Raw genomic sequence first — 113272 nt, 5'->3', positions numbered from 1 at the left:
CGCTGCCCCACAACCTCTCCCCATGGGGGATGTTCATGGCGGCCGATATCGTGGTGAAAGCCGTGATGGTCGGGCTTGCCTTCGCCTCCCTTGTGACCTGGACCATCTGGCTCGCCAAAACCATCGAGATCGCCGCCGCGAAAGCCGCCGTCCGGCGCGTCACCAACGCACTGGTGAAAGCACCTTCCCTCTATGACGTCGCCGGTGCGGGCAAACTTCGTGGCTTCGGGCGCGACCTCGTGCGGGTCGCCGCACATGAAGTCGACCGCTCGGAAGGGCTTCCCGCCGACGGCATCAAGGAGCGCGTTGTCGCCTCGCTGACCCGTACCGAGGCCGGCGCGTCGCGCCGCATGACCCGGGGCATGGGAATGCTTGCCACCATCGGCTCCACCGCGCCTTTCGTGGGCCTCTTCGGCACGGTCTGGGGCATAATGAATTCCTTCATCGGCATCGCCGAATCCCAGACCACCAATCTTGCCGTCGTGGCGCCCGGCATCGCCGAGGCTTTGCTTGCCACGGCCATCGGCCTTGTGGCCGCCATCCCCGCAGTGGTGATCTACAACGTGTTCACGCGCTCCATCTCCGGTTACCGCGCTCTCCTCGCGGATGCTTCAGCGGAAATCATGAAGCATGTGTCGCGCGACCTTGACCGGATGCGCCACGGCCGCCATCTCGCAGCCGCCGAGTGATCCGCCATGGGAGTGAAGCTGACTGAAACCGACGACGATCTGGTCGAGAACCACGAGATCAACGTCACGCCGTTCATCGACGTCATGCTGGTGCTGCTCATCATCTTCATGGTGGCAGCCCCCCTGGCAACGGTCGATGTCAATGTCGATCTGCCGGCGGCCGCCGTGGAGCCGCAGCAGCGGCCGGACAAGCCTCTCTTCGTCACGGTCCAGCCGGACCTGTCGCTCAACCTCGGCAACGACACGATCTCGCGCGATGCCCTTGGTGCCACCCTCGACGCGCAAACCAATGGCGACAAGGAGCAGCGCATCTTCCTGCGCGCCGACAAGACCGTGCCTTACGGCGAACTCATGGAAGTGATGAACGAGCTGCGCCGCACCGGCTATCTCAAGGTCGCGCTGGTGGCGCTTGAGCAGGTCGCTCCCATCGGTGAGACCACGACGCAACCATGAGCCTTGTGATCCCGTATCGGCATGAGAACGGCCTGACGCGCGACCTTGGCCTGTGGGGTGGCGCGGCAGCCGTCGTGGTCGCCGCGCACCTTGGCATCGCCGCCGCGGTCATGGCTTTCCGCGACGAGCCGGAAGCCGGCGGAGCGCCTGAAACGGCCATCATGATCGAGCTTGCGCCGCTTACCACATCGATCGACGCGCCGGAACTGGCGGAGCCGGCCGATATAGCGGCCGAGCAGCAGCTCGAAGAGCCGACTCCTGATGCTGAGCCGGAACCTGAGGTTCTTGAACCTCTCGAACCACCGCCGTTGCAGCCGCTGCCTGAACCCATCATCGAGATGCCAGAGCCGGAAGTCGTTCCTGTGAAGCCGGAGGCTGTTCTTCCCGTCGCAAGGCCAAAACAGCCTGATGCGAAACCCGAGGAAAAGACAAAGCCCGAGGAACTCAAGAAGGAACGGCCCAAGCGGAAGAAGGTCGTCACAAAGCCGAAGTCTGAGGTCTCCAGCCAGCGGTCGGCAACCAATGCACCCCGAGCCGAACGGTCCGCGGCAGCGGAAGCGAGCACTTCCGCGTCGAACGCAAATGCTTTGGCGGCCTGGCAGAACCGGGTGAGTGCCAAGATCCGACGCTTCAGGCGCGCGGGGACAGGAGTGGGAACCGTGAGGGTGCAATTGGTCATCGACGCGAATGGAAACATTCGATCTTCCCAGGCTGCTTCAGGCAATCCCATACTCGACCGAGCTGCTCTGGATATGGTTCGTCGCGCCAACCCTCTGCCGGCGCCGCCGCCCGAGAGCGGCATGGCAAATAAGCCATTCATCGTCCCAATCTTGTTCACGAGATAACTGATCTGGCGGTTGTTTGTCTCTTCTGAAAATGCTTTCTCGGGCCAGCTCGGAGAAAGTTTATGCCTGCACCGCTTGAAGGCCTGCGCGTTCTGGAAATTGCCCGCATTCTCGCGGGGCCCTGGGCAGGTCAGATCCTGGCGGATCTCGGGGCCGACGTCATCAAAGTCGAGAGCCCGAACGGGGATGATACCCGCGGCTGGGGGCCGCCCTTCGTCGAAGGACCCGAAGGGCCGGAAAGCGCCGCCTATTTTCACGCGTGCAATCGCGGCAAACGTTCGATCGCGATTGATTTCTCCAAGCCCGGGGGCCAGCAGATCGTCCGGGACCTGGCCGCCAAGGCCGACGTCGTCATCGAGAACTTCAAGGTCGGCGGGTTGGAGAAGTTCGGCCTCGACCACCGATCCCTTCGCGCGCTCAACCCACGCCTGATCTATTGCTCCGTCACCGGCTTCGGCCAGACCGGTCCCTATGCGCATCGCGCCGGGTACGACATCATGATCCAGGGCATGGGCGGCATCATGGACCTGACCGGGGAACCCGACCGCGAGCCGCAGAAGATGGGCGTTGCCTTCGTGGACATCTTCACCGGCGTCTATAGCGTCGTCGCCATCCAGGCGGCCCTCGCCCATCGTGACAAAACGGGCGAAGGTCAGCACATCGACATGGCACTGCTCGACACGCTGACAGGTGTGCTCGGCAATCAGGCCCTGAATTATCTCGTGTCCGGCACGGCGCCTCGTCGTCTCGGCAACGCGCACCCCAGCATCGTGCCCTATCAGGTCTTCCCCACCTCTGACGGCCACTTCATCGCCGCGGTGGGCAACGACGGGCAGTTCCGCCGCTTCGTCACTGTTCTTGGCGCACCAGAGCTGGCCGACCACTCAAGCTACGCCACCAATCCTTCCCGCGTGACCCATCGCGAGACGCTTGTGCCGCTCATCACGGCGCTGACGGCCAACTTCACACGTGACGATCTGCTTGCGCGGCTGGAGGCGGAAGGAGTGCCGGCAGGGCCGATCAACACGGTTGCCGATGTCTTCGCCGACCCGCAGGTTCTTCACCGGGGCATGCGTATGGACCTTCCCGCCGACGACGGGACGGTGCCCTCCGTGCGGACGCCGATCCTGATGTCGGCCTCTCCGCTTTCCTACACGAAAGCAGCGCCACAGCTGGGCGGGGACACCGCGGCGGTTCTTGCCGAGCTTGGTCGCAGCGCGGAAGAGATCGCGCAGCTGACGGCTGAGGGAATTGTAGCCGGCCCCGCACGATAGGGCGCCTCACCACACCGGTGCGTCATTTCCAAGCGGCACCGGTGGTCTTGCCCAGCGCCAAGCCGCATCCTGCAGCGGCGGCTTCAGCGCACCGACCACGCCGAAGGCTGTGGCATAGTCCTGCCGGAGATCCGCCACCTCGCCACTGGCGGGATTTTGTGCCGGAAAACCCTGCTCCTGGCCGAGTGCCTCATAGGTGTCCCACATCCATTCCGCCGTGCGAGCAAGCGAGAGCGCCACGGACCAGGTCCCGCCCTCATCCATCTGCCTGAGAAGGCAGAGCATGATGCCGAAGGCTGCGAGATAACCGCTCAGATAGTCAAGCGGCTGGCACGGCAGGTTCTTCGGCGGAGAGCCATCGTCCCGCCAGCACATGCCTGATGTAGCCTGCACCAGACTGTCGTAGCCGCGCCGCATGCGCCAGGGACCGGCCCGGGAAAAAGCCGTGAGGTCAACATGGATGATGCCCGGCCGCGAGGCTGCCAATTCATCGGGCGAATAGCCCTTTGCGGCCAGCGCGCCCGGACGATAGGCGTCCATCAAGACATCGGCCGAGGCAAGGAGATTGCTGAAGGTGCTGCGTCCTGATGCCTGCGAGAGATCGATGGTGGCCGACCGCTTTCCGAACCCGGTGTCGATCACGAGCGACTGGATAAAGGGCAGCTGAGGACCTGACACGAGGAGAACCTCTCCGCCATGCTCGGCGAAGGTGCGGCCTGCCATGGGGCCGGCGATGACACGCGACAGATCGAGCATCCGCAACCCGCCGAGCGGCCCTTCGCCCGCGGGCATTCTGCGTGGTGGCGCGTCCCCGATCCGCCTGATCTCCAGGAGCGGCAATGCCCGCACGGCCGCCGCCTGCAAGGTCCCGAGCCATTCCGCACGGCTCCGGACGACGCCGGCACACCAGTTACCGGCAATGGCATCGGCTTCTATTCCAAAGGCATCGCGTTCGCGCGCACGGGCTCTCACTCCTTCAAGATCGGTGGCACCGAGCATCCGCATCAGTCCTTCGCGGAGGTGCGGGAAATTGCCATGGAGGAAAACGTGGCGGTCGTCCGCCGCTTCATAGATGCCGGTGAAGGGATCTCGGAACTTAGCCGCTGTGCCATCCACCGTCAGATAACTTGAATTCGCCATGGCGAGCCCTGCCTGCCGCGTGTCGAGCCGTACGGCCGTCTGCCCGCCACCACGCTGTTCCCGCAGGCACGAGCTCGCGAGCCCCACTGCGGCTAGAACGGCCAGTGCATTTGCGGTCACCGGCCAGGGCGTCGCCAATGCGAGGCCGTTGTCGGTGACTTCCAGGCGCTCTACGGGCGCATCCTCCCAGCCAACAGAGGCCAGCAGATCGTGCAGCGTCGGCATCATGCGATCAGGATACATCAGACTTCTTTCCTCGGTTGCCCCTGTTGACGCGGGAGTTGCGGCAAGCCTTGCCCGTAACTTCACGCGCTGCAAGCCTGCGCGGTTGCCCGCGAGCCCGACTGCTCATTTCCCTGAGGCTCAAAATGCTTTAAGGGAGCGCGCCATGACCATGACCGATCTGCCCACCTCCAAGCTTAATACCAACTACGCCTCGCGCCGCACCTTTGCGATCATTTCGCATCCTGATGCCGGTAAGACGACGCTGACGGAAAAGCTGCTGCTTGCCTCCGGCGCCATTCATCTGGCCGGGCACGTCAGGGCACGCGGCGAGCGCCGGCGCACGCGGTCGGACTGGATGGAGATCGAGCAGAAGCGCGGCATCTCCGTCACCTCATCGGTCATGACCTTCGAGCGGGACGGTGTCGTTTTCAATCTGCTCGATACGCCCGGCCACTCCGATTTTTCCGAAGACACCTATCGCACGCTTTCGGCCGTCGACGCCGCCGTCATGGTGATCGACGCCGCCAAGGGCATCGAGGCGCAGACCCGCAAGCTCTTCGAGGTCTGCCGCCTGCGCGATATCCCCATCATCACCTATATCAACAAGATCGACCGCGAGGGCCTGGATCCGCTGGAGCTGATGGATGCCATCTCCTCCGGTCTCGCGCTCGACCTGACACCGGTGACCTGGCCTATCGGCATGGGCACCGACTTCCGCGGCGTCATCGACATCACTCGCAAGCAGGTGCTGATGCCGGAAGGTGGACGCGGCGGAACACAGGGCCAGCCGATCGCCTTCGACGACGTCAGCGAGATCGGTGCGAAGACCGGTATCGAAGACCGCATCCTGGAGCCGGCGCTCGAGGGATTGGAACTTGCGAGTGGGCTGTTGCCCGCCTTCGATCTGGACTCCTTCCGCGAAGGTCATCTGTCGCCGGTGTTCTTCGGCTCAGCCTTGAAGGAGTTTTCCGTGGCGCAGCTCCTCCAGGGTCTGGGGGACTGGGCGCCGGGGCCCCTGCCCCGCGCCGCCACCACCCGCACCGTGACGGCTGACGAAAGTGCGGTGTCCGGTTTCGTCTTCAAGGTCCAGGCCAACATGGACCCCAATCACCGCGACCGGGTGGCCTTCCTGCGCCTCTGCTCCGGTCGGTTCAAACGCGGCATGAAGCTGTTCAACGCGCGCGAGGGCAAGATGATGACCATCGCCGCGCCGATCTTCTTCTTCGCGCAGGAGCGTGAAACGGTTGATGAGGCGGTGGCGGGAGACATCATCGGCGTTCCCAATCACGGTACGCTCCGTGTCGGCGATACGCTGACGGAAGGCGAGAAGCTGACCTTCGAGGGCATTCCGAGTTTCGCGCCTGAGATGCTTCGCCGCGTAATGCTCGACGATCCGATGAAGGCCAAGCAGCTTCAGAAGGCCCTGAACGATATGGCCGAGGAAGGCGTCACGCAGGTTTTCAAGCCCATGCTCGGCTCTCAGCCGATCGTTGGCGTCGTGGGGCCCCTGCAGCTCGATGTGCTGGCCTCCCGTCTTGTGGGCGAATATGGCGTACCGGTGCGCTATGAGACGGCGCCCTACGTCACGGCGCGCTGGGTGGCCGGCGACAAGGCGGACGTGACGCGCTTCCTTGACCTCAACCGTTCGTCCTGCGGCGAGGACCGCGACGGTGCCCTCGTATTCCTGGCGCGCAATGCCTGGGCGTTGGATCAGGCGATCAAGGATTTTCCATCGTTGAAGTTCCTGGCGGTGCGCGAACGCAGCTGACGGCTTCGGATTCTCCCGCACACCTCAGGAAGGTGTGGGCTCGGGCGTGGTTTGATCTGCCTGTTCAACGGCACCCCGACGCTGCAGCCAAAGCGCCACCACCCAGCAGGCCAGAGCCCATGCGGCGCCGATGGACCAGCCCGCCAGGACGTCCGTTGGCCAATGCACGCCGAGATAAAGCCGGCTGCAGCCGATCATCACCGTCAGCAGAACGGCGATGGCGAGAATATAGGCCCGCAGCCGCGTCCGTGGCGAGACGCGGGTCAGCAGCACGCCAAGCGTCAGGTAGGTGACGGCGGCAAGCATGGCGTGGCCGCTGGGAAAACTCAGCGTGTAGACGTGCACCTCATGAGGCACGAGATCGGGACGGGGCCGATCGAACCCGATTTTCAGGAGGCTCGACAGCGCCATCCCGCCAAACACGGACACCGCGACCAGCAATGATGCGCCGCGCTTGCGGCTCATCAGGAGATAGCCGATCACGACGAGCGTCACCATGGTGAGCACAGGGATGCCGCCCAGGGCGGTGATGTCCCGCGCCATTTCCTGCATCCAGACGGGCCCCCGCGGATCGGTATGATTGGTGGGGTCCCGCAGGGCCAGCAGTACCCATTGGTCGAAGGCGGACGTCTCGCCCTCGCGAACCTCGTCGGCGATCGAGAGAAAGGTCCAGAAGCCGCCGGCGATCAGCAGCAGTGTCGCGATGAGAATGAGCTCACGCCGCGCCAGCGTGACAATCTGCTCGAGAGAGAAGCGGAAAGGCAGCCTGAATCCAAGCGCCATGGCTATTCCGCGGCGGGTTCGCCGAACAGGGCCTCAATACCGATGCGGTGTCCGGCGCGATCCCGCTTGGCCTGCAGGTACCGGACGTTTTCTTCCGTGGGGCGGCCGAACATCCGCAGGTCCTGGACGACATCGATGCCTGCGGCCTTAAGCGCGGCGATCTTCTCTGGATTGTTGGTGAGAAGGTGCACCCGCGCCACGCCCAGAAGCCGGAGCATGGTGCCAGCCATGGCGAAATGACGGCTGTCGAGGTCCAGCCCCAGAACGCTGTCGGCCTGATAGGTGTCCAGTCCATCGCACTGCAGCTTGTAAGCGCGCATCTTGTTGGCGATGCCGGATCCCCGACCCTCCTGATCAAGATAGAGCATAATGCCGCCGCCGCTTTCAGCCATCCGCTTGACGCCGCCGCGCAGCTGATCGCCGCAGTCGCATTTGAGGGAGCCGAAGAGGTCGCCGGTGAGGCAGGCCGAATGAACCCGCGTCAGAACGGGCTTTGAAAGATCCGGATCACCGACCACGATCGCGACCTGATCGCGCATGCCCTCGCCGCCCCGGAACACGACGAACTCACTGTCGCGGGCTTCCGCCAGCGGCACCGGAGAACGGGACACGATGCGCATCTGCCGGGCGGCGATATCGCGGAAGTTAAAGATCGCGGTCGCCTCAACCTCGAGGGCGCCGGCTTCCACGAGCCGCGCGGGATCTTGCGCCTCAACCGCGATGACCGAAGGAATGAGATAGGCAAGCTGTGCCAGTTCGAGGGCCGCCTCTTCCACCGGCGAGACGCTCTCGCCGGTGTCGGTCATGGCGGCGTCGGTCATGGCGGCGTCGGTCTGCCGACTCAAGCGGTCGATCAGATTGCGATCCAGCATCGGGAGCGGAAACCGCCGCGGCCCCACGCCATTGGCCACGCCCAGATGATGCAGGCGAGGCCGGGTCAGAACCAGATAGGCGCCGCGCACCGCCCACTCCAGCATCATGTCCCCGGCCGGACCGTCAACGGCCTCCGTGGGCATGGCAAGGACGGACCGCACACCGCCGGAAAACAGAACCGGGCGACCGGATCGGAACTCCGCGATGGCGCGTTCCACTCGCGTTTGATGGGGATCACCGAAGAGGCTGAAGGCGGGCGAGCGCGACGGTGTGCTGGTCAGCATCAGAGCTCAACTCCTCTCAAACGGGCTGCTCCTGCGGAAAGGAAGGGCATCGCCGCGTCGAACAAAGCTGTTACGTCTGTCGTCAAGGGTTGGATCATCCCGCCAGATATGGGCTGCTACGCCGCAAATGACAATCGCGAGCCGCCCTCATCTGTTCCCTGACGCTTGCGTGAAGGGGAAAGATTCCGCAGTCTGGAACAATTCCATGATGGAGAACGATATGCGCTCGGCGAGGATGTCTTACCCACCCCTGGCGAAATTGCTGCACTGGCTCGTCGCTGTCCTCGTCATCGTCCTGATCGTTCTTGGCTTGCTGCTCGGCAGCTTTCCTGAAGGCGCGGTGCAGAACACGGCTTACGATCTTCACAAGTCGCTTGGCTTCACCCTGCTCCTGCTGATGATCGCCAGACTGGCCAATCGCCTCATCGCCGGCGTGCCCCCGTCCGAACCAACCATAGAACGCTGGCAGATCGCCGCTTCCCACGCAGTGCACGGGCTACTGTATCTGGCACTCTTTGCGCAGCCCATCATCGGCCTGATCGCCAATTCCGCCTTCGGCGCGCCACTCAATCTGTTCTGGCTGATCGAAGTCCCGCCGCTTATCGATAAGAACGAGGAACTGGCGGATCGCCTCTTCGACCTGCACGAGACCCTGGGCTTCATCATCGCCGGTCTTGCGGCCGTTCACATCGCCGCCGCGCTGTACCATTACTTTATCCGCAAGGACGGTGTGCTGCAGCGGATGGCACCCGAGGGCTGGGCCTAGCACATCGCGTCGTTTGTTCAGCCCGGCAGGCCCAGCACGTCGGTGTGACCGATGCGGGTTTCATCGCCCTGCAACCGGGCCTGGAGCCAATCTTCCACCACCGATCCGTCGATCTCGCCGATCTCGTGTATCGCATTGGCAACGCCGCGGTTCAGTTCGTCAGCCAGTGGACGCGCATCGTCAGTCAAGAGCCATGGGCTGCTCGCGGTCTTGACGTGAAATCCCTGTGCCGAAAGACGGGACGTGAGCCGCTCCGCCGCTTGAGGACCGCTGGCCGGTCCAAAACCCTTGTCACTGCCCTGATGGCGGTTGAAGCACCCCAGGATGTCCTCGTCGGCGGGATGGGCCGGCTCCCAGATGGCTCGGCCATCGTAATTCAGGCTGGCGTAGACGGGTACGCGGGCTGTGACCACGGCCTTGGCAAAACGATCGATCCATTCGGCAGAAACGAGATCGAAAAGCGCCGATGCCGTTACGAGGTCAGGGTGCGGAGCCTCCCAAGGCGTGGGGTCGGCAGCAAGATCCGCTTCGATGAAGCGCACGCGAATAGACCTTCCGGCCTTTTCCAGAAGCAGCGCATCGCCATGGACACCGGCACTGTCGGCCCAAGCCGCCAGTTCATCGCCTGCCGCAGCCAGCAGGTCCGGATCATTATCGATCAAACGCCAGCTCTGCCGCTTCGGCAGAATGTCCTGCAGGGCGCGCAGCGTCGAGCCGGTTCCTGATCCAAGATCGACAATATCGGCATAGTCGCGGCTCGAGAAAAAGCCTTCCAGCACCTGCAGCAGTTCCGGTGCGCGTGCCTTCAGGTCCGCGGGTTCACGTAGGGCAAGCCAGGAGGACGAAAAACTCAAGACAGGGTCTCCAGAACCTTTGAAACGCGTAACGCCGCTTCCTGCCATGTGGGAAGGCCCGATGCATGTGCCCAGGCGGCATCCGCCAGCCGGCGCCGCTCCTTCGGATCGGTCAAAAGGCGCCGCAAGGCAAGCGAAAAGCCCGTCGCATCGCCCGGCCCGACAAGAATGCCGGCGTCAGCGGGCACGGTCTGGGCGGTCGCGCCACCCGCGCAAGCGACGATGGGCAACCCCCGCGCAAGCGCCTCGGTGAATACCATGCCGTATCCCTCAAAATGAGAAGCCAGCACGAAAATGTCAGCCGAGACATATTCGTCGGCGATCTCCTGATCGGAAAGAGCCCCCACCAGAGTGATCCGGCCGCCGAGACCCGCTTCTTCAATCTGCCGCGTGATTTGGTTTGCCGTTTCGGGAGCGCGGTCCGCTGCCCCCGCGATGCGGCACGTCCACGGCAAGTCGCCAGTCTGTCTCAAGGCCTCGACCAGAACATCATAGCCCTTGCGCGGTATGAGAGAGCCAACCGCCAGAAGACGAGGCGGATTTCCGGAGGAACTGCCCGCCGCGCGTGCGCTGCGCTCAACTCCGGGAACCGCCACGGTGATCCTTTCGGAAGCCGCTCCGAAATCGGCCGCCAGAATCTCGGCCGTCGCACGGCTTGTCACGATGATGGCGGCGGCCTGCGTCAGGGCAGCTTTCTCAGTGACGAGAAGCTGCCTGGATCGTTCCACCGTGAGGCCGGTTTCGAGGCCGAGCGGATGGTGCACCAGCGCGGTGAACGTCCGCTCTGCCTCGCGCAGGGCCTCCGCCGGCATGGCGCCGAACGCCAGACCATCCACCAGGATCGGCACCGCTGGCGGAACGTCCGCGAATGTTTTGAGCGTGGCAGCGACACTGGCTTCCGACGGTTCCGGAAAGTCGCCCGGCAAGGCCAGGAGCCTAACATTCCATCCCAACCTCGTCAGTTCCGCGATAATCCTGCGATCATAGGCGTAACCACCCGTCGGCGCATTCAGATCTCCCGGGACTGCAAAGGCGACGTCAGGCACCGGTGATCTCCGCCTCATACCAGGCACGAGCGACATGGCTTTCGTGCAGGGTGACGCGGATTTTCCTCACGTTTTCGGAGCCGGGGCCAAAACCGCCGCCGCGCACCGCTTCCGCCATTTGGTCGAAGATGTAGCGCGACAGGAACTCGGTTGTCGTGACCTGGCCTTTAAGATCCGGCAATTCATCGAGGTTGGCGTAGTTGAGCGGCCCCAGGATCGCCTTCAGTGCCTCGTGCACGCGTGCGATGTCGACTACGACGTTCTCCGGCACCAACCTCTCGGCGAAGAAGGCGACATCGACCACGAAGGTCGCGCCATGGAGCTTCTGCCCCGGGCCGAACAATTCGCCCTTCAGACTGTGAGCAATCATGATGTGGTCACGCACTTCGACGGCGTACATAGGACCTCGCTCGAGCTGGAGAAAAAAGAAGCTGGGGCGGTATGATGAAGATCAGAACGCATTCCCGCTAGTCATAGCGAACAACGGTTGCAATGCCTTCCGCCTCCCGCGCAAGCACGCTGCCCAGGGACGGCGGCAGGTCGGAAAAGGCGATCTCCTGCGAAATGAGCGCGTCAAAACGGTCGTCGATCAGAAGCCGCAAGGCCGCCGACAAGCGCCGCGCGTTGGTCCAGCGCGGACGGCGGGAGGGGGCAACCATGCCGACCTGCGATGAGATGAGCCTTAACCGGCGGGCGTGAAACGGGCCGCCGAGCGGCAGGGATACCTGCCTGTCGCCGTACCAGCTCATTTCAACGATGGTGCCCTCGGTTCCGGCGATGTCGATAGCCTGACAGAGGCCGGCTTCGCTGGCGCTGCAGTGAAAGACCACGTCAGCCTCGTCGGGCGCATCGTTCACCCAATGAAACTCGGCGCCCATGGCGTGCGCCGCCCTGGCGCGATCCGCCACATCCACCACGGTCACCTCGGCGCCGGGCAGGCGCGCGGCGAGCGCGGCCACCAAAAGGCCGACCAGACCTCCGCCGACCACGACAATACGGTCGGCCGGTCCCGCGCCCGAATCCCACAGCGCATTCAGCGCCGTTTCCATATTGGCACCGAGAACCGCGCGGCGCGGGGGCAGCCCTTCCGGCAAGGGCATGAGGCGTTGGATATCAGCAACGAAGCGCTCTTCATGGGGATGAAGCACGAAGACTTTCTGGCCCAAGAGATCATCGGGACCGTCCTCCACCTCTCCCACCACGGCGTAGCCGTACTTCACCGGAAAGGGAAAAACGCCCTCCTGCCCCGAGACCCGCATTCGGCTCCATTCGCTTTCCGGCAACCGCCCTTCGAAGACCAGTCTTTCAGTGCCGCGGCTGATTCCGGAAAAAAGGGTTCGTATCAGTGCGTTGTTCGGCCCTACTTTCGGCAAAGTCGTGCTGCGTAGTTCGGCAGTGTGCGGTGCGACATAAAACAAGGCGCGACTTTGCGCATCCAATTCGGGCATCTCGGGCATATCCATGTTGGAACTGGGCAGTGGGCACTTAGTTAGCGGCCTTAACGCTCAGGACGAGCTTTTTCTTCGGAGCACGGAATGAACGACGACGGTGACCATTTGGTTCTTGATCTTCCCGCACGCCTGGAAGCTGGCAGGCAGGAGGGCGACGCCAAGGCATCCACCTTCTTGCGTCGCCGCATCGTTATGCTGGCATTGATATCCACCAGCTTTGCCGTCCTACTGCTCGGCCTTGTCAAGGTGCTCGGCTTCGCTGGGTGGTCCTTGCTCGATATAGGCCTCCTCATCGCCTTCGCATTGTCCGCCCCATGGACGATCCTTGGGTTCTGGAACGCCGTCATCGGGCTCACTCTCACGCGCCTGACGGCTGATCCGCTTCGGCATGTGGCACCCTATCTTGCGCATGTGCAGGGACAAGCTCCCGTCACGAGCCGAACCGCCATTCTGATGACCCTGCGCAACGAGCCGCCTGCCCGGGCGCTCGAGAGGCTGCGGATCGTCAAAAAGAGCCTCGATGCCACCGGCCAGGGCTCGTATTTCGACTACTTCGTTCTATCCGATACGTCGGACGCGGAGATCGCTGCTGAAGAGGAACATCAATGTTCCCTCCTTGCCGTGGAGTTCGGCCGCGATCGCTTCATCTATCGCAGGCGCAGCATCAACATCGGCTACAAGGCCGGCAACATCCGCGACTTCTGCGAGCGCTGGGGCGGTGCCTACGACTTCATGTTGCCTTTGGATTCCGACAGCCTGATGTCAGGCGACGCGGTCCTGCGCCTGGTGCGGATCTGCGAGACGAATCCCAGGATCGGCATCCTGCAAAGCCTGGTGGTCGGCACACCGGCCCGCAGCGGCTTTGCTCGGATGTTCCAGTTCGGCATGCGGCATGGCATGCGCTCCTACACCATGGGAAGCGCCTGGTGGCAGGGCGATTGCGGGCCCTATTGGGGACACAACGCCCTCATCCGTGTCCGGCCGTTCGCCGATCATTGTGATCTGCCTATCCTTCCCGGCTCGCCTCCCTTGGGTGGCTATGTGCTGAGCCATGACCAGATCGAGGCCGTGCTCATGCGCAGGGCCGGCTATGAGGTCTGGGTGCTGCCGGAGGAAGGCGGCAGCTGGGAGGACAACCCGCCGACGCTCATCGATTTCAACAAGCGGAACCTGCGCTGGTGCCAGGGCAACATGCAGTACTTCAAGCTGCTTGGTCTTCCCGGCCTCAGGCCCACCAGCCGTGTTCAGATCGTTTTGGCGATCCTGATGTATGTTGGTGCCGCCGCATGGATGAGCTTCATCGCACTCGGAGCCGCCAAAGCCTATGAGGTGACGGTCAGCAATGAACCCTTTCCCGTCGAGATCGGCCTCGCCCTCTTCATCGGCATGTATTTCATGAGTCTGGCTCCCAAGTTAGCCGGACTTGCTGATGTTCTGCTGAATGCCCACGAGCGGCAGCGTTATGGCGGGACGCTGCGGATTACCGGGGGCGCGATCGCTGAGTTCGTGTTCGCCATGCTCCTTGCGCCCATCGTGTCCATGAGCGTGGCGCTTTTCATGATCGGCCTCTGCTTTGGCAAGACCGTCGTGTGGGATGCCCAGGACCGGGACGATCACAGCATCCCCTGGTCAAGCGCCTTCTCCGGTCTGTGGCCGCAGACGCTCGCGGGCCTGGCATTGCTGGGCGCCATCGGTTACGCGGCCCCTGCGACCCTGCCCTGGGCCGCGCCGGTGCTGTTGTCGTTCCTGCTCGCGGTGCCCTTTACCGTCGTCTCCTCCAAGCCGGCCTTTGGCACGTGGTGCCAACAGCATGCCGTCTGCGCCATTCCCGAAGAGCTGGCCAGGCCTGTCGAAATCATGGGCCTGAGCCGCATGGCTCCTGAGGTCGCGGCGTCACAAGCGGCATGAGCTTGGCCGATCATCTGAAAGCAGCCCGCGGGATCGCCCGATCCTGCCGCATCTACTACGGCGACCGCGACCGCTCCGCGCGAATGGACGCTCTCTACCGCCGCTTCATTTCACCAGGCGCACTCGTCTTCGACATCGGCTCCCATGTCGGCGACCGCATCGCCTCCTTCCGGCGGCTTGGCGCTCGCGTGATCGCGGTGGAGCCGCAGCCCGCTGCCGCGGCCTTTCTTCGCCTCGCCTATGGATGGCGCCGGAACGTGACGGTGATCCAGGCCGCGATCGGGCGTGCGGAAGGTCTGCTGGACCTGCATATCAATCTGTCGAACCCGACAATCTCGACGGGCTCCGCAGCCTTCATCGCGGCAGCGGGCGAAGCACCCGGCTGGCACGATCAAAAATGGGACAGGCAGCAATCAGTGCCGCTTCTGACGCTTGATAGCCTGATCGCCCGCGAGGGCTGCCCGGGTTTCATCAAGATCGATGTGGAGGGATTTGAAGCGGAAGTGCTGGCTGGGCTGAAAACGCCGGTCCCTGCCCTCTCCTTTGAATTCACCACCATCCAGCGCGATGTCGCGGAAGCCTGCCTTGCCCGGCTGATGGATCTTGGCTCTTATCGTTTCAACGCGGCGCTTGGGGAAAACCACCGGATGGAGTTTGCGGAACCCATTGATGGCGGAGCCATGAGAAATTGGCTCGGCGGGCTGCCCCACCAAGCCAATTCCGGCGACATCTATGCCGTCTTAAATTCGGGCGACCCCGCGGCCGGAGGGGCCGAACAGCGCCCATAGGATCAGGCCCACCAGCGGCATCACGAGGATCACCAGGATCCAGACAATCTTGGCCAAGGTCGATGCCGCAGAACCAAGAATGCGAATGATCGCGTAGATATCAAACGCGAGGATGATCAGGCCTATCAGCCCGACTTCGATACCCATCTCAGGCCTCCGAAAACAGCTACCTTTTCAAGAAGGTCAACGCGCAGAAGCCCGTTTGGTTGCCAATAACGCGCCGGCCTGACGTTCATCACGCGTCACGACGAGTACAGCAGTGACGCCTTGTGCTGGTCCACCAGCACCTTCAGCGCCTTCTCCACCCGGCGGACGCCGGATCGGGCCCTGGCGCTATCATAGGCCTCCTGCAGATCGCCGGAGACGAAGCCGTCGACCACCACGGCATGAACATAACTTTTGCGCACGATCGCCGGCGTGTTCGCAAGGCGCTCCGAAACATCCTTCATCACACTGGCGATCTGGCGGCGCTGCTGGCTCTCGCTCTCGGCAGGATCGATCTTCACCATTTTCTCGGCAGCGGCGGCACAAGCGCCAAGCGCGCGCAGATCCTTGGCCGTCACCGGACGGCCGGCGATCTCGGACAGATAATCATTGATATCCTCAGCCCGAATCACCCCGACCGCTTTTCCCTGGCGGCGGTACTTCAGCAGCCGGCGGCCCGGCAGTTCCATCAAGCGCGCCAAGGCGCGGGCAAGCCGGGGCGATTCCACGCAACATGAGATGTCCTTGCCGCCCTTGCCCCGGAAGCGAAGAGCCACCTGGTTCCGGCCGACCTCGACATGATGCTTCATCAGCGTCGAGACACCGAAGCTCTTGTTGGCCTTGGCATAGCGGTCGCAGCCAATGCGCATGTGGGTGGCATCGAGCAAGGCCACACCGGCGGCGAGAGCCTTCTGCCGGTCCAGCGTTCGCCGGGAGAGGTCCTGGCTCACGCGCCGGCGTATGGCCGGCAGGGAGCGCAACAAAGCGTCAAGTCGCTCAACCTTCATGCTTTCGCGCACACGATCCCACTTGGGATGGTAGCGGTATTGGACCCGGCCAGCCGCATCACGGCCCGTCGCCTGCAGATGTGCCCGTGCATTGGGCGCGAGACGCACATCCTCATAGGCGGGCGGAATGGCAAGCGACTGGAAGCGCTTGATCAACCGTTTGTCCTTCACAGGCTTACCGTCTGCCCGCAGGAAGATGAAACCCTCGCCGGCCTTTCGCCTGGAAAAGGTCAGATCGTCAGGCCCCACGATGATAAGGCCAGCTTCCCGTGCCGCCAGTTCCACCGCATCCGACGTTGAGGTATCGACCATCAATGTTCCCGCAGAGCATAGAGAAGCTGGGCTTTGGTCATTTTCGAGCGGCCGTCGATGTCCAGTTCCACTGCCCGGCGGTAAAGCTGGTCCCGACTCCAATCCTCCAGAGGATGTTTCGCCTTTGCTTTGCCGACACTTGGCCGGTGCTGCTCACGTTCTGATTCACGGGCGGTGCGCCGCTCCAGACTTGCCATCTTCCATGCTCCCGGAACGAGATGTTCTGGTGAAGCGAACGCCGGTTTTGTCAGCGAAGTTCCGCAGACAAGCTTCTGGAATCCTGTTTCGTCACATGCAAAAAGCGCCCCGGTGATCGGAGCGCTTTTGTTCCCGTCAGGAAAAGATTTTTATGCCACCTGGCGCTGAGGATGACGGCCTTCGGCGATCTCCTCGATCAATTTCGCGCAGAACGCGGGCAGATCATTCGGATTGCGGCTGGTGATGATCCCATCATCGACCACCACTTCCTGGTCGACCCATTTCGCCCCCGCATTGATCATGTCGGTCTTGATTGATTTGTAAGAGGTCGCTTCCAGACCTTTGACCACTCCGGCTTCGATGAGCACCCAGGGACCGTGGCAGATCGCGCCGATCGGCTTTTTCGCCTTGTAGATCTGGCGGACAAAGTCCACGATCTCGGCACTCGTGCGCAGGACGTCCGGGTTGATCTGGCCGCCCGGGAGGACGATTGCGTCATAGTCCGAGGCCGAAACCTCCGAAATAACCTTGTCTACGTCGACGCTGTCGCCCCAATCCTTCTCGTTCCAACCCTTGATCTGCCCCTTCTCGAGGGAGACCACTTCGGTGGTCGCATTGGCTTGTTTCAGCGCCTTCAGGGGCTCCAACAGTTCCGACTGCTCGAACCCGTTGGTGGCGAGGATAGCAACTCTCTTTCCCTTTAGATCATGTGCCATTTTTCTATCCTTTTATGGTTATGCCACCGCCCGGCAATCCTGTGCGCAACGGCGGCAGGCCTTGGCGCACTCACGGCAATGGTCGTGGTCGTGCCTTCCGCATTCGTCGGCGCACTCGTCGCAAGCGATGGCGCAAAGACGGCATGTTTCCTTGATCAGACGCGATTCAGTCGGCAGGACTTTGAGGCAGTTTGCGCACATCTCGATGCAGTCGCGGCAATTGCGGATGCAGGCCGCCATACCTTCCATTCCCGCGCAGGCATCCAAGCATCGGGCGCAGGCCGTCAGGCATTCGAAGCAGGATTGCAGACAAGCCTCACGTTCGCTGGTCATTTGATGCATATTCTCAGCCTCTCCCGTTTCGGCGTCTGCTTGATGTGCTCTGTTCTCGTGGTGCCAACGCGGCACGCCAAACGTTGTTCCGGAGACGACGCACTGAAGAGGTGGGATAAATTTTGTCTTGACGCGTTCGGCATATCGAACATATTTCCCACTATCCGGACACACGCCGGATCGCGGTGATTTGATCCTTCAGCTTGCGCCGCGTCACCAAACGCTAAAGCGTCACGGCAGCGTCGTGACCGACGATTGGAGAGCCGTGATGAACGCCCTCACCGACCCTCTAGCCGCCCTGAACGTATCGCCGGCGATCTCATTCAGCGGTGTTTCGAAGCAGTATCTACCATCCGGTGGCGGCCATGCCGTAGCTGCGCTGAAGGACATAGACCTTCAGATCCGCACCGGGGCGATCCTTGGCATCGCGGGCGCTTCGGGGGCTGGCAAGACCACTTTCCTTGATCTCATCACCGCGCGAACCCTTCCGACGAGCGGCAACATTGCGGTCGGAGCGAGCAAGGCTTCCTTTGTTCCGCAGACAATCGATCTGCGCGCGGCACGGACGGTCCTTGAGAACATCCTGCTTCCGCTCGACAATCACAACCTGCCGCAGTGGCAGGGCACTTCCAGGGCCCGCAATCTCCTCGAACGTCTTGGGCTTACCGATATTGAAACGCGCTTTCCGCGCGAGCTTTCCGCCGGCGAACGTCAAAAGGTGGCCATCGTCAGGGCGCTCGTAACCGAACCTGATCTTCTGTTGCTGGACGAGCCCTTTTCGGTGCTGGATCAGGAAAGCACAGCCGAGGTCGTCACCCTGCTCGACGAGATCAATCGCTCCAACGGCACGACCATCGCGGTGGCCAGCCGCAGCCCGGCTACGCTCAAGGATCTCGCGCATGATCTCGTCGTGCTCGAGCGCGGCCGGATCGCCGAACAGGGCCCCGCCTTCGATGTGCTGACGCAGCCTTCCTCGGAGGCAACCCGGGCACTGGTCGGTTCGGCCTTTTCCGCAAGCCTGCCGGACTTCCTGCGCACGAGACTGACAGCAGAGCCCTGCCGCAATGGGCAGGCTATCGTGCGGCTGACCTTTGTGGGCGAAGCCGCCACCACACCTGTCATCACGCGCCTTGCCCGGGACCTCGGGCTGGATGCCAATATCCTGTTAGGATCGGCAGAAACCGTGCGGGGGCGGCTTTACGGTGTGCTGATCGTCGGCGTGGCGTCGGGGGAGCCCTATCTCACCGCCGCGCTGGACCACTTTGCCGAGGCGGGCTTGCGCACCGATGTCATCGGCTATCTCGAAGGCTAGAACTGCTCACCCTCTGGGACAGGCGCAGGCTCAGGCTCGGAACCGGCGGCCTCACGCGCATCATGAGCTGCCTTCAGCCGATGGTAACGCATATAGGCGAAGGGAATGAGCATGAGATACCCGATGGTCACGAGGGACATGACCTCCCACGGGTAACTGACCAGAAGGCCAACCGCGATGATGGCGCCCACGAACAATGGAGCCACCCATTCTCGCGCGATGCTTTGGCTCGCCTTCTTGCCGGAGTAGGTCGGTATCCGGCTCACCATGAGAAGGCCGACAGCCAGGCAGAAGACGATGGCAAAGGCGGCGCCAAAGGGCGGCGACGGCAGGCCGAGCTGCGCCAGATAAACAGGCAGAAGCACAACCAGAGCACCGGCGGGCGCCGGAACACCAACGAAATAATCCTGCGCGAAGGCCGGGCTCTCCGGCCCGTCGAGCGCCGCATTGAAGCGCGCCAGGCGCAGCGCCGCGGAGAGCGCGAAGGCAAGTGCGGCGAGCCAGCCGATGGACCGCGCATCACCAAGTACCCAGACATAGAGCAGCAGGGCCGGCGCGACGCCGAAATTGACGAAATCAGCGAGGCTATCGAGATGGGCGCCGAAGCGGGAGGTTGCCTTGAGCGCGCGCGCCAACCGGCCGTCGATGCCGTCGAGCGCGGCGGCAACGACGATGGCATAGATCGCAAGTTCGATGCGGCCCTCGATCGCCATTCGGATGGCGGTCAGACCGATGCAGAGGGCAAGCAGGGTGATCAGGTTCGGGATCAGGATGCGGACCGGCACCGGACGAAAACGCCTCACCCGGGGCGTTGCCGGATCGGGATCAAAGGGCGAGAACAGCCATCGCATCAAAAACACCTCATGCACGCGAGGTTAAGACCATAGCGCCCGCAAGGGCTTAGTCCACCCCTGCTCCTCAGTCGTTACGCCAGGTGGTGGATGGGCTGCCGTCGCCGAGATCAGCGATGATGGTCTCTCCGCCGAAGGCCAGCTGACCGAGACCAACGCGCGGAGTGGTGCCTTCCGGCAGGTAGAGGTCGACCCGGCTGCCGAAGCGGATCAGACCGAAGCGCTCGCCCGTCGCGATCTGGCTGCCCTCGATGGAAAAGCAGAGAATGCGCCGCGCGACGAGACCCGCGATCTGCACGACACCGATCATTCCGTAGGGTGTCTCGATCGCCAGGCCGTTGCGCTCATTGTCCTCGCTGGCCTTGTCCATATCCGCATTCAGGAATTTGCCAGGCCGATAGGCGATCCGGGCGATCCGGCCTGCGATGGGGCTGCGATTGATGTGGACGTTGAAGACGGACAGGAAGATCGCCACGCGCGGCAAGGGAGCCGTGCCGAGGCCGAGTTCCACCGGCGGCACCGCACGATCCACCAGCACGACCTTCCCATCGGCCGGAGAGACCACCAGCCCCGCCCGCATGGGCACGATGCGCTTGGGATCGCGGAAGAAGAAGGCGACCCAGCAGGTGATGATCAGGCCGATCCAGAACAGGGTCGTCGAGAACAGCGCGAAGGCCAGGGTGATCGCCGCGGCGATGCCGATGAACATGCGGCCTTCGCGGTGGATCGGGAACATGGCTCCCTTGATGGATCCCATGACGTCATCGATGGTCGACATATGCTCTCGCTCGCTGGTTGCTGCCCGACGCTGATAACCCGGACATCGCGGAAAGGGAACATCTGTCGCGGGATTGTGCCGCGGGGGACGAAGGTTCAGGCGGTGACCCTTGCCGCCCGACCCCGCGTGTCGAGCATGGCAACGCACCAGATCGCGAAGCCGCCGAGCGCAAGACCCGCTCCGACCCAGCCGGTGGAATGAAGCCCCCAACCCGCGGCGATGGCGAGCCCTCCCAGCCAGGGGCCCAGGGCATTGGCCACGTTGAAGGCGCTGTGGTTGAGGGCCGCGACCAGGGTCTGGGATTCGCCGGCGACGTCCATCAGGCGCGTCTGCACCACGGTCGACAGGCCTCCGCCGCATCCGATCACGAAAACCACGGGCGCCATTAGCCAGAGGTTTCCCACAGTCTCAGGATAGATCATCAAAGCCGCGGCGTTGACGAGCAAAATGGCGGCCATGGTCGGCATGAGCGCACGATCGGCCGCCCAGGCACAGATGATGGTGCCAACGGTCATGCCAAGGCCGAAGACGCCAAGAAGCAACGGCACGAAGATGGGTGCGGCGCGTGTCACCTCCAGGATCGTGGAAGCGAGATAGGTGTAGACGCAGAAGAGACCACCGAAGCCGATGGCGCCAATCCCAAGCAGCAGCCAGACCTGCCGATTGGCAAGGCCGCTGATTTCCTTGATGCGGCTGGCACCCGGGGGCGCCGCCTGTATCGGGGCAAGGACATGAACAAGCACGGCCGTCGTGGTGGCGAGCGCGGCGACGATGACAAAGCCCCAGCGCCAGCCGAAATTCTGCCCGATCGCGCTTGCCAATGGCACACCGATGATGGTGGCCACCGTCAGCCCGAGGATGACGCGGGAGATGGCTTGTGCCCTTCGGTTCGATGGCACGAGGGAAGCTGCAAGAAGCATGGCGACGCCGAAATAGGCGCCATGAGGCAGACCGCTGAGAAAACGGAAGACGAGCATCCATTCATAGGTCGGTGCTAGGGCGCTGAAGCCGTTTGCCACGGCGAAGAAGCCCATCAGCCAGACCAGGAGCGTTCGGCGCGGCATCCGCGCGCCCAACACCGCGATGAGAGGGGCCCCGAGACAGACACCGAGAGCATAGATGCTGATCACGTTGCCGGCCGTGGGCTCGTCGAGGCCGAGGTCCGTCGCGAAATAGGGAAGCAGCCCCATGGCGGCGAACTCGGTGGTGCCGATGGCAAAACCGCCTGTCGCCAGCGCCAGAAGGATCAGCACCGGGTGATGAACGCGCTCAAACGTGGTCATGCGGGGGCTTTCGTGCAGTCAGTTCACCGAGGTGCCGGGCTTGCTTGTATGGACGCATTACCTCTTTCGCAGGGTCTTGGGCAGTCGGCGAAGGTCTAGTCAGTCGGAGGTGGCGAATTCCGGCGGCAGCCTGTTGGGTGCGGCCTCGTCCTCGGCAATCTGGGCAAGGCGTGCCCTCGCCTCGTCAGCCTCGCGCTGCCTGTTCCACAGGCTGGCATAAAGCCCGCCACGCGCCAGCAGTTCGCCGTGCGTTCCTCGCTCGGCGATGGTGCCGGCATCAAGCACGATGATCTCATCCGCCGTCACGACGGTGGACAAGCGATGGGCGATGACCAATGTCGTGCGCCCCCGCGAGACCCGCTCCAGCGCATCCTGGATCTCCTTTTCGGTATGGCTGTCGAGGGCCGATGTCGCCTCGTCGAGGATAAGGATCGGCGGGCTTTTCAGGATGGTGCGGGCGATGGCGACGCGTTGCTTTTCGCCGCCCGAAAGCTTCAGGCCGCGCTCGCCCACCTCCGCCTCATAGCCCTGCGGCAGCGCGCGGATGAAATGATCGATCTGGGCGTTGCGCGCGGCTTCTTCGATCTCGTCGTCCGAGGCGTCCCAGCGGCCGTAGCGGATGTTGTAGCGGATGGTGTCGTTGAAGAGCACCGTATCCTGCGGAACCATGCCGATGGCCTGACGCAGCGAGGCCTGCGTGGCCGTGCGGATGTCCTGACCATCGATGGTGATGCGCCCCTGGGCAATATCGTAAAAGCGGAACAGCAGGCGCGACAGGGTCGATTTCCCCGCGCCCGACGGCCCGACGATGGCCACCGTGCGGCCGGCCGGAACCTCGAAGCTGATGCCCTTCAGGATCGGTCGCGAGGCGTTGTAGTGAAAATGAACGTCCTCGAAGCGAATGGTGCCCGCGCGGATGGCAAGCGGCGTCGCGTCGGGCGCGTCCTTGATCTCCGGGTCCCGTTCCAGCAGGCCGAACATCATCTCGATATCGGTCACGGCCTGTTTGATCTCGCGGTAGAGCGTGCCCATGAAATTCAGCGGCACATAGAGCTGGATCAGCATGGCATTGATGAAGACGAAATCGCCCACGGTGTTGGTCCCGGCACGAATGCCGGAGGCCACCATGACCATGCAAATCGTCATCCCGATGGTATAGATCACCGCCTGGCCTGCGTTGAGCCAGGCAAGCGACGTGTAGGTCTTGACGGCCGACTTCTCGTATCCGGCCATGGCGCGGTCGAAACGTGAGGCCTCCCGGGCCTCATTGCCGAAATATTTGACGGTCTCGTAGTTCAGCAGGCTATCGATCGCCTTGGCATTGGCGTCATTGTCCTGCTCGTTCATCTCGCGGCGGATGGCGATGCGCCATTCGCTGGCCTTATAGGTGAACACGAGATAGGCGGCGATGGTGAGGCCGACGACGGCGACATAGCGCCAGTCGAACTGCCAGCCCAGGATGCCGAACACCAGGATCAATTCCACGATGGTGGGCAGCAGGGTCAGCACGGCCATGCGGACCAGCGTCTCGATGGCCTCGCGTCCCCGTTCCACCACCCGCGACAGCGCGCCGGTGCGCCGCTCGAGGTGGTAGCGCAGCGAGAGCGCGTGGACGTGCTCGAAGGTCTTCAGCGACAGGCGGCGCACCGCATGCAGCGCCACAGCCGCGAAAAGCCCGTCGCGTACCTGCGCCAGCAGCACCATGGCGACACGGCCGAGGCCATAGGCGAGCACCATGATGAGAGGCGTGGCCAGCGCCCAGGCGGTCCAGCTGTCGCCAAGGGGCGGCGCCTTGCCCTCCGCAATCAGCGCCAGCGCATCCGTCGCCCATTTGAAGGCATAGGGAACCAGCACGGTGATGATCTTGGTTGCAAGGAGAAGCGCGAAGGCGATCCAGATCCGGCGCCTCAGATCACCGCGCCCATGCGGCCACATGAAGGGCCACAGACGGAACAGCGTCGCGATGAAACCCTGCTCCGCGCGGAGAGCCGCGCGGCTTGATTCGGAAACGGACATTCGGCCTCAGTTCGGCGACGGTACCACGAAGACCTGATTGGGGTAGATCAGATCGGGATCGCGGATCTGGTCGCTGTTGGCGTCATAGATGACGGAATAGCGGATACCCTGGCCATATATGTTCTGGCTGATCCGCCACAAGCTGTCGCCGCGCTTTACAGCCACCGTATCGATACTGGCCACCACGGCGTCGGCCGCGCTGGCGGGCCTCGTTGCAGCCTTGGTTTGTGCTGCTGCGGGTGCCGGAGCGCCTGCTGCCTGCACCGCCTGCTCGCCTCGAGCCGCAGCGGCCGGCGGTGATGGCTGAGGCGAAACGCGTACCGATTGCTGTGCCTGCGCGACCTCGGTTTCACTGTAATCGAAGGGAACCTCGGCGCGGGCGGTGACCTCCCCCTTGCCATCGAGCTGATCAATGCGCACGCGATAGCTTCCGGGCGTCATACCGCGCTCGATTGTCAGGCTCCAGTTGCCGTCGTCCCCCACGGTGGCCTCCGCAACAGGAGCGTCATTGAGATAGATGCGGACCTTGGAGCCGCTCGGACCAGTGCCCTGGGCAAAGAGCCGGCCATTCGCGGCCTCCACCGCGCCGATGCGCAGCGACTGCGCGGCCGCCGGCTCTGCCGCGGCTACCGCATCAGAAGCCTCGGCGCGTTCCGCTGTCGCGGAGCCCACACCCTGGGCCTGAACGGGAGGCGAACCAGGCGCAACCTGAGCCATGGCGACCCCGGAGCCTTGCGACTGCTGCAGGATCTCGACCGGCTTGTTGGGCTCGCTGGCGACCACCAGCACTTCTCCTTTGCCGCCCTCGGGTACAGAGACGACGACCGATCGCTCCGATATCTGCCTGTCCTCACCGCCGACGCGAAGCTGAAGTTGATGATTGCCGGCGCTCAACCGTGGCGGCGTCATGACAAACTCGCCCGCCTGATTGGCTTTCTCGGTGGCGATGACGTCGCCGTTGCGCAGCAGTTCCACCGTTGTGCCCGGAGCGGCACGGCCAGCGATAACCGCATCTCCGTTGGGTTCCACACGAACGATATCAAAGGCGGCGCGAATTCGTTCGTCAGCGGGCTCTGCCGGCGCGTTCGATGCCTCGGTTCCCTGCCCCTGCGGATCCGGAGTCGTTTGTGGCTCCGGCGTCGCGGGTGCGGCTGCCGGCGGCGTCTCGCTCGCGGGCGCCTCAGGGATCGCGGCCGTCTGCTCGCTCCTGTCCATGTCGGCTGCCCGGTAGCCTATCCAGCCGAGAAGGGCGGCGATCAAAAATGCAAAGCCGATAACGAGTGACTTGATCGTGTTCGGCGTCATGACTTTCCTTCCGCTTCCCCTCACCGCCCTAGCCGGCGGAAAATTCAACCTTATGTTCTTCCTCTACAACGGAAACCGTATCGATGCACGCAAGTGTAATACTGGTGTTTAGAAACGAACGGCATATTGTAGAAGTTGTAACCACCGGCCTGAGCTCCTCCGAATTCGCGGGAGGCCTCAGGTCCAAGAACAAGAGGAAAACTTTATGCAGTCAATTCAGTCTGTCTGCGTCTATTGCGGCTCCAGTCCGGGAGCCGACCCCCGCCACGCAAAAAATGCCCGCGCTTTCGGAAAGGCACTCGCCGAGAACGGCGTGCGTCTCGTCTATGGCGGGGGTGGTCTTGGGCTCATGGGCACGGTCGCCCGCGGCGTCCTCGACCATGGCGGTCAGGTAAAGGGAATCATTCCCCAGTTCCTGGTGGACCGCGAAGCCATGCTGCTGGAGGTCCAGGACCACGTGGTAACCAACGACATGCATGAGCGAAAAAGGCTCATGTTCGAAGAAGCCGACGCCTTCGTGGCTCTGCCCGGCGGCATCGGAACGCTGGAAGAATTGGTGGAGCAATTGACCTGGTCGCAGCTCGGCCAGCACGCCAAGCCGATCCTCCTGGCGAACTTCAACGACTTCTGGTCGCCGCTGCTGACGCTTTTTGATCACATGCGGAGCCAAGCCTTCATCCGGCGTGATCTTCCGATCGGCTATCTCGTTGCCGATACGGTGGAGGATATTCTTCCCATGCTGGAGAATGCGGCCCATCGGGTCGAAGCGACGCCGGGTCTTCGCCCTGAGGGCAAGGAACGGGAAGTCATCCAAAACATGTAAGGACCGGCACATGAAGGTATGTGCCTGACATCACCGCGCTAGGGCGGCCAGTCTTTCCAGACCGCGATGGTCTCCAAGGACAGCTGCCTTCTCGCGCGGGGTGAGATCCTTCACCGCCGCTTCGATCGATGCGGCCTCTTCCATCTTCACAAGACCGACCAGCAGATCAGCGTCGATGGGCCGCTCGCCCATGGAACGCGGGGGCGGCAGCATGCGCCGGTGCGCGTCGCGCAGCGAGGAATCAGCGGCAAGATGTTCCATGGCCTCGGTCGGCACGTCCTCCAGCGGAGCCAGTTGCCGGTAGAGTTCATTGGCGCGCCTCAATTCCTCAGGCGTTGCATATTCCTCCGGGATGCGCAGGAGGCCCAGCTTGCGCAAGCTGAGGCCGAGCGACCGGCTGCTGGTCAGCATCGCCAGAGGAATAGCAAGCACCAGGCCAATCAGGACCGGTGACATCCAGAGAAACAGTGACACGGAGACCGCATAGGCGCCGGCCGCCAGCAACAGACCGAACAGCGTGTGCGGTCCATATCGGTGCAGGACCTCGCGGAACGGCAGGCTGCCATCGTCGCGGCGCTGCGGGTTCCAGCCGGAATCACGCCCGGTGAGGATACTGACGACCGCCATCGACTGCGTGAGCATCGTCACCGGCGCCAGCAGGCCGGCAAGGACCGATTCCAGAACCATGCTGACGAAGGAGCGGATCATGCCGCCGCTGCCGCGCCGGTCGGCGCCGCGCGTCAGGAGCGCAAGCCAAGCCAGGATCTTCGGGATGAAAAGCACGGACATCGTGAGCACGAAGACCCAGATGGCGCGTTCCGCGTCCTGTGCCGGCCAGACCGGAAACAGAGAAAATTCCGACGTGAAATATTCCGGCCGCACGAACTGCGCCTGCAGCGAGATGGCGATACCTGTCAGAATGAAAATCAGCCACAACGGCGCCGTGATATAGGATCCGATGCCGGTGAGAAGATGCAGACGGCTTACCCAATGCAGCCCCCGCGCCGGTAGAACGGCCGCATGCTGCAGGTTGCCTTGGCACCAGCGTCGATCGCGTATCGCGAGATCCGTCAGCGAGGGCGGGCTTTCCTCATAGCTGCCCGACAGCGCCGGGATCATATGGATCGCCCAGCCGGCACGCCGCATCAGAGCGGCTTCGATGAAATCATGGCTGAGGATGTGGCCGCCGAACGGTTTACGGCCGCCAAGGTGCGGCAGGCCGGCCTGCGCGGCAAAAGCCTCAGTGCGAATGATGGCGTTATGGCCCCAATAGTTGCCTTCCGAGCCATGCCACCAGGCGATTCCATGAGCGATCATCGGGCCATAGATCCGGCCGGCGAACTGCTGCATGCGGGCGAAAAGACTGGACCCATTGACGATGATGGGCAACGTCTGGATGAGCCCTACGCCGGGATGGCGTTCCATGCCCGAGGCCATGCGGACGATGGTGTCGCCGCTCATGACGCTGTCGGCGTCAAGCACCAGCATCTGCGGATAGGCTCCACCGAAACGGCGCACCCAGTCGGAGATATTGCCTGCTTTGCGCTCGGTATTCTTGGGACGGCGGCGATAGAAGATGCGGCCGTGCCCACCGGTGCGCTCGCGCAGGGCAAGATAGGCCGCTTCCTCGGCGATCCAGGCGTCGGCGTCAGTCGTGTCGCTCAATATGAAGAAATGAAAATGGTCTAGGCGGCCTGTCGATTTGATCGATTCATAGATCGACTGCAGTCCGGCCATGATCCGCGCCGGCGCTTCGTTGTAGACGGGAAGCAGGATCGCGGTGGAGGTCGCCAGCTCCGGCAGGGGTGCGGCAGGATCGATGCCGAGCCCCTTGCCGTTGCGCAACACCAGAGAGACGAAGCCCGCGCAGGAGGAGATGAAGGAAAAGGCGATCCAGGCGAACAGGGCCACATAGAGACCAAGGACGAGGCTTTCCAGCAGGGTCAGCCCGGCCACATTCAGCACCAGGAACATTTCCTGGGCAGCGAAATAGGTCATCACCGCGGCGCCGCCGATCACGATCAGGCGGCGCAGGAAAAGACCTGCCGGCCGTGTCTCCACAGCGCGTCGCTGTGGCTTCCGCCACAAGGACTGCACCGGCATGTCCAAGGGAGCGTCGGCGGGCAGAGCCGGCGCGAAATCCGCGCCGGCCGGTTTGGTGTGTTCGATCACGCTGTCCAACGGTAGATCCACGTCTCCGACAGGGACTTGGTGCCATCGGAGAGCGAGGCCCGAAGCTCGACCACGTCACGCTCGTTGAAAAGGTTGAAGCTTAGCCGCCAGCCACCGCGCTCCGGATTGGGCTGGGTCACGATATTCTCGATACGCCCGCCCGATGCGGTGACCTCGCCGATGACCTTGGCGTCCGGCGGCAGGTCCTTCAATGCATCGCCAATCGCCTCCAGCACGAACACGCGGCTCTTGCTGCGCAGGCTGCGGCCGCTGCTGGAGACGCGCCAGGTGGCGAGCCCCGTCTTCCACGGATTATCCCAGGACCAGTGCATGCGGTAGGTGTAGCGATACTCCCCCTTGGGGCGCAGCGGCTCGCGCGGGCGCCAGAAGGCGACGATATTGTCGTTGATCTCGCTGTTGGTGGGAATTTCCAGCAGATGTACTGCGCCTTCCCCCCAGTCGCCGATCGGTTCGATCCAGAGCGACGGACGCTTCTCATAGCGCGCTTCCAGGTCGTTGTAGTCAAAGAACGCCCGCTGGCGCTGCATCAGGCCAAAGCCGCGCGGATTGACGTCCGACAGGACACTGATCTGCAGGTTGGTGGGGTTCGACAGCGGCCGCCAGAGCTGCTCGCCGCGGCCGGTCCAGATGGCGAGACCGTCGCTGTCGTGCACGCCGGGACGGAAGTCATCGATGTCATTTCGATCTACGGCATCGAAATAGAACATGCTGGTGAGCGTCGCGATGCCCGCCTGTGTGATCTCGACCCGCGGATAGAGCGAGAGTTCGACATCGAAGACGGTCGCCTCGCCGGGACGGATGGTGAAGCGGAAGGCGGCGGCGGCGCTTTCGCTGTCCAGCAGCGCATGAACGACGATCGAGCTCGTGCCCGGCTTTGGCCGCTCCAACCAGAACGAGGTGAAGAGCGGGAACTCCTCGCCCTCGCTCGATCCCGTCTTGATGGACAGGCCACGTGCGGAGAGACCGTAGATCTGGTCCTTGGCCACCGCCCGAAAATAGGTCGCTCCGAGAAAGGTAGCCACCTCATCGTAATAGTCCGGCTTGTTCATGGGCGCGTGCAGCCGGAAGCCGGCGAAGCCGAGGTCCCCTCCATCCGGCCGGGCAGCCTTGCCGAAGGTGAAAAGGTCCGTGGAATAATCCACGTGGCGCGCCTTGCCCTCATCCACCACATAGATGTCGACGCGGTTGCGGAAGAGAAAGCCGCGATGGAAGAACTGCACCTCAAAGGGCAGCTTGTCCTGACGCCAGAGAGACTTATCCGGTGAGAAGCGGATGTCGCGATAGAGATCGTAGTTCATCTCCGCATAGCCTTCCGGGAGCTTGATCTCCTGGGGCTTGAACGGCTTCTGCGCCAGCCCCCGCGCCATCTCGCGCACGGTGGAGGCGTCGAACGGCGTGCCTTCAGCGTCCTGGGCGACGGCAGCCTGCGGTCCGAGCACGTCGCTCAGAGACGTCAGGAAGGGCAAGGAGATGCCAGCTAAAAGCAGTTCACGACGACGCAAGTAACCCTCCGCTAAAATCGCGCAATTCGATGACGAACCTTCGAGCCCGCCGTCATTCCCGATCGGATGTCATAAGGCAAGGTGATCAAGGCAATATCCGGGCCGACGCCTCCCAATCGTGGGGCGGTGAGGAAAGTTCCAGCTTAGGGAAGGTTTGGCCGCCACAAACACGCGCCCGACAGTCACATTTTCGTTGGAAAGCTACGCGCTCTGCCGCGGCGCGGGAGCCCCCGCCTTCAGGAACTTATAGGTGATGGAATCCTCCAGTGCCTGGAAGGAGGCATCGATGATGTTCGAGGACACACCGAGCGTCGTCCACACCTCCCCGGCACTGTCGGTGGATTCCAGGGCGACGCTCGTGACGGCCCCGGTGCCGCCATCCAGAATGCGGACGCGGAAGTCCGTCAGCCTCAGGTCATCAATGTAGGGCTGGTACTTGCCGAGGTCCTTGCGGAGGGCAAGATCGAGCGCGTTGACCGGTCCGTTGCCTTCCGCCACCGACATCAGCACCTCGCCATCGACGGCGACCTTGACGACCGCTTCGGAAACCGTGGCCAGTTCGCCCAGCGCATTGTGACGGCGCTCGACGCCGACGCGGAAGCTCAGTACGTCAAAGAAGCGCGGTACGCCGCCCAGCATCCGGCGGGCGAGGAGCTCGAAGGATGCTTCGGCACCCTCGAAGGCCCAACCGTTGGCCTCCCGCTCCTTTACCTCCTCCAGAAGCCGCATCACGCGCGGATCCTTGGGGTCGACCTCGATGCCGACGCGCTTCAATTCAGCCAGCACATTGGAGCGTCCGGCCTGGTCCGACACCAGCAGTTTGCGGGCATTCCCGACCGCTTCGGGCGCCACATGCTCATAGGTGCGCGGATCCTTGGCAACCGCGCTGGCGTGAATGCCTCCCTTGTGAGCAAAGGCATTGGCGCCGACATAGGGCGCGTGCCGGTTCGGCTGCCGGTTGAGGATCGCGTCCAGCGTGCGGCTGATCTGGGTGAGCTGACGCAATCCCTCGTCCGAGACTCCGATGTCGAAGGCCTGCGCATAGGCCGGCTTGAGCTTAAGGGTCGGAATGAGCGACACGAGGTCCGCGTTGCCGCAGCGCTCGCCCAGGCCATTAAGGGTGCCCTGGATCTGGCGCGCGCCAGCCCTCACCGCGGCAAGGGCGTTGGCCACCGCCTGCCCGGTGTCGTTGTGCGGATGGATGCCGAGATGGCTGCCGGGCACATGGCGCACCACTTCGGCCACGATGGCCTCCACCTCTTCCGGCAAGGTGCCGCCGTTGGTGTCGCAAAGGACGACCCATCGCGCGCCCTCCTCATAGGCGGCCTGCACACACGACAGAGCATAATCGGGATTGGCCTTGTAACCGTCGAAGAAATGTTCGCAGTCAACGAGCGCCTCGCCTTTCACCCTGGCCGAGCGCACCGTCTCGCGGATGGTGTCGAGGTTCTCCACCAGCGAAATCCCAAGCGCCACTTCGACGTGGTAGTCCCAGCTCTTGGCCACGAAACAATAGGCGTCCGCCCGCGCATCGAGTACCGCCTTCAGGCCAGGATCGTTGGCCGCCGATCGCCCCGCCCGCTTGGTCATGCCGAAGGCCGTCATCTTCGCTTTGAGGGCATGATCGGTGGCAAAGAAGGCGCTATCGGTCGGATTGGCGCCGGGATAGCCTCCCTCGATGTAATCTATGCCGAGCGCGTCAAGCATGCGCGCCACCGCCACCTTGTCGTCGAGCGAGAAGCTGATGCCGGCGGTCTGCGCGCCGTCGCGCAGCGTCGTGTCGAAGAGATAGAGCCGCTCGCGTGTCACAGGCCTAGCTCCTCGCGCTTCATTTCGATCTCCAGCCAGCGGTCCTCGGCTTCTGCGAGGTCTGCCCGCGCCTTGGTGGCGGCTTCCGCCGCGCGATTGAAGGCGGCCGGATCGCGGGAGAAAAGTTCGGGATCGGCAATGGCAGCGTCCAGCTTTGCAACCTCCGCCTCAAGCGTCGCGATACGCTTCGGCAGCGTCTTCAGAGCATGCTGTTCCTCAAAGGACAGTTTGCCCTTCGCTTTGGCAGCAGGTTTTGCAGAGGTCTCCCCCCTCGGTTGCTTCGGCGCAGAAGCGGCTTTCCTGGCGCCTACCCCCTCACCGCGCTGTGCCAGCATGTCGGAATAGCCGCCGGCGTATTCGGTCCATCTGCCTTCTCCCTCCGACACGATCACGGAGGAGACCACGCGATCGATGAAGTCGCGATCATGGCTGACGAGAAGCACCGTTCCGGGATGGTCGGCCAGCATCTCCTGCAGGAGATCCAGCGTCTCAAGATCAAGGTCGTTCGTCGGCTCGTCGAGAACAAGGAGATTGGCCGGCTTGGCAAGCGCCCGCGCCAGCATCAGCCGGGCCCGTTCACCGCCGGAAAGCACCCGAACCGGCGTGCGGGCCTGTTCGGGCGCGAAGAGAAAGTCCTTCATATAGCCGATGACATGTTTGGTGCCGTCGCCCACGTGAACGAGATCGCCGTGCCCTCCCGTCAGCGTGTCCGCCAGAGACCTATCCGGATCAAGCGCTTCACGCCCCTGGTCCAGTGTCACCATCTCGATATTGGCACCGAGCCGCACCGTGCCTGAATCCGGCGATAGAGCCCCCGTCAACAGGTTGAGCAGCGTCGTCTTGCCGGCACCATTGGCGCCGACCAGGCCGATGCGATCGCCACGTGCGATGCGGGTAGAGAACCTGGAGACGATGGCGCGATCGCCGTAGGACTTGGAGACGTCGACCGCTTCGATGACAAGCTTGCCGGATACCTTCTCCGTTTCGGTCACTGTCATGGTCACCGTGCCCGTGGCGCGGCGGCCTTCCCTTCGCTCCTGACGCAGGGCGGCAAGCTCGCCGACGCGGCGCATGTTGCGCTTGCGCCGCGCTGTCACGCCATAGCGCATCCAGTCTTCTTCCGCCGCGATCTTGCGATCGAGCTTGTGCCGGTCGCGTTCTTCCTCCTCGAGGATGGCATCGCGCCAAGCCTCGAAATGGGCAAAGCTCTGCTCGCTTCGGCGCGTCCGACCACGGTCGAGCCAGACCGTGACGCGCGACAGGGTCTCAAGGAACCGGCGGTCATGGCTGATGATGACAAGGGCCGACTTGAGGCTCGCAAGCTCCGCTTCCAGCCAGGCGATGGCCGGAAGATCGAGATGGTTGGTTGGTTCATCGAGCAACAGCACGTCGGGCTCCGGCGCCAGCACGCGTGCGAGCGCGGCCCGCCGCACCTCGCCTCCGGAGAGAGCCGCCGGGTCTTCCTCGCCGGTCAGGCCGAGTTCATTGAGCAGATAAAGCGCGCGATAGGTGTCGTCGCCCGGGCCGAGACCCGCTTCCACATAAGCACGGGTCGTGGCGAAGCCTGACAGATCCGGTTCCTGCGGCAGGTAGCGGATGGTCGCGCCATTGCGCGCGGTTCGTTCGCCCCGGTCAGGCTCGACGAAGCCGGCGGCAACCTTCAGGAGCGTGGACTTGCCCGAGCCGTTGCGACCGACAAGCGCCACCCGCTCTCCGGCACCGACGCTGAGATCAGCACCGGTCAGCAGCGGACCACCGCCGAAGGTGAGGCCGATATCCTGGAGGATCAGCAGAGGAGCGGCCATATCACCTCTCCATCGCTGAATTTAAGAGCAAGATCATCATCGCGCCGGCTCCCAGCTGGTCCCCTCGGGACCATCCTTGAGAAGGACGCCCTGTGCCGCCAGTTCGTCGCGGATGCGGTCCGCTTCGGCGAAGTTCCTGCTCTTTCGGGCGGCCAGACGCGCGCTCACCAGACGTTCGATCTCTTCAACCGGCAGCGACAGAGCGTGCGATGATCGCGCTTCCTGCCACCGGGCCAGCAGATCGGGACGAAAGCCCAGGAACGCCAGGGTGCCAGCCAAGGCGGTTCCCTCCTCCCGGCCACGAAGCCCATGAATCTCGGCGATGGCTCGTGGCGTGTTCAGATCATCGGAAAGCGCAGCGATCACTTCTGGAGCCGGGCGCGGCTCGGCGGTATCCGAAGCGGCCTCAAACCATGCGCTCAAAGTCCTCTCCGCCTCTTCCAACCCCTTCAACGTCCAGTTGATCGGCTGGCGGTAATGGGTCTGCAGCATGGCGAGGCGGATCACGTCGCCCGGCCAGTCGGCCAGAAGCTCGCCGATGGTGATGAAGTTGCCCAAGGACTTGGACATCTTCTCGCCCTCCACCTGCAGGAAGCCGTTGTGCATCCATACGCTCGCCATGCGTTCCATGCCGAAGGCGCAGCAGGATTGGGCTATTTCGTTTTCATGATGGGGGAAGACGAGATCGATGCCGCCGCCGTGGATGTCGAAGGTATTGATCTGCGCATCATCGCAGCGGAGCCGGCCCGCGAAGGCATCGATCAGGTGCTTCCAGGCCATGGCCGAACATTCGATGTGCCAGCCAGGCCGGCCCGGCCTGGTGATACCGGCGGGGCTTTCCCATGCCGGCGTCCCTTCCGGCGAGGGCTTCCAAAGGACGAAATCCATGGGATCGCGCTTATAAGGCGCGACATCGACACGGGCGCCAGCCAGCATCTCATCGATCGAGCGGCGCGCGAGCGCGCCATAGGACAGACCGCTCTTCCTGCCTTCCATCGCCTTGACCGAGAAGAGGACGTGATCTTCGGCCACATAGGCAAAGCCCCGCGCAATCAGACGCTCGATGATGGCCTTCATTTCATCGATATGTTCGGTCGCGCGCGGCTCGACCGTGGGCGAGAGGCAGCCGAGATCGGCAACATCCTGCCGGAACACGGCCGCGGTCTCTTCCGTCAACTCACGGATCGAAATGTTTCTTTCCGCCGCGCGAGCGTTTATCTTGTCATCAACATCCGTAATGTTACGGACATAGAAAACATGGCTCTCACCGTAGATGTGACGAAGCAGTCTATAGAGTATATCAAAAACAATGACTGGCCTCGCGTTGCCGATATGGGCCCGGTCATAGACCGTCGGCCCGCAGACATACATCCGCACGTTGTGAGCATCGAGCGGGATGAAGCCATCCTTGCTCTTGGTCAACGTATTAAAAAGCTTCAACGTCATCTTTTCCCGTCGCCTGCCATGCGGCCGGGGCTGTCGCGTTTTTCTGAATTGTCAGGAAAATACGGCCACGGCCAGCGTTGTCGCTAGCCGCAAATGAAGATCGCCCTTATGTGGATCAGCTTTGCCATCGCGGGAGAATGCTTGGTGACGGCGGCGCCGTCAAGCACCCTGCAGGCACAAGCTTCGGTTGCATATTCACCATTAATTTTAGCGATAAGAAACGCTAAAATTTTCCGATAGTTGCAAGACGCCTAATGATCCTTTAATCACTCAAATACAGATTTCGCAGGTTACTTTCCGTTAAGAATGTCTGCGAAAGCACATAGCACTTGGGGGCAAGTGAATGATGGTTTATCGTGAGCGGTCTGCCGCCGCACCGATGGTGCGTGCGTCCTTTCCTACGAATGACAATGGCGCTTTTGAATTGCCATTGGCCGAATACTTCCCTGACAGATTTGGTCTTGTCGCCATGCGCGTGGTGCGCGAAGCGGAACGCCAGTGCCTGAAATCTCATGATATCGGGCTGGCGGAGTGGCGAATTCTTTCGCTTCTTTCCGAACTGGGCGTGACGACGGCGAAAACCATCGGTGAAGTCACCGATATGCATAAGACCAAGGTCAGCCGTGCCGTCGCCGACCTTGAGCGGCGCCGCTTGATTGCGCGCAGGCCCAATCGAAACGATCTGCGCGAATCACTTCTTTCGTTGACGGAGGTGGGTCAGTCGCTGGTCACCCAGATCGCGCCGGAATGCCGCGCCTTCTCCCGCAAGATCTGGAACAGCCTCGACGAGAGCGAACGCGCCCTCCTCAAAAACCTTCTGGCGAAGTTGGACCAGAGCGTTTCCGGGCGCGCATGACAAAGCTGTGAAGCGGTCTCAAAAAGAGCGCTTCACAGTTCAGCCGGAATTGCCGGGCAAGAGACGCACTCTTATGGTGCGGCAGATCATCAACGGCGGTTCATGCGGTACAATATGCGTTCTTTTGCGATCGGCATCGGCATCATGCTGTTTTCAGCCGGTGCCGCGGCGGCTCAGGCATCCCAGACCTGCGTTCAGCTTGAACGGCAGCTCGCGTCGCTCGACCAGAACAGCGTGTCGCCACAGCAGATCCGCCGGGCGGAAGAAAACGTCGCTCGCCAGCGCTATGAGCTCGACCGTACCATAGCCTACAGCCGCAGCCTTGGGTGCGGCCGCACCTTTCTGTTCGGCCCCGCGCCCTCTCCCGAATGCCGGGGTATCGATGCGCGCATCGACCAGCAGCGCAACAACCTGGATCAGCTGATGGTCCAGGCGCAACGCGCCCGGGCGGGCGATCCGAACCGGGACGTGCGCCGCAACCAGATCCTCGCGGCGCTCGGTCAGAACCAGTGCGGCCCGCAGTACGCCAATGCGCCTCAACAGCCGAGGCGCGGCGGCATATTCGGCCTTCTGTTTGGAGGCGGCGCTCAGGAAGAGATCATCGAGCCCACTGTCCCCTACAGCGACGACTCGCGCCCAAACAACGACAGCTTCCGTACGGTCTGCGTGAGGATGTGCGATGGCTTCTTCTATCCCATCAGCTATTCCACCACGCCGTCCAACTTCGCGCGTGATGCGGCCATCTGCCAGCAGACCTGCCCCGGAACCCAGGCCGATCTCTTCACCTATCCCAATCCGGGCGGCGACATGCACCAGGCCGCCAACATGAACGCCGAGTCCTACACCAACCTCGAAAACGCCTTCCGCTACCAGAAGGAGTTCGTGAAGGACTGTTCGTGCAAGCCGGCGGGCCAGACCTGGGCGCAGGCTCTTTCGAACGGACAGGATCCGACCATCCGTGAGGGTGATATCGTCATCGACGAGGATCGGGCCCGGGAGATGTCGGCCCCGAAGAAGCCCGATCAGCCTCAGCAATCTCAGCCGTAAACCGGCGTCAGGTTTCGCTCCGGCCGAGACGAACCTGCGCCCGCTCGCGGCCGATGAAGGGCAGAAAGGCGCTCATGTCCGGTCCTGCATCACGGCCCGTCAGGGCTTTGCGCAGGGGATGGAACAAGGCGCGCCCCTTCAGGCCGGTCGCTTCCGCGACGGCGCGGGTCCAGAATTTCCATGTCGTATCGTCCCAAACGCCACCCGGGAGGCTGTGGCGCGCAGCGATTATGACATCGGCATCCGTGCCCTCGACAGCCACAGGCTCAAGATCTCCCGTGGCGATCCGCCACCATTCGGCCGCTTCATCGACTCGGGACAGGTTGGGCCGCACGGTCTCCCAGAAGGCCGCACCACCACCAATGCCGAGCCCATGAAGGCGCTGCGCCACATCATCATAGGAGAGCCCGTGGACGACCTTGGCATTGAGCGCGGCAAGCTCGGCCTCATCCACATGCGAGGGCGCGCGGGACAAACGAGCAAGATCCACCAGCTCGGCAAGTTCAGCGAGATCCCTGACCGGCCGCACGGCTTCCGCCGAACCGACCAGTGTCGCGTAGGCCGCAAGCGCCTGTGGTTCAATCCCCGCGCCGCGAAGGCTGGCAATGGAGAGCGAGCCCTCCCGCTTGGACAGCCCTGCGCCTGAGGCGGCAATCAGAAGATTATGGTGGGCGAAGGCGGGCGCATCGGCGCCGAGTGCTTCGAAAAGCTGGATCTGGACCGCGGTGTTGGTCACATGATCTTCGCCACGGATGATGTGAGTTATCCCCAGATCGGCATCATCCACAACGCTGGTGAAGGTGTAGAGCGGCGTTCCGTCCTCGCGCACCAGAACGGGGTCGGACAGGCTCGCCGCGTCGATGGAATGGTTTCCACGCACCAGATCGTCCCAAACCACCGGCTTGTGATTGAGCAGAAACCTCCAGTGAGGCCTGCGGCCCTCTGCCTCCAGCCGCGCTCTTTCCTCCTCAGACAGCTTCAACGCCGCGCGGTCGTAGATCGGCGGGCGGCCCGACGCGCGCGCGAGGCGCCGCTTCCTGTCGAGCTCCTCTTCGGTCTCATAGGCCGGATAGAGACGTCCTGCCGTCTTCAGGACCGCCGCAGCCGCGCCATACATCAGGCCGCGATCCGACTGGCGCACCGTCTCATCGGGTATCATCCCGAGCCATCGAAGATCGGCCGCGATGGCTTCGGCATATTCATCCCGCGAGCGCTCGCCATCGGTATCGTCAAAGCGCAGGATGAAGCGCCCTCCTGCTTTCTTGGCAAGGCACCAATTGAGCAAGGCTGTACGGACATTGCCGAGATGAATGAGCCCGGTGGGTGAAGGCGCGAAGCGGACGACAGGTGATGGAGCCATAATAAGGTGCCGGTAGCATATCTTTCCACGTCATCCGAACGATTTCATCACGGGCGTTTCAGGACGTTGCGGGCGGTGCCGAGACATCGAGTCAAGTTGTCTACAGTCTAACATTGACTTGAAGACAGGGGCACGCAATCCTCCCGCTCGATCAAAAGCCCGCCGCATCCGGCCGGGCAAAATCAAGGAAGGGAGAGAACGTATGCGATCAGCAACTTGCTTGCCTGCCGCACTTACCACCACAAAACGCAGGGGCATTCTCACGGGGTTCCTGGCCCTCGCCGCCGTGGGTGTTTCGGTGTTTTCGGCGAGTGATGCGCGGGCTGAGAAGTTCCGCATATCGCTCGAAACCAATCCCAACCACGTCAAGAACATCACCATCGACAAATACGTCGAAGCCGTGAAAAAGCGCATCGGCGACAAGCTGGAATTCGAGATCTATCCCAGCTCCCAGCTGTACAAGGACCGCGATATTCCGCGGGCGCTCCGCCAGGGCGCCGTCGAAATGGGCGTTCCGGGCACCTGGCAGCTCGACGGCACCGATCCCAACTTCGCCATCACCTCGCTGCCGACTTTCTACGGCATGCCCGAAGATCTGATCCTTGACGTGACGGACGGCCCGGTTGGCCAGGCCATCAACAAGAACGCCGAGGATACCATTGGCGTGAAGGTCCTTGGCCCGTGGATGAGCCTGGGCTTCAACCATTACTTCATGGTCGGCAGGAAGGCCGAGAAGATCGAGGACCTGAAAGGCCTCAAGTTCCGTATCCCGGGCGGCACCGCCAATGCGCGGCGGGTGGAGATCATGGGCGCAACGCCCAATGCGATCCCCTGGGCCGATGCTGCGCTGGCGCTGCAGACCAAGGTGGTCGATGGACTCGTCAGCACACATGAATCCATCAATGTCGCCAAGATGTGGGATTCCGGCATCAAATACGCCTTCGAGGACCGCCAGTGGTTCAGCCAATACGTGCCGATGGTCTCCAAGCGCTTCTGGGACAAGCAGGACGCGGACGTTCAGAAGGCGCTCGTGGAGGCTTGGGCAGAGGTCATTGGTCAGGCCCGCGAGGATGCCCGCGCGTCGCAGGTCAAAACCCGCAACGGCAACATCGAGAACGGCATCGAGGTCATCACGGCCTCGGATGACGACCTCAAAGCCTTCCGGCAGGAACTGCTCAAGCATGAGCAGGCCTTGATCGACACCATGAAGATCGATCCTGATCTCGTAAAGATGGCGCGCGAGGAGTTTGCCAAGCATGAATCAGGCAACTGAGCTCACCCATGACGCGGCGGCCGAAAGGCCGCCGCGATCAGGGGTCGGGCATGTGCTCGACCTGGTTGAAAAGGGCATCTCCGGCGTCCTTATCGGAGGCGCTCTCCTGCTGGTGACCGTCACGGTGCTGATGCGCCTGTTCGTGCCGGCCATGGCGCCGGCATTCTCCGAGGAGGTCACCGTTTACATGGTGGTCTGGGCGGTTCTGATCGCCTGCGGCGGCGTCACTCGCACCAGGTCGCATGTGCGTGCTGACCTTGTGGTCGGTTTCATGTCGCCGCCGTGGCAGCGGATCTGCGACATCGCCGCCAACCTGCTGGGCTTCGCCTTTGCGGCATTTCTCGTCTGGTACGGCTTCCAGGTGGCTCAGGAGGCCTATACCTACAACGATTTGTCGGCGAGCCATGTGCGGTTCCCGCTGTGGATCTACTATTCCGCCCTACCGGTGGCCGCCGTGCTGATGTGCGCCGCCCATCTAACCACGACCATCGGTCTGATCACCGGGCGGCTTGCACCGGCGAGCGCCGAAACCATTGATGAGGACGAGGTGAAACGATGGGAGGCCTAGGCATCGCAACTTTCGGCAGCCTGCTGGTCATCGGCGCGCCGATCTATCTCGTCCTCGGCGCCACAGCCGTGCTGCTGCTGTGGCTGACGGGCACACCGATGATCACGGTCGCCCAGAAGCTGGCGGACGAACTCAACTCGCAGACGCTGGTGGCGATCCCCTTCTTCGTCATCGCGGCCACTTTCATGGAGCGCGGTGGCATCGCCCGTGCCCTGATCGATGCCATCACCACCTGGGTCGGCTCGATCCGGGGCAGTCTCGGCCTGGTCTGCGTGCTGGCCTGCACCATGTTCGCGTCCATGAGCGGCTCGAGCGTGGCAACCGCACTCGCCATGGGTGCGATCCTGCTGCCGACCATGCTGCGCAACGGCTATGATCGATCTCTTTCCACCGGACTGATCGGTGCGGCGGGCACCGTGGGCATCCTGATCCCGCCGAGCCTTGCCATGGTGGTCTATGGGCTTTTGGCCGATGAATCGGTGCCACGCCTGTTCCTCGGAGGGGTCATTCCCGGCCTGCTGCAATCGGCGATGATCGGCGGCTGGGTGATCTATCAGGCGCGGAAGCGCGGATATCCCACCTTCAAGGTGCAGAACCGCGAAGAATTCTGGGCGATCAACCTGCGGGCGGTTCCGGCCTATCTGATCCCGCTGATCGTTCTCGGCGGCATCTATGGCGGCATCGCCACGGTGACGGAGGCGGCAGCCCTTTCGGCCATCGCCGCAGTGCTTGTCAGCGTCTTCATCTACCGGACGACCAAGGTCTCGGAGATCGTGCCGCTGCTGGCCGATGGAACCCGGCACGCCGCCGCGATCATGATCATCGTGGTCTGCGCCCTGGTGTTCGGCCATTGGGTCACAGAAAGCGGGCTTGCCCCCGCCCTGATCGAAGCAGCTCAGGAATGGGGTATGACGCGCTGGCAGTTCCTGATCGTGATCAGCCTGCTGCTGTTCGTGCTGGGAACATTTCTTGAGGTGTTCGCTGTCCTGCTGATCGCCATGCCGGTCATCATTCCTCTGTTGCCGGTGTTCAACGTCGATCCGATCCATTTCGGCATCATCGTAACCATCAACATGGAACTCGCGCTGCTGACGCCACCGGTAGGCATGAACCTCTTCGTGCTCTCCTCCATCAGCAAGGCGCCGCTGCTGGAGGTGATCCGCGGCACGACGCCGTTCACGATCCTCATCGCCATCCTGATGGTGCTGGTGATCGTCTTCCCGGAACTGTCGCTCTGGCTGCCACGGCTCGTCTACGGTTAGCCGACAGCAAAAGTGCAAATCGGCGCCCGGACATCGTCCGGGCGCTTTTTTCTTTTGAGTACCGAAAGAGGATTTTTCGTCGCCCCGGGGATGCGCCTGGGCGATAAACCTCCTATCTAGCGGAGACCTTCACCCCTCCCTCGGCGTCATCCCATGCAACCGGCCATTTCGATCCGCGACCTGTCGAAGACCTATGAGTCCGGCTTCCAAGCCCTAAAAAACGTCAATCTGGATATCGGGCATGGCGAGATTTTCGCCTTGCTCGGCCCGAACGGGGCCGGAAAGACGACGCTCATCAGCATCATCTGCGGCATCGTCAAGGCATCGACCGGCACGGTTACAGCCGACGGTCACGACATCATCACCGACTACCGCGCCGCCCGGTCCAAGATTGGTCTCGTCCCGCAGGAACTCACCACGGACGCGTTCGAAACCGTCTGGGCAACCGTCAGCTTCAGCCGTGGGCTCTTCGGTCATTCCGCCAACCCCGCTCATATCGAGCAGGTCCTGCGTGATCTCTCGCTGTGGGAGAAGCGCGATGCGAAGATCATGACTCTGTCCGGCGGCATGAAGCGGCGCGTCATGATCGCCAAGGCGCTGTCGCACGAACCACGCATCCTGTTCCTTGATGAACCGACCGCCGGTGTCGATGTCGAATTGCGGCGCGACATGTGGGAGCTGGTGCGCCGGCTGCGCGAAGGCGGCGTCACCGTCATTCTCACCACGCATTACATCGAAGAAGCCGAAGAGATGGCGGATCGGGTCGGCGTCATTCGCAAGGGCGAGATCATCCTTGTGGAGGAAAAGCGTGAGTTGATGCGCAAGCTCGGCCAGAAGCAGCTCACGCTCCAACTCCAGAACCCGATCACCGTCGTTCCGACAGAGCTTGCCGAATATCGCCTGACCCTGTCGGAGGATGGCGAGGAGATCACCTATACCTATGACACGCAGAGCGAGCGCACCGGCATAACCTCCCTCCTCCAGGGACTGAGCGAACGCGGGATCCGTTTCAAGGACCTTCAGACACGGCAGAGCTCGCTGGAAGACATCTTCGTCAGCCTCGTGAGGGAGCAGGCATGAACCTCCACGCCATCCGCGCGATCTATGTATTCGAAATGGCCCGCGCCTTTCGCACCCTGACGCAGAGCATCATCTCGCCCGTCATCACTACATCGCTTTATTTCGTCGTTTTCGGCTCGGCGATCGGTTCGCGCATCACCCAGATCGACGGCATCAGCTACGGCGCCTTCATCGTGCCCGGGCTCATCATGCTCTCGCTGCTGACCCAGAGCATCGCCAATGCATCCTTCGGCATCTACTTTCCGAAGTTCACCGGCACGATTTATGAGGTCCTGTCGGCGCCGGTTTCCTACATCGAGATCACGATCAGCTATGTCGGGGCTGCTGCCACCAAATCGATCATGCTGGGGCTCATCATCCTGGCGACAGCCGCCCTGTTCGTGGACCTTCAGATCCAGCATCCCTTCTGGATGCTCTTTTTCCTGGTGCTGACCGCCGTCACCTTCAGCCTGTTCGGCTTCATCATCGGCATCTGGGCTGATGGGTTCGAGAAATTGCAGCTGATCCCGCTGCTGGTGATCACGCCCCTCACCTTCCTCGGCGGCAGCTTCTATTCCATCACCATGCTGCCGCCGCTGTGGCAGACCATCTCGCTCCTCAACCCCGTCGTCTATCTCATCAGCGGGTTTCGCTGGGCCTTCTACGGCACAGCCGACGTCAGCATCGGCATCAGCCTGACGATGACGCTTGTCTTCCTCGGCCTGTGCATCGCGGCCGTCGCCTGGATCTTCAAGACGGGCTATCGGCTGAAGAATTGATGTATCACCGGTCGCGGAAGCCGTTGGTGATGGGGTAACGGCGATCGCGGCCGAAGTTCTTGCGTGTCACCTTCACACCGGGAGCCGACTGGCGGCGCTTGTATTCGGCGATGTAGAGCAGGCGCTCGACCTTTCGCACCACCTCCTCGTCATAACCGTCGGCCACGATGTCGCGTACCCGCATCTCGCGCTCGACCAGGCGTTCGAGAATGGCATCGAGGATCTCATAGGGCGGCAGGCTGTCCTGATCCGTCTGATCCTCGCGCAGTTCCGCCGAGGGCGGCTTGGTGATGACGCCATCAGGCATAACGGCGCCATCGGGGCCTTGGGCCCCTTCAGGCTTCCATCGGTTGCGCAGGGCCGACAGGCGGAAAACCTCCGTCTTGTAGAGGTCCTTGATGGGATTGAAGCCGCCGTTCATGTCGCCGTAGAGCGTGGCATAGCCGACCGACATCTCCGACTTGTTTCCGGTGGTCACCAGCATCGGCCCGAACTTGTTGGACACCGACATCAGGATCGTCCCGCGTGTTCGCGACTGAAGGTTCTCCTCCGTGGTGTCGCGCGGCAGATTGGCAAAAAGAGGCTGGAGGCTCTCCTCCAGCCCCTCGACAGCGCTGGCGATAGGCAGAACGTCGTAGCGCAGCCCAAGCAGATCGGCGATGGCCTTGGCGTCCGCCAGGCTCTCCCCGGATGTGTACCGGTAAGGCAGCATGATGGCATGCACCCGCTCCGGGCCGATGGCATCCACCGCCATGGCGGCGACGAGCGCGGAATCGATCCCGCCGGACAGTCCCAGCACCACTCCCGGGAAACGGTTCTTGTTGACGTAGTCCTTGAGGCCGAGCATGCAGGCGCTGTAGTCGGCCTCATCGGTCTCGGCAAGCTGATGCTGGGGACCACTGACACAGGCCCAGCCGTCGTCGTTCCGCCGCCATTCGGTCACCGCAACCGCTTCCGTGAACTGCGGCATCTGGGCGGCCAATTTTCGGTCGGCATTGAGGACGAAGGAGCCGCCATCGAAAACCAGTTCATCCTGGCCGCAGATCTGGTTGACGTAGACCAGCGGCAGCCCGCTCTCCACCACCCGGGCAACCGTGATGTTCAGCCGCTGCTCCACCTTGCCGCGATTGTAGGGTGAGCCATTGGGCACGATCAGAAGTTCGGCACCCGTCTCAGCGAGACACTCGATGACATCGGGGCTCCAGATGTCCTCGCAGACGGGAATGCCGAAGCGAACGCCGCGCAAGGAAATCGGGCCAGGCAGTGGGCCGGGATCAAATACGCGCTTCTCGTCGAAAACATCGTAGTTCGGCAGGTCGGCCTTGAACGTGCGTGCGACGACCTCGCCGGCATCCATCACGACCGCGGCGTTGTAGACGTTGTCTCCTTCGCGCACCGGCGCCCCGATGATGACGGCGGGACCGCCGTCCCCCGTAGCGGTGGCGAGTTGAACAATCGCGTCCTCGCAAGCATCAAGAAAGGCGGGCTTGCGCACCAGATCCTCCGGCGGATAGCCGGCGAGGAACAATTCGGAGAAGACGACAAGATCAGCTTGCTGCCTTGCCGCCTCATCGCGGGCTTTCCGCGCCTTGTCGAGGTTGCCGGCGACGTCGCCGACGGTTGGATTCAATTGTGCGAGGGCGATGCGAAGCGTGTGGGGTGATGTCATGTCGGGGATGTAGTTCGAAGCGGCGTCGAAGCCAGATGGACGAAGGAAAACGAATTATTCGGCAGCTATGCCTGCCGGAACCTCCTCCAGCCTTCGGCGATAAAGCTCGCCCCAATCACGCATGGCCCGGACAATCGCCTCCAGCGAACGCCCGAGATCCGTCAGATCATACTCCACCCGTGGCGGCACCACAGGATAGACGGTTCTTCGGACGAGGCCCGCCGATTCCAGCTCGCGCAATTGCCGGGTCAGCATCCGCTGTGTCACGCTCGGGATCTGGCGCATGAGTTCGTTGAAGCGCATCGTGCCGTCGAGGAGATGATAGAGGATCACCCCCTTCCATTTGCCGCCCATGACGGCGAGCGTCTGTTCGACCGGGCAGCCCGGAGCACAGCCGTAAGGCACGTTTTTCATCACGCTCTGACCTCACTTACAGGCACAGTTTGTATCCTGGCGGACGATTCTGTGCGTTCTTGAAACCGGCTGCCGACATCTGATCTTGTGACGATCGATCCGACGCCGCCGCAGCATCGACACGCATCATAGGGATTGAATCATGAAAGCCATAGCCTCGACATCGAACCAGCCGATCTCCCACGCCGAGGCACTGAGCGATGTCACCCTGCCCGCTCCCGCCGCCCCTGAGGGCCATGATCTTCTCGTCCGAGTCCAGGCCGTCTCCGTCAATCCGGTCGACACCAAAGTGCGCAAGCGCGCGCCGGGAACGCCTGAGGCGCCCAAGGTGCTGGGGTACGATGCTGCCGGCGTCGTGGAGGCCGTCGGGCCGGAGGTCACCCTCTTCTCGCCGGGCGACGAGGTGTTTTATGCCGGCGATATCTCGCGCCCCGGCACCAACAGCGAGCTTCACCTCGTCGATGAGCGTATCGTCGGCATCAAGCCGAAGACCCTGGACTTCGCGGAAGCGGCGGCCTTGCCACTCGTCTCAATCACAGCCTGGGAGATGCTGTTCGACCGCTTCCGCATCACTCCGGGCGGCGGGTCCGGCGAGAGCATCCTCATCATGGCCGGTGCCGGCGGCGTCGGTTCCATCGCCACCCAGCTTGCGCGCCGTCTGACACGCCTGACCGTCATCACGACGGCGTCACGCCCCGAGACCGCCGCCTTTGCCAGGAAGATGGGCGCCCATCATGTCATCGACCACAGCAAACCGATGGCCGAGCAGATCAAGTCACTGGGTGTTACCGCCCCACGTTACATCTTCAGCATCACGGGAACGGCGGTCCATTTCGACGCCTATATCGACATCATCGCGCCCCAGGGCCTGATCGGCGTGATCGACGATCCGGAAGACGTCATCGATGTGCGCAAGCTCAAGAGCAAAGCCGCCGGCTTCCTGTGGGAGCTGATGTTCACGCGTCCCGTACAGAAGACCGCCGACATGATCGAGCAGCATCGTCTTTTGATGGAAGTATCGTCTCTGGTGGATGCTGGCCTTCTGGTGACGACACTGACCGAACGGGTGAAGGGGATCAACGCGGCCAACCTGCGGGCGGTCCACCAGAAAATTGAAAGCGGCAGTTCGATCGGCAAGACCGTCCTCGAGGGTTTCTAAGGAACCATCGGTGGCAGGCCTCTGTTTTCCTGACAAGAGATTGCCGCGTGAAAATGCGGCATCCAGAACAAAGGGAGCGATGCCATGTCACCGGAACTTCTGTGGGGGTTGGGCACTGTGGTGCTGTTCGCGGCGCTGATCTGGGGTGTTGTCCAGTACAGCACGCGAAACCGCGCCAACGATCGGATTACCGAGAAGGCGACCCATGAAATGTACGAGCATCCGGAATCCTATCCGGAGAGGCGCGAATCTCTGAAGAAGGAAGTCCGGCCCTCCTAAGCAGACCAGAAGCAGAAACGCCCGGCCAGGCCGGGCGTTTTTGTCGTTCCTTACTCGGCCGCAACAACCCGCGGTCGTTCGCGCGTCAGCCGTTCCTTCTTCAACTCTTCCGCCACCATGAAGGCGAGCTCGATCGCCTGTTCCGCGTTGAGGCGCGGATCGCAATAGGTGTGGTAGCGATCGGACAGATCCATATCGGTGATGGCACGAGCACCGCCGGTGCATTCGGTGACATTCTTGCCGGTCATTTCCACATGGATGCCGCCGGCATGGGTGCCCTCCGCGCGATGCACGGCGAAGAAGGCCTGAACCTCCTGCAAGATGCGCTCGAACGGTCGGGTCTTGTAGCCGCTGGTCGCCTTGATGGTGTTGCCATGCATCGGATCGCACGACCAGACCACATTGCGACCTTCAGCCTTCAGGCCCCGCACCATGGCCGGCAGATGATCGGCCACCTTGTCGGAACCGAAGCGCGCGATCAGTGTGATCCGGCCCGGCTCGTTGTCGGGATCAAGAAGATCAAGGAGGCGCTTTAGCTCGTCAATGGCGAGCGAGGGGCCGCACTTGATACCGATTGGGTTCTTCACGCCGCGGCAGAACTCGACATGCGCGTGGTCCGGCTGCCGCGTGCGGTCTCCGATCCACAGCATGTGTCCTGATGTGGCGTACCAGTCGCCCGAGGTGGAATCGACGCGGGTCATGGCCTCTTCCACATTGAGAAGAAGAGCCTCATGGCTGGTGTAGATCTCGGTGGTGCGCAGTTCCGGATGACCTTCCGGATCAACGCCGCAGGCCCGCATGAAGTCGAGCGTCTCGGTGATGCGGTCCGCCAGCTCCCGGTACTTGCTGGACTGGGGGCTTTCCTTGACGAAGCCCAGCATCCAGGAATGCACATGGTCGAGATTGGCGTAACCACCAGTGGCGAAGGCCCGCAGCAGGTTCAGCGTCGCCGCGGACTGCCGGTATGCACGCAGCAGACGCTGCGGATCCGGAAGGCGTGCCTCCGCCGTGAAGCCGATGTCATTGATGATGTCGCCGCGGTAACTCGGCAGCGTCACGCCATCGACGGTCTCGGTGTCCGCCGAACGCGGCTTGGCGAACTGGCCCGCGACGCGGCCCACCTTCACCACAGGTGACGAGGCTGCGAAGGTCAGCACCACGGCCATCTGCAGGAACACGCGGAAGAAATCGCGGATGTTGTCAGCGCCATGTTCGGCGAAGCTCTCGGCGCAATCGCCCCCCTGCAGCAAGAAGGCCTCGCCGGCGGCGACCTTGCCCAGCGCGCGCTTCAGCTTGCGGGCCTCACCTGCAAAAACGAGCGGCGGAAATGTCGCGAGTTGCTCCTCCACAGCCTTCAGGACTGCGGGATCGGGATAGGAAGGCACCTGGACGATCGGCTTCGACCTCCAGCTGTCCGGGCTCCACAACTGCGCCATTGTATATTCCTTCCACGCGTTCACGTTTGCATCGCGCGCCTTATAAACCCGCTGATGCACCGGGCCAAGCGTCAGCTTGACAGTGTGCTAAAATGAACCGGGCTCGATTCTCCGGCTTGCAGATCACGCGTATGTAGGTAGGAGCCCGCGAAACTCCCACAGATGGCTGGCAGCCATGCAGGAACGTCAGCCCTGTAGCGATTAAACGCTGCCCGGATTGGGGACGTGCATTTTTTCCCGGAGAGTGACGAGCTCTTCCGCCGCTGTCGGATGAACCGCCATGGTGCGGTCGAAGTCCGCCTTGGTCGCCCTCATCGTGACGGCGATCGCCACCGTTTGGATCATCTCGCCCGCATCCTCGCCGAGGATATGGACGCCCAGCACGCGATCCGTCTTCTTGTCGACGACGAGCTTCATGATGGTCCGCTCATCGCGCCCGCTGAGAACATGCTTCATGGGACGGAACAGCGTGCGGTAAACGTCGATGTCGATTTCCCTGGCGCGGGCCGCAGCCTCCGTCATACCGACGGTTCCAAGCTCCGGCGTGCTGAAAACGGCTGTTGCGATCAGGTCATGATCAACGGTCCAGGCCATCTCCCCGAACAGGCTGTCGGCCACGGCATGGCCTTCGCGAATGGCGACAGGCGTGAGATTGGCACGGTCGGTCACATCACCGACGGCATAGATGGAGGGGACGCTCGAGCGCGAGGCCGCGTCGACCTCGATGGCCCCTTTGGCGTTCATCTTCACGCCCAATTTTTCCAAGCCCAGCTGCGATGTATTCGGCCGCCGGCCGGTTGCCATCAGAACAAGGTCCGTCTCGACCTGATCACCTGTTGCGAAGGTCGTGAGGAAAGATTGGCCTGATTTCTGAATCTCTTCGACCGTGTCGTTCATCTTTAGATTCACGCCAGCGGCCTGCAGGGTGGCCATGACACCGATGCGCAGATCTTCGTCAAAGCCGGCGAGCAGCATGGGGCCGCGGTGCACCAGCGTGACCTTGACCCCCAGGCGCTGCAGCAGCGCCGCGAACTCCACCGCGATGTAGCCGCCGCCGATGATGGTCATGCGCGCCGGCAGGGCCTCCATCTCGAAGATGTCATCGGAACTGATGGCGAACTCCCCTCCGGGGATGTCCAGCATGTGCGGTCGCCCGCCGGTGGCGATGAGGATATGCCTGGCCTTGATCACCGTCCCATCGGCGAGGCGAACCGCGTTGGCATCCTCTAGGACCGCCCTCGTCTTATGCACCTCGACGTCGGCACGGTGCATGTTGCGCTCATAGACCTCGGTCAGGCGCTGGATCTCCGTATCCTTGGCCTGCTTCAACACCTTCCAATCGAACGCGATGTCGCCAACGCTCCAGCCAAAGCCCCTGGCATCTTCGAAGGCGTCGTGAAAGCGGCTGGCGTAGACGAACAGCTTTTTCGGCACGCAGCCCCGCACCACGCAGGTGCCTCCGAAGCGATATTCCTCAGCGATGGCGACGGAGGCACCGTGTTGCGCGGCGATCCGCGCGGCACGTACTCCGCCTGATCCTCCGCCGATGACGAAGAAATCGACTTCCGTTTTCATCTTGATCTTCCGGGACAGCAGGTGCGGATGGAAGGCCGCACCATAGCGCGACCGTCTGGGTTCAGGTCAGATATTGTGCCCGCGCTTTTCCATCTCCTCACGCAGCCGGATCATGACCTCAGAGGATACAGCCTGACCCCAGTTGCGCGCCTTGACGTAGCTCTGCTCCAGCACCTTCGGCGTCGTCTCGGTGAGCTTGCGGCCAATGGCGGATTGATAGAAGGCGGCGATCTGCTTCAGCTCATCCTCGGAGAAGGATTCGGCATAGGTGCGGGCGATGTCGTTGAGAAGATCATCACGGCGCTTTTCGAATTCCTGCTCCAGCTGCGGCACGACCGCGGCAAGATCGCTCTGAAGCGCCGGCTGCGTGCGCAGGATCAGCGCCTGCGCGTCAGCCAGGATCTGCGGAACGATATTGTCGAAGCTATTACCGGCTCCGGTGAAATCGATGACCGCCCGCGCAAGCGCCAGATGTTCGGGTGAGATCTCGGCCTGAGCCTGGGTCGTGGTCGGCGCCTGCGCGAATGCGGCCGATGCCGGAAGCACGAGGGCCGCCGCCAGCGCAATGGCCGACAGGGAAGACGTAAGGGACTTCATAGGGATCATTCCTCCGGTAAACGAACATCCCGCTTCAGGCGGGCGACGCCAGGCGCTCAACTCCGGTTGGACCGGCGATCAGTGCCTCGCTGGCAAGACCAATGAAAAGACCGTGTTCGACAACGCCGGGAACGGCGGCCAGATTGTCGGCAAGGGCGCGCGCATCGGGTATCCGTTCCAGTGCGGCGTCAAGGATCACATGGCCGGAATCCGTGACCAAAGGATGGCCGTCAGCGGCAAGCCTCAAGCGCGTCGGCCCGGTGCAACCGGCAGCCTCGATGGCTTTGGCGACAGCGATCTTCGTCGCGCCGAGACCGAACTGGATCACCTCGATGGGCAAGGGAAAGCGGCCCAGCGTCTCGACCTTCTTCGAAGCGTCGGCGATCACGATCATCCGGGCGCTGGCGGCGGCGACGATCTTCTCGCGCAGAAGGGCGGCTCCGCCGCCCTTGATGAGATTGAGATGAGCGTCCAGTTCATCGGCGCCGTCGACCGTCAGATCGAGTTCCGGCGTCTCGTCCAGGGTCGTGAGCGGAATGTTCAGGCTCTGCGCCTGGGCGCGTGTCGCCTCGGAGGTGGGAACGCAGATGACCTGAAGGCCGTCGCGCACCAGCTCCCCGAGGAGATCCACGAAATGCTTTGCCGTCGATCCGGTCCCGAGACCGAGGCGCATTCCCGGCCGTACAGCTTCAATCGCAACGGCCGCGACGGCCCGCTTTGCTTCGTCCTGCGTCACGTGCCGAGACCTCCGACCAGCATGTATTTGATGTTGGTGAATTCATCGATGCCGTGGTGCGAGCCCTCGCGCCCCATACCGGACTCCTTGATGCCCCCGAAGGGCGCAAGCTCGGTTGAAATCAGGCCGGAGTTGATGCCGACGATGCCGTATTCCAGCGCTTCGCCAACCCGGAAGATGCGGCCGACGTCGCGGGAATAGAAATAGGCTGCAAGGCCGAATTCCGTGTCGTTGGCGTAGCGCACCACCTCGTCCTCGGTACGGAAACGGAAGATCGCGGCCACGGGCCCGAAGGTCTCTTCATGGGCAATGGCCATGTCCTGAGTGACGTTGGCGAGGACCGTGGGCTGGAAAAAGGTGCCGCCGAGCGAATGCCGCTTGCCGCCCACCATGACGCGGGCGCCCTTCTCCGTGGCATCGGCGATATGCTGCTCGACCTTGTCCACTGCCTTGGGTGTGATCAGCGGGCCCTGCTGCACATTGGCTTCCGCACCATTTCCGACCTTCAGGCCCTCGGCGGCCTTGGCGAATTTTTCGATGAAGCTGTCGTAGATGCCATCCTGGACATAGATGCGATTGGCGCAGACACAGGTCTGGCCCATGTTGCGGAACTTGCAGATGATAGCGCCGGCAACGGCCTCGTCCAGATCGGCATCATCGAAGACGATGAAGGGGGCGTTGCCCCCGAGTTCCAGCGCGACCTTCTTCACGCCTTCGGCCGCCTGCTTCATCAGGAGCTTGCCAACGGGGGTCGAGCCGGTGAAGGCCACCACCCGCACCGCCGGGTGCGAGGTGAAGACCTCGCCGATGGCCTTGGCATCGCCGGTGACGATGTTGAACACGCCCGCGGGAACGCCGGCCTTTTCAGCCAGCACGCCGAGTGCCAGCGCCGTCAGCGGCGTTTCTCCGGCAGGTTTCACCACCACCGTGCAACCGGCCGCCAGCGCCGGCGCACATTTGCGCGTGATCATGGCCATGGGGAAGTTCCAAGGCGTGATCGCCGCCACCACACCGGCCGGCTGCCGCAGCACCAGAATACGGGCGTCGTCGCGGTGGCTCGGCAAGGTCTCGCCGTTGATGCGCTTGGCTTCCTCTCCGTAGAACTCGACGAAAGAGGCGGCGTAATCCGCCTCGCCACGGGCCTCAGCCAGCGGTTTGCCCTGCTCGCTCGTCATCAGGAGGGCTAGATCCTCCCGATGCTGTACCATCAACTCATACCAGCGCCGCATCACCGCGGCGCGTTCCTTTGCCGTTTTCGCCGCCCAGGACGTGAAGGCCGCCTCCGCCTTGCCGATGGCAAGCGCCGCCTCCTCACTGCCGAAGCGCGGCACGCGGGCCAGAACCTCACCGGTTGCGGGGTTGGTGACTTCGTCCGCAGGCTCGCCCAGCCATTCGCCACCGACGTAGCACTGCTCCTTCAGCAGGGACTGGTCGCTGAGTTTCATGACGGCGGCTCCTTACATTGGCGTTTCGGCGGGACCCGCGTGTAGCACGCCCGCTCGCAAACTCGCTAGCCTGCCGGCCTTATCGCGAGGACGGCGTGCAAACGACGGTATCGGGCGGCAGGACATAGCAGACGCTCATCTCGCCCGTGCGACGGTTGACGCGAAAGATGCCGCCTTCACGCTCATGGCTGGAGGCGACCAGATCGTAGTCGCCGGGCTCGCTCTGGGGACCGGCGCCCTCCCCCGTGGCGTAGCAGAGCGTCACGCCCACGCTGTTGTCCTTCAAGGCATATTGGCAGGCTCCTACTTCGCCGGTCAGCCGGTTGACGCGGTAGACGCGGTTGATGTCGGTCTGCGGTGCGGCCTTGAAAATATATTCATCGGCCGCGGCGGATCCAGCCGTCGCCATGGTGACGAGAGCCAGGGCGACCGCCGAGAGGCATCTTTGGGATTTCGTCATGGCAAGGCTCCCTTCCCCGAATCGACAGCATCATACGCGGCGGCTATGGTCCGCGCCGAATTCAGACCCCGCTTTCTTGTCACACCTTCGTTAGAGCCATTATGCGCGACGTCACACTGGTTTTCGATCTCGACGGCACGCTTGTGGATACGGCTCCCGATCTCATCGGGGCGCTCAACAAGGTGCTGGCCATGGAAGGGCTGGCCCCGGTTTCGCTGGGCGATGCCAAGCATCTCGTCGGCGCCGGTGTGCGCGCCCTCGTCGAGCGGGGACTGCGGGAACATGGACACTGTGTTCCTCCCGAGCGTTTCGATGAGCTGATGGCGGCCTTTCTGGACCATTATGTCGCCAACATCGCCTTCGAGAGCCGCCCCTTTCCCGATATGGTGCCGGTGCTGGAGTCACTCGCCCTCGAAGGCGCGCGGCTTGCGGTCTGCACCAACAAGCTGGAACGACTGGCCAGGATGGTGCTCGACCAGTTGGAGCTCTCACCACATTTTGCGGCCATCGGCGGCGGCGACACCTTCGGCGCGTCCAAACCCGACCCGCGCCACCTTCTCGGCACGATCGAACGTGCCGGCGGAGATGCCAAACGCGCCGTGATGATCGGAGACAGCCTCACCGACCTTCGAGCCGGGCGCGAGGCGGCGATCCCGGTCGTGCTGGTCGATTTCGGCTATACTGACGTTCCTGCGGCAGAACTTGGGGCAGATGCTGTCATCGGCAGTTATCGTGAGCTTCGGCCCGCACTCAAGCAACTTGGCTTCGGCTAACCCTTCACCCGCCGTTAAATACAACCTGCAATCGTCACTTCGGACAAGATGAAGCTCAAGCTTCACATCCGGAGGGGACCGATCATGCTGCCGATGCCGTCTCGGGAAGATGCCGCCGTTCCGCCCATCCGGGAGAACAGCCATGTCACATCGGCCGATGAGCAAAGCGCGCTCGACGGCGTGCGCGAAACGCTCGACCTCGTTGAAGATGATTTGAAGGCGACATCTGCCGCCATCGGCGCTGCCATGAGCGCTGTTTCAGAGGAAACCAGGGAGATCACCGACGCGCTGCGCGGCATCCAAGGCCAGACAGGCAGCCTCGGTGAGATGGCCGCCGGCCTTGGCAATACCGGCAGCGACATCGCCGCGGCTGCCGAGCGGCTGAGCGAAGCAAGCGCCGATATCGACAGCCGTGTTGCCGAAGCAAAGGTCTTCACTGAACGGGCGGCACATGCGGCCCGGGACACCCGGCAATCCGTCAGTGACCTCACCGCGTCAACCGTGGAGATCGGCGAGGTCGTCAGTCTCATCGCCAATATCGCGAGGCAGACCAACCTCCTGGCGCTCAATGCCACCATCGAGGCGGCGCGAGCGGGTGAAGCCGGCCGCGGCTTCGCCGTCGTCGCCAGCGAGGTGAAGAACCTGTCGCTGGAAACTCAGCGCGCGACGGAGGAAATCCGCCGCAAGATCGAGCAGCTCAACAGCGTGACGAAGAACTCGGTCGACGCCGTGGAGCGCATCGGCTCGGCGATCGACACCATCGAGCCGGTGTTCGCCGCTGTTTCGCAATCGGTGGATCTTCAACGCTCCGTCACCGGAACGCTCGGCACGCTGGCCGCTCAGGCAGGCCGCGCCGTCGATGTGGTGGCACAATCGGCGGCCGAGATCGATGTGTCCGCCGCCAATACCACGGCGATCGCGAGCCGCATTGAGGAAAACGGTCAGCAGGCGGCAAGGCGCGCGAACGACCTGGAGCGCCGCCTCACGCTCTTCCTGCGCCAAACGGAAGCCGGCGACCGGCGCACGCACCGCCGCAGGCCTGCCAGCCTCAAGGCGGAGGTTCGCGCAAGCGGAGGGCGCTATGCCGGAACGACCTTTGATCTGTCGGAAGGTGGCGTGCTGATCACGCTCGGTGAGCACGAGGTCAAACCGGGAGCCCGGATCGAAGCCGACATCGACGGCATCGGTGCCGTCGCGCTTCAGGTTCGGGGCGTCAGTACCGCTGGGCTGCACTGTTCGTTCGAGGCGCTATCAGAACAGACGCGGGCGGCACTGGGCGCGACGCTCTCGCGGCTCGACGAGAATTATGCCGGCTTCGTGGAACGTGCGCTGCGCGTCTCCATGGAGGTCGGTCAGGCCATGGAGCGCTGCATCGGCGAAGGCCGGCTCCGCATGGAGGAGTTGTTCGAGACGACCTACACTCCCATTCCCAACACCGATCCTCTTCAGCATGACCACCCTGCCCTGGCTGAGCTTGATCGTGTCCTGCCGCCGATCCAGGAGGCGGCGGTGGCCGAGGATCGGCGGATGAGCTTCTGCGCCGCCGTTGATCGCAACGGCTACCTGCCGGTTCACAACACCATCTACTCCCAACCGCAGCGTCCGGACGATCCGATCTGGAACGCCGCGCACTGTCGCAACCGCCGTATCTTCGACGATCGGGCCGGCCTTGCCGCCGCCCGCAACATGCGCCCCTTCCTGATCCAGTCGTACAAGCGCGACATGGGCGGAGGCCGGATGGTGCTGATGATGGAGGTGGACGCGCCGATCCGCGTCGGCGGGCGGCATTGGGGCGCGGTCAGAACGGCCTATGCCTTCGATGGCGCCGCTTGACAGGCACGCGGCGCGCTCATAGGAACGGCGCACCGGGCGGTTAGCTCAGCGGGAGAGCACACGCTTCACACGCGTGGGGTCACAGGTTCAATCCCTGTACCGCCCACCATTCCCCTCACATAACAGCGGTTTTAGCTTCGATAGGAGCTCAGGCAATGCCTGCGGGACGAGCCCCTGCCCTGGCCTGCCACAGGAGCGGCACGAGCACGGCGGCCACGATCGGGAATATGGCCCAGTTGAGAATTTCCCAGCCCACCGTCGATAGCAGCGTGCCCGACGAGAACGAAGCCACGGCGACCGACCCGAAGATCAGGAAGTCATTCATTCCCTGGACCTTGCCCCGCTCCTCATGGGTGTGGCAGTCGGTGACCATGGCGGTAGCGCCGATGAAGCCGAAGTTCCAGCCAAGGCCGAGCAGCACAAGCGAGAGCCAGAAATGCGTCAGTGCGATACCTGACAGCGCGACCGCGGCGGATGCCGCGATGAGCAGCAAGCCGAATGCCATGACCTTCTCCTTGCCGAAGCGCGTAATGAGCCGTCCGGTGAAGAAGCTCGGCATGAACATGCCCAGCACGTGCCATTGAATGCCAAGCGCCGCCTCTCCCACGGTGAAGCCGCATCCCACCATTGCGATTGGCGCCGCCGTCATCATGAAGCTCATGAGGCCGTAGGAGACGATGCCGGTGGCAACCGCCAGGATGAAACGGGGCTTCAGCATGATCTGGCGCAACGGCCGCCCGGCACTTTCCAGTTTGACACCAGGCGTGGGCCGTGTGGCGCGGAAGAAGGCGAGGACAGGCAGGGCAAGAACGGCCAGAGCAGTCTGGCTGATGAAGCTTCCCGCAAAGGGGACACCGGGGATGGCGTCACGCATCCAGATCACAAGCTGCGGTCCGATGACCGCGGCAACGAGGCCTCCGACCATCACGGATGAAATCGCCCTCGCCTTCAGCGGCCCCGCCGCCTCATCTGCCGCGGCGAAGCGATAGCTCTGGACATAGGAGCCGTAGAAGCCGGCGATCAACGTGCCTAGGCAGAAGATGAGGAAAGCCGAGCTGATGATGCCGAAGGTGGCGATCAGCCCCGACAGCATTCCCAAGGTGGCGCCGAGCAGATAGCCGCTGCGGCGGCCAAGATGGCGCATGATGAAAGAGGCAGGAAGAGCCCCGAGGGCCAAGCCCATATGATAGCAGGTCACCGGTAGGGTGACCAAGGCACCGGCCGGCGACAACATCTGACCGACGATTCCGCCAAGCGAGATGATGATCGGACCGCTCGCGCCGCCCAAGGCCTGTGCAACCGACAGGACCAGGACGTTTCTACGCGTCACGGCCTCTGCAGACGTGGTGGGAGATACCGAAGCGGTCATGCTGTGAACAATACACAGCCCTGTGCGCCAGGCAATCGCACCTTTATCATCTGCCCTGCTCTACCGCTTGTCCGCCGGCTGACTGGGGCTGGCGACATACTGCGGAACGAGGGACAGACGCTATTCGGCGAGCGAGAGAAGATAGGCGTTCAGCAGCGTGTTACGGCATTCGCGCGCCTGACGACGTGCCTCCTCCGTGTCCCAATTGCGCAGCACATCCGCTAGGTCACGTATGGCCACATCCACGGCAGTCATCAGGTCGATCTGAGGGTCTTCCTGGTCCGCAGCAGCTTGCTTCGGGAACTCAATTACAATGCCCATGCATCCTCCGCCAGCGGCGAATCACCTTGTCTAACGAGGGTCATGAAGCAGCGGAATCGGTTAGCGGAACGTAACCGTGTGGGGGCAGCTATCTCCCTTCTGTCACCCAAGCCACACATATGTCGAAAATACGCACCGCCGCGGTCTCTGATTGCCGCTGCAACCGTTGCGGGGATCCCTCGCCGCGAGGATAAGCGCATGGCGCATGGCACATGCGCGCCGTCTTACGAGAGATAGAGCCAGCGATGACGTTGAGCCATTACGTTCTGCGCGCGACATTGGTCGCCGCCGCGCTCGCAGGGGGGATGACCTCTGCCGACGCCTATATGATTGATCCCGTGACCCGCGAGCCGATCATCGCGCAGCCCAGCCGGGCCCGCGGCTCGTCCATTCCCCGCGAGATCATCGACTACGAGACAAAGCACAAGCCAGGCACCATCGTCGTCAACACGACCGAACGGCGGCTCTATCTGGTGATGCCTGACGGCAAGGCGCTGCGCTACGGCATCGGCGTCGGTCGTGATGGCTTCCAGTGGGGCGGAGCGCACAGCATCAGCGCGAAGCGCGAATGGCCGGATTGGCGCCCGCCCGCGCCCATGCTGAAGCGACAGCCGGACCTGCCACGCTTCATGCCGGGGGGCCCCCAGAACCCGCTGGGCGCCCGCGCTCTCTATCTTGGGTCGAGCATCTACCGCATCCATGGCTCCAACGAGCCTTGGACCATCGGAACGGCGGTGTCATCCGGCTGCTTCCGCATGACCAATGAAGATGTCGCCGACCTTTATGAACGTGTGAACGTCGGCACCCGCGTCGTCGTGATGCGCTGAGCCATTCATCGCCAGATCGGAGGCCGGCGACGAGCCGGCCTCTTGCTAGGGATCGCGGCGTGACCCGGTTGCCTCCAGCTCCGCAAGATAGCGAGCCCATCGCTCGCCATGGTCGTCGGCGAGCGTTCGGAGATAGTTCCAGGTGAAGATGCCGCTGCTGTGGCCGTCGTCAAAGACGAGTTTCACCGCGTAATTTCCGACCGGCTCGACAGCCTCAACGCGGACCTGGCGTTTTCCGGCCACGAGCTTCTTCTCTCCCGGCCCATGCCCCTGCACCTCGGCGCTGGGGCTTTCAACGCGCAGGTATTCCGCATCGAGCCGATCACTGCGGCCATCGTCCCACATGACGGTGAGGTGATCGCGGCTCTTGGCGAGCCGTAGTTCCAGCGGCCACAGGGCTGTCACGCCTTCGTTTCCTTTGTGCATCTTTACGTCGTAACCTGATCTTCCTAGTTTAGAGGTGTGGTTATCGTTTCGCGAGCGATGGCTTCGGCGAGAGATGGATATTTAAGCGATTGGCAGCCCAGCTCCCATCTTTGATAGATCCTTTCGGGCGCGCGATCTCCTATCTCCGCGTCTCCGTAACCGACCGCTGCGACTTTCGCTGCACCTACTGCATGTCGGAACACATGACCTTCCTGCCCAAACGCGATCTTCTCACGCTGGAAGAGCTGGACCGGCTGTGCACGGCCTTCGTCCGCCGCGGCGTCAGGAAACTGAGACTGACGGGAGGCGAGCCGCTGGTTCGACGGGGCATGATGGATCTTGTGCGCGCGCTCGGCCGTCACCTCGACAGCAGCGCACTCGATGAACTGACGCTCACCACCAACGGCAGCCAACTCGCCCGCTTTGCCGGCGATCTCTTTGCGGCCGGCGTCCGACGCATCAATGTGTCGCTCGACACTTTGGATCCGGAGCTCTTCCGCCGCGTGACCCGCTGGGGCGATCTTGATCGTGTCCTTGCCGGCATCGATGCGGCGCAGGCTGCCGGGCTCTCGGTGAAGATCAACACCGTTGCCCTGCGCGGCACCAATGAAGATGAACTCGCGGACATGGTTCAGTGGGCTCATGGCCGGGGCTTCGATATCACCTTCATCGAGACCATGCCCATGGGCGACATCGAAGGTGACCGAACGGATCAATATCTGCCGCTTTCTCTGGTTCGCGCGCGGTTTTCCCAGCGCTACCGGTTGGATGACATCCCCCATAAGACAGGCGGTCCTGCACGCTACGTCCGGGCGGCGGAAACAGGCGGCCGGATTGGCTTCATCACACCGCTGACCCATAATTTCTGCGAAGGCTGCAACCGAGTGCGGCTCACCTGCACCGGCACGCTCTACATGTGCCTTGGGCAGGAGGATGCGGCCGATCTTCGGGCGCCGCTCAGGGCGAGCACAGACGATAGCCTGCTCGACGCCGCGATCGATGAAGCGATCGCGCGGAAACCCAAGGGGCATGACTTCGTCATCGCGCGGGACCGTTCCCAAGGTGCGATGCCCCGGCATATGTCCGTGACCGGTGGCTAGTCGCCAGCATTTGGTTGCAGAACATCTTGATCCGTGCTGAACCAGGGCATCCTCGCGCAAACTGCGTCGTGAGTTCCTCCTGCGTGTTGCCATGTCGCTGCCCTTCTCCGGCACCTCACTGCCCGTTCTTTCCGCCAATCAGCGGGGCATTCTCGCCATGCTGGGCGCCATGGCCTTGTTCACGGTCAACGATGCCCTGGTGAAGCTCACGGCAGCCTCCCTGCCGGCTTCGCAAATCATGACCATAAGAGGCGGTTTCGCCATCGCCTTCATGATGGCGCTGATCCTGGCCTCGGGAGCCTGGCGCAGCTTGCGGGCCCTTGCCTCCCCCATCGTCGCGCTGCGCGGCTGCGCCGAAATGATCATCGGGGTCAGCTATGTGTCGGCGATCGCCTATATGGCCTTGGGTGAGATCGTTTCAGTCGTCCAGGCGACGCCTTTGATTTTGACCGCCCTTTCCGTGCCTTTTCTCGGCGAGAAGGTCGGCTGGCGGCGGTGGGCGGCCGTCCTCACAGGCTTCGCAGGCGTCCTCCTGATCCTCCGGCCGGGGATCTCGGGGTTCAACATGGCAGCGCTGCTGGCGCTCGGGACCGCCGTCTTCATGGCCATCCGGGATCTGATGACGCTCAGGATCAGCCCGCTGATACCCGCCCTCGTCGTCGGTCTCGGCTCTACGCTCGGCAGCTTCAGCGGCGGACTTCTCCTCACGCCTTTCATGCCCTGGGGCATGCCATCTTCGGGAGACGTCGCGCGGCTCGCCATTGCCGCCGTGGCACTAGTGTTCGGCAATTGGTGCATGGTCATCGCCTGCCGCGGCGTCGACCTGCCGACGGTCTCGCCCTTTCGCTACAGCGTCGTGCTCTGGGCATTGCTGCTGGGCTTCCTCATCTGGGGCGATGTTCCTGATACCTTTGCCCTTCTTGGCACAGGGCTCATCGTCGGCTCCGGCATCTACACCATCCATCGTGAAAACCGTCTGCGGGCGCGCGCCGCAACGACCGCGCCCGTCGTCCAGTCACCTCCGGGTACGCGATGAGACGTCCCGGGCTTTTCGTTCTGGTGGCGATCTCGGCGATCAATCCGCTTTCGCTCAACATCGTGCAACCCGCCATTCCGGGCTTTGCTGTCACCTTCGCCACAGACTACGCGACCGCGCAGCTGACGCTTACGGCCTATCTGCTCTCCTTCGCGCTGTCCCAGCTCCTGCATGGTTCCTTGTCCGACCGTTACGGCCGCCGACCGGTTGTTCTCGGCGGTTTCGTGGTTTTTCTGATCGGCACGCTGGCCTGCGGATTTGCAAATTCCATCGAAGAATTGATTGCCTCGCGCGTTCTCCAGGCCGCCGGCGGCTGTGCCGGCTTTGTTCTGGCACGCGCGATCGTGCGCGATATTCACGGCCAGGCGAAGGCCGCGAGCCAGCTTGGCTACATCACCACTGTCATGGTGGTCGCTCCCATGCTGGCACCGGCCATGGGTGGTTTCCTTGATGCCGAGCTGGGATGGCGCGGCATCTTCGCCTTCCTCGGGCTCGCCGGCGGCGTGGTGCTGCTGATCGCCCTTTCGCGCCTGCACGAAACGCGTGCGCCGGTCGCCCCCGGCACCGGGCCGGGCTTCATCGGCGCCTTCGGCATCTTGATGCGCAATCGCCTTTTCGTCGCCCATTCGGCAACACTCGCAGCAACGGCAGCTACCTTTTTCTCCTTCCTTGGCGGCGCGCCCTATGTCGTGGTCACTCTCCAAGGTCAGCCGCCGAGCACCTACGGGCTTTATTTCATCATCGGTTCGTTCGGCTATATGGTCGGCAACTTCATCGCCGGCCGAACGGCGGAGCGCGTCGGGGCGCTGGCCCTGATCCGATATGGGACGGCGCTCGCCGTTTTCGGCGCGGTTTCCATGGCGGCGGCGCAATGGATGTGGCCCCAGTCGCCTTTGGCGTTGTTCCTGCCCATGCTGCCCCTCTCCATCGCCCAGGGGCTGACCCTGCCGAGCGTCACCGCCTCGGCGGTTTCGGTGCGTCCCGACCTTGCCGGCGCCGCAGCGGGTTTGTCCGGCGCGGTTCAGCTCGGTTTCAGCGCCTTCTGTGCCTGGACCGTTGCCCATCTGCTGGACCAGACGTCCTGGCCTCTGGTCGCTGTCATGCTCATCACCACCATCGGCGCCCTGATTGCGGGCAAAGTCGCGCACCGTTTCGCGGAGAGCGATCCACGGGGGCGCGCCCGGTCTGAGATCAGCCGGACACTGCCTCCCCAATAGGCCAGAAGTCGAAGGGGAGAAGGGCTTTTCGGAGTCGCGCGCGAGGCCAAGCAATGCTAAATATTGATAGGTATGCACTTTTCGCATAGGTGCCATGCGCCGCACTCACATCATTTGAGGGTTCTCCGTGACCGCGTTACTTGCCATCAGCCGCGTCATCGATGCGGTGAACACTTTCATCCACAAGTGGATACGCTGGTTTATTCTGATTGCTGTCATCGTCAGCGCTGCCAATGCGATGAGCCGCAAGTTCCTGAACGTCAGCTCGAATGCCTGGCTTGAGGTTCAGTGGTATCTGTTCGGCGCCGTCTTCATGCTCTGTGCCGCCTATACTTTTTTGAAGAACGAACACGTGAGAATCGACATCGTTCTTTCACGATTTTCCCGGCGCACCCAGAATTGGATCGAACTCGTTGGGCACCTCATCTTCCTCATGCCCTTCGTCATCTTGCTCTTCATCGAGTCACGTCTGTCATTCCTGTCCTCCTATCGCTCGGGCGAAATATCTTCCAACGCCGGCGGTCTGATCATCTGGCCTGCCAAGGCTTTCATCGTAATCGGTTTCGCCATGATGTTCTTTCAGGGTGTCTCGGAAATCATCAAACGTATCGCCGTCATCCGTGGCGTGATCGAAGATCCGCACGCCGTCACCGATGACGAGCCCGCCGAGGTCAAGCTCGAAGGCGCCTGACCCTGACCCTGATGATCATCCCGCCCCTGCGCGACGGAGAATTTCAATGACGCATTTCCTCGCCGAGAACATGGCGCCCATCATGTTCGCGAGCCTCCTCATCTTCCTGTTGATCGGCTATCCCGTCGCCTTCTCGCTTGCAGCGGTGGGGCTGACCTACGCTCTCATCGGCATGGAACTGGGACTCTTCGGTCAGAACTTCCTGCAGGCCCTGCCCGAACGCGTCTTCGGCATCATGCGCAACGAGACACTGCTCGCCATCCCGTTCTTCACCTTCATGGGTCTCATTCTTGAACGAAGCGGTATGGCCGAGGATCTGCTGGATACCATCGGCCAGCTGTTCGGGCCTATCCGCGGCGGCCTTGGCTATGCCGTGGTCTTCGTCGGCGCGCTCCTTGCCGCCACCACCGGCGTGGTTGCGGCATCGGTCATCTCCATGGGGCTTATCTCGCTGCCGATCATGCTGCGCTATGGCTACGACCGGAAGGTCGCCTCGGGCGTGATCGCCGCCTCGGGTACATTGGCGCAGATCATTCCGCCAAGCCTAGTGCTCATTGTCATGGCCGACCAGCTCGGGCGTTCCGTTGGCGACATGTACAAGGGCGCCATGATACCCGGCCTCATGCTGGCGGGCTTTTACATGCTCTATGTCTTCATCATGAGCATGATCCGGCCGAACAGTGCGCCCGCCCTTCCGCCGGAAGCCCGCAGGCTGCGCGAGCCGGATGGATCGAGCGGCGTGATCTCGGTGCTGGTCGTGCTGGTCGCGGTGGTGGCGCTGTCTATGGGCGCCTATTACAGCTTCAAGGCGGTGGATCCGAGCCATTCGGAAAGCAACGCCGGCATCCTGGCGGCAGCCTTCGGCTTCGTCGTTGCCTATGTGATCGCTCTGGCCAACCGCTACCTGAAGCTCAACATGCTGTCACGGCTGGCCGAGGCGGTCGTCATCGTGCTGATCCCGCCGCTCGGCCTCATTTTCCTCGTACTCGGCACCATCTATCTTGGCATCGCCACTCCAACCGAAGGTGGCGCCATGGGCGCCGTCGGCGCGCTCATCATGGCAATGGGGCGCGGCAAGCTGCCTTTCAGTCTGCTGACACAGGCGGTCGACTCGACGGCCAAGCTCTCCGCCTTCGTCATGTTCATCCTTCTGGGTGCTACGGTGTTCTCGCTGACCTTCATCGGCGTCAACGGACATCATTGGGTCGAACATCTGCTGACCAGCACGCCGGGCGGCGTCATCGGCTTCCTGATCGTCGTCAACATCCTGATCTTCTTCCTGGCGTTCTTCCTCGACTATTTCGAGCTCGCATTCATCGTCATTCCGCTGCTGGTGCCTGCCGCCAATGCCCTGGGCATCGATCTCGTCTGGTTCGGCGTGATGCTGGCGGTCAACATGCAGACGAGCTTCATGCACCCGCCGTTCGGCTTCGCGCTGTTCTTCCTGCGCTCGGTCGCACCCAAGAACGCCTACAAGGACCGCATCACGGGCGCCCGCATCGAGGGTATCAAGAGCAGCGACATCTATTGGGGTGCCCTGCCTTTCGTGGTGATCCAGATCGTCATGATCGCGCTTGTGATAACCTTCCCCAATCTCGTGATGCACTACAAGGGCACCCCTCCTGCGATGGCGCCGCAAGAGATCCAGATGCCGACCTTCGGCGGCGACAGCGCGCCGGGCGCACCGAGCTTCGATCTTCCGCCTCCCACGATCAACTGAGGCGGCAACGTAAAAGGCCCCGCTCTTTCCAAGCGGGGCCTTTTACATTTTCAGCGTTTGGGATTTCAGCCGGCAAGGCTGCGCCGCGCCGGCTCCGGTGTGCGCTGCACGGGCGTACCCTTCAGCATACTGAGGTAATCAGAGCACCACTGTGAGACATCGTAGTCCAGCAGCCGCTCCATCATGGCGTGCCAGCGCTCGCGCCGCGCCTTCAGCGGCATGGCGAGCGCACGACCGATGGCATTGGCGATGGAATCGACCTCATAGGGATTGACCAGAAGGGCGCCGCAGCCAAGTTCCCGTGCCGCACCTGCAAAACGCGACAGCACGAGCACGCCCGGATCGCTCGGATCCTGAGCCGCGACATATTCCTTGCACACCAGGTTCATGCCATCGCGCAGAGGCGTCACCAGGCCGACACGCGCCATCCGGTAGAGGCCGGCGAGTGTGTTCCGGTTCAGAGCCTTGTTCACATAGTGGATCGGCGTCCAGTCCACGTCGCCAAGGGCGCCGTTGACGCGGCCTGCGAGCTCTGCCACCTCCCGTTGCATCTTGCCGTATTCAGGCACTTCGGAGCGCGACTTGGGCGTGATCTGGAGCAGCGTGACCTTGCCCCGGCTGGCAGGATTGTTCTCGACATGCTTGGCGAAAGCTTCGATGCGCTGACCGATGCCTTTGGAATAGTCCAACCGATCGACGCCAATGATGAGCTGACGGTCACCCAAGTTGGTCTTCATGCGCTGGACAATGGGATTTTTCTTGGCATCGCTCGCAGCTTCCGCGAAAGCACGCGTTTCGATGCCGATGGGAAAGGCTCCGACCTGGAATTTATGCCCGTAGGCCTCGAAATGGCCGTCGCCCAGATTGGCCCCGATGCCCTCACGCAGAAGGCAGCCGGCGAAATTCTCGACGTCGTGCTCCGTTTGAAAGCCCACCACGTCGTAGGAAGCGAGATTGCGCATGATCGTTTCATGCACCGGCAGGGCGAACAAGATATCCGCCGGCGGCCAGGGAATGTGATGAAAGAAGCCGATCCGGTTCTTGAACCCTCGTTGGCGCAGCTCCGCTGCCAAGGGTATGAAATGATAATCGTGCACCCAGATGATGTCGTCGGGCCGAACCATCAGCCCCAGCAGCTTGGCGAAGAAGCGATTGACCCGGAAATAGCCAGCCATGTCGTTCCGGTCGAATTCTGTCATGTCGAGGCGGTAATGGCACAGAGGCCAGAGCGCCCGGTTTGCAAAGCCGGTGTAATATTCGTCGACATCCTTGCGGCTGAGATCGGTCACCGCATAGGTGATGCGTCCCTGTTCGTTGAACTCGATATCTTCAGGCTCTCGCACGCCGCTTGTCTTGCCCGACCAGCCGAGCCAGATGCCGCCTTGAGCTTCGAGTGCTGATTGCAATGCGACGGCGAGACCGCCAGCAGATCCGGCGGCCTTGCTCGGCACCGGTACGCGATTTGAGACAACAATCAGGCGGCCCAAAATTTCTCCTCCGATGTGAGAACAGGGGGGTTCGATCTGAACCGCCCTCTTCTCTGTTGTCGTGTCTGGAACGGCTTTCCCTTAAGGATAGCGGCGCCGCCGAGCCGCACTTTCGACAAAATGCGACGGAGCCCTGTATCGTTCCATGCTGGTGGAAAGATCGGAGCAAAAAGACGACTGACCGTCAGGCGGCGATCCGCTCCAACCAGTTGCGAACGTCTTCGGCTTGGTCAACCTCGGCGGTGGCAACGGTGGGGCGATCAGGACGGCCGACACGAACGGCCCTGCCACCATAGGCGTTGACGACGACGAACATGGCTTCGTCGGTCAAATCGTCACCGATAGCGAGAGGTTTGCGCCCCTGGAACGGCGGCTGGGACAACAGGGCGGTGACAGCTGTTCCCTTATTCGCTCCGGCCGGCCGCACCTCCACAACCATCTTCCCGAGCTGGACTTCAAAAGCACCGGCGCTTGCCTCGGCAAAATTGGTGAGCTTGGCGATCAGACCATCGCCAAACTTCGGGGCAAGGCGGTAGTGGATGGCAACCCCTGCCTGCTTATCCTCCAGCACAAGGCCCGGGTTCAGCGCAGCCAGCGAGGCCAACTCATTGCGGAGCGGATCCAGAAAGCTAGACCGTGGCGCCATGTGCATCTGTCCGCTGGCAAAGCGAATATCGGCACCGTGAAGGCCAGCGACCGCGAAGCGATGCGGAGTGAAAAGCTCGTCCGCATTTTCAAGCGCCCGGCCCGTCACCAGCGCCAGCGCTCCATCAAGCCGCCGCGACAATCTCTCGAGGGCCCCGGGCATCCATTCGGGCACCACCACCTCCGTCGGCGCCGCCGCGAGGTCCAAGAGCGTGCCATCAATGTCGAGAAAAAGTGCCCAACCTGTCAAATCTTCAGGAAGGGGGCGTGAGTGGCAGTCGGGATCGGATTTTGCGACGGCATCTTCGGCCGTGTCGATCGTCATATCAGAAAGCTGGATCTCGGCGTTTCGATGTGAGGACGGAGCATGGCCCCGCGAAGCCTCATTTGTGTGACTACAATGTTTTTATCGGCGGATTTGTTCAAGGCGGCAACAAAAAAGCCCGGAACCGAGGTTCCGGGCTGCCAGATGGGTTTCAATCTCAGTCAGAGCGCCTTTGCCTGCTGCTGAGCGAACATGAAGCGGTCGTAGAAGCCTTCCGAGAACTGGAACCAGAAATAGGCCTCGCCGCGATAGGCCTTCATGCTCTCGTAGATCTTCTTGAAAGTCTCGTTCTTGGCCGAGATTTCATCGTAGACCTCATTTGCCGCCTTGAAGGCCGCCTGCATGACGTCCTGCGGGAAGGGGCGAAGCTGAGCGCCGCTGGCGGCCAGGTTCTTCAGCGCCGGTCCGTTCACCATGTCGTAGCGCGCCATCATGTAGATATCGGCCTGCGCAGCCGCTCCGCGCACCACCGCCTTGTAGATCTCAGGTAGCGACTCGAACTTCTCCTTGTTGATGAAGAGGTTCAACATCAGGCCGCCTTCCCACCAGCCGGGATAATAGTAGAACGGTGCAACCTTCTGGAAGCCGAGCTTCTCGTCGTCGTAAGGTCCGATCCATTCGGCCGCGTCGATGGTGCCCTTTTCCAGCGCGGGATAGATGTCGCCGCCGGCGATCTGCTGCGGCACGACGCCGAGCTTGGCCATGATCTGTCCGGCGATGCCGGCAATCCGCATCTTCACGCCCTGCAGGTCGGCGACGCTCTTGATCTCCTTGCGCCACCATCCGCCCATTTGGGCGCCGGTGTTGCCGGCAGGAAGGCTGAAGATGTTTTGCTTGGCGTAAAATTCATTCATCAGGTCGAGCCCGCCGCCCTGATAGATCCAGGCGTTCATCTGGCGGGAGTTGAGACCGAATGGGATCGTGGCGCCGAGAGCATAGGTGGGATCCTTACCAACGAAGTAATAGGCCGCCGTGTGGCACATCTCGACAGTGGCGTTGGTGACGGCATCCGCGGCCTGCAGACCCGGAACGATCTCGCCGGCGGCGAAGACCTGGATCTGGAACTTGCCATCGGTCATTTCCGAAACATGCTTGGCGAACACCTCGGCCGCGCCATAGATGGTGTCGAGCGACTTGGGAAAACTCGAGGTGCAACGCCATTTCAGTTCAGGCGCGGCCTGTGCCAAGGCAGGCGCGGCAAGAGTGGCGGTTGCCGCTGCGGCTGCGCCCGAGGTCTTCAGAAATTCACGACGCTTCATATCGGTCTCCATCGACAGAGCCACAATGGCCTGTAGGTCCAGATTTCATGCGGCGCGGGCAAGCCCGCCCCGCACAGAGTCAGAGGGCTTTCGCCTGCTGCTGCGCGAACATGAAGCGGTCGTAGAAGCCTTCTGAAAACTGGAACCAGAAATAGGCGTCACTCCGGTAGGCCTTCATGCTCTCGTAGATTTTCTTGAAGTTCTCGTTCTTCGCCGAGATTTCCGCATAAACGTCTTCGGCGGCCTTGAAGGCGGCCTGCATCACGTCCTGCGGGAAGGGTCGGAGCTGTGCGCCCTCTGCCGCCAGCTTTTTGAGCGCCGGCCCGTTCTGCATGTCATAGCGCGCCAGCATATAGATGTCGGCTTGCGCCGCAGCCGCGCGGACGGCCGCCTTGTAGTTGTCCGGCAGGGCATTGAACTTGTCGGTGTTGATGAAGAGGTGGATCATCGGTCCGCCTTCCCACCAGCCGGGGTAATAGTAATAGGGAGCGACCTTGGCGAAGCCGAGCTTCTCATCATCATAGGGGCCGACCCATTCAGCCGCGTCGATGGTGCCCTTTTCCAGCGAAGGATAGATGTCGCCGCCCGCGATCTGCTGCGGGACGATTCCAAGCTTGGCCAGGATCTCGCCGGCGATGCCCGCGACGCGCATCTTCACGCCCTGCATATCGGCGACGGACTTGATCTCCTTGCGCCACCATCCGCCCATCTGAACTCCGGTGTTTCCAGCCGGCATGGCAACGAAGTTATACTTGGCATAGAACTCATTGAAGAGATCGATGCCACCGCCCTGATACATCCAGGCGTTCTGCTGCCGTGCGTTCAGCCCAAAAGGAATGGCCGTGGCGATGGCGAAGGTCGGATCCTTGCCGACGAAATAGTAGCTGCAGGTTTGGCACATCTCGACAGTCGCATTGCTGACAGCGTCCACCGCCTGCAATCCCGGCACGATCTCTCCCGCCGCGAAGATCTGGATCTGGAACTTGTTGTCGGTCATCTCCGCGACGCGCTTAGAGAAGACCTCCGCCGCGCCATAGAGAGTGTCGAGCGACTTCGGAAAGCTGGACGTGCAACGCCAGTTGATCTCCGGATTTTCCTGGGCGAGCGCTGGAGCTGCCAAAGCCGTGGTCGCCGCAGCGGCCATGCCCGATGTCTTCAGGAAATCGCGACGCTTCATATCTTCCTCCGTCGGCCGCTGTCGCGGCACCGATTGATCTCGGCGCTCTTGCTACACGAAGAGCGGGGATTCTCGGAAGAGACAGGCGCTCGGAAAAAGCGATGATACGGACACCCGCAAGGTGTCAGTGCTCATAGTCCGGTTCATCAACTGTTCCTCCCCAATGCCGCTGGCGTCTTCGCGCCTTGGGATTTTCATCCGCTCGTATCAAGCGCAATTCTCACAACGAGCGCAATCGAAAAGTGCGGCAAGAGCCTAGTCCTAAGGTCGAGTACTGGCGGCTCTTCAGTTTCCGTCTCAATCATCCGCTGCGAGAGACTGCGCCTTACCTCCACATCACTGTCAACAGTTGACGCTACACGGCTTGTATGCTCGTTTCCCGTGCCGTAAGCCCCGTAGAGGGTGGGGGGCACAACAGACGATCGGAGAAACGCACCATGAAGAAATGGATCACCACGGCTCTGGCGGCCTTCAGCCTCAGCACCGTATCAGCTCTGGCCCAAGACGCCTGGCCTGAACGGGCCGTCACCATCGTGGTGCCCTTTTCTGCAGGCACCGGCACGGATGTTGTTACCCGTGTCTTCGCACAGGAGCTTGAAAAGAAATTCGGCCAGCCCTTCGTCGTGGAAAACCGTCCGGGCGCCAACGGGACAACCGCGTCAGGGGTGGTCGCGCGCAGCGAACCCGATGGCTATACGCTCGTCATCGGCGGCACCACCTCCCACGCTGCCAGCCATTCCATCCTGAAGAATGTAACCTATGATCCGGTTACTGATTTCGACGCAGTGGCCGGCCTCGGGGAATACCCGTATTTCCTGCTTGTCAACGCCAAGGACCCCTACCCTGATCTCAAATCTCTGGTTGAGGGCATCCGCAAGACGCCAGGCGAACTCAGCTATGGCTATGGCAACTCACTCGGCCAGTTGATCTGCGGCATCCTGAAGAACCGCTATAATCTCGACATCACCGCAGTGCCCTACAAAAGCAGCCCGCCTGCGATCCAGGATCTGCTCGGTCAACGCATCACCTATATGTTCAACGACCTGACAGCGGCCCTTCCCCAAGTGAAAAGCGGCGCGCTTCGCATTCTTGCCGTGTCCACGGAAAATCGATCAGACCTTCTGCCGGAGGTGCCGACATTGACCGAAGCCGGCATGCCCCTGTTCCCGGCCGCTGCCTGGAGCGGGGTCTTCGCGCCAAAGGGTACGCCCGAACCGATTGTCGAAAAGCTCCGCACGGAGATCGGCATCATCGCCAAGCGCGACGACATTCGGAAAAAGCTGGGCGACATGGGCTTTGAAACCATGCAGGACCAGGAGAAGCCATTCATCGAACATGTGAAGGCCGACGTGGAAAAATGGAATCGCCTGGCCAAGGACGCCGGCATCACACCTCAATAGGGTGACCGCCGCAGCAGCGAAGGTCTCGCTGCTGCGGCACCTCCCACTGACATGATCATTGCAAGTTCCATCTGCTGATGGGAAACGGGGAGAACCGTGGGTCTTCAGCGGTACGGTGCCAGAACTTTCAGAATTTACGTCCCATGATAAGTCGCCTGCTCTTTGCCTTTTTCATTTTCCTCGCCGCCGTGGCGGGTTCCCACGCGAAAGAATGGACGACGGTGCGCATCGGCACGGAAGGTGCCTATCCCCCGTTCAATTTCATCGACGCCGATAACCAGATCCAAGGCTTTGACATCGAAATCGGCCGGGCGCTGTGCGCCGAGATGAAGGTCGAGTGCGAATTCGTCATACAGGATTGGGACGGCATCATTCCCGCGCTGCTCGCTCATCGATATGATGCCGTCATGGCGGCGATGTCGATCACTGGGCAGCGCAAGCAGCAGGTGGCCTTCAGCGACAGATATCATGTCAGCACCGCCTCATTCGTTGCGCGCAAAGGCAGCACGATAAGAGACACCGCTCCGGACGCCATGAAAGACCTTACGCTGGGCGGGCAGTCCTCCACGACATATGCCACCCTGCTGCAGGAACTCTATGCAAAGGCGGGAGCACGCATAAGGCTCTATGCCACTCAGGATGAGGCCAATCTTGACCTCTCCAAAGGCCGTCTCGACGTTGTCCTCGCCAACAAGACAACCCTTCTGCAGTGGTTGAAGAATTCCGAAGAAGGTGGTTGCTGCACCCTCGTCGGTGAAGACATCAACAACAGTGCCTATCTCGGGGAAGGTGTTGGTATCGCCTTTCGCAAAACCGATCCAAGGCTCAGGGCGATGTTCAACGAAGCGCTCAAGACCATACGAGAGAACGGCACCTACCAGGACATCAAGGACAAGTTCTTTTCTGCCGAAGCATTGTGATCCAGTCCTGAGCCCCGATGCCGCGCCAACAAAGAGCGAAGATCCGCCTTTTTGTGTGGACGCGGCACCCCACGGGGACTATCCGCAGAACGTCTGGCCATCCGGCAGTCCCGGAGTTCTCCTCGTGCATGATTACATCCGCAAGATCCTGTCCGCGCGCGTTTACGACGTAGCGATTGAAACGCCGCTTGATCCCCTCCCCCGCATCAGCCACGCGCTGGGCCGTCCAGTGCTCCTGAAGCGGGAGGATCTGCAGCCGGTATTCTCGTTCAAGCTGCGAGGCGCCTTTAACCGCATCGCGCAGCTTCCGGCCGATGCTGCCGCGAAGGGCGTGATCTGCGCCTCTGCTGGCAACCATGCGCAGGGCGTGGCCCTGGCCGCGCGCGAACTCGGCATAAAATCAATCATCGTGATGCCCCGGACAACGCCCCAAATCAAAGTGCGCTCCGTGAAGAGCCTCGGCGGCCAAGTGGTGCTGCATGGCGACGGTTTTGACGAAGCCCATGCCCATGCCCGCGAAATCGAAGCGGCTCGGGGGCTGACCTTTATTCATCCCTATGACGATCCGGATGTCATCGCCGGCCAGGGCACGATCGCGGTGGAGCTGCTCAACCAGCATTCAGGCGCCATCGCAGCGATCTTCGTGCAGATCGGCGGCGGCGGCCTCGCCGCGGGGGTTGCCAGCTACGTCAAGTTCCTGCGGCCGGAGATCCCCGTGATCGGCGTGGAAGCCGAGGACTCCGCCTGCATGAAGGCCGCTTTGGATGCAGGCGAGCGCGTGGTGCTCGATCAGGTCGGTCTTTTCGCCGACGGCGTCGCCGTGCGCCAGGCGGGCGAGGAAACCTTTCGGCTCTGCCGTGAGCTCCTTGATGATGTGATAACGGTCACCACCGACGAAATATGTGCGGCCATGAAGGACATCTATGACGATACGCGCGCCATATCGGAGCCTTCGGGCGCTCTTGGCCTTGCCGGTCTCAAGAAATATGCCGCCGCCCATAAGCTGAAAGACGGTGCGCTAATCGCCATCAACAGCGGCGCCAACATGAATTTCGATCGGTTGCGCCACGTGGCCGAACGTGCCGAGATCGGGGAGCGACGGGAGGCATTGCTCGCCGTTACCATACCGGAAAGGCCCGGCGCTTATCGCGCCTTCATCCAGGCGCTTGGAAAGCGATCAATCACGGAATTCAACTACCGTTATGCCGGGGGGCGCGATGCCCGCATTTTCGTCGGTGTCCAGCTTTCCGAAGGCGAGGAGGAGAAGCGCCAGGTGATCGAGGCGCTTGCCGCCAAGGGATACCCCGTGCTCGACATGAGCGACAATGAACTCGCCAAGCTCCATGTCCGCTATATGATCGGTGGTCCTGCGCCCAGTATCCAAGATGAGGTCCTGTTGCGCTTCCAGTTTCCCGAGCGGCCGGGCGCGCTGATGCAGTTCCTGCGGAGCCTCGATCCGGCATGGAATATCTCGCTGTTCCACTACCGCAATCACGGGTCGGCCTATGGCCGGGTGCTTGCGGGCATCCAGGTGCCGCATGCCTCGCGCGCCGATTTCTTCGCCCGGCTTGTCTCCCTCGGCTACTGGCATGAGGAGGAAACCGAAAACCCTGCCTATCGGGCCTTCCTCGACGGCACGCAGCACTAAAAGGAGCTTACCTCATGAGCAAAGTTGCCTTTATCGGCCTCGGCGTCATGGGCTTTCCCATGGCTGGGCATCTTGCCGCCAAAGGGCACGAGGTGACGGTCTACAATCGCACGGCGCAGAAGGCCCAGGCGTGGAGCGCGAAGCATGGCGGACGCGCCGCGGCAAGTCCGGCCGAAGCAGCAGAAGGAGCGGAATTCGTCTTTTCCTGCGTCGGTAATGACGATGACCTGCGCAGCATCGCGACCGGACCGGATGGTGCTTTTTCAGGCATGGTGAGCGGCGCCACCTTCATCGATCACACCACCGCCTCCGCTGAGGTGGCCCGTGAGCTTTATGCCGCAGCCCAGGACAAGGGCTTTCATTTCCTCGACGCTCCTGTCTCGGGAGGGCAGGCCGGCGCGGAAAACGGTGCGCTTACGGTCATGGTCGGCGGTGACGAGGCCAGCTATGTCGCCGCCGAGCCGGTCATCCGTGCCTATGCGCGCATGATCGGACACATGGGTCCTGCCGGCGCGGGTCAACTGACGAAGATGGTCAACCAGATCTGCATCGGCGGCATCGTGCAGGGCCTGTCGGAAGCCATCCACTTCGCCCAGCATTCAGGGCTTAACGTGCAGAGCGTCGTCGAGGTGATCTCAAAGGGCGCTGCTCAGTCCTGGCAGATGGAGAACCGCTGGAAGACCATGGACGAGGGCCGCTTCGACTTCGGCTTTGCCGTCGACTGGATGCGCAAGGATTTTTCCATCGTGCTCGATGAGGCGCGGCGCAACGGTGCCGCGCTCCCGCTGACGGCCATGGTCGACCAGTTCTACGCCGAGATACAGGCCATGGGCGGCCAGAGATGGGATACGTCGTCTCTCATCGCGCGGCTGCCAAAGACATAAGACAAATGGCCGGCGCGACGGCCGGCCATGTCCCGTTCAGGTGCGGGAAGTCTTATTTCGCGTCCTTTGCGCCGCGGCGCTGCTTGTGCTCCGCGCGCATCTTTTCGCCGGCCGCGTCGAACTCCGCCTTGGTCACCTTGCCGTCCTTATCGGCGTCGGCACGGTCGAGCATGCGAGACATATCGGCCGCCAAAAACTCCTCCTTGGACACAGCTCCATCCTTGTCGGTGTCAAGGGTACCCAGCCGCTCCTGCCGGCGTTCGTCGCGCTTTTCCGCACGCTCTCGCGCCTTCTCGGCACGTTCAGAGAACTTCGCTTTCACGACGTCGAATTCTTCACGCGAGACCGATCCATTCTTATCGGCATCGGCCTGTTCGAACATACGGTCGAGCCTTTGAACTTGCCGTTCGCTACGCTCGACCCGCGCCTCACGACGCTTGCCTCCACGTTCCGCGATCGTCTTGAGTTCGGCATCGTCAAGCTTGCCGTCCTTGTTGGTGTCCATCCGCTCAAAAGCACGGGTGCGCTGCGCATCCCTGTCGCTCTTGTCAATGACACCATCACCGTCCACGTCCATGCGCTCGAAAAGACGCTCGGCCCGGGGCTGTTCGCCGTGCGCCTTGGGCGCAGCCTGAGCACCAACAATGGCCGGCAGCGCGAGCGCCGCTCCAACAGCCGTCATGGTCAGAAAGCGGGGAAGCTTGAGAGACATTGTTCACTCCATCCGTGAGTATCGAATGCCATTACAAACGTCGGGCCTCCGACGATCCGGCGCGCAATGATCATTAAATTTCGTCCATGTTCGATCTCATCGAGAGCGGCAGGACCAAGTTACACGCCAAATGTTCTTATTTTGTTCTAGTCCTGTCAAGAGGCAGCCAGCTTGTCACCTGTGAAAGCGCGGCGATCGCTTTTCCTGAAAGGCCATGACGCCTTCGGCAAAATCAGCTGTGCGTCCCAGTTGCGCCTGCGCGTTGCGCTCGTGATGCAGCTGCCCAGCCAGATCATTGGTGGCGGACTGCACCAGGGCGGTCTTGATCGCCTTCATTGCGGACAGCGAACCCTGGGCCAGCTTTTCTGCCAATGCCGATGCTTCCTCCATGAAAGCTGCGTCTTCAAAGACCCGATAGACCAAGCCCAGTTGCTCGGCCGCGGCGGCGTCCAGACGATCGCCGGTCAGCATGAGCGCAAGCGCGCGTTTGAGGCCGATGATGCGCGGCAGAAGCCAGGTTCCACCTGCGTCGGGCATCAGGCCGATCTGGACGAATGCCTGCTGAAAATAGGCGGCGCGCGAGGCAACTATGATGTCGCAGCCCATGGCGAGACTTGCGCCGGCGCCTACAGCGGGTCCGTTGACGGCAGCAATCGTCGGTTTGGGAAAGCTCTGCAGCCGCAGGACCAAAGGGTTGTAATCGCGGTCCAACATGCCGCCGATGTCGAGTGCCCCTTCCGCATCGCGCGGCAGTTCAGCAGTCAGATCCTGTCCGGCGCAAAAGGCCCGTCCCTCCCCCGTGAGCACCACGCAGCGGACATCCGGTGCCGCTTCGCATTCATCCAACGCCCGCTGGAGGGCGGAAAAGACCTCGGGTGTCAGTGCATTAAGGCGCTGGGGACGATTGATGGACAAAATGGCAGCAGCGCCCCGGTGGGTCGTCACAAGCACGTCTGACATCATGTCATCCCCCCGGCGTCAGTTGCGCAGCATCAATCCCATTGTCTTGAGAAAAATTCAAAAATCCACGTCGGGATCAAAAACCCAGCGTTAGCACAGGTAGGAAAGATCGGGCGGCAACCGCCAGAAAACGACTGATTTTCTCAGGATTCTTCGGCTTAGTTGCAAATGGCTGATTTTACTCAACCTTTTTTCGCAACCTTTCCTCCACCATCCCCGTGAATCCGTCCTTAACGTTTCCAAGTCATTGTCGTCCACTCATGAGGGCTAGGTGTACGGCATGACCGACGGTGACGCAGAAGCGTCCATCGACAACATAACGGCCACATCGTCGTTCGACACAGCTGAACTCGTTCGCGAGATCAGAGAACGCATGTCCGCCGTCCAGGCTCAGAAAGAGCAGGTTGAGAACTTCCGCCGGCGCGACGTCGCGGTCCAGGTGCGCGAAGCCCGGGAGCGCCTGACGTCGACCACCGGCACCCGCCGCGCCTTCGATCTCGAGTTGATCCGCGTCTATGCCCGCAATCGCTTCGCCTCCTCGGTGGCCATCATGGCGCTGGCGATCTGCGTGGCGTCGATCGCTTATCTTTGGAGCGACCCGCGCATCGTCACCGCCTGGTTCCTCGCGCTGGTGGCGACGCTTGTTGGTACGGGCTATATGGCCCGTCGCTTTCTTGCCCAGAAGACCGAGGAGAAATCGGTCGGCACCTGGTGGGGCCGCTTTACGCTGGCGGAGCTCGTGCATGGCCTGGTCTGGTCGGTCATCATCGTTCATCTGGCCGGCATCGACATCGAATCCTCCAAGATCTTCGTCTTTTTCGTGATGCTGCTCGTCATCGCGCTCAGCACCATGATGTCGGCGACCCTCCCGGCAGCCGTTTACGCCACGGCACTGCCGGTGAGCGCCGCGGTCATCGGCTTCTACACGCTCCGGGGCGATGCCCTGTCCACCTCCGTGGCACTGCTGACGCCGCTGGCCCTGGCCTACTTTCTGGTTCTTGGACGGCAGCTGTTCTATGGCGGCCTGATGCAGCTTCAGCATCGCGCCGAGAAGGACGCGCTGATCGCCGAACTGGAACAGGCGAAGGCCAACTCGGACGAGGCGCGGCGCCGGGCGGAAGAAGCCAATCTCGCCAAGTCCCGCTTCCTCGCGACCATGAGCCACGAACTCCGCACGCCTCTCAACGCGATCCTCGGCTTCTCCGAAGTCATGAAAAGCGAGGTGTTCGGGGCCCATGCCGTGCCGACCTACCGCGAATATGCCGGCGATATCCATCAGAGCGGCGAACATCTTCTCAATCTCATCAACGAGATTCTCGATCTCTCGCGCATCGAAGCTGGCCGCTATGAGCTCAACGAAGACGCCGTGGCCCTTGCCTATATCGCGGAGGATTGCCACCATCTCCTGAAGCTTCGCGCGCGCAATCGCGGGGCCACCATCCGCGAGAGCTTCGAGCTAGGGCTGCCCATGCTCTGGGCGGATGAACGCGCCATTCGCCAGATCACGCTCAACCTGCTGTCGAACGCCATCAAGTTCACACCCCAGGGCGGCGAGATCCTCATGACGGTGGGACGCACGGGAGATGGCGGCCAATTCCTATCGGTGCGCGACACCGGCCCCGGCATCCCGGAAGACGAGATTCCCATCGTCCTGTCCTCCTTCGGCCAAGGCACGCTTGCCATGAAAACCGCCGAACAGGGAGCGGGACTGGGCCTTCCCATCGTGAAGGGTCTTGTTGACCTCCACGGCGGCAGCTTCGAGTTGAGGAGCAAGCTGCGTGAGGGCACCGAGGCGATTGTCCGGCTGCCTGCTTCCCGTGTGATGACGGCGCTGGCGCCCGTCGCTCCGGAAGAAAAACAGACGCTTCAATCCTTCGCCGTTCGCCGCGCCATCTGATCAGCCCGCTGTCACGGCAGCCTGTTCATGGGTCGCCATGCCGCTGTGGCATTGGACGGCCGCCTTCACCAGCCCTACGGCCAATGCTGCTCCGGTGCCCTCTCCAAGCTTGATGCCGAGATCAAGCAGCGGCGCCTTCGCAAGTTTTTCCAGAAGGCGTCCATGCGCTGCATCGGGTGATCTGTGCGCGGCGAGGCAATGATCGAGCACGGCCGGATTGATGGCGTGCAGCACCGCCGCCGCCGCGCAGACGACGTGCCCGTCGAGCAGGACGGGGATGTACTGGTGGCGCGCCGCCAGGATCGCTCCAGCGATGGCCATGACCTCGCGGCCGCCCAGGCGCCGGAGCACCTCCAGCGGATCGCTCAGGTGACCGGCATGAAAGGCAACGGCCTCCCGAACAAGGGAAGCCTTGCGCCCCAGCGACGCCGCGTCGTCGCCCGGGGCAGCACAGAGCCAGTCTTCCGCCGCGCCGCCATACAGCGCGAGGCAGATCGCAGCCGCGACGATGCCGTTGCCGATGGCGAGATCGCCAAGGATCAGGAGATCGGTGCCTCCGGCTATCGCCTCCATGCCGAAAGCCATGGTAGCAGCGCAATCGGCCTCCGGAAGCGCTTCGGCGCTGGAGATATCAGGGGTGGGATGATCGATAGCGAGATCGAAGATCTTGAGGCCCAGTTCATGGGCAACGCAGAGCTGGTTGACTGCCGCGCCGCCCGCCGCCAGCGCCTCCATCATGCGACGCGTGGCCTCGATCCTGGGAGCAGCACCATCGCGCAGCGCAACGCCATGGCTCGTCGCGAAAAGGGCGACCATGGGACGGGTCACGGCCGGCGCACCTCCCGTCTGCCACGAGGCGAGCCAGGCGTTGATCTCTTCAAGCCGGCCGAGGCTCCCCTCCGGCTTGATCAGCTGCCGGTTACGTTCGGCCGCGTGGGCGGCGGCATGCTCCTGCGGTTCCGGCAGTGATCGCAGCAAGGCGCGTATATCATCGAAAGGCAGGCCAGTGGCCGCGGCGTTGGTCATGACGTCGGCTTCCATTATCTGTTGTCGGCCGGAGGTATAGCCCTGTCGGCCAAGCCTCGGAAGGGCATTGACCATCCTGCGCGCGGCTCATGTTCACAAAGTGATTCAACCCGCTCACATTCTGATTCAACGCCGCTGCAATTTTCCTTCTGCGGCAGACTCTTATGATCTCCTCTTGAGGAGGCATTGCGTTCGTCGAGCCGCAATCTATGTTGCTTTCATGGAAGGTCCCCAGATCGAAACCCCGTGCATCCAGGTGTGCAAGATCGACCCCGCAAGCGGGCTGTGCACCGGCTGCCGGCGCACCCTCGACGAGATCATGGGCTGGCTGGCGATGACGCCGGAGGAACGCCGGAAAGTCATGGCGAGGCTTCCCGACCGCGCCACGGAAACGACCATGGAGCCGTCATGAGCGGGCCGCCTCTTTTCGCTCTTCTGATCGTTCTTGTCGGTGGCGCAGCTCTCGTCATTGCCGATGTTTTCGGCTTCGCCGATGTCACCGATGGGCGCATTGCCAGCCTCGTCGCACTGCTGGCGATCGCGGTGTGGGTCGGCTCCGGCTTCCTCGGCCGCTATAGCGGACGTGGCTCAGAGGCGCTTCGACATCTGGCGATCTGGCTCGCGATCGCGACCCTCATCACGGCGATCTACGTGTGGCAGGCGCCGATCAAGGACATGCTCGGCATATCCTAGAGTCAGGCCAGAAGATCGTAGGCAAAGCGCAGGGAGACCAGCAGAAGAAAGCTGCCGAGGGCGATTTCCAGCCTGCGCTTCGACCAGCCGTGCGCGAGCTTTACGCCGAGGGGCGCCACCAGCACGCTCACCGGGGCCATGATGATGGCACCGATCAACGAGACATATCCTAAGGATGCCGGCGGCAGCTGGGCCATCTCGGGCCAACCGGCGATCACGTAGCCGATGGCGCCAGGTATGGCGATGAGAACGCCGAGTCCGGACGAGGTGGCGACCCCCTGGTGCACCGGCCGGTTATGCATGGCGTAGATGAGATTGCCGAACGACCCGCCGCCGATGCCCATCCAGGACGATAGAAGCCCGATACCCAGGCCGTAAGCCGTCATGGCCGGTTTTCCTGGCAGATCGTCGGAAAAGCGCAGGGTCGAGCCGGACAGCATCTTGAGCGCGATCAGCGCCCCTACCGTCATGAAGACGCCCTTGAGAAAGGCCGAGGGCACGAAGCCGGCGACGAGGCTGCCGACGACCACCCCCAGAACAACCGGGATGGCCCAGATCTTCAATGCATCCATATCCACCGCCCCGCGGGCGCGATGGGCACGGAAGGAGCGGATCGAGGTTGGAATGATGATGGCAAGCGAGGTGCCGATGCACAGGTGCATGCGCACTTCCTCGGGCACTCCCAGGAGGCCGAAGATCTCATAGAGAACGGGCACGATCACCGCGCCGCCGCCCACGCCGAAGAGGCCTGCGAGAACCCCGGACACGACACCAGCGGCAACGATGGCGAGCGCCAGCCAGGCGAGAGCCTCGACGGAAAACTGTGCGATCATGACATTTCCTTAACGGCAGGTCAGGCGGCGGCGGAGGATGTGTCGTCGCGCAGAAGGGAGAGAGCTTCGATCAGAACCTCGGGTCCGGCTTCCGGCCTCGGGGCATGAATGGAGAGATGGCGGCGGAAAGCGCGCGCCCCCTGGACACGGGGAAAGGCGCCGAGGACGTGCTTGGTCACATTGGAGAGCTTGCCGCCGGCTGCCAAGTGGTCCGCGATATAGGGCAGGATCTTCTCGATGGCTTCACGCGCGCTTGCGGAGGGGGCCGGCCGCTCGTAGAGATCCGGATCGACGGCGAGGAGCAGCGCCGGGTCCTGATAGGCGGCACGTCCGAGCATGACGCCATCGACATGGCCGAGATGCGCCTTCGTCTCCTCCAGTGACCGGATGCCGCCGTTGATCACGATGGGCGTATCCGGCAGGCGCTGCTTCAGACGGTAGACACGGCCATAATCAAGCGGCGGCACTTCGCGGTTCTCACGCGGGCTGAGGCCCTTCAGCCATGCTTTGCGGGCATGGACGATCAGCGCGTCGACACCTTCGGCGACGACAGCATCCGCGACGTTATCGAGGGCCGCCTCCGGATCCTGCTCATCAACACCGATGCGGCATTTCACAGTGACCGGCTTCTGCGTCGCCGCCTTCATGGCCGCGACGCAGCGAGCAACGAGCTCGGGCTCCAGCATGAGGCAGGCGCCGAACTTTCCGCTCTGGACGCGATCAGAAGGGCAGCCGACATTGAGGTTGTATTCGTCATAGCCAAAGGCTTCAGCGATGCGGATCGCCTCGGCAAGATCCGCCGGATCGGAACCACCCAGCTGCAGCGCGACCGGATGTTCCTCGGCGGAGTAGCCGAGCAGTCGCTCGCGCGGGCCGTGGATGATGGCGCCCGTGGTGATCATCTCGGTGTAAAGCAGCGCCTCAGCCGTCAGCTGGCGATGGAAGAACCGACAGTGGCGATCGGTCCAGTCGATCATGGGGGCAACGGCGAACCTGCGCGCGCGATCCAGGTCTTTCTTGGCCATATTTTCTACGCGTTGCACGATAAGGTGTGCGCTCCATTCCACGACCGATTCCGATCTCAACGCCGACGCCCTAGAGCGGTTCGGCTTTCCGCAGCGATCGCCTCAGTCGAGTACCGCCTTCAATCGCCTGATATAGCGCGCCTTCAACTCCGAGATCCGATCCCGTTCCCCGGGAGCATTTCCGGCGTCATTAAGTCCATAAACCCAGCTGGAAGCCGACATAGCAGGGTTCAAGAACACGCAGCAAGTCCATGCTGTTCTCTCGCTTCGCTTGCCGCCCTACTCTTTCGGCCAATGCAGCCCTTTCGTTTTCAGACAGATCAAGTTCCACCGCGGCCCCTGCGATGTCCCAGGCGATATCCTGGCATCCCACGAGATCATCCGCAAAGCCGCTCCGCCAAGACCGCACGGCCACCAGTCCCAGCATCAGAAGTAATCGGCCGGTGGCTTGCCGTTCCGATGAAATGCCGTCGATACCCGTGGTCTCGAATGCGGCATCGGCCAGTCCTTGCGCCAGTTCTCCGGCCCGGATCGTTGCGTGAATGAGCAGACTATGACGTCGCAGCCCCGGTTCGAGGCCGGTGTAAGTGGCCAGATCGCGATGGATCGCGGACCTTACGCGAGCAATCTCCTCAGTCCGCTCCATATCGCCATGGACCAGCATCTCGGCCCTCTCACTGTGAATTCCCCGAAGGCTAACCCCTTAGCGGCTGGCGCACATCAGGAACTAAACGCAGCAGGTGTCGTTTCATTGCGGGATCGTAGATGCTGAGCGGGAGGGCAGATCGTGAAACAAAAGAAAATCCGGATCGGCATCTTGGGGGTCGGCAACTGCGCATCTTCGCTGGTGCAGGGGCTGACCTATTATCGCAACGCTTCGGGCAACGAGCCGATCCCGGGGCTGATGCACGTCGATCTCGGCGGTTATCAGATCAATGATATCGAGATCTCCGCCGCTTTCGATGTCGCAAGCAATAAAGTCGGCCGTGACGTCGCCGAGGCGATCTATGCTGCCCCCAACAACACCCAGCGCTTCGCAGAGGTCGCTCCCACGGGCGTCACGGTCGAGCGCGGCCCAACCTTCGACGGCATCGGAAAATATCTCATAGACACCGTTGAGGAATCCGACGCGCCAGTGGCCGACGTGGCGAAAATCCTCCGTCACACCAAGACCGATATCCTGATCTCTTATCTCCCAGTGGGTTCAGAAGAAGCTACCAGGTGGTATGTCGAACAGGCACTCGAGGCCGGTTGCGGTCTTATCAACTGCATTCCAGTCTTCATCGCATCGCGCGACGAATGGGAACAGAAATTCGCGGCCAAAGGCCTCCCGATCATTGGCGACGACATCAAGAGCCAGGTGGGCGCCACGATCGTTCACCGCATGCTTGCCAATCTCTTCGTCGAACGAGGCGTGCGGGTCGATCGCACCTATCAGCTCAATTTCGGCGGCAACAGCGACTTCCTCAACATGCTTGAGCGCGAGCGGCTGGTATCCAAGAAGATCTCAAAGACACAGGCCGTCACCAGCCAGCTCGACGTGCCGCTTGCCGCCAACGACGTCCATGTCGGCCCGAGCGACCATGTGCCCTGGCTCGACGACCGCAAATGGGCATACATCCGCCTGGAAGGCACGACCTTTGGCGGCGTCCCGCTCAACGCCGAGGTGAAGCTCGAGGTGTGGGATTCTCCCAACTCAGCTGGAGTGGTCATCGACGCCATCCGTTGCGCCAAGCTGGCGCTCGACCGCGGCATCGGCGGCGCGCTTATCGGCCCATCCAGCTATTTCATGAAATCGCCGCCCCAGCAGTTCACCGACGACGAGGCGCGCCGGCTGACGCAACGCTTTATCGCCGGCGATGTGGGACGACTCGCCGGAGCCGCCGAGTGACAATCACTTTCTTTCTGATCCGCCATGCCGCGCATGATAACGTCGGCGGCTATCTCGCCGGTCGCTCTTCCGGGGTGCGTCTGGGTGAAGCCGGCCTCGCGCAGGCCGCACGGCTCGGGGCCCGCATGACCCGCGAGTGTTTCGACGCCATCTATGCGAGCCCTCGTGAGCGCACCCAGGAAACCGCTTTTGCCATTGCCTCGGCGAGCGGCGGCATGGCGGTGGAAATCACCGAAGCGCTAGACGAGGTCGATTTCGGCACCTGGTCGGGAAACAGCTTCGAGACGCTTAATTCCGATCCGCTCTGGCGGCAGTGGAATACCATTCGCAGTCTCACCCGCACTCCCGGCGGTGAAAACATGCTCGATGTGCAACGGCGGGTCTTGTCGCTCATGGAAGAACTGGCGGTCCGCCACGACGAGGGCGCCATCGTGCTCGTGAGCCATGCCGACGTCATCAAGACCGCAGTGAGCCATGTCCTTGGCATGCCGATCGACGCCTGGCCGCGTTTCGATATCAGTCCAGCATCGATCACCACCGTCGTCAGCGGGACCTGGGGCGCCAAACTGCTGACACTCAACGAAGTCATTTCCTAGGCACCCCGAAGCATACCGCCGACCAACTGAACAGGAGCAGCCATGAACTTATCGGCCAGCGAAATACGCAAGCGGATCGAGGCGCTCGGCCCCTGGTTTCACAATATTGATCTGAGGGGAGTGCGGACCGCCCCGGACCACTTCCTTGGCGACTATCCGCATATGAAATGGCGTAAATTCGCGGATGCCATTCCCGAGGATCTTTCCGGCCGCACCGTGCTCGATATCGGCTGCAATGCCGGCTTCTATTCGATCGAGATGAAGAAACGTGGCGCGGAGCGAGTTCTCGGAATCGACTTCGACGACATCTATCTCAATCAGGCCCGCTTTGCCGCCGAAGTCGCCGGCGTCGACATCGAGTTCGAGAAACTTTCCGTCTACGATGTGAGCGCGCTCGGAGAAAAATTCGACGTCGTGATCTTCATGGGCGTCCTTTATCATCTTCGCCATCCGCTGCTGGCCCTCGACCTCATCCGGGAACATGCTGCCCGGGACATGCTGGTCTTCCAGTCCATGCAGCGCGGCAGCAGCAAGGTGCTGGAGCTTGAGGAAAACTATCCTTTTTCCAACTCCAAGCTTTTCGATGATCCGGCCTATCCGAAGATGCACTTCATTGAGCATCGTTATGCCGACGATCCCACCAACTGGTGGGTGCCCAATGCCGGCTGCGTGGAAGCCATGCTGCGCAGCTCCGGTTTTGAGATCGTCGGTCACCCGGAAGACGAGGTCTACATCTGCCGAACCGCCGCACGATCGGAGTACAGCAAGCCTGTTTACCCGGCGAAGGGAGCACGCGCATGATCGAGGCCGCGATGATCTGGAACGAGCCCAACAACAAGTCGCATTGGGATCCGGAAATCGATCCGGAATGGCAGCTGTTCGGCAATATGGCCAATCTTGCCGCCGATGCCATCGCCGCGGCCAACCCCGGCATAACGAAGGTGTTGGGCGGAATTTCCCCTATCGATTGCGGCTTCATGAACCGGATGAAGCACTATGGCGTCCTGGATCGGGTTGATGCCGTTGCGGTTCACGGTTTTCCGCTCGACTGGAACCTGTGGCAGATCCACGAATGGCCCGCCAAAATCGACGATATCCGCACGGTCACCGATCTGCCCATCTGGGTCAGCGAGGTGGGCGTCTCCACCTTCGGTGCCGAGGAGGTCCAGCTCTGGGGGCTGCAACAGACCGCGGAATTGCTCAAGGGCAAAGCCGAACGCATCCAGTGGTACAGCCTCTATGATCTGCCGCGCACCTGGGAAGCCACGACCCGCCATCGCGAGGCGGAAGGCTCGTCCTACTACAGGCATTTCCATATGGGCCTCTTACGCGAGGATGGCAGCCCTAAGCCCGCGGCCGAGGAATTCGCCAAGCACACTCCCGCGATGGGGCTCGTGCAGTGGTTCCACTTTGAGGACCATCGGTTGGACGATGCCGTTGCCTGGATGAAACACCTGGGGGTGAGCTATTTGCGCACCGGCCTATCCTGGGCGGACAGCTTCCGCCCCAACGCGCTCGATTGGTTCGATCGTCAGATGAAGGCACTCGAGGACTTTGACGTCACCGTGACCTTCTGCTTTACGCCTGAACATCGCGGCATCGCCCCCCATCACACGAGCCCGCCACAGGTCCCGGAGGAGTTCGCCGCCTTCTGCTCTCAGATGATCGAACGTTACGCGCCACGGCAAAGACTGGCTCAACCGCAGAGCCATACGGCATCGGCGGTCTGACGGCCGTTCAGCCTTCGCGGCCAGCCAGAACATCCGATGGCTCCGGGCGCTGATCAGCCTTCACCCAGAGCTCCCCCAAATACCGGTGAGCTGTTGATGAGGTGGTGCAAAGCATCCTAAAGCACGGAGTGAGCTCTCCCAGCGGCCGGTCATGACACAGATTATCAATCTCCGCGGCCTGAAGTGCCCCCTGCCCGCTCTCAAGGCGCGCAAGGCACTGCGCGCAACGGCTGTGGGCACCGAACTCCTGGTGGAGTGCACCGATCCCATGGCGGTGATCGATATTCCCAACATGGTCCGCGAGCTGGGGGACCTGCTGGAGGAAACCATCCGCACCGATGACGCGGTCATCTTCCGCATCCGGCGCGCGAATGGAGCTGATCAATGAGCATAACCACTTCCGATGTGCTGAAGGCGCTGGAGGCCGTCAACCTTCCCGACGGCGGCCCCAATCTCGTGCGTTCCGGCCGCCTTAGCGAGATCGTCGTCGACGGCGGCAGGGTGGCATTCTCCATCGCCATCAGCCCCAAGGAGGCCATGGCGCTGGAGCCGACGCGGGCTCAGGCGGAAGCCGCCGTGGCGGCGCTGCGGGGGGTCGATCAGGCGCTCGTCATGCTGACGGCCGAACGCAGCCAGACGCCGCCGCCTCGTGCCAAGACGGCCACCACGCCACGCCACATCCCGGGCGTCCGGCACATCATCGCGGTTGCCAGCGGCAAGGGCGGCGTGGGCAAGTCCACGACTTCGGCGAACCTCGCTGTCGCGCTGGCACAGCTCGGCCAACGTGTGGGCCTCCTCGATGCCGACATTTACGGCCCATCCATGCCGAAGGTGTTCGGGATCACGGAAAAGCCCCGACTGATCGGACCACGTACGCTGGAGCCGGTGACGGCCTATGGCGTCAAGGTCATGTCCATCGGCTTCCTGGTCGATCCGGAAGCGGCGATGATCTGGCGTGGTCCCATGGTGATCTCCGCCATCACCCAGATGCTGCGCGAGGTGGCCTGGGGCGATCTCGACGTTCTCGTGGTCGACATGCCGCCCGGCACCGGCGACGCGCAGCTGACGCTGTCACAGCAGACCCCGCTTTCCGGCGCGGTCATCGTTTCAACGCCGCAGGATCTTGCTCTCATGGATGCCCGTCGCGGTGTCGCTATGTTTCAGAAGGTCGAAGTACCGATTCTCGGCATCATCGAAAACATGAGCACCTTCATTTGTCCCCACTGCGGCGGGCGGTCGGACATCTTCGGTCATGGCGGCGCACGGCAAGAGGCCGAGAAGCTAAAGGTGCCGTTCCTTGGCGAAATCCCCCTGGCCATGCAGATCCGCACCACATCCGATAGCGGCGAGCCGATCGCGGCGACCGATCCCGAAGGGACGCACGGCAAGGCCTATCTGGCCGTTGCCGATCAGGTGCTGCGTGCCCTTGAGGCGGGCAAGACGCGCCCTGCGCCGCGGATCGTTATCGAGTGATCTTATTGCAGCCATCCGGTAGACGTATGTCACCGGTGATTGTTATCACCGCAAGTACTTGTCCTCCGCCACAAGCCCCGCGAGTTCCATGCGCTCTGAAGACGCCCGCCCCGTTCGCCTCGCCGATTATCAGCCGCCGGCGTTTCTGATCGACACCGTCGAACTTGGGATCGATCTCGACCGACACAGGACGCGGGTGCGTTCGGTTCTGCGGGTCCGGGCCAATCCGGAGCGGCAGGCTCCTGCCGCACTGGAACTCGACGGCGACGAACTGAAGCTCCTATCGGTCAAGCTCGACGGCCGGCCGTTGCCGGCAGACGCGCACGAGGCGACGGCACAGAAGCTGACGATCCTCCAGCCACCTGCGGAGAGCTTCACCCTCGAGATCGAGACGGAACTCGACCCTTCCGCCAATACCAAGCTGATGGGGCTCTACCGCTCCGGATCGGCCTATTGCACCCAATGTGAAGCGGAGGGTTTCAGGCGGATCACCTATTTCCCGGATCGCCCCGACGTCATGGCGGTCTATACCGTCACACTCACGGCTGACCGCGACGATGCGCCTGTGCTGCTTGCCAATGGCAATCTTCAGCAAAAGGGCGAGATTCCCGAAACCAACCGCCACTTCGCCGTCTGGCACGATCCGCACCCGAAACCGTCGTATCTTTTCGCCGTGGTTGGCGGCAATCTCGACAGGCTTTCGGACAGCTTCACCACCATGTCCGGCCGAAAGGTCGAACTCGGCATCTATGTGGAGCCCGGCAAGGCTGGGCGTGCCACCTATGCCATGGATGCGCTGAAGCGCTCCATGGTCTGGGACGAAAAGGTGTTTGGGCGCGAGTACGACCTTGATGTCTTCAACATCGTCGCAGTGTCCGATTTCAACATGGGCGCCATGGAGAACAAGGGTCTCAACGTCTTCAACGATAAGTATGTTCTGGCCAGCCCCGAGACCGCGACCGATGCCGATTATGCCGGCATCGAAAGCGTCATCGCCCATGAATATTTCCACAACTGGACCGGCAACCGCATCACCTGCCGCGACTGGTTTCAGCTCTGCCTGAAGGAAGGGCTGACGGTGTTCCGCGACCAGGAGTTCTCGTCCGATGAGCGTTCACGCCCGGTCAAACGCATCGCGGACGTACGCACCCTGAGATCGCATCAGTTTCCCGAGGACAGCGGTCCTCTCGCGCATCCTGTGCGGCCGGACACCTATCGTGAGATCAACAACTTCTATACGGCGACCATCTATGAGAAGGGCGCGGAGATCATCCGCATGCTCAAGACACTGATCGGTGCCGATCTCTTCGCCAAGGGAATGGACCTCTACTTTGATCGGCATGATGGCCAAGCCACCACCATCGAAGCCTTCATCGCCTGTTTTGCGGACGTGTCGAAGCAGGATTTAAGCCAGTTCATGCTCTGGTATGCCCAGGCCGGCACGCCGGAGGTTCAGGTCCAGACCCGCTATGACGCCGAGGCCAAGACATTGCACCTCGATGTGGCGCAGAAGGTGCCGGCGACACCCGGCCAGCCGACGAAGAAGCCTATGGTCGTGCCGCTTGCCTTCGGTCTCCTCGATCAGGATGGCCGTGATCTGCCGATCAGACTGGCCGATGACGGTTGGGCTGAAAACGGCGTCATCGTCCTCGATCAGGAACAGAAAGGCTTCACCTGCACCGGCGTGTCAGCGCGCCCGGTGCTGTCGGTCAATCGCGGCTTCAGCGCGCCGATCCGTCTTATCGCCGACATCACGGAAGACGATCTCTTTTTCCTCGCGCGGCATGACAGCGACTTCTTCAATCGCTGGGAAGCCTTGCAGAAGGTCACCCTGCGGGAGTTGGTCAAATCCGTCGATGCCATTCGCGCCGGAGAGACACCCGCGACCGACCCGCGTCTCATTTCGGCTTTTGCATCCTCGCTGGAGGATCAAAGCCTGGAGCACGCCTTCGCGGCCCAGCTTCTGACTCTGCCAAGCGAGGTCGAACTCACACTGGAGATCGGGCGTGATATCGATCCCGATGCCGTGCATGCCGCTCTTCTGTCGCTGCGCCAGGAAATCGGCGCCGGCATTGCCGCACAGGCCCTGGAGCGATACCGATCGCTTCAGGACAGTGGCCCATTCGTACCGGGTGCGGCCAGTGCTGGCCGACGTTCCCTGCGCGCGGTCCTGCTGGGGCTCCTGACCGCCAGCCACGGCAAGGAGGCGGCCGAGCTTGCGGCCACACATTATCGTTCGGCGACCAATATGACCGACCGCATCTCGGGCCTCGCTGCCCTGTCCCGCATTCCGGGCACGGAACGGGAAGAGGTGCTCAAGGATTTCCGCGCACGCTACCGCAACGACGCTCTTGTCATGGACAAATGGCTCTCGATTCAGGCGGCCATTCCCGAAGAGGACGCGCTGGACCGCGTAAAACGCCTCATGAAGGAGCCGGACTTCAGCCTCTCCAATCCCAATCGTGTCCGAGCGTTGATCGGCAGCTTTGCCGGCGGAAACCCGACACAGTTTCATCGGGCCGATGGAACTGGCTACCAGTTTCTTGTGCGCATCATTGATGAGCTGGATGCCAAGAACCCACAGGTGGCCGCACGACTGCTGACCGCGTTCCGCAGCTGGCGCACTCTCGAGGCCGGTCGCAGGGCAAGGGCAGAGGCCGCTCTGAAGCAACTGGCCGGCGGCGGGAATCGCTCGTCGGACGTCGCGGATATCCTGACACGCACCCTTGGATAACTTTTTTCGTGGGACTAACCCCTTCAACTGACTCTGCATTTCACAGCAAGAAGAATTTACTCGCCGAAGCGGCCTGTTGGGGTGCTGGACAAGGCTCACGGCAAGGATTCAAATAAGGACGATTCGAGGCTCTTTTGCGGCTTTCCTCGGATCTACGGGCACATATCACTATCCTCGCGGAGGTCTAAATGGCGCGCGCTCACGCAGCCATAGCGTCTGCACGCAACTATGACTTAAAAAGTCTGGGGCGTTCTTTCGCGAGGCAAAGCTTTCATCGCCTGCTCGCAAACGATCGCCTGCTGCGCTCCGCAGTGCCGATGCTGGTCGGCGTCTTCCTCATCGTCCTCGCCCTCGTCGTCTTCCTTCACATCAATGTCTCGCGCGAACGCGCCGTCGCCGCCGCCGGATCTGATCTTGCGCTGGTCGCCAGCGTACTGGCCGATGATCTCTCCCGTCGCTCGGCCGGCGGGTCCGTCGCTGACGCCGATGCTCATTTGCGCGCGGTGCTCGACGCGCCGAGCCTGCCGCCTCTTGCCTTGGCCGATCGTCAGCTGCTGATCAGCGACCCGACCGGGCGGATCATCCTGCGCAGCGGGGTCGCACCCACCGGCAATCCTGTTAATCTGGTTGACATCCTGGGCACCGGCCAGGTGTTGACCACCTTCGCGGAACGGGCCGGCGTGATGACGCTGCAACTGCCCGATGGTGCGCAGGCGCTGGCAACGGTCCGCACGCTTGGCGCGCCTTACGGGCAGCTTGCGCTGCTCACGCCGCTCGATGCGGCCCTCGCACCTTGGAAGCGCGAGACGCTGCTGGCGACCTCGCTCTCCTTCATCACAGGTGGCATCGTGCTTTTGCTCACGGTCGCCGTCCGCTGGCAGACAGCACGCGCCCGCGAGGCGGATAGCCTCAGCATCCGGGTCCAATCGCGCATCGACACCGCGCTTGCACGCGGCAAGTCCGGACTGATCGACTGGGATCTGGCGCGCGGCCGCATTTTCCTGTCGCGATCATTCCATGAATTACTTGGCCTTGACCCCCGCGACACACAGGTCGGCTTCGGTGAATTCGACAAACTTGTCCATCCTGACGACATCGATCTCTTCGCCCTGGCAGATGCGCTTTTGACCGATGCCACCCGGACGCTCGACAAGGTGTTTCGCGCCCGGCATGCCTCCGGTGACTGGATCTGGCTGCGCATCCGCGCTGAGATCGTCATGGATGATCTCGATGGCTCCAACCATCTCGTCGGCATAGGCGTCGACATCACCGAGGAAAAGCAGACTGCCGAGCGCACCGCCACGGCTGACCTCCGGCTGCGCGATGCCATCGAAACCATTTCCGAGGCTTTCGTGCTGTGGGACGCGGAAAACCGGCTGGTGTTGTGCAACTCGAAGTACCAGCAGCTTCATGCCCTTCCCGGTGATGCCGTTGTCACCGGCGCTCCCTATGAAACCCTGATGCGCGATGCGCGGCATACGGTGGTGACCACACAGAGCGTACCCGACGGCCGGCGCGAGGCCGGTGCGCGCAATTATGAAGCGCGCCTCGAGGACGGGCGCTGGATGCATGTGTCCGAGCGCAGGACCAAGGACGGTGGCTTTGTCTCGGTCGGCACCGACATCACCTCGCTGAAGCGGCATGAGGAAAAGCTGCTGGACAGCGAAAAACGCTTGATGGCGACGGTGGCGGATCTCCGAAAATCCCGCCAGACGCTCGAGCTGCAGGCCGAACAGCTCGCGGATCTCGCTGAGAAATATGCGGAGCAGAAGGCCTCCGCCGAATCCGCCAATCGCGCCAAATCGGAATTCCTGGCCAATATGAGCCACGAGCTCCGGACGCCGCTCAATGCCATCATCGGCTTTTCCGAAATCATGGAATCGGGCGCCTTCGGTGGCCTCGGCTCGCCGAAATACCTGGAATACACGCGCGATATCTCTGACAGCGGTCGCTACCTCCTCGATGTCATCAACGACATCCTGGACATGTCCACGCTGGAGGCCGGGCGCGTGGAGCTGAAGCGCGAAACGGTGGAAGTGGATGCGGTGGTGCTCGATGCCCTCCGCGTTCTGACGCCGCAAGCGGAGGAAAAGGGTCTTGCCCTGCGTGCGGAAGCGGCCACCGGCGTCACGATCGAGGCCGACAAGCGCGGCCTGAAGCAGATTCTCCTCAACCTTCTCTCCAATGCTGTGAAGTTCACGCCATCAGGCGGCCGTGTGACGGTGCGGGTGCGTGCGCTCGGCGATGCCCTCAACATCTATGTGGAGGACACAGGCATCGGCATCCCGAGAGAGGCGCTGCCGAAGCTCGCACGCCCCTTCGAGCAGGTGGAGAACCAATTCACCAAGTCGCACAAGGGATCAGGTCTCGGCCTCGCCATCGCCAAATCGCTGGTGGAGCTTCACAATGGCTCCATGCGCATCCGCTCCTCGGTGGGCGCCGGCACCGTCGTGCTTGTCCGGCTGCCCATGCGCGAGGGCGATGTGCTGGAACAGATGCCGGAGATCGAAAGCCTTACGGCCAGCCATTGATGCGCGGTCAGGCCGAAACCACCCGCTTGAAGATCTTCCGCACCGCGACCTGATCGTCTCTCAGCTCTGCCTGCAGCGCGGCGAAATCCGGCAAGCCCGCGGATCGGGCCAGAAGGCGCAGGAGCCCCTCGCCGGCCGTGCCGGGGTCGAAGCGGCCCTTCAGGCAAAGGCGCAACACCTGCATCAAGGCGTGATAACGCCGATGCGCGCTCTTCAGAACCTCCCAATCGCCAACCGAAAGGAGATCGTGGCTCTTCAGCACGTCGAGCGCCGCGCCGGTCGATGTCGTCAATATCTCCGGCCGGGCATTGGCGTGCACCAGTTGAAGGTATTGGATCAGGAACTCGATATCGAGCAGGCCGCCCTTCGCCAATTTTAGGTCCCAAGGGTCCGCATCGCCCTTCTCCTGGGCGATCATGGTCCGCATTTCAGTGACGTCCCGCGCGATCTTCCTCGGATCGCGTTTGCGGCACAGGATCTCGCGGATTGCCGTTTCAACATGCGCGCGGAAGGCCTCCGAGCCGGTGACGACGCGCGCGCGGGTGAGCGCCATGTGCTCCCAGGTCCAGGCCTCCTCCGCCTGATAGCGCTCAAACGCCGTGATCCTGGTGGCCAGGGGTCCTGCCCGTCCGGACGGACGCAGACGCATGTCAACTTCATAGAGCGCCCCTTCCGCCGTCTGCGCGGTCAGGGCCGATACGCTGCGCTGGATCAGGCGAGAGAAATATTGCGTCGGTGATAGCTCGCGTCTGCCGTCGGAGCCCTGCACGTCGTTGTCGTGGTCATAGAGCAGGATGAGGTCGAGATCCGACGAGGCGGTCATCTCACAGGATCCGAGACGCCCCATGGCCAGGATGGCCGCCTCACCACCTGGTACGCGACCGTGCACGGTCACGATCTCACTTTCAGCCGCTTTTGTAAGCGTCTGGATCATGAGGTCGGCCAGTCTCGAAAAGGCGGCGCCTGCCTGTTCTGGCGGCAGCGTGCCTGATAGCACCCTGACGCCGATCAGAACCATCTGCTCCTGACCGAAGATGCGGGCACGGTTCAGCACATCCTCGTAGCTCTCCGCCTCGTTCAATGCGACCGACAGGCGCGAGGACTGCTCCTCCAGGGTCGGAACAGACGCGAAGAAGGAGGGCTCGATGACCGCATCGAGAACATGCGGCCGCCGCGCCACCGCCTCGCCCAGACGCGGCGCTGTGCCGAGCACATCGGCGATGAGGCCGAGAAGACTGGGATTGGAACGAAGCAGAGCCATGAACTGCACACCGGCCGGCATTCGTCCCAGCACATGGTCGAAGGCGATAAGGGCGGCGTCGGGCCGATAGGTCTCGGCAAAGGCCTGCAGCAGCGCCGGCATCAATTCCGTCAAAAGCTCGCGCGCTCGCGCGCTTTTCATGGATTGATACCGCCCGTGATGCCAGCCGCGCACCAACTGGAGGACCCGCACCGGATCCTCGAACCGCATGCGGGACAGGGTTGCCAGCGTTTCCGGGTCGTCGTCCTCTCCCGCGAACACAAGATTTCCTGCGGTCGAGGAAAGCGTGGGGGCATCCTCGAACAGATGGGCGTAGTGTTCCTCCACCCGCTCGAACCGCTGCATCAGCGCCGCCGCCAGCTCATCCCGGCTGCTGTATCCACAGAAGCGGGCAAAGCGCTCCATGCCCTCACGGCTGTCCGGCAGGACGTGGGTCTGCTCATCCGCGATCATCTGCAGCCGATGCTCGATGCCGCGCAGAAACCAATAGGCTTCCACCAGTTCATCCCGCGCCTCAGGCGAGATCCATTTGGCCTCTACCAGAGCGCCAAGCGCGCTCTCGGTGTCTTTGATGCGCAGCTCCGGATTGCGTCCGCCGGCCACCAGCTGCTGGGTCTGGGCGAAGAACTCGATCTCGCGGATGCCGCCACGCCCCAGTTTGACGTTGTGCCCTTCGATGGCGATGGCGCCATGGCCGCGATGCGCGTGAATCTGGCGCTTCATCGCGTGAATGTCGGAGATGGCGGCATAGTCGAGATATTTGCGCCAGATGAAAGGCGCGAGCTCGGCGTAGACAGCCTCGCCGGCCGCGATATCGCCAGCGCAGCAGCGCGCCTTGATCAAGGCGGCGCGTTCCCAGTTCTGGCCGACCGTTTCGTAGTAGACCAGCGCCTGCTCGACCGGAATCGCCACGGAGGTTGAACCTGGATCAGGCCGCAGTCTGAGGTCGGTGCGGGCGACATAGCCGTCGGCTGTCCGGTCCTGCAGCATCCGCACGAAGTGCTGCGTCAGCCTGGTGAAGAAGGGGCCTGGTTCAACGCCGTCTGCCAACGGGGCAATGGCCGGATCATAGAAGACGATGAGGTCGATATCCGAGGAATAATTGATCTCGCGGGCGCCGAGCTTTCCCATGCCCCAGATGATGAGGCCTGACCCTCTTTCCGGATCGGCAGGGTCTTGCGGATGGAATTGGCCCCGCGCGGTGGCTTCCCACAGAAGTTGCCGTATGGCGGCCGAGATGGCGGCATCGAACATATCGGTGAGAAACGCTGTGACGCGCCGGCCCGGCCAGACGCCGCCGAGATCACAGATGCCGGCCAGCAGTGCCGCGTCGCGCTTGCCTTGCCGCAACTGCGCCATGGCAGCGTTGCGATCGGTGTCCGGCCCTGCCGCGGCCGCCATGGAGGCAAGGATGGACGTTGCCATCTCATCCGCATCGGCGCCAAGGAGCGTGGCGAAGCGATCCGGGTCCCGCTCCGCCAGGGACCAGAGATAGGATGAGCCGTCGAAGACCCCTTTGAGGAAATCTGCAAGAGGGGGACGCTTGTTGACGAGCTTGGAGAGCCTGGAACTGGCGGCCAGCATGTCTCCCAGGCGCCGTTCCGCCTGGTCCGCATCGACTACGCGGGGGCCTTGCTTCAAGAGATCTGCAAGCACAGCCAAGGCTTCCTCCATATCTTATCGTTATGAACTGGAGTGCCATGAAGCACGGCAAGCCTCAAGCTGTCGCCATTCGTATTGGCTGGGCTTATCCGTCAGGTCTTTGCCTGGACCAGTGGAATGTCGACCACGATCCTCAAGCCTGGTGCATTGTCTTGCAGCTCGATGTCGCCATCATGCAACCGAACAACCGCGGCGGCCAAGCTGAGGCCGAGGCCGGAGCCGGGGCGTGATTTACTCTCCTCCAGACGCACGAAGCGTTCCAGCACGCGCATCCGGTCTTCTTCGGGAATGCCCTGCCCGCGGTCGGCAACAACGAGGCGCGCCTTGTCCCCCAACCGCTCGACGGTGACCGAAACCATGGAACCTCCTCCTGCCGCACCACCATGCTTGATGGCGTTGTCGAGCAGATTGGCCAGCGCCTGTCCCATCAGCTCCCGATGGCCATGGATCTCGACGGGGCCGCTCGCTTCCAGCTTCAGCTCCAAATCAGCCTCTTCCGCGACTGGCTCGTAGAGCTCGACCACATCCGTCGCCATGGCGGCAAGATCGATCGTCGTCATATGGTCACGTACGGCTCCGGCCTCGGCGCGAGCGATCAGAAGGAGGGCCTCGAAGGTGCGCGTCAGCCCTTCCGATTCCTCGATGATGCCTTCCAGAGCCACACGCCAGCCGGCTTCGTCGTGAGCCGTACGAAGCGCCTCCTCGGCCCTGTTGCGCAGGCGCGTCAGCGGCGTCCTTAGGTCATGGGCGATATTGTCCGAGACCTCCTTCAATTCACTCATCAGGATACCGATGCGATCGAGCATGGCGTTGGTGGCAAGCGCGAGTCGGTCGAATTCATCGCCGGCTCCCGTCACCATCAGCCGCTTCGTCAGATCACCCGCCATGATGCGCCGGCTCGTCGCCGTCATGGCATCCAAGCGATAGAGCACACGGCGCGCGACGAAGAAGCCGCCCAGGAGGCCGACGATGACCACCAGGGCAAGAGCGCTGAGCACCGAGCGGGTGATGACTTCCGCCACACGCCGACGTTCGCCGAGGTCGCGCCCGACCAGAAGGCGGAAACCTCCCGACAACACCTCGACACGGACATAGGCATCATCGCGGGCCACAATATCGCTGTCCGCGCGGCTATAGGGCACCTCGCTGACGCCTGCCTGATTGATAACGCCGGGAGGGATGGCGCCGATGTTGCCGATCAGCGGCTCTCCCATGGGCGAGGTCAAAAGGTAGAGAAGGGAATTGGCCTGCTTGGCGCGGTCTTCGACCACGACGACGAGCTGGCGCAGCCCGCCGAGGCGATACTGCTCGCGCAGCACGGCTATTTCCGCATCGACCGTCTCGGCAATCTGGCTCTGCACCAGGCGGCTTGCCTGCCAGACGCCGTAGCCGAGCGCCAGGACGGCCGCGAGTGCGAAGACCGCGAGAAGGCCGAGGGCCAACTTGAAGGCAGTGGTGCGGAGAAGCCTACCGAGCGCTTTCACGGACCACATATCCCGCGCCGCGGATGGTGTGCAGCAAGGGACGATCGAAGCCCTTGTCGATTTTGGAGCGCAATCGCGAGACATGGACGTCGATCACATTGGTCTGCGGATCGAAGTGGTAGTCCCAAACATTCTCCAGAAGCATGGTGCGCGTCACCACCTGCCCCGCGTAACGCATAAGGTATTCCAGAAGCCTGAACTCGCGTGGTTGCAGGATGATCTCCTGTCCATCGCGTGTGACGCTGTGCGACAGGCGGTCCAGCTCCAGCCCACCGACGCGGTATGTGGTCTCGGCGGCCGCGGGTGCGGTTCGCCGCGACAGAGCCTCGACGCGGGCCAGAAGCTCGGAAAAGGCATAGGGTTTGGTGAGATAGTCATCACCGCCGGCGCGCAGACCGGCCACGCGGTCATCCACCTGCGCCATGGCGGAGAGGATCAGCACGGGTGTGCGATCTCCCTCCTCCCGCAGCCGTTCGACAATGGTGAGGCCGTCAAGCTTCGGCAGCATCCTGTCGACGACCAGGACATCGAAGCTCTCGCCTCGCGCCAGGGCTAGGCCCTCTTCACCATCGGCGGCATGGGTGGCGGTATGGCCGGACTCGCGCAGGGCCTTGACCAGATAGGTCGCCGCAGGCGCGTCATCCTCGATGATGAGAATCTTCATGGTGCGGAAATACTCCTCCGACGCGGGCGGCGATCGGCCACCCGCGCCGGAAGCAAGTCTTAGCCGTGATCGGTGGGAATGGCCACGAAGCGGGTGCTGTCGCCCGACTTCACGCGCAGGAGCACCGCCTTCTTGCCATCCGCCTTGGCGGTCGACAGGATTTCAGCAACCTGCGAAGGACGGCTCACCTTCTCGCCGCCCACCTCGAGGATGATGTCGCCCGACTTCAGACGATCGACCAGCGCGCTGTCGGTCGCCACATCGGTCACCACGACGCCTTCGCTGCCGGCACCCGGCATGTTGCGGGCGGAGTCGAGCTCCAGGCCATAGTCAGTCAAGGCACGCGAGCCTGCACCCTTGTCCTGATCGGATCCGCGCGGATTATCGGCCTTCGCCATCTGCGGGTCATCCGGCAGGGTGCCCAGCTTCACGGTGATGGTCTGCTCCTTGCCGTCACGCCAGACGGTGAGCGCGGTCTCCTTGCCCGGCTCCAGATTGGCGATCTGGCGGGACAGTTCGCGGGGGCCTTCCACCACCTGACCATCGACCTTGGTGATGGCGTCGCCAGCCTTAATGCCGGCCTTGGCCGCCGGCGAGTCCGCCTGCGGTTCGGCCACCAAGGCACCCTTGGTGTCTTCAAGGCCGATGCTGGCCGCGATGTCTTCCGTGATCGGCTGAATCTGGATGCCGAGCCAGCCGCGCGTGACCGTTCCATTCTCCTTCAGCGAAGCGACGACGTGGCTGGCGACCTCGGACGGCACAGCGAAGGCGATGCCCACATTGCCGCCCGACGGCGAGAAGATTGCGGTGTTCACACCGACGACCTCGCCCTGCATGTTGAAGGTCGGGCCGCCGGAGTTGCCGCGGTTCACCGCCGCGTCGATCTGAAGGAAATCATCGTAGGGGCCGGAGCCGATGTCGCGACCGCGCGCTGAGACGATGCCGGCGGTCACAGTGCCGCCGAGACCGAACGGGTTACCGATAGCCACGACCCACTCGCCGATCCGCGGCGCTGCACCGGCCAGCTTCACGAAGGGGAAGTCCTTGCCGGCTCCATCAACCTTCAGCAGCGCAAGGTCGGTGCGAGGGTCGGTGCCGATGATCTTGGCCTTCAGCGTATCGCCGGCGTCCGTGGTCAATTCGACCTCGTCGGCATTTTCAACGACGTGATTGTTGGTGATGACATAGCCGTCAGCGGAGATGAAGAAACCGGAGCCCTGCGCCATACCGAAACGGCGGTGCTGGCGGGGTCCCTCCCCGCGCGGTCCGCGGCCGAAGCGGTCGCGGTTCGGGCTGTCCTGCTGAAAACCGAAATCGTCGAAGAAGCGGCGCAGCGGGTGATCCTTCGGCAGATCGCGGAAGAAGGGCATGTCTTCCAGGGTCTGGCTGGTCTGCGTTTCACGCTCGGCTGTCTTCACGCGAACGCCGACAACCGCAGGCTTCACTGCCTCGACGATGTCGGCAAAGCTCGGCGGCTGGTTGACGGCCGGCGCCTGGATGGGATTTTGGGCAAATGCCGGAGCGGAGGGGCCGAACACGGGCTCGACCGCCACAGCACCGGCGAGAGCCACAGCGAAGACGGAGCCGAGAAGGGCAATACGGCGGCGGTTCAGAACGCCTCCCTTGGAAGCCTTCGGCGCGCCTGCATCTTGATTGGTGGTCATGTTTGTTTTCTCCAAACCGAACTGGGCGAAACGCCCCTATTGGTTGGAACCATAAATGCTCCTGCCCGCCTTACGGCTCCATGACTTCAACATGAAATCTTCGTAAGGTTCAGGAGATCGGACCTTCATCACGGCCAAGCAGAGCCTTCAGCCGCTCTTCCTCGTCCTCGCTCAAACCCATCTGCCTGCCAGAGAGATGGCGACGGCGGCGCATGGCACGCGCGGACAAGGCAAGGCCCCCGACGAGGGCGAATACCGGGGCGCCCCACAGCAGCAGGGTCTCCCACGTCAGTCTCGGCCGCAGCAGGATGAACTCACCATATCGCGCCACCAGAAACCGCTTGATCTCCTCGTCGCTGTCCCGCGCCTCTATCCGTTCGCGCACCAGGGTGCGCAGATCCTCGGCGAGCGGAGCGTTGGAATCGACGATGGACTGGTTCTGGCAGACAAGGCAGCGGAGTTCCCGGAACAGAGCCTGGGCCCGCGCCTCCTCCGCCGGATCGGCCAATGGGGCGGCCATGACAGTGCCGGCTGAAAGGAGCACAAACAGCGCCATGCCGGGGAAAAGGCCGTTTCTCATTCGGCGGCCACCGGCACGGAGCGCGCGGCGGCACGCCGAGGCGCACCCAATCGCAGACGGCGATCCGCCAGCGACAGCAGGCCCCCGGCGGCCATGATGAAGGCGCCGCCCCAGATCAGAAGAACCAGCGGACGCCACGACAGGCGCACGTCGAGCGTTGTGCCGCCAGACCTTTCCCCGGTCACGACATAGAGCTGGCCCAGACCGAACGTGACGAGACCCACCTCCGTGGTTTCCATCCCGCGCGCGATGTAAATCCGCTTGGCGGCTTCCACCTCGCCCTTCTCCACACCGCCGCGCCGGATCGAGAAGACACCGGCAAGGTCGCGGTAATTGGAGCCGTTTCGCTGCTCGATCCGTTCAAGGGTCACGGTATAACCGCCGGCCTCGATACTCTGGCCCTGCGTCAGGGTGGCGCCGTGCTCTTCAAGTCCCGCCGTGGCGGCGACGATGCCGATCAAAGTAAGGCCGACCCCAGCGTGACCGAGTGCGCCCCCCCAGGCAGAGCGCGGCAAGCCAACCAGGCGGCGAAGACTTTCCGCAGGCGAAACCCGGCCGAGCCTGGAGCGTTCGACCAGTTCCGAAAAACCGCCGACGGCGACATAGGCACCCAGCGCGAGAGCCAGCATCGCCGGAATGGACGCGCCATCGACAAGGGCGATCAACACCATCGCAAGGAGTGCGGCGGCGATCATGAGGGCGAGGAGACGTTGAGCCGCCGCTCCGATGTCACCGCGCTTCCACGCCAGCAGTGGCCCGAACGGCAGCGCGATCAGGAGCGGCAGGAAGAGCGGGCCGACAGTTGCGTTGAAGAAGGGCGGGCCGACCGAAATCTTGTGCCCTGTCACCGCCTCCAGCGCCAGTGGATAGAGCGTCCCCACGAGAACCGTGACAGTAACCGCCGACAGAAGCAGGTTGTTCAAGACGAGCCCGCCTTCGCGGCTGATCGGCGAAAACAGCCCACCAGGCTTCAGCGCCCCCGCCCTTGCCGCGAAAAGCGAAAGCGATCCGCCGATGAAGACGGCGAGGATGATCAGGATGAACAGTCCGCGCTGCGGATCGACCGCAAACGCATGAACCGAGGTAAGGACGCCGGAGCGTACGAGGAAGGTGCCCAGCAACGACAGCGAGAAGGTAAGGATCGCGAGCAGCACGGTCCAGATTTTGAGCGCATCGCGCTTTTCCACGACGAGTGCCGAGTGCAGGAGCGCCGTGCCCGCGAGCCAGGGCAGCAGCGAGGCGTTTTCCACCGGATCCCAGAACCAGAAGCCGCCCCAGCCAAGCTCGTAGTAAGCCCAGTAGGAGCCAAGCGCGATGCCGAGCGTGAGCGAGATCCAGGCCGCCAGCGTCCAGGGCCGCACCCAGCGCGCCCAGGCTGCGTCGATGCGACCTTCGATGAGGGCCGCCACGGCGAAGGCGAAGGACATGGAGAAGCCGACATAGCCGAGATAGAGCAGCGGCGGATGCAGCGCCAGGCCGATGTCCTGCAGAAGAGGGTTGAGGTCCTGTCCCTCAATCGGAGGCGGGCTGACCCGCGCGAAGGGATTGGACGCCGCAATGATGAAGACAAGAAAAGCGGCGGCGATCCACCCCTGGACCGCGAGCACGTCGGCACGCAGCACCGGCGGAAGGCGCCTGCCGAAGATGACCACCAGAGCGGCGAAAAGCGCCAGGATCAGGACCCAGAGCAGCATGGAGCCTTCGTGGTTCCCCCAGACGCCCGAGATCTTGTAGATCAGCGGCTTCGCCGAATGCGAGTTCTGAACGACATTGAGCACGGAGAAATCGGAGGCGACATAGGCCCATGTCAGGGCCGCGAAGGAGGCGGCGATGAAGAAGAGCACACCCAGCGCGATCGGCCCCGATGTTTCAATGAGCGTGCGATCATGGGCGCGCGCGCCCCAGAACGGCAGGACCCCCTGCACGATACTGAGGACCAGCGCGAGAACGAGCGCGTAATGGCCGGCTTCGATGATCACCTTTCGCCCTCGCCCTTCCAGACGCCCTGTGCCTTGAGGGCGTCCGCCACCTCGCGCGGCATGTAATTCTCGTCGTGCTTGGCCAGCACCGTATCGGCCCGGACCGTGCCGCCGGATTCCAGCACGCCTTCGATCACCACGCCCTGGCCTTCGCGGAAAAGATCGGGCAGAAGCCCGACGTAGGACACCGGAACCGTGCTGCCGCCATCGGTCACGCTGAAGCGGATCGCGAGATTTTCGCCGCGCTCGATCGAGCCTTGGCCCACGAGCCCGCCGAGCCGCAGGCGCGAACCGCTGTCGATGCCGCCCGAAGCCACTTCGGTCGGCGTGCGGAAGAACACGATGGAATCGCGCAGTGCCGTGAGCACCAGCGCGAGCGCCAGCGACAGCACGGCGCCCGCCGCGCCGATCAGGATCAGCCGCCGCTGCTTGCGCGTCATGGCCGGGCTCCTTCAAATTCCTCGATCGCGCGCTCCACGAAAGAACGCCAGGGGGCATCCTCCGAACCTTCCGCAAGCAGTGCCCTCATATCCGCCGCAGCCCCTGCCCGGTCTCCATCCTGCGCCTTGGCGCGCGCCAGGAAGTAGCGCGCCCGGGCGTTTTCCGGATCTTTCTCAACCGCCCGCGAAAAGGCGGCTCTCGCCTCCGGGGTGACGATACCCTTGGCTTCGATGGTCAGGGCCTCGCCTCGTCCGGCCTCGCGCTCCGGGGACGAGCCGAGGAGACGGATGGCGTTGTCATAGGCCTTGGCCGCGTCGGTCGCCCGCCCCACCCGGAGGTAGACCGGCGCCAGCAGGTCCCAGCCCCGGCCATCATCCGGCCGCTGCTCAAGCACCTTTTCAACGCGGCCGATGAGGGCGGATGTTTCGTCGCCCATGGCGCGCTGCATCCGCTGGGCGCGCGGCCTATCGGGCATGTCGGGATTGCCGAAGGCGCCATAGATGACGGCCGCCGCAATGGGAACGCCCACGACGGCGATGACCGCCGCCAGCCGGCGGCGCCAGAGCGCGTCGCTCATGATCGGTCCGGCGCGGTCCACCGCCTGCAGAAGACGCCGCGCGACTTCGGCACGAAGGCCCTCGCTCTCTTCAGCGGCGACGGTGCCTTGAGCGCGCGCCCGCTCAACCTCCGCAAGCTGCGCGCGATAGACATCCACGTCGCTGATGGCCATGTCATGCTGCCGCCAGCCGAGCGGCAGCAGCACCATGAACATCGCCGACAGCGTCATCAGGCCGAAGATAATAAGGGCGCTCAATGGATCCTCTCAGCGCGGAGATACCCGCTTCAGGGCCGCCGCGCGAGTGACATGGGGTCGCGCGAAACGGTCCGAGGGGGCTATCGTCCGCCTGAACCGCCGGTTAGTGTTGTCGCCTGCATGCTCGTTTTACCCTTTCCCGCTTAACGACGCCCCACCGTGACGCGCCGCTATTCCTTTCTTTCCATCATGCGAGAGGCCTTGCGAAACCACCGCGGCTGGAAGCCGGCGTGGCGCAAGGCCGATCTGCGCGACCGCTACGACGTCGTGGTGATCGGCGGAGGCGGTCATGGCCTGGCGACAGCCTATTATCTCGCCGCCGAGTTCGGCATCACCAACGTCTGCGTGATCGAGAAGGACTGGATCGGCGGCGGCAATACCGGTCGCAACACCACCATCATCCGCTCCAACTATCTGCAACCGGAAAGCATGGCGCTTTATGGGCTTGCGCATAAACTCTACGAGAACCTGACCCAGGAACTGGGCTTCAACGTTTTGTTTTCCGGGCGCGGCCTCGTCAGCCTGGCGCAGACACGGCACGAACTCGATCAACTGACGCGGATCGCCGACGCGAACCGCCACTTCGGCATCGACAGCTGGCTGATCCCACCACAGGAGATTCGCAAGCATGTGCCGATGCTGGCGGAGGATTCGCGGAGCCGCTATCCGATCCTCGGCGCGCTTTATCAGCCACGAGGCGGGACCGCGCGGCATGATGCGGTGGCCTGGGGCTATGCGCGCGGTGCCTCGCAACTCGGCGTCGACATCGTGGAGAACTGTGCCGTGACCCATCTCGTCTCCGAAGGCGACAAGGTCGTCGGTGTCGCCACGACGAAGGGCACGGTCCTTGCCGGCACCGTCGCCGTGACGGCTGCCTCGGCCAGCGCCGAGATCACGGCCAGTGCCGGCGTGCGGCTGCCGCTCAGGGCGCAGACACTGCAGGCGCTGGTTTCGGAGCCGATCAAACCCGTCCTCGATGTCGTGGTGATGGCCGGCGCCGTGCATGGCTACGTGAGCCAGTCCGACAAGGGCGAGCTCGTCATCGGTGGCGGGACCGACAGCCAGATCGATCACAGCCGCAGGGGAGCGCCGCCCCGGATCGAGGAATCGGCGGCCGCCATGGTGGAGCTGTTCCCCTCCTTCGCGCGGTTGAAGATGATGCGGCAATGGGCAGGCACGGTGGACATGACCTCGGATCGCTCGCCCATCATCGGACCTGCGGGGCCTGCCAACCTCTGGCTCAACTGCGGCTGGGGCACGGGCGGCTTCAAGGCTATCCCTGGTTCGGGCTATGTCTTCGCGGCCTCCCTCGCCAACGGGCGTCCTCATCCGATCGCGGCTCCCTTCGGCATCGACCGCTTCCAGGACGGCCGCGTCATCGATGAAGATGCGGCCGCCGCCGTGGCGCACTGAGCAGGCTCTCCACATGCTCCTCCTCACCTGCCCCGTCTGCACGATTTCCGCCGATGAGCACGCCTTTACCTGCGGGGGCGATGCTCATGTCACGAGGCCGCAGAGCCTTGACCCCTCCTATGTATCGCCGGAACGGTTGGGCGAGTACCTCAACCTCGTGCCCAGCGCACGCGGCTGGTGCCGTGAGCAATGGCTCTGCCATGGCTGCAACAGCTGGTTCGTGCTGCTCCGCCATTCCGAAACAAACGAGATCGCATCGGCCTATCGGATCGGCGACGCTCCGCCAGCCTTGCCGGAGGGTGCGGCATGAAAGCCCCTCCCCACCGCATCAAGGATCAACCGGGCACGCGCTTCGGCCGCCTGATCGACCGCAGTCAGCCACTTGACTTCCGGTTTGACGGCCGACGCCTGACGGGTGTTGCCGGAGATACGGTGGCCAGTGCCCTCCTCGCCAACGGATTGAAGATCGCCGGACGCAGTTTCAAGCTTCATCGTCCGCGGGGTACGCTCGGCATCGGAGCGGAGGAGCCCAACGCCCTCGTCACGGTCGAGGAAGCCGGCCACCGGACACCGAACCTGCGGGCCACCATGGTCTCGGTCACACCGGGCATGGTGGTGGAAAGCCAGAACCGATGGCCGAGCCTGAGGCGCGATATCGCCGGCTTCACCAATCTGATGAAGCCGCTGCTGCCGCCGGGCTTCTACTACAAGACCTTCAAATGGCCGGCCAAGCTCTGGCCCTTCTATGAGCGCCTGATCCGAAAGGCAGGGGGGCTGGGCCGGGCGCCGGCGACAGCTCCTGACGATCGCTACGAACATGTCCATCTTCATGTCGATGTGCTGGTGGCGGGCGGCGGGCTTGCCGGCATCTGTGCGGCGGAGGCTGCGGCGGCCGAGGGCCTGACCGTCCTCCTTGCCGAGGAAACGTCGCGCCTCGGCGGCATCGCCGATGGTTACGACGGCTCCATCGATGGTCTTTTTCTCCTCGACTGGATCAGGGCGCGGGTGGCCGCGCTGGCCGCCCTGCCGAACGTGCATATCCTGACGCAAGCGCCTGTGGTCGCCCTCCACGAGCACGGCTATTCCTGGCTGGTTGAAAAGCTTTCCGGCCCAAGCGGCCCCGACGTGCCGCGCGAGCGGCTGTGGAAGGTGCGCGCGCGCGAAACCGTCGTCGCCACCGGCGCGCATGAAAAGCCGCTCGTCTTCCCCGACAACGACCGCCCGGGCATCATGCTGGCAACCGCCGCGCGGCTGAACCTGCGGCGCTACGCCGTGGCGCCCGGCCAACATGCCGTGGTGGTGACCTCAGGCGATGAGGGCTATCGCACCGCGCTCGATCTTAACGCCGCCGGTGTCGACGTCGAACTCGTGGTCGACCTCCGGCTCCGACCGGATTCGCCCATGGTCGATATCGGGAAAGCCATGGGCCTTCGTGTGTCTCACGGATCGGCACCGGTCGCCGTGGGATCCATCTGGGGCGGCGCCAGCATCGACAGCGTCACGGTTGCCAACCGGTTGGTGATCGAGGGCCCAGCGCTCAAACGCGAGATCTTCTGCGACACGGTGTTGATGTCGGGAGGCTGGAGCCCGGCGGCGCAGCTCATCGGCAACCTCGGCACTCGGCTGCCCTTCGATGCGGCGCTCGGCGCCTATCGGCCCGGCGATCTTCCCGCCGGTGTTCATGTCGTGGGCGCGGCCAACGGAGCCTTCAACGCCGCCGATGTGGCGGCGCAAGGCTGGCAGGCGGGCGAGGCTGCAGCGCTCAGGTTGAAGGCTGGAAAGAAGAGTCCCTTGAATCGGATAGCCGCTGACATTGACGTGACGCGTGATGATCCCGCTGAGCCCGTCGGCATGCTCCCCGACACCGCCAGGAGATCGGAAGAGGCGCGTGCCTTCGTGGACTTCCACAATGACGTCACCGTCGGGGATCTCAGGATCGCCGTTCGCGAGGGTTATCGCGATGCGGAACATGTGAAGCGCTATACCGCGCTTGGCCTCGGGCCGGATCAGGGCAAGACCACGCATGCCAATGCCGCCGTGGTGCTAGCCAAACTGACGGGCATCGACATTGAACGGCAGCCGCATGTGACCTTCCGTCCGCCCTGGACGCCGATATCCTTCGGCGTGATCGCCGGGCCTCGGCAGGGTCGAGGATTCCGGCCGATCAGGCGCTCGCCGATCGAAACGTTGATCGCGGGCGAGACCTCCCTGCGGGATTCTTCCGAACTGTGGCAGCGGCCGTCCTGTTACCCTCAGGTGGGCGAAGGTGAGGAAGAGGCGGTCCGCCGCGAGGCGCGCATGGTACGGTCCAATGTGGGCGTGATGGACGTCTCGACGCTCGGCAAGTTCCTGATGGCGGGATCCGATGCCGCGCGCTTTTTGGACCTGATCCTCTCAACCGATGTGGGGGATATGTTACCCGGTGCGGCGCGTTACGCGCTGCTGCTCGACGATGGCGGATTTGTCATCGATGACGGGGTGGTCGCCTGCCTGGCTCCCAATCGCTATCTGCTCACGACCACCACGGCTCGCGCCGAGAAGACCAGAGCTCACCTGGAGCGCTGGCGGCAGACTGAATGGCCGGGCCTCGATGTTCATGTGATCGATGAGACGGAGCGCTGGGGCCAGTTCCTCCTGTCAGGGCCGCAGGCGAGAGAGGTCCTGGAAACGATCGAGGGCGGCGCCGAACTCCTGGCCGGTCGGTCCGTCGCGGAAGGTCTTTTGGCGAACTCCCCAGCCCGCGTTCTTCGCACGCGCTATACCGGAGAGCGGTCGTTTGAAATCGCCGTTCCCACGGGTCGTACGCCCGCGCTCTGGTCTCTTCTGCGAGAGAAAGGTGCAACCCCCTTCGGGCTGCAGACGCTGGAACGGCTTCGGCTGGAGGCCGGCCATATCGCCATCGGGCACGAGACCGACGGCACTGTCACGCCATTCGATCTGGGGCTGGGCCATCTGGTGTCGGCGCAGAAGGCGGACTTCATCGGCAAGCACGGCCTGATGCGTGCCGATCTCACGAGGGCCAAGCGCAAGCAGCTGGTTGGCCTCATTCCGGAGGACGCCACCGTCGTGCCCGCACCCGGCACGCAGATCGTGGAAACACCAGCCGCCTCCCCGCCACGCCGGACCTCCGGCCACATCACCTCATCGGGATTCAGCCCCGCCGCTGGCCGTGCCGTGGCCCTCGCGCTGATTGCCAACGGCCGTTCCCGCATCGGCAAGACCGTGACCTTTTTCCATGCCGGTGAGGCGCGGCAGGCACAGGTCACCGAGCCTGGGTTCCTGAAAGCGAGGCCCTGATGCTGCAATGGACCGAAACGCTCGACGGACCGCGCTCTCTGGTCACCGGACAGACGATCGCTCTGGTAACGATCGAAGATCCCGGGTTTATCGAAATCCGGGGTCAGAGAAGCGACCGATCCCTGAGCAAAGCGATCAGGGCGCTGACCGGCTCCCCCCCACCTTCCGAGCCTTGGAGCAGCACGGGCAATGATCACTTGCGCCTGATCTGGCGGGGCCCAGACCGCTGGTGGCTTCTGCTGCCACGTATCGAGGCAACGAAGGTCGCGGCCGATTTCACCATGACCTGCGGCAAAAAGGCGGTCATCGCCGAGCTGACGGGTGCGGTGGCGGCGCTTCGGCTGGTGGGCGCCAGCGCCCCCGAGGTTCTGGCGCGTCTTTGTCCGCTCGATCTTACAGCTGTTGCCCCGCTGCAAGCGCGGGCCACCACGCTGAATGACATTCCCGTCACTCTCTTACGTGAGGCAGCAGGCGTGGTCTCCTGGCTGGTGCTGGTTCCACGATCGTTCGCTTTCGACGTCGCCCAGGATCTTGCGTGGGCCGTCAAAACCACCGCTCCGCTGGATCTGTTCGGAAAGCGGGAACCGCCGCCTGTCTGAATGGGACTTCCTCAGGCCGTTGCCGCCTTACGCGCCGGTGCTGGCGCATCGGCCACCTGGACAGCCTTGAGAAGCAGCCCCGCATATTCTTCTCCGAACAGCCTCTTGGAGATGCGGGCGATGGCATCGAGCCGCTCCCTCATTTCGTGGCGGCCATCCATTGGCAGGGCCCGCAACCGATCGATCAGCAGGGGCATGCCTGTGTCGAGCAGATCCTTGATCTCGTTATAGACGCGCAGCGTGTCGGCTTTCAGCGCAAGGTCATCCGCGTAGTTGCGAGCGGCCATCAGCACAGCGATATCGCCATCGAGGCGATCGACCTCCGTCGGGCTCAGCAGGGGCATCAAGCCTTTGGAATCGGCACGGGGCCGAACCAGTTGCTTCACCCGCTGGGCAAGATCGGTCATCCTTCCGGCCAGGGTTTCAGACATGGTCTTGCGGAAGCCGATGATCCTTTTTGCAAGGGGGCTGCGGCTGTCGAACTCCAGTTCGGAGTTGATGGCGCGGAGCGTGGCGCCGAAAGCCTTGATGGCCGACACGAGGCTGGCGGTATCGGCCGCCGCCTTGGCCTCCTGTGCCTGCGTGATCGCCCCTTCGGCATCGGAAATGACGAGCTCGATCATGGCGCCATAGGGGCTATCCAGAAGGAGTTCGACTTTCGAGATTCCCGCCAGGGCAATCAGGAAGCGGACAACGGCGCCGGGTGCACCCAGCTTTGACTTCAGAAGATTGGCGGCCAGAGGCATTGCAGGCCTCGCCTTCTTCATGAAGGTCGTCAGGCGCTGCTTCACCGCGGCGATCGCTTCCTCAAGCGCCAGCTTGAGATCGCCAGCCAATTCCTGCGCCAAGGCGTTCAATGCCTTTTCGTAGCGCAGTGCCGCGCCGATATCCTGAAGGTCCTCGGCGGCACGGTCATGGCCAAGTTGCGCTGAAAGCTTCCGCAAGCCATGCGGCTCTTCGGCAGCCACGCGCGCGGCCTCAAGGATCGCCTTGGCGCAGGCCGTACGAAGCGCTTCTATGGCTTCGGGGGTCGCGCGGCCCAGAGGGTCGGCATCCACTCCCTTGCGGAATCGGTTGACAGCGGACGGAGCGCCATCCGTCTCCAGCCAGCGCCAGACGCGCTCGAGCGAGCCTTGAAAAATGACGCCGGGAATCTTGCCGCCCTTGTCCGATGCCGCCGTGAAAGCCTGGCAAGGCAGGAAAACGACGGAGGCCATATCCTCCAGAGGCACGATCTCGCCGTTGTCGCGCATGGCGCCTTTCAGCGCGCCGAGAATGATGTCCGCATGCGGCAGCGCACCTCCCGCCTTGGCAAGGCCGGTGGCAAGCATGAGCCGCGCGTCAGGCGCGAGATCGCGAAAATAGATACGAAGCTTATCCCCAAGCTCTCCGTCAGACATCGCCGGCTCAAGATTGATTTGAAAGACAATAGGATAACTAGCAGGAGCGCCTTAACGTCCGGTTGCCCTTACCGGATAGGAATCCAATTACCGTCTTCGTTGCGGCAGGCAACACCGCGCGCTGTCTGCGGTTGTCCATCGACGTAGACCGTATGGGTATATTCCCGGCAGCGCTGGTAGCCGGCCGTGGAATAGAATGGACCCGGGACGACCGTCCCGTAATAGGCCTGCTCACGCCAGGCTACCGGCGCGCCCGCCACACCATACTCCAGCGCCTGAAACTGAGCCGCCGTTGCCCGTTGCTGGCTTGTTTGATCGAGCGAACGTCCAATCTGGTTGCCGAGGAACCCACCGACGGCCGCCCCCGTCAGGGTGGCTGCCACATTGCCCGTGCCGGCGCCGACCGCCGAGCCGAGCACGCCGCCAAGCACGGTGCCGCCAAGCGTGCCCGCGGTCTCGTTGGGGCCCGCGCATCCCGCTGTCAAAGCGGCGATAACGCCAAGGGATATCAGGATCCTTACCCGTGCCACCCGGTTCCTCGCTGGTTGAAAGATCGCGGCATAAAGTCAGACTTCGCGGCCATTAGAAAGGGATTCGGGCGAAAGCTTGGTAAATTTAGGCGGCGGGCAGCTTTACTTCCGCGCGCAGGCCGCCGGACGGCGCATTGCCCAGAAGCAGCCGGCCGCCGTAGAGGGTGGCGAGATCGGAAACAATGGAAAGTCCAAGCCCCGAACCGGGCTTGGTTTCGTCCAATCGCCGCCCCCGTTTCAGCACCTCTTCACATTGCGCCTGTGTCAGTCCGGGACCATCGTCGTCAATCATGACGCGGAAGACCGGCCGCGCGCCAGGCGCTGGTGCCCGTTCGGCCAGGACGCTGATAACGACGCGCTGAACCGCCCATTTGCAGGCATTGTCGAGAAGATTTCCGATCATCTCCTCCAGATCCTGCTGCTCTCCGCGGAAGCGCACGGCGTCGGCCCTGACCTCGATGATCAAATGACGGTCCTGGTGCACTTTCCTCATGGTCCGCGCCAGCGCCTCCACCACCGGGCCAACATCGGTGACGGCGCCGATCATGGCGGTTCCGGCTGCGATGCGCGCCCGCTCCAGGTGATGGTCGATCTGGGTCCGCATGGTCCGCGCCTGCTCCGCCACTTTGGCGGCGAACGCGCTTCTGTGCGTCGCCGCCTCGTTGGTAATGACCGAGAGCGGCGTTTTCAGCGCGTGAGCGAGATTTCCGACGTGCGTACGCGCACGTTCAACAATCTCCCGGTTGGACTCAATCAAAGCGTTCAACTCCCGTGCCAAAGGAGCAACCTCTGTCGGCACCTCGTCCGAGATACGATCGATCCGACCGGCCCTGATGGACGCGATATTGTCGGATATGGCCTTCAGGGGGCGCAGACCCCATCGCACCTGAACCGCCGCCACGAGGACTAGGCCCAAGCCGAGCAAAGCGAAACTCACACCGAGCGCGAGATTGAACGAACGGATCTCGGCCGTGACATCCGCCGCCTCGCCTGCGACGGCGACGAGATACTGATCGCCTCCCGTCATTGTGACCACGCGCTCCACCTGGCGCAGCCTCTGGCCGTCCGGCCCCTCAACGTAAGCTTCGCGGGCAACCGCCGTGTCCTTGTCCTCGTCCATATCGAGGAGCTTGGGCAGCGTCTGATCAAAGAGCGAACGGGAGGCCTTGTATTCATTCGATTGACCGCCATACCGGCTGACCTGCCAATACCAGCCGGAAAGGGGAAATTCGAAGCGGGGATCACCAATGTTGGCGACGTTCACCTGGGCAAGATCGCCATGCGAAGCAAGGTCGAACACGAGGGTGCGCAGGTAAAGGTGCAGGCGCTCGTCATAGGCGCGTTCCGCGGCGGCGCGGTAATATTCCGAGAGCATGAAACCGACGCCAAGGAGCACAACCAGCGACCAGAGCGCGGCCGCTGCAAACAGGCGCCCCGCGAGCGAACGCGGCGCAATCATTCCGCCGACACGTTCATCATGACATAACCGAGGCCTCGCACGGTTTGCAGCACTTCGGTACCAAGCTTGCGGCGGATGCGGCCGACGAAAACCTCGATGGTGTTGGAATCGCGATCGAAGTCCTGATCATAAAGGTGCTCGATGATCTCACTGCGCGGCACCACCCGCCCCTGATGATGCATCAGATAGGCCAGCAGACGATATTCATGAGCCGTCAGCTTGACCGGATTGCCGTCGACACTGACCCGGCCTGAACTGGTGTCGAGGGAAACCGGGCCGCAGCGGATTTCACTGGTTGCGTGGCCCGCGGCGCGTCGTACCAGGGCACGTAGGCGGGCCAGCACCTCCTCCATATGGAAGGGCTTGGCCACATAGTCATCGGCTCCGGCGTCAAAGCCCCTCACCTTGTCGCTCCAGCGATCGCGCGCCGTCAGGATCAGAACCGGCATGTTGCGGTCCGCGGCACGCCAATCCTCCAGCACACGGATTCCGTCCTTCTTCGGCAGTCCTATGTCCAGGATCACCACATCATAGGGTTCGGTGTCGCCGAGATAGTGGCCCTCTTCGCCATCATAGGCCCGGTCTACCGCATAGCCGGCGTCGGTCAAGGCGGTGGCGATTTGCCGGTTCAGGTCGGGATCATCCTCGATAACGAGTGCGCGCACGCCGCAACCTCACCTTTTTCCAACGATGCGCCCGGATTTGGCATCCACGGCGGTATGGGTCACACGGCCACTGTCGGTCAATGTGCTGACGACATAGACGAGAATCCCATTGTCAGCGCAGAGACGCACGCCCAGAAACTCTCCCGCGTTGCGCAGCCGCCGCGGCACAGCCTCATCATAGGCCAGCACCCGCCCATCCCGCACGGCATCAACAGTTTCCGCCTGCGACAGGCATCCCACCTGCGCAAGCGCGGGAGATGACAGGAGCAGCACGCCGATAGCGGCGCTCATGAGAAGAGAAAAAGGCCTGCACATGAAGGCCGTTATAGCAGGACAGCCCTGAACCTAAACTGAACATCGCCCCTTACGTGGGTCTACGCCACGGGAACCGCCCTCACCAAAAGAAGACGCTCTTGTTCCAGTAAACGTCATGGTTTCGAACTGCGTGGAAACAAATCCAAAAGTTTTGGAACTGCTCTTGGTCGAGCACGTTGAACAGGCAACACCATTTCAATGGAGGATACAATGAAGATTGCAGCACTTCTTCTTGCCGGCGCCATGGCCCTCGGTCCGACCTATGCCTTTGCTCAGTCGAGCGGCACAGGTGGCACCGGTGGTACCAGCGGCAGCAGCACGAACACCGGCGTTGGAAGCGAGGCGCAGCGCAGCGGCGGATCAATGGCTCCGGGCGGCTCCATGTCCACGCAGCCGTCGACCGTTCAGCCGGGCATGTCGTCTGGCCGTGCCAGCACGACCAATCCGGCGGCACCCAATTCCGCAAATTCGCCAAGCGTCAATCCCAACTGTGATAATCAATCCATGGCGACAGTTGGCTGCGCTGGCGGCCGGGCCGATGGAAGCAACGACGCCTCCGGCGCCGCTGGAACCTCCGGTACCGGTACCGGTACCGCCAACTAAGCTGCCTGCATGAAGTCGAGGCGGGGTCTCTCAGACCTCGCCTTTTCCATGCTTCGTGACGTTGCAGCGCAACGGTGGCTTGCCACTACTGCCCCGTGCTAGAGGATGATGCGGGCCTGTTGAAGGATATCACCGCCTTGAGGAGCGGTATCGATCCACCCTTCGGCGCCGAGTGGCCACTCCTCCAAGACCTCGTCTTCTTGCCCGGACCCGCCCAGCCATTCGGCGACGCGATTTAGCAGGTTCATGTCGCCGCCCGTCTTCTCTTTCTCCATCATGGAATATTCCTCACCGTGCCGGAGGATGTCGAACATCCGCCTCTGAGCGTTAAATCGGGCACGGTAAAGTTTGGTTCCCGTTTGTTTCAGGCCTGTGAACCTGCGTGGAGTGTCAGATCCGCGGCAGCATCGCGAGATGTTCGACGGGCGCTGGCGTTTCTTCCGTGACAAAGGCCGCGGTCGTCAGCACAGTATCTCTGCAAGTTGCTC

At 62.7% G+C, this 113272-nt stretch carries 106 protein-coding genes and 1 tRNA gene (2 of these 107 cut by a window edge); 48 read left to right on the top strand and 59 right to left on the bottom strand.

Going from position 1 to position 113272, the window contains the following annotated elements; all coding sequences use genetic code 11:
- From exbB to IEV58_RS07070, 4 genes are all read left to right on the top strand, one after another.
- Positions 1-689: the 3' portion of a tonB-system energizer ExbB gene (exbB, locus tag IEV58_RS07085; RefSeq protein ID WP_188408953.1), read on the top strand. 325 nt of this gene lie to the left of the window's left edge; only the last 689 of its 1014 coding nucleotides appear in the window; its start codon lies beyond the left edge, outside the window; the stop codon is at positions 687-689.
- A gap of 6 nt (positions 690-695) precedes the next feature.
- Positions 696-1142, top strand: coding sequence for a TonB system transport protein ExbD (gene exbD / locus IEV58_RS07080; protein ID WP_188408952.1), 447 nt, complete (start codon positions 696-698; stop codon positions 1140-1142).
- On the top strand, positions 1139-1987 hold the full coding sequence (locus tag IEV58_RS07075) for a TonB family protein (RefSeq protein WP_188408951.1): 849 nt from the start codon (positions 1139-1141) through the stop codon (positions 1985-1987). Before exbD ends, IEV58_RS07075 begins: the two co-directional genes overlap by 4 nt.
- A gap of 62 nt (positions 1988-2049) precedes the next feature.
- Positions 2050-3261: a CaiB/BaiF CoA transferase family protein gene (locus IEV58_RS07070; RefSeq protein WP_188408950.1), complete on the top strand. Its 1212-nt coding sequence runs from the start codon at positions 2050-2052 to the stop codon at positions 3259-3261.
- A 6-nt stretch (positions 3262-3267) separates the two neighbouring features.
- On the opposite strand, the gene IEV58_RS07065 is transcribed toward IEV58_RS07070, so the two are convergent.
- Complete coding sequence (locus IEV58_RS07065) at positions 3268-4644, bottom strand: CoA transferase (RefSeq protein WP_188408949.1); 1377 nt, start codon at positions 4642-4644, stop codon at positions 3268-3270.
- 145 nt (positions 4645-4789) lie between these two features.
- Here IEV58_RS07065 and IEV58_RS07060 point away from each other — a divergent pair, with 145 nt between their 5' ends.
- A complete protein-coding gene (locus IEV58_RS07060; RefSeq protein WP_229729225.1) occupies positions 4790-6394 on the top strand; it encodes a peptide chain release factor 3 in 1605 nt (534 codons plus the stop codon).
- 24 nt (positions 6395-6418) lie between these two features.
- Here the strand turns inward: IEV58_RS07060 and IEV58_RS07055 are convergent, their stop codons facing one another.
- Both IEV58_RS07055 and ribA read right to left on the bottom strand, forming a co-directional pair.
- A complete protein-coding gene (locus tag IEV58_RS07055; RefSeq protein WP_188408948.1) occupies positions 6419-7177 on the bottom strand; it encodes a phosphatase PAP2 family protein in 759 nt (252 codons plus the stop codon).
- Between the two features lie 2 nt (positions 7178-7179).
- The gene (gene ribA / locus IEV58_RS07050) at positions 7180-8334 is read right to left on the bottom strand and encodes a GTP cyclohydrolase II RibA (RefSeq protein ID WP_188408947.1); all 1155 of its coding nucleotides are present in this window, start codon (positions 8332-8334) and stop codon (positions 7180-7182) included.
- 205 nt (positions 8335-8539) lie between these two features.
- Between ribA and IEV58_RS07045 the strand changes: the two genes are divergently transcribed.
- Positions 8540-9100: a cytochrome b gene (locus IEV58_RS07045; protein WP_229729224.1), complete on the top strand. Its 561-nt coding sequence runs from the start codon at positions 8540-8542 to the stop codon at positions 9098-9100.
- Between the two features lie 17 nt (positions 9101-9117).
- On the opposite strand, the gene IEV58_RS07040 is transcribed toward IEV58_RS07045, so the two are convergent.
- The 4 genes from IEV58_RS07040 to IEV58_RS07025 all read right to left on the bottom strand — a co-directional run bounded on the left by IEV58_RS07040 (position 9118) and on the right by IEV58_RS07025 (position 12259).
- Positions 9118-9954 carry a class I SAM-dependent methyltransferase gene (locus tag IEV58_RS07040; protein ID WP_188408946.1) on the bottom strand — a complete coding sequence of 279 codons (837 nt, stop codon included), beginning with the start codon at positions 9952-9954 and terminating at the stop codon, positions 9118-9120.
- Entirely contained in the window at positions 9951-11000 is a 1050-nt protein-coding gene (locus tag IEV58_RS07035) for a glycosyltransferase family 4 protein (protein WP_229729223.1), read from the bottom strand. The genes IEV58_RS07040 and IEV58_RS07035 overlap by 4 nt, the downstream gene beginning before the upstream one ends.
- Positions 10993-11400, bottom strand: coding sequence for a 6-pyruvoyl trahydropterin synthase family protein (locus IEV58_RS07030; RefSeq protein ID WP_188408944.1), 408 nt, complete (start codon positions 11398-11400; stop codon positions 10993-10995). Before IEV58_RS07030 ends, IEV58_RS07035 begins: the two co-directional genes overlap by 8 nt.
- Positions 11401-11467: 67 nt before the next feature.
- Positions 11468-12259 (bottom strand): zinc-dependent alcohol dehydrogenase, encoded by a 792-nt coding sequence (locus IEV58_RS07025; RefSeq protein ID WP_229729222.1) that lies wholly within the window; start codon positions 12257-12259, stop codon positions 11468-11470.
- A gap of 276 nt (positions 12260-12535) precedes the next feature.
- On the opposite strand from IEV58_RS07025, the gene mdoH (IEV58_RS07020) reads away from it, so the two are divergent.
- On the top strand, positions 12536-14359 hold the full coding sequence (mdoH, locus tag IEV58_RS07020) for a glucans biosynthesis glucosyltransferase MdoH (RefSeq protein ID WP_188408942.1): 1824 nt from the start codon (positions 12536-12538) through the stop codon (positions 14357-14359).
- Entirely contained in the window at positions 14356-15147 is a 792-nt protein-coding gene (locus IEV58_RS07015) for an FkbM family methyltransferase (protein WP_188408941.1), read from the top strand. The genes mdoH (IEV58_RS07020) and IEV58_RS07015 overlap by 4 nt, the downstream gene beginning before the upstream one ends.
- Here IEV58_RS07015 and IEV58_RS07010 read toward each other — a convergent pair.
- The 5 genes from IEV58_RS07010 to IEV58_RS18470 all read right to left on the bottom strand — a co-directional run bounded on the left by IEV58_RS07010 (position 15100) and on the right by IEV58_RS18470 (position 17698).
- Positions 15100-15294, bottom strand: coding sequence for a PLDc N-terminal domain-containing protein (locus IEV58_RS07010; protein ID WP_188408940.1), 195 nt, complete (start codon positions 15292-15294; stop codon positions 15100-15102). The two genes, IEV58_RS07015 and IEV58_RS07010, sit on opposite strands and share 48 nt — an antisense overlap.
- A 95-nt stretch (positions 15295-15389) precedes the next feature.
- Positions 15390-16451 (bottom strand): DNA topoisomerase IB, encoded by a 1062-nt coding sequence (locus IEV58_RS07005; RefSeq protein WP_188408939.1) that lies wholly within the window; start codon positions 16449-16451, stop codon positions 15390-15392.
- Entirely contained in the window at positions 16451-16648 is a 198-nt protein-coding gene (locus IEV58_RS18365; RefSeq protein WP_188408938.1) for a hypothetical protein, read from the bottom strand. The genes IEV58_RS07005 and IEV58_RS18365 overlap by 1 nt, the downstream gene beginning before the upstream one ends.
- 150 nt (positions 16649-16798) lie before the next feature.
- The gene (locus IEV58_RS06995; RefSeq protein WP_188408937.1) at positions 16799-17365 is read right to left on the bottom strand and encodes a type 1 glutamine amidotransferase domain-containing protein; all 567 of its coding nucleotides are present in this window, start codon (positions 17363-17365) and stop codon (positions 16799-16801) included.
- 18 nt (positions 17366-17383) lie between these two features.
- On the bottom strand, positions 17384-17698 hold the full coding sequence (locus IEV58_RS18470; RefSeq protein WP_188408936.1) for a four-helix bundle copper-binding protein: 315 nt from the start codon (positions 17696-17698) through the stop codon (positions 17384-17386).
- Positions 17699-17966: 268 nt separating this feature from the next.
- Between IEV58_RS18470 and IEV58_RS06985 the strand changes: the two genes are divergently transcribed.
- Positions 17967-19010, top strand: coding sequence for an ATP-binding cassette domain-containing protein (locus tag IEV58_RS06985; RefSeq protein WP_188408935.1), 1044 nt, complete (start codon positions 17967-17969; stop codon positions 19008-19010).
- Here the strand turns inward: IEV58_RS06985 and pssA are convergent.
- The 5 genes from pssA to IEV58_RS06960 all read right to left on the bottom strand — a co-directional run bounded on the left by pssA (position 19007) and on the right by IEV58_RS06960 (position 25243).
- Positions 19007-19861 carry a CDP-diacylglycerol--serine O-phosphatidyltransferase gene (pssA, locus tag IEV58_RS06980; RefSeq protein ID WP_188408934.1) on the bottom strand — a complete coding sequence of 285 codons (855 nt, stop codon included), beginning with the start codon at positions 19859-19861 and terminating at the stop codon, positions 19007-19009. The two genes, IEV58_RS06985 and pssA, sit on opposite strands and share 4 nt — an antisense overlap.
- Before the next feature lie 67 nt (positions 19862-19928).
- Positions 19929-20639 (bottom strand): phosphatidylserine decarboxylase, encoded by a 711-nt coding sequence (locus IEV58_RS06975; RefSeq protein WP_188408933.1) that lies wholly within the window; start codon positions 20637-20639, stop codon positions 19929-19931.
- 95 nt (positions 20640-20734) lie between these two features.
- Positions 20735-21922, bottom strand: coding sequence for an MFS transporter (locus IEV58_RS06970; protein ID WP_188408932.1), 1188 nt, complete (start codon positions 21920-21922; stop codon positions 20735-20737).
- Positions 21923-22021: 99 nt separating this feature from the next.
- Positions 22022-23938, bottom strand: coding sequence for an ABCB family ABC transporter ATP-binding protein/permease (locus tag IEV58_RS06965; RefSeq protein WP_188408931.1), 1917 nt, complete (start codon positions 23936-23938; stop codon positions 22022-22024).
- Between the two features lie 6 nt (positions 23939-23944).
- Positions 23945-25243 carry a LysM peptidoglycan-binding domain-containing protein gene (locus IEV58_RS06960; protein ID WP_188408930.1) on the bottom strand — a complete coding sequence of 433 codons (1299 nt, stop codon included), beginning with the start codon at positions 25241-25243 and terminating at the stop codon, positions 23945-23947.
- 205 nt (positions 25244-25448) lie between these two features.
- Between IEV58_RS06960 and IEV58_RS06955 the strand changes: the two genes are divergently transcribed.
- Positions 25449-26066: an LOG family protein gene (locus IEV58_RS06955; protein ID WP_188408929.1), complete on the top strand. Its 618-nt coding sequence runs from the start codon at positions 25449-25451 to the stop codon at positions 26064-26066.
- A 30-nt stretch (positions 26067-26096) separates the two neighbouring features.
- Here IEV58_RS06955 and mdoH (IEV58_RS06950) read toward each other — a convergent pair whose 3' ends face one another.
- The 5 genes from mdoH (IEV58_RS06950) to cysS form a co-directional block, all read right to left on the bottom strand.
- Positions 26097-28259 carry a glucans biosynthesis glucosyltransferase MdoH gene (mdoH, locus tag IEV58_RS06950; RefSeq protein ID WP_188408928.1) on the bottom strand — a complete coding sequence of 721 codons (2163 nt, stop codon included), beginning with the start codon at positions 28257-28259 and terminating at the stop codon, positions 26097-26099.
- On the bottom strand, positions 28235-29761 hold the full coding sequence (locus IEV58_RS06945; RefSeq protein WP_188408927.1) for an OpgD/OpgG family glucan biosynthesis protein: 1527 nt from the start codon (positions 29759-29761) through the stop codon (positions 28235-28237). The genes mdoH (IEV58_RS06950) and IEV58_RS06945 overlap by 25 nt, the downstream gene beginning before the upstream one ends.
- Before the next feature lie 201 nt (positions 29762-29962).
- A complete protein-coding gene (gene cimA, locus IEV58_RS06940) occupies positions 29963-31570 on the bottom strand; it encodes a citramalate synthase (RefSeq protein ID WP_188408926.1) in 1608 nt (535 codons plus the stop codon).
- Positions 31567-33375, bottom strand: a complete 1809-nt coding sequence (locus IEV58_RS06935) for an ABC-F family ATP-binding cassette domain-containing protein (RefSeq protein ID WP_188408925.1) — start codon at positions 33373-33375, stop codon at positions 31567-31569. Before IEV58_RS06935 ends, cimA begins: the two co-directional genes overlap by 4 nt.
- A 36-nt stretch (positions 33376-33411) precedes the next feature.
- Entirely contained in the window at positions 33412-34821 is a 1410-nt protein-coding gene (gene cysS, locus IEV58_RS06930; protein ID WP_188408924.1) for a cysteine--tRNA ligase, read from the bottom strand.
- 469 nt (positions 34822-35290) lie between these two features.
- Between cysS and IEV58_RS06925 the strand changes: the two genes are divergently transcribed.
- The gene (locus tag IEV58_RS06925; protein WP_188408923.1) at positions 35291-35677 is read left to right on the top strand and encodes a MarR family winged helix-turn-helix transcriptional regulator; all 387 of its coding nucleotides are present in this window, start codon (positions 35291-35293) and stop codon (positions 35675-35677) included.
- A gap of 114 nt (positions 35678-35791) precedes the next feature.
- The gene (locus tag IEV58_RS06920; RefSeq protein ID WP_188408922.1) at positions 35792-36724 is read left to right on the top strand and encodes a DUF2865 domain-containing protein; all 933 of its coding nucleotides are present in this window, start codon (positions 35792-35794) and stop codon (positions 36722-36724) included.
- A 7-nt stretch (positions 36725-36731) separates the two neighbouring features.
- On the opposite strand, the gene gltX is transcribed toward IEV58_RS06920, so the two are convergent.
- On the bottom strand, positions 36732-38084 hold the full coding sequence (gltX, locus tag IEV58_RS06915) for a glutamate--tRNA ligase (RefSeq protein WP_188408921.1): 1353 nt from the start codon (positions 38082-38084) through the stop codon (positions 36732-36734).
- A gap of 202 nt (positions 38085-38286) precedes the next feature.
- Between gltX and dctP the strand changes: the two genes are divergently transcribed.
- The 5 genes from dctP to IEV58_RS06890 all read left to right on the top strand — a co-directional run bounded on the left by dctP (position 38287) and on the right by IEV58_RS06890 (position 43025).
- A complete protein-coding gene (dctP, locus tag IEV58_RS06910; protein ID WP_229729221.1) occupies positions 38287-39357 on the top strand; it encodes a TRAP transporter substrate-binding protein DctP in 1071 nt (356 codons plus the stop codon).
- Positions 39341-39925 carry a TRAP transporter small permease gene (locus IEV58_RS06905; RefSeq protein ID WP_188408919.1) on the top strand — a complete coding sequence of 195 codons (585 nt, stop codon included), beginning with the start codon at positions 39341-39343 and terminating at the stop codon, positions 39923-39925. The genes dctP and IEV58_RS06905 overlap by 17 nt, the downstream gene beginning before the upstream one ends.
- Positions 39913-41187, top strand: a complete 1275-nt coding sequence (locus tag IEV58_RS06900; RefSeq protein ID WP_188408918.1) for a TRAP transporter large permease — start codon at positions 39913-39915, stop codon at positions 41185-41187. Before IEV58_RS06905 ends, IEV58_RS06900 begins: the two co-directional genes overlap by 13 nt.
- A gap of 153 nt (positions 41188-41340) precedes the next feature.
- Entirely contained in the window at positions 41341-42267 is a 927-nt protein-coding gene (locus tag IEV58_RS06895) for an ABC transporter ATP-binding protein (protein WP_188408917.1), read from the top strand.
- The gene (locus tag IEV58_RS06890; protein WP_188408916.1) at positions 42264-43025 is read left to right on the top strand and encodes an ABC transporter permease; all 762 of its coding nucleotides are present in this window, start codon (positions 42264-42266) and stop codon (positions 43023-43025) included. Before IEV58_RS06895 ends, IEV58_RS06890 begins: the two co-directional genes overlap by 4 nt.
- 4 nt (positions 43026-43029) lie before the next feature.
- Here IEV58_RS06890 and IEV58_RS06885 read toward each other — a convergent pair whose 3' ends face one another.
- Both IEV58_RS06885 and IEV58_RS06880 read right to left on the bottom strand, forming a co-directional pair.
- Positions 43030-44694: an NAD+ synthase gene (locus IEV58_RS06885; protein ID WP_188408915.1), complete on the bottom strand. Its 1665-nt coding sequence runs from the start codon at positions 44692-44694 to the stop codon at positions 43030-43032.
- Between the two features lie 54 nt (positions 44695-44748).
- Positions 44749-45108 carry a winged helix-turn-helix transcriptional regulator gene (locus IEV58_RS06880; protein WP_188408914.1) on the bottom strand — a complete coding sequence of 120 codons (360 nt, stop codon included), beginning with the start codon at positions 45106-45108 and terminating at the stop codon, positions 44749-44751.
- A 142-nt stretch (positions 45109-45250) separates the two neighbouring features.
- Here IEV58_RS06880 and IEV58_RS06875 point away from each other — a divergent pair, with 142 nt between their 5' ends.
- A complete protein-coding gene (locus IEV58_RS06875; protein ID WP_188408913.1) occupies positions 45251-46267 on the top strand; it encodes a zinc-binding alcohol dehydrogenase family protein in 1017 nt (338 codons plus the stop codon).
- An 84-nt stretch (positions 46268-46351) separates the two neighbouring features.
- Positions 46352-46546 (top strand): hypothetical protein, encoded by a 195-nt coding sequence (locus IEV58_RS06870; protein WP_188408912.1) that lies wholly within the window; start codon positions 46352-46354, stop codon positions 46544-46546.
- Between the two features lie 50 nt (positions 46547-46596).
- Here the strand turns inward: IEV58_RS06870 and IEV58_RS06865 are convergent, their stop codons facing one another.
- From IEV58_RS06865 to IEV58_RS06840, 6 genes are all read right to left on the bottom strand, one after another.
- On the bottom strand, positions 46597-47982 hold the full coding sequence (locus IEV58_RS06865) for a class II 3-deoxy-7-phosphoheptulonate synthase (RefSeq protein ID WP_188408911.1): 1386 nt from the start codon (positions 47980-47982) through the stop codon (positions 46597-46599).
- Positions 47983-48183: 201 nt separating this feature from the next.
- Complete coding sequence (gene gorA / locus IEV58_RS06860) at positions 48184-49557, bottom strand: glutathione-disulfide reductase (protein ID WP_188408910.1); 1374 nt, start codon at positions 49555-49557, stop codon at positions 48184-48186.
- Between the two features lie 66 nt (positions 49558-49623).
- Complete coding sequence (locus tag IEV58_RS06855; RefSeq protein WP_188408909.1) at positions 49624-50154, bottom strand: DUF2059 domain-containing protein; 531 nt, start codon at positions 50152-50154, stop codon at positions 49624-49626.
- Between the two features lie 34 nt (positions 50155-50188).
- On the bottom strand, positions 50189-50890 hold the full coding sequence (rpiA, locus tag IEV58_RS06850) for a ribose-5-phosphate isomerase RpiA (protein WP_188408908.1): 702 nt from the start codon (positions 50888-50890) through the stop codon (positions 50189-50191).
- On the bottom strand, positions 50887-52335 hold the full coding sequence (locus IEV58_RS06845; protein ID WP_188408907.1) for an NAD-dependent succinate-semialdehyde dehydrogenase: 1449 nt from the start codon (positions 52333-52335) through the stop codon (positions 50887-50889). The genes rpiA and IEV58_RS06845 overlap by 4 nt, the downstream gene beginning before the upstream one ends.
- Positions 52336-52414: 79 nt before the next feature.
- Positions 52415-52795: a hypothetical protein gene (locus IEV58_RS06840; protein WP_188408906.1), complete on the bottom strand. Its 381-nt coding sequence runs from the start codon at positions 52793-52795 to the stop codon at positions 52415-52417.
- Between the two features lie 101 nt (positions 52796-52896).
- Here IEV58_RS06840 and IEV58_RS06835 point away from each other — a divergent pair, with 101 nt between their 5' ends.
- From IEV58_RS06835 to IEV58_RS06825, 3 genes are all read left to right on the top strand, one after another.
- Positions 52897-53568: an HAD-IA family hydrolase gene (locus tag IEV58_RS06835; RefSeq protein ID WP_188408905.1), complete on the top strand. Its 672-nt coding sequence runs from the start codon at positions 52897-52899 to the stop codon at positions 53566-53568.
- 84 nt (positions 53569-53652) lie between these two features.
- Entirely contained in the window at positions 53653-55401 is a 1749-nt protein-coding gene (locus tag IEV58_RS06830) for a methyl-accepting chemotaxis protein (protein WP_229729220.1), read from the top strand.
- Between the two features lie 34 nt (positions 55402-55435).
- Positions 55436-55510 (top strand) — tRNA-Val (locus tag IEV58_RS06825).
- Positions 55511-55549: 39 nt separating this feature from the next.
- Here the strand turns inward: IEV58_RS06825 and IEV58_RS06820 are convergent.
- The gene (locus IEV58_RS06820) at positions 55550-56731 is read right to left on the bottom strand and encodes an MFS transporter (protein ID WP_308790964.1); all 1182 of its coding nucleotides are present in this window, start codon (positions 56729-56731) and stop codon (positions 55550-55552) included.
- A 159-nt stretch (positions 56732-56890) separates the two neighbouring features.
- The gene (locus IEV58_RS06815; protein ID WP_188408902.1) at positions 56891-57091 is read right to left on the bottom strand and encodes a hypothetical protein; all 201 of its coding nucleotides are present in this window, start codon (positions 57089-57091) and stop codon (positions 56891-56893) included.
- Positions 57092-57336: 245 nt separating this feature from the next.
- Between IEV58_RS06815 and IEV58_RS06810 the strand changes: the two genes are divergently transcribed.
- Entirely contained in the window at positions 57337-57918 is a 582-nt protein-coding gene (locus IEV58_RS06810; RefSeq protein WP_229729219.1) for a L,D-transpeptidase, read from the top strand.
- A gap of 45 nt (positions 57919-57963) precedes the next feature.
- Here IEV58_RS06810 and IEV58_RS06805 read toward each other — a convergent pair whose 3' ends face one another.
- On the bottom strand, positions 57964-58323 hold the full coding sequence (locus IEV58_RS06805) for a gamma-butyrobetaine hydroxylase family protein (RefSeq protein ID WP_229729218.1): 360 nt from the start codon (positions 58321-58323) through the stop codon (positions 57964-57966).
- 98 nt (positions 58324-58421) lie between these two features.
- On the opposite strand from IEV58_RS06805, the gene moaA reads away from it, so the two are divergent.
- From moaA to IEV58_RS06780, 5 genes are all read left to right on the top strand, one after another.
- Positions 58422-59444 carry a GTP 3',8-cyclase MoaA gene (gene moaA / locus IEV58_RS06800; protein ID WP_188409111.1) on the top strand — a complete coding sequence of 341 codons (1023 nt, stop codon included), beginning with the start codon at positions 58422-58424 and terminating at the stop codon, positions 59442-59444.
- A gap of 91 nt (positions 59445-59535) precedes the next feature.
- Positions 59536-60480, top strand: a complete 945-nt coding sequence (locus IEV58_RS06795) for a DMT family transporter (protein WP_188408900.1) — start codon at positions 59536-59538, stop codon at positions 60478-60480.
- Positions 60477-61697 (top strand): multidrug effflux MFS transporter, encoded by a 1221-nt coding sequence (locus tag IEV58_RS06790; protein WP_188408899.1) that lies wholly within the window; start codon positions 60477-60479, stop codon positions 61695-61697. The genes IEV58_RS06795 and IEV58_RS06790 overlap by 4 nt, the downstream gene beginning before the upstream one ends.
- 127 nt (positions 61698-61824) lie before the next feature.
- On the top strand, positions 61825-62388 hold the full coding sequence (locus tag IEV58_RS06785) for a TRAP transporter small permease subunit (RefSeq protein ID WP_188408898.1): 564 nt from the start codon (positions 61825-61827) through the stop codon (positions 62386-62388).
- A gap of 46 nt (positions 62389-62434) precedes the next feature.
- Complete coding sequence (locus tag IEV58_RS06780; protein WP_188408897.1) at positions 62435-64108, top strand: TRAP transporter large permease; 1674 nt, start codon at positions 62435-62437, stop codon at positions 64106-64108.
- 65 nt (positions 64109-64173) lie between these two features.
- On the opposite strand, the gene otsA is transcribed toward IEV58_RS06780, so the two are convergent.
- From otsA to IEV58_RS06760, 4 genes are all read right to left on the bottom strand, one after another.
- Positions 64174-65595, bottom strand: a complete 1422-nt coding sequence (gene otsA / locus IEV58_RS06775) for an alpha,alpha-trehalose-phosphate synthase (UDP-forming) (RefSeq protein ID WP_188408896.1) — start codon at positions 65593-65595, stop codon at positions 64174-64176.
- A 184-nt stretch (positions 65596-65779) separates the two neighbouring features.
- Entirely contained in the window at positions 65780-66565 is a 786-nt protein-coding gene (otsB, locus tag IEV58_RS06770; protein WP_188408895.1) for a trehalose-phosphatase, read from the bottom strand.
- A gap of 161 nt (positions 66566-66726) precedes the next feature.
- Positions 66727-67824 carry a TRAP transporter substrate-binding protein gene (locus tag IEV58_RS06765; protein WP_188408894.1) on the bottom strand — a complete coding sequence of 366 codons (1098 nt, stop codon included), beginning with the start codon at positions 67822-67824 and terminating at the stop codon, positions 66727-66729.
- Positions 67825-67903: 79 nt separating this feature from the next.
- A complete protein-coding gene (locus IEV58_RS06760) occupies positions 67904-69001 on the bottom strand; it encodes a TRAP transporter substrate-binding protein (RefSeq protein ID WP_188408893.1) in 1098 nt (365 codons plus the stop codon).
- Positions 69002-69438: 437 nt separating this feature from the next.
- Here IEV58_RS06760 and IEV58_RS06755 point away from each other — a divergent pair, with 437 nt between their 5' ends.
- The 4 genes from IEV58_RS06755 (at position 69439) to IEV58_RS06740 (ending at position 73853) form a co-directional block, all read left to right on the top strand.
- Positions 69439-70401: a Bug family tripartite tricarboxylate transporter substrate binding protein gene (locus IEV58_RS06755; RefSeq protein WP_188408892.1), complete on the top strand. Its 963-nt coding sequence runs from the start codon at positions 69439-69441 to the stop codon at positions 70399-70401.
- A gap of 143 nt (positions 70402-70544) precedes the next feature.
- Positions 70545-71321 carry a transporter substrate-binding domain-containing protein gene (locus IEV58_RS06750; RefSeq protein ID WP_188408891.1) on the top strand — a complete coding sequence of 259 codons (777 nt, stop codon included), beginning with the start codon at positions 70545-70547 and terminating at the stop codon, positions 71319-71321.
- Between the two features lie 124 nt (positions 71322-71445).
- Complete coding sequence (gene ilvA, locus IEV58_RS06745) at positions 71446-72969, top strand: threonine ammonia-lyase, biosynthetic (protein ID WP_188409110.1); 1524 nt, start codon at positions 71446-71448, stop codon at positions 72967-72969.
- A 14-nt stretch (positions 72970-72983) separates the two neighbouring features.
- On the top strand, positions 72984-73853 hold the full coding sequence (locus IEV58_RS06740; protein WP_188408890.1) for an NAD(P)-dependent oxidoreductase: 870 nt from the start codon (positions 72984-72986) through the stop codon (positions 73851-73853).
- 52 nt (positions 73854-73905) lie between these two features.
- Here IEV58_RS06740 and IEV58_RS06735 read toward each other — a convergent pair whose 3' ends face one another.
- Together IEV58_RS06735 and IEV58_RS06730 are read right to left on the bottom strand one after the other, a co-directional pair.
- Entirely contained in the window at positions 73906-74565 is a 660-nt protein-coding gene (locus IEV58_RS06735) for an EF-hand domain-containing protein (protein ID WP_188408889.1), read from the bottom strand.
- Positions 74566-74739: 174 nt separating this feature from the next.
- Positions 74740-75528, bottom strand: coding sequence for an enoyl-CoA hydratase-related protein (locus IEV58_RS06730; RefSeq protein WP_188408888.1), 789 nt, complete (start codon positions 75526-75528; stop codon positions 74740-74742).
- Positions 75529-75805: 277 nt separating this feature from the next.
- On the opposite strand from IEV58_RS06730, the gene IEV58_RS06725 reads away from it, so the two are divergent.
- Positions 75806-77422 (top strand): sensor histidine kinase, encoded by a 1617-nt coding sequence (locus tag IEV58_RS06725; RefSeq protein ID WP_229729217.1) that lies wholly within the window; start codon positions 75806-75808, stop codon positions 77420-77422.
- Here IEV58_RS06725 and IEV58_RS06720 read toward each other — a convergent pair whose 3' ends face one another.
- Entirely contained in the window at positions 77423-78448 is a 1026-nt protein-coding gene (locus IEV58_RS06720; protein ID WP_188408887.1) for a nicotinate-nucleotide--dimethylbenzimidazole phosphoribosyltransferase, read from the bottom strand.
- 220 nt (positions 78449-78668) lie between these two features.
- Between IEV58_RS06720 and IEV58_RS06715 the strand changes: the two genes are divergently transcribed.
- Together IEV58_RS06715 and IEV58_RS06710 are read left to right on the top strand one after the other, a co-directional pair.
- Positions 78669-78860, top strand: coding sequence for a DUF1289 domain-containing protein (locus IEV58_RS06715; RefSeq protein ID WP_188408886.1), 192 nt, complete (start codon positions 78669-78671; stop codon positions 78858-78860).
- On the top strand, positions 78857-79141 hold the full coding sequence (locus IEV58_RS06710) for a hypothetical protein (protein ID WP_188408885.1): 285 nt from the start codon (positions 78857-78859) through the stop codon (positions 79139-79141). The genes IEV58_RS06715 and IEV58_RS06710 overlap by 4 nt, the downstream gene beginning before the upstream one ends.
- Positions 79142-79143: 2 nt before the next feature.
- On the opposite strand, the gene IEV58_RS06705 is transcribed toward IEV58_RS06710, so the two are convergent.
- From IEV58_RS06705 to IEV58_RS06695, 3 genes are all read right to left on the bottom strand, one after another.
- Positions 79144-79974: a sulfite exporter TauE/SafE family protein gene (locus tag IEV58_RS06705; RefSeq protein ID WP_188408884.1), complete on the bottom strand. Its 831-nt coding sequence runs from the start codon at positions 79972-79974 to the stop codon at positions 79144-79146.
- Between the two features lie 20 nt (positions 79975-79994).
- Positions 79995-80999 (bottom strand): tRNA dihydrouridine(20/20a) synthase DusA, encoded by a 1005-nt coding sequence (dusA, locus tag IEV58_RS06700; protein ID WP_188408883.1) that lies wholly within the window; start codon positions 80997-80999, stop codon positions 79995-79997.
- 190 nt (positions 81000-81189) lie between these two features.
- Positions 81190-81663 carry a hypothetical protein gene (locus IEV58_RS06695; protein ID WP_188408882.1) on the bottom strand — a complete coding sequence of 158 codons (474 nt, stop codon included), beginning with the start codon at positions 81661-81663 and terminating at the stop codon, positions 81190-81192.
- A gap of 123 nt (positions 81664-81786) precedes the next feature.
- Here IEV58_RS06695 and IEV58_RS06690 point away from each other — a divergent pair, with 123 nt between their 5' ends.
- From IEV58_RS06690 to IEV58_RS06655, 8 genes are all read left to right on the top strand, one after another.
- Positions 81787-82890 (top strand): inositol-3-phosphate synthase, encoded by a 1104-nt coding sequence (locus IEV58_RS06690; protein ID WP_188408881.1) that lies wholly within the window; start codon positions 81787-81789, stop codon positions 82888-82890.
- Positions 82887-83486: a histidine phosphatase family protein gene (locus IEV58_RS06685; RefSeq protein ID WP_188408880.1), complete on the top strand. Its 600-nt coding sequence runs from the start codon at positions 82887-82889 to the stop codon at positions 83484-83486. Before IEV58_RS06690 ends, IEV58_RS06685 begins: the two co-directional genes overlap by 4 nt.
- 42 nt (positions 83487-83528) lie before the next feature.
- The gene (locus tag IEV58_RS06680) at positions 83529-84287 is read left to right on the top strand and encodes a TIGR04290 family methyltransferase (RefSeq protein ID WP_188408879.1); all 759 of its coding nucleotides are present in this window, start codon (positions 83529-83531) and stop codon (positions 84285-84287) included.
- Positions 84284-85216 carry a glycoside hydrolase 5 family protein gene (locus IEV58_RS06675; RefSeq protein WP_188408878.1) on the top strand — a complete coding sequence of 311 codons (933 nt, stop codon included), beginning with the start codon at positions 84284-84286 and terminating at the stop codon, positions 85214-85216. The genes IEV58_RS06680 and IEV58_RS06675 overlap by 4 nt, the downstream gene beginning before the upstream one ends.
- 151 nt (positions 85217-85367) lie before the next feature.
- Positions 85368-85604 (top strand): sulfurtransferase TusA family protein, encoded by a 237-nt coding sequence (locus IEV58_RS06670; protein ID WP_188408877.1) that lies wholly within the window; start codon positions 85368-85370, stop codon positions 85602-85604.
- On the top strand, positions 85601-86689 hold the full coding sequence (locus IEV58_RS06665) for an Mrp/NBP35 family ATP-binding protein (protein WP_188408876.1): 1089 nt from the start codon (positions 85601-85603) through the stop codon (positions 86687-86689). The genes IEV58_RS06670 and IEV58_RS06665 overlap by 4 nt, the downstream gene beginning before the upstream one ends.
- An 88-nt stretch (positions 86690-86777) precedes the next feature.
- The gene (pepN, locus tag IEV58_RS06660) at positions 86778-89423 is read left to right on the top strand and encodes an aminopeptidase N (RefSeq protein ID WP_188408875.1); all 2646 of its coding nucleotides are present in this window, start codon (positions 86778-86780) and stop codon (positions 89421-89423) included.
- 188 nt (positions 89424-89611) lie between these two features.
- Positions 89612-91954: a PAS domain-containing sensor histidine kinase gene (locus tag IEV58_RS06655; protein WP_188408874.1), complete on the top strand. Its 2343-nt coding sequence runs from the start codon at positions 89612-89614 to the stop codon at positions 91952-91954.
- 7 nt (positions 91955-91961) lie between these two features.
- On the opposite strand, the gene IEV58_RS06650 is transcribed toward IEV58_RS06655, so the two are convergent.
- From IEV58_RS06650 to ccmI, 8 genes are all read right to left on the bottom strand, one after another.
- A complete protein-coding gene (locus tag IEV58_RS06650; protein ID WP_229729260.1) occupies positions 91962-94871 on the bottom strand; it encodes a bifunctional [glutamine synthetase] adenylyltransferase/[glutamine synthetase]-adenylyl-L-tyrosine phosphorylase in 2910 nt (969 codons plus the stop codon).
- Between the two features lie 98 nt (positions 94872-94969).
- Positions 94970-96370, bottom strand: a complete 1401-nt coding sequence (locus tag IEV58_RS06645; protein WP_229729216.1) for a sensor histidine kinase — start codon at positions 96368-96370, stop codon at positions 94970-94972.
- Positions 96345-97025 (bottom strand): response regulator transcription factor, encoded by a 681-nt coding sequence (locus IEV58_RS06640; RefSeq protein WP_188408871.1) that lies wholly within the window; start codon positions 97023-97025, stop codon positions 96345-96347. The genes IEV58_RS06645 and IEV58_RS06640 overlap by 26 nt, the downstream gene beginning before the upstream one ends.
- A 59-nt stretch (positions 97026-97084) precedes the next feature.
- Entirely contained in the window at positions 97085-98689 is a 1605-nt protein-coding gene (locus tag IEV58_RS06635; protein ID WP_188408870.1) for a Do family serine endopeptidase, read from the bottom strand.
- A 109-nt stretch (positions 98690-98798) separates the two neighbouring features.
- Entirely contained in the window at positions 98799-99269 is a 471-nt protein-coding gene (locus IEV58_RS06630) for a cytochrome c-type biogenesis protein (protein WP_188408869.1), read from the bottom strand.
- Positions 99266-101248, bottom strand: coding sequence for a heme lyase CcmF/NrfE family subunit (locus IEV58_RS06625; RefSeq protein ID WP_188408868.1), 1983 nt, complete (start codon positions 101246-101248; stop codon positions 99266-99268). The genes IEV58_RS06630 and IEV58_RS06625 overlap by 4 nt, the downstream gene beginning before the upstream one ends.
- A complete protein-coding gene (ccmE, locus tag IEV58_RS06620; RefSeq protein WP_188408867.1) occupies positions 101245-101688 on the bottom strand; it encodes a cytochrome c maturation protein CcmE in 444 nt (147 codons plus the stop codon). The genes IEV58_RS06625 and ccmE overlap by 4 nt, the downstream gene beginning before the upstream one ends.
- Complete coding sequence (gene ccmI, locus IEV58_RS06615; protein ID WP_188408866.1) at positions 101685-102503, bottom strand: c-type cytochrome biogenesis protein CcmI; 819 nt, start codon at positions 102501-102503, stop codon at positions 101685-101687. Before ccmI ends, ccmE begins: the two co-directional genes overlap by 4 nt.
- A gap of 159 nt (positions 102504-102662) precedes the next feature.
- On the opposite strand from ccmI, the gene IEV58_RS06610 reads away from it, so the two are divergent.
- Genes IEV58_RS06610 through IEV58_RS06595 form a run of 4 tightly spaced genes read left to right on the top strand, consistent with a single transcriptional unit; the run spans position 102663 to position 107812 of the window.
- Positions 102663-103916, top strand: coding sequence for a sarcosine oxidase subunit beta family protein (locus tag IEV58_RS06610; RefSeq protein WP_188408865.1), 1254 nt, complete (start codon positions 102663-102665; stop codon positions 103914-103916).
- Between the two features lie 13 nt (positions 103917-103929).
- The gene (locus tag IEV58_RS06605) at positions 103930-104226 is read left to right on the top strand and encodes a sarcosine oxidase subunit delta (RefSeq protein ID WP_188408864.1); all 297 of its coding nucleotides are present in this window, start codon (positions 103930-103932) and stop codon (positions 104224-104226) included.
- Positions 104223-107213 (top strand): 2Fe-2S iron-sulfur cluster-binding protein, encoded by a 2991-nt coding sequence (locus IEV58_RS06600; RefSeq protein WP_188408863.1) that lies wholly within the window; start codon positions 104223-104225, stop codon positions 107211-107213. The genes IEV58_RS06605 and IEV58_RS06600 overlap by 4 nt, the downstream gene beginning before the upstream one ends.
- On the top strand, positions 107213-107812 hold the full coding sequence (locus IEV58_RS06595) for an aminomethyltransferase family protein (protein WP_188408862.1): 600 nt from the start codon (positions 107213-107215) through the stop codon (positions 107810-107812). The genes IEV58_RS06600 and IEV58_RS06595 overlap by 1 nt, the downstream gene beginning before the upstream one ends.
- Before the next feature lie 11 nt (positions 107813-107823).
- Here IEV58_RS06595 and IEV58_RS06590 read toward each other — a convergent pair whose 3' ends face one another.
- The 5 genes from IEV58_RS06590 to IEV58_RS06570 form a co-directional block, all read right to left on the bottom strand.
- Positions 107824-109212, bottom strand: coding sequence for a hypothetical protein (locus IEV58_RS06590; protein ID WP_188408861.1), 1389 nt, complete (start codon positions 109210-109212; stop codon positions 107824-107826).
- A gap of 68 nt (positions 109213-109280) precedes the next feature.
- Positions 109281-109742, bottom strand: a complete 462-nt coding sequence (locus IEV58_RS06585) for an RT0821/Lpp0805 family surface protein (RefSeq protein ID WP_188408860.1) — start codon at positions 109740-109742, stop codon at positions 109281-109283.
- Between the two features lie 85 nt (positions 109743-109827).
- Positions 109828-111201, bottom strand: a complete 1374-nt coding sequence (locus IEV58_RS06580) for an ATP-binding protein (RefSeq protein ID WP_229729215.1) — start codon at positions 111199-111201, stop codon at positions 109828-109830.
- Entirely contained in the window at positions 111198-111866 is a 669-nt protein-coding gene (locus tag IEV58_RS06575; protein WP_188408859.1) for a response regulator transcription factor, read from the bottom strand. The genes IEV58_RS06580 and IEV58_RS06575 overlap by 4 nt, the downstream gene beginning before the upstream one ends.
- Positions 111867-111875: 9 nt before the next feature.
- Positions 111876-112157, bottom strand: a complete 282-nt coding sequence (locus IEV58_RS06570) for a PepSY domain-containing protein (protein WP_188408858.1) — start codon at positions 112155-112157, stop codon at positions 111876-111878.
- A 234-nt stretch (positions 112158-112391) separates the two neighbouring features.
- Here IEV58_RS06570 and IEV58_RS06565 point away from each other — a divergent pair, with 234 nt between their 5' ends.
- Positions 112392-112784 (top strand): hypothetical protein, encoded by a 393-nt coding sequence (locus IEV58_RS06565; protein ID WP_188408857.1) that lies wholly within the window; start codon positions 112392-112394, stop codon positions 112782-112784.
- 98 nt (positions 112785-112882) lie between these two features.
- Here IEV58_RS06565 and IEV58_RS06560 read toward each other — a convergent pair whose 3' ends face one another.
- Both IEV58_RS06560 and IEV58_RS06555 read right to left on the bottom strand, forming a co-directional pair.
- Entirely contained in the window at positions 112883-113062 is a 180-nt protein-coding gene (locus IEV58_RS06560) for a hypothetical protein (protein ID WP_188408856.1), read from the bottom strand.
- Positions 113063-113174: 112 nt separating this feature from the next.
- On the bottom strand, positions 113175-113272 hold the end of the coding sequence (locus IEV58_RS06555) for a serine hydrolase domain-containing protein (protein WP_188408855.1). Its footprint extends 775 nt past the window's final position; the window shows 98 of its 873 coding nt (coding positions 776-873); its start codon lies off the right edge, out of view; its stop codon occupies positions 113175-113177.

It is taken from the genome of Agaricicola taiwanensis, from assembly GCF_014635245.1.
GTDB classification, from domain to species: domain Bacteria; phylum Pseudomonadota; class Alphaproteobacteria; order Rhizobiales; family Methylopilaceae; genus Agaricicola; species Agaricicola taiwanensis.
Note: the sequence above shows the minus strand (reverse complement) of the source record. Positions and strands in the feature narration are given on the sequence as shown.

What these genes read in the sequence shown, in the direction of transcription:
- exbD (WP_188408952.1), top strand. Translation starts at nt 696, where the DNA reads ATGGGAGTGAAGCTGACTGAAACCGACGACGATCTGGTCGAGAACCAC.
- IEV58_RS07075 (WP_188408951.1), top strand. Translation starts at nt 1,139, where the DNA reads ATGAGCCTTGTGATCCCGTATCGGCATGAGAACGGCCTGACGCGCGAC.
- IEV58_RS07070 (WP_188408950.1), top strand. Translation starts at nt 2,050, where the DNA reads ATGCCTGCACCGCTTGAAGGCCTGCGCGTTCTGGAAATTGCCCGCATT.
- IEV58_RS07065 (WP_188408949.1), bottom strand. Translation starts at nt 4,644, where the DNA reads ATGTATCCTGATCGCATGATGCCGACGCTGCACGATCTGCTGGCCTCT.
- IEV58_RS07060 (WP_229729225.1), top strand. Translation starts at nt 4,790, where the DNA reads ATGACCATGACCGATCTGCCCACCTCCAAGCTTAATACCAACTACGCC.
- IEV58_RS07055 (WP_188408948.1), bottom strand. Translation starts at nt 7,177, where the DNA reads ATGGCGCTTGGATTCAGGCTGCCTTTCCGCTTCTCTCTCGAGCAGATT.
- ribA (WP_188408947.1), bottom strand. Translation starts at nt 8,334, where the DNA reads ATGCTGACCAGCACACCGTCGCGCTCGCCCGCCTTCAGCCTCTTCGGT.
- IEV58_RS07045 (WP_229729224.1), top strand. Translation starts at nt 8,540, where the DNA reads ATGATGGAGAACGATATGCGCTCGGCGAGGATGTCTTACCCACCCCTG.
- IEV58_RS07030 (WP_188408944.1), bottom strand. Translation starts at nt 11,400, where the DNA reads ATGTACGCCGTCGAAGTGCGTGACCACATCATGATTGCTCACAGTCTG.
- IEV58_RS07025 (WP_229729222.1), bottom strand. Translation starts at nt 12,259, where the DNA reads ATGCGGGTCTCGGGGCAGGAGGGCGTTTTTCCCTTTCCGGTGAAGTAC.
- mdoH (WP_188408942.1), top strand. Translation starts at nt 12,536, where the DNA reads ATGAACGACGACGGTGACCATTTGGTTCTTGATCTTCCCGCACGCCTG.
- IEV58_RS07015 (WP_188408941.1), top strand. Translation starts at nt 14,356, where the DNA reads ATGAGCTTGGCCGATCATCTGAAAGCAGCCCGCGGGATCGCCCGATCC.
- IEV58_RS07010 (WP_188408940.1), bottom strand. Translation starts at nt 15,294, where the DNA reads ATGGGTATCGAAGTCGGGCTGATAGGCCTGATCATCCTCGCGTTTGAT.
- IEV58_RS07005 (WP_188408939.1), bottom strand. Translation starts at nt 16,451, where the DNA reads ATGGTCGATACCTCAACGTCGGATGCGGTGGAACTGGCGGCACGGGAA.
- IEV58_RS18365 (WP_188408938.1), bottom strand. Translation starts at nt 16,648, where the DNA reads ATGGCAAGTCTGGAGCGGCGCACCGCCCGTGAATCAGAACGTGAGCAG.
- IEV58_RS06995 (WP_188408937.1), bottom strand. Translation starts at nt 17,365, where the DNA reads ATGGCACATGATCTAAAGGGAAAGAGAGTTGCTATCCTCGCCACCAAC.
- IEV58_RS18470 (WP_188408936.1), bottom strand. Translation starts at nt 17,698, where the DNA reads ATGACCAGCGAACGTGAGGCTTGTCTGCAATCCTGCTTCGAATGCCTG.
- IEV58_RS06985 (WP_188408935.1), top strand. Translation starts at nt 17,967, where the DNA reads ATGAACGCCCTCACCGACCCTCTAGCCGCCCTGAACGTATCGCCGGCG.
- pssA (WP_188408934.1), bottom strand. Translation starts at nt 19,861, where the DNA reads ATGCGATGGCTGTTCTCGCCCTTTGATCCCGATCCGGCAACGCCCCGG.
- IEV58_RS06975 (WP_188408933.1), bottom strand. Translation starts at nt 20,639, where the DNA reads ATGTCGACCATCGATGACGTCATGGGATCCATCAAGGGAGCCATGTTC.
- IEV58_RS06970 (WP_188408932.1), bottom strand. Translation starts at nt 21,922, where the DNA reads ATGACCACGTTTGAGCGCGTTCATCACCCGGTGCTGATCCTTCTGGCG.
- IEV58_RS06965 (WP_188408931.1), bottom strand. Translation starts at nt 23,938, where the DNA reads ATGTCCGTTTCCGAATCAAGCCGCGCGGCTCTCCGCGCGGAGCAGGGT.
- IEV58_RS06960 (WP_188408930.1), bottom strand. Translation starts at nt 25,243, where the DNA reads ATGACGCCGAACACGATCAAGTCACTCGTTATCGGCTTTGCATTTTTG.
- IEV58_RS06955 (WP_188408929.1), top strand. Translation starts at nt 25,449, where the DNA reads ATGCAGTCAATTCAGTCTGTCTGCGTCTATTGCGGCTCCAGTCCGGGA.
- IEV58_RS06935 (WP_188408925.1), bottom strand. Translation starts at nt 33,375, where the DNA reads ATGGCCGCTCCTCTGCTGATCCTCCAGGATATCGGCCTCACCTTCGGC.
- cysS (WP_188408924.1), bottom strand. Translation starts at nt 34,821, where the DNA reads ATGACGTTGAAGCTTTTTAATACGTTGACCAAGAGCAAGGATGGCTTC.
- IEV58_RS06925 (WP_188408923.1), top strand. Translation starts at nt 35,291, where the DNA reads ATGCGCGTGGTGCGCGAAGCGGAACGCCAGTGCCTGAAATCTCATGAT.
- IEV58_RS06920 (WP_188408922.1), top strand. Translation starts at nt 35,792, where the DNA reads ATGCGTTCTTTTGCGATCGGCATCGGCATCATGCTGTTTTCAGCCGGT.
- gltX (WP_188408921.1), bottom strand. Translation starts at nt 38,084, where the DNA reads ATGGCTCCATCACCTGTCGTCCGCTTCGCGCCTTCACCCACCGGGCTC.
- dctP (WP_229729221.1), top strand. Translation starts at nt 38,287, where the DNA reads ATGCGATCAGCAACTTGCTTGCCTGCCGCACTTACCACCACAAAACGC.
- IEV58_RS06905 (WP_188408919.1), top strand. Translation starts at nt 39,341, where the DNA reads ATGAATCAGGCAACTGAGCTCACCCATGACGCGGCGGCCGAAAGGCCG.
- IEV58_RS06900 (WP_188408918.1), top strand. Translation starts at nt 39,913, where the DNA reads ATGGGAGGCCTAGGCATCGCAACTTTCGGCAGCCTGCTGGTCATCGGC.
- IEV58_RS06895 (WP_188408917.1), top strand. Translation starts at nt 41,341, where the DNA reads ATGCAACCGGCCATTTCGATCCGCGACCTGTCGAAGACCTATGAGTCC.
- IEV58_RS06890 (WP_188408916.1), top strand. Translation starts at nt 42,264, where the DNA reads ATGAACCTCCACGCCATCCGCGCGATCTATGTATTCGAAATGGCCCGC.
- IEV58_RS06885 (WP_188408915.1), bottom strand. Translation starts at nt 44,694, where the DNA reads ATGACATCACCCCACACGCTTCGCATCGCCCTCGCACAATTGAATCCA.
- IEV58_RS06880 (WP_188408914.1), bottom strand. Translation starts at nt 45,108, where the DNA reads ATGAAAAACGTGCCTTACGGCTGTGCTCCGGGCTGCCCGGTCGAACAG.
- IEV58_RS06875 (WP_188408913.1), top strand. Translation starts at nt 45,251, where the DNA reads ATGAAAGCCATAGCCTCGACATCGAACCAGCCGATCTCCCACGCCGAG.
- IEV58_RS06870 (WP_188408912.1), top strand. Translation starts at nt 46,352, where the DNA reads ATGTCACCGGAACTTCTGTGGGGGTTGGGCACTGTGGTGCTGTTCGCG.
- IEV58_RS06865 (WP_188408911.1), bottom strand. Translation starts at nt 47,982, where the DNA reads ATGGCGCAGTTGTGGAGCCCGGACAGCTGGAGGTCGAAGCCGATCGTC.
- gorA (WP_188408910.1), bottom strand. Translation starts at nt 49,557, where the DNA reads ATGAAAACGGAAGTCGATTTCTTCGTCATCGGCGGAGGATCAGGCGGA.
- IEV58_RS06855 (WP_188408909.1), bottom strand. Translation starts at nt 50,154, where the DNA reads ATGAAGTCCCTTACGTCTTCCCTGTCGGCCATTGCGCTGGCGGCGGCC.
- IEV58_RS06845 (WP_188408907.1), bottom strand. Translation starts at nt 52,335, where the DNA reads ATGAAACTCAGCGACCAGTCCCTGCTGAAGGAGCAGTGCTACGTCGGT.
- IEV58_RS06840 (WP_188408906.1), bottom strand. Translation starts at nt 52,795, where the DNA reads ATGACGAAATCCCAAAGATGCCTCTCGGCGGTCGCCCTGGCTCTCGTC.
- IEV58_RS06835 (WP_188408905.1), top strand. Translation starts at nt 52,897, where the DNA reads ATGCGCGACGTCACACTGGTTTTCGATCTCGACGGCACGCTTGTGGAT.
- IEV58_RS06830 (WP_229729220.1), top strand. Translation starts at nt 53,653, where the DNA reads ATGCTGCCGATGCCGTCTCGGGAAGATGCCGCCGTTCCGCCCATCCGG.
- IEV58_RS06815 (WP_188408902.1), bottom strand. Translation starts at nt 57,091, where the DNA reads ATGGGCATTGTAATTGAGTTCCCGAAGCAAGCTGCTGCGGACCAGGAA.
- IEV58_RS06810 (WP_229729219.1), top strand. Translation starts at nt 57,337, where the DNA reads ATGACGTTGAGCCATTACGTTCTGCGCGCGACATTGGTCGCCGCCGCG.
- IEV58_RS06795 (WP_188408900.1), top strand. Translation starts at nt 59,536, where the DNA reads ATGTCGCTGCCCTTCTCCGGCACCTCACTGCCCGTTCTTTCCGCCAAT.
- IEV58_RS06790 (WP_188408899.1), top strand. Translation starts at nt 60,477, where the DNA reads ATGAGACGTCCCGGGCTTTTCGTTCTGGTGGCGATCTCGGCGATCAAT.
- IEV58_RS06780 (WP_188408897.1), top strand. Translation starts at nt 62,435, where the DNA reads ATGACGCATTTCCTCGCCGAGAACATGGCGCCCATCATGTTCGCGAGC.
- otsB (WP_188408895.1), bottom strand. Translation starts at nt 66,565, where the DNA reads ATGACGATCGACACGGCCGAAGATGCCGTCGCAAAATCCGATCCCGAC.
- IEV58_RS06765 (WP_188408894.1), bottom strand. Translation starts at nt 67,824, where the DNA reads ATGAAGCGTCGTGAATTTCTGAAGACCTCGGGCGCAGCCGCAGCGGCA.
- IEV58_RS06760 (WP_188408893.1), bottom strand. Translation starts at nt 69,001, where the DNA reads ATGAAGCGTCGCGATTTCCTGAAGACATCGGGCATGGCCGCTGCGGCG.
- IEV58_RS06755 (WP_188408892.1), top strand. Translation starts at nt 69,439, where the DNA reads ATGAAGAAATGGATCACCACGGCTCTGGCGGCCTTCAGCCTCAGCACC.
- IEV58_RS06750 (WP_188408891.1), top strand. Translation starts at nt 70,545, where the DNA reads ATGATAAGTCGCCTGCTCTTTGCCTTTTTCATTTTCCTCGCCGCCGTG.
- IEV58_RS06740 (WP_188408890.1), top strand. Translation starts at nt 72,984, where the DNA reads ATGAGCAAAGTTGCCTTTATCGGCCTCGGCGTCATGGGCTTTCCCATG.
- IEV58_RS06735 (WP_188408889.1), bottom strand. Translation starts at nt 74,565, where the DNA reads ATGTCTCTCAAGCTTCCCCGCTTTCTGACCATGACGGCTGTTGGAGCG.
- IEV58_RS06730 (WP_188408888.1), bottom strand. Translation starts at nt 75,528, where the DNA reads ATGATGTCAGACGTGCTTGTGACGACCCACCGGGGCGCTGCTGCCATT.
- IEV58_RS06725 (WP_229729217.1), top strand. Translation starts at nt 75,806, where the DNA reads ATGACCGACGGTGACGCAGAAGCGTCCATCGACAACATAACGGCCACA.
- IEV58_RS06720 (WP_188408887.1), bottom strand. Translation starts at nt 78,448, where the DNA reads ATGACCAACGCCGCGGCCACTGGCCTGCCTTTCGATGATATACGCGCC.
- IEV58_RS06715 (WP_188408886.1), top strand. Translation starts at nt 78,669, where the DNA reads ATGGAAGGTCCCCAGATCGAAACCCCGTGCATCCAGGTGTGCAAGATC.
- IEV58_RS06710 (WP_188408885.1), top strand. Translation starts at nt 78,857, where the DNA reads ATGAGCGGGCCGCCTCTTTTCGCTCTTCTGATCGTTCTTGTCGGTGGC.
- IEV58_RS06705 (WP_188408884.1), bottom strand. Translation starts at nt 79,974, where the DNA reads ATGATCGCACAGTTTTCCGTCGAGGCTCTCGCCTGGCTGGCGCTCGCC.
- dusA (WP_188408883.1), bottom strand. Translation starts at nt 80,999, where the DNA reads ATGGCCAAGAAAGACCTGGATCGCGCGCGCAGGTTCGCCGTTGCCCCC.
- IEV58_RS06695 (WP_188408882.1), bottom strand. Translation starts at nt 81,663, where the DNA reads ATGCTGGTCCATGGCGATATGGAGCGGACTGAGGAGATTGCTCGCGTA.
- IEV58_RS06680 (WP_188408879.1), top strand. Translation starts at nt 83,529, where the DNA reads ATGAACTTATCGGCCAGCGAAATACGCAAGCGGATCGAGGCGCTCGGC.
- IEV58_RS06675 (WP_188408878.1), top strand. Translation starts at nt 84,284, where the DNA reads ATGATCGAGGCCGCGATGATCTGGAACGAGCCCAACAACAAGTCGCAT.
- IEV58_RS06670 (WP_188408877.1), top strand. Translation starts at nt 85,368, where the DNA reads ATGACACAGATTATCAATCTCCGCGGCCTGAAGTGCCCCCTGCCCGCT.
- IEV58_RS06665 (WP_188408876.1), top strand. Translation starts at nt 85,601, where the DNA reads ATGAGCATAACCACTTCCGATGTGCTGAAGGCGCTGGAGGCCGTCAAC.
- pepN (WP_188408875.1), top strand. Translation starts at nt 86,778, where the DNA reads ATGCGCTCTGAAGACGCCCGCCCCGTTCGCCTCGCCGATTATCAGCCG.
- IEV58_RS06655 (WP_188408874.1), top strand. Translation starts at nt 89,612, where the DNA reads ATGGCGCGCGCTCACGCAGCCATAGCGTCTGCACGCAACTATGACTTA.
- IEV58_RS06645 (WP_229729216.1), bottom strand. Translation starts at nt 96,370, where the DNA reads ATGTGGTCCGTGAAAGCGCTCGGTAGGCTTCTCCGCACCACTGCCTTC.
- IEV58_RS06640 (WP_188408871.1), bottom strand. Translation starts at nt 97,025, where the DNA reads ATGAAGATTCTCATCATCGAGGATGACGCGCCTGCGGCGACCTATCTG.
- IEV58_RS06635 (WP_188408870.1), bottom strand. Translation starts at nt 98,689, where the DNA reads ATGACCACCAATCAAGATGCAGGCGCGCCGAAGGCTTCCAAGGGAGGC.
- IEV58_RS06630 (WP_188408869.1), bottom strand. Translation starts at nt 99,269, where the DNA reads ATGAGAAACGGCCTTTTCCCCGGCATGGCGCTGTTTGTGCTCCTTTCA.
- ccmE (WP_188408867.1), bottom strand. Translation starts at nt 101,688, where the DNA reads ATGACGCGCAAGCAGCGGCGGCTGATCCTGATCGGCGCGGCGGGCGCC.
- IEV58_RS06605 (WP_188408864.1), top strand. Translation starts at nt 103,930, where the DNA reads ATGCTCCTCCTCACCTGCCCCGTCTGCACGATTTCCGCCGATGAGCAC.
- IEV58_RS06600 (WP_188408863.1), top strand. Translation starts at nt 104,223, where the DNA reads ATGAAAGCCCCTCCCCACCGCATCAAGGATCAACCGGGCACGCGCTTC.
- IEV58_RS06595 (WP_188408862.1), top strand. Translation starts at nt 107,213, where the DNA reads ATGCTGCAATGGACCGAAACGCTCGACGGACCGCGCTCTCTGGTCACC.
- IEV58_RS06590 (WP_188408861.1), bottom strand. Translation starts at nt 109,212, where the DNA reads ATGTCTGACGGAGAGCTTGGGGATAAGCTTCGTATCTATTTTCGCGAT.
- IEV58_RS06580 (WP_229729215.1), bottom strand. Translation starts at nt 111,201, where the DNA reads ATGATTGCGCCGCGTTCGCTCGCGGGGCGCCTGTTTGCAGCGGCCGCG.
- IEV58_RS06570 (WP_188408858.1), bottom strand. Translation starts at nt 112,157, where the DNA reads ATGAGCGCCGCTATCGGCGTGCTGCTCCTGTCATCTCCCGCGCTTGCG.
- IEV58_RS06565 (WP_188408857.1), top strand. Translation starts at nt 112,392, where the DNA reads ATGAAGATTGCAGCACTTCTTCTTGCCGGCGCCATGGCCCTCGGTCCG.
- IEV58_RS06560 (WP_188408856.1), bottom strand. Translation starts at nt 113,062, where the DNA reads ATGATGGAGAAAGAGAAGACGGGCGGCGACATGAACCTGCTAAATCGC.